This window comes from Flavobacteriales bacterium (assembly GCA_016712535.1).
In the GTDB taxonomy this organism is placed as follows: Bacteria; Bacteroidota; Bacteroidia; order Flavobacteriales_F; family PHOS-HE28; genus PHOS-HE28.
The window spans coordinates 517,311-632,653 of record JADJQW010000004.1 but is presented as its reverse complement, the minus strand read 5'-3'; the positions used below and the strand labels follow the sequence as shown (position 1 = coordinate 632,653).

Sequence of the window (115,343 nt, the reverse complement as noted above, 5' to 3'; positions counted from 1 at the left end):
GCCAGGGCAGATCATTCGTACGGCTGCGGAAGCCATCGAGGAAGCACCACACCATTTGTGCGGCCAGCTGTGCAGTGATGCCTTCCGTATCGCGGTCTGGGTCCAGTTCATAGATGCCAACGGAGGTGACCTTCTCACTCACACCGGCATAGCGCATGAGTTGGCAGGCCTCATCGCCAGCGAAGCCATTGGGGCCGGGACGGGTACTGCCAGGGGCGTCGGCGCGGCGGATTGCGCTCATGTCCACGCTAAGGGTATCGGCATTGCGAAGCACCGGTTCAGCATCAGCGATGCCTTGACGGAGTTCGCCCAAACGATGGGTGTCGAACAGGAGCCGTTCCATCAATTCTATCCCCGGCTGATCCACGAAGTAGGTCTGGTAGCCCAGGTTGCTGTAGTTGAAGAGGTAATTAGGCTGTCGAAGCACGATGTGGCTGAGGTAGCTGGTGTCCGCCAGCGCCTGGCCGGGATCACCGAGATCGAAGCGGTTGTCGATGCAAGCGAGGTTCGCGGTGCGTTCAAGCCTTTCATAGGCGAGGTACTGGCTGAAGGTGTGCCCCTGCCCTCCTCCCAGAAGCACGGGAACAATGTTCATGCGCATGAGTTCAGCCAAGGTCTCGGCCACGGCGTGCTGTGTGTCGGCGGCAGTAGCCCCGGCTTGGATGTCGCCCAGATCAACCAGTTGAACCGGCGATGCAGGCTGATGCAGTTGATAGAGCTCGGTGCGGATGGCGTCCGGAGCTTTCACGCATGCTCTCGGTCGAGCATGGCCGGGGTCATCGAGAACCCCGAAGAGCGCAACCTGTTTCCCTTCCAACGAAGGGAAGTCCTTCCCGTGCGTGAAGAAGGACGTGCTGTCGCCCAAGGTGTTGGCGGCCCATTCCGGCCGGTTTCGCCCGAAGCGTTCAGAGGGTCGGAAGTAGATGCTGATGTCCATGTGGGCGTGTCCGGGCCGGGCCGGAGAGCGCTGGCGAAAATGACCTGTAGAGAGGCCACATGGTGAGAAGCTGCCGGCTCAACTTCGCACAGCGCGATGTGAGCAGCACTAGGATTTCTTCTTGGCCGCCGGCTTACTCACCTTTTTCACCGGCGCCTTGGCCGCGCTCTTGGCAGCGGGCTTCGCGGCCTTGCGTCCGCCTTTCTTCCCGCCCTTCTTGTCCGGCGCAGCGGCCAGCAGCGAGGTGGCCGCTTCAAGCGTGAGTTCCTCCGGCTTCTGGTCCTTGGGCACGTTGGCGTTCTTGTTTCCGTCGGTGATGTAAGGGCCATATCGGCCAGCCAGCACCTGGATTTCAGAACCCTCGAATTCCTTCAGCACATTCTGCCGCGCTCCTGCAAGCTTCGCCTCGATGAGCTCGATGCCGCGCTCCAGGGTCACTGCAGATGGCTCCTCACCCTTGGGGATGTTGGCGTAGGTCTTCCCGAACTTCACGAATGGCCCGAAACGGCCGCGGCCCTGAACGATCATCTCGCCCTTGTACACGCCCAGATCGCGCGTGGCGTTCGCGATCTTCTTGAGGTCGATGAGCTCAACGCCCCGAGCCAAGGTGATCTCGAGCGGGTCATCCTCCGGCGTGAGGCTGGCATAGGTGCTGCCTAATCGCACATAGGGGCCGAAGCGGCCGATTCCTACCGAACAGACCTCGCCATCGCGCTCGCCCAAGGTGCGGGGCAACTTGAAGAGGTTCATGGCCTCTTCGAAGGTGACCGATGCGATGCTCTGGTCCTTGCGCAGACTGGCGAAGCGGGGCTTGTCCTCATCTTCCGCGCTGCCGATCTGGATCATGGGACCGAAGCGGCCGATGCGGGCCACCACGTCCTTGCCGCTCACAGGGTCCTTGCCAAGGATGCGGGCACCTGTTGCTCGTTCCGCCGTGTCCTTCACCGTTCCGAGCGTGGCATGGAAGGGCTTGTAGAAGCGAGCGATCATCTCGCGCCAGTTCTCTTTTCCTTCCGCGATCACATCGAACTCCTCCTCCACCTTGGCGGTGAAGTTGAGATCGACGATGCTGGGGAAGTGCTCCACGAGGAAGTCGTTCACCACCATGCCGATGTCCGTGGGGAAGAGCTTCTGCTTCTCGGCGCCAGCATTCTCACTGGCGGTCTTCTCAGCGATTTCACCCTCGGCCAGCGTGAGGATGCGGTAGGCGCGCGGTGTTCCATCGCGGCTCTCCTTCACCACGTAGCCGCGCTTCTGCACGGTGCTGATGGTGGGCGCGTAGGTGCTCGGTCGGCCGATGCCGAGTTCTTCGAGCTTCTTCACCAGGCTTGCTTCGGTGTAGCGCGGTGCGGCGCGATCGAAGCGCTGCGTGGCGGTCATCTCGCGCAGCTGCAGCGCTTCGCCTTGGCGCATTTCGGGCAACAGGCCTTCCTGCTCCTCATCGCCCTCATCGTCACGGCCCTCCATGTACACCTTGAGGAAACCGTCGAAGAGGATCACTTCGCCCTGCGCGCGCAGCTGCTCATTGGGCCGCGTGCTGATGGTGATGTCCACCACGGTCTTCTCCAGTTCGGCGTCGGCCATCTGGCTGGCCAGCGTGCGCTTCCAGATCAGGTCGTACAGGCGCTCGGCATCGGTGTCGCTGCCGGCATTGCGCACGGCCATGTCGGTGGGGCGGATGGCCTCGTGAGCCTCTTGCGCGCCTTTGCTCTTGCTGGTGAAACGGCGGCTCTTGCTGTAGCGCTCGCCGTACTGCGTGCTGATCTGCGCGGCCGCTGCGCCGATGGCCTGCTCGCTCAGGTTCACCGAGTCGGTACGCATGTAGGTGATATGCCCCTGCTCGTAGAGCCCTTGGGCGATGCGCATGGTGCGGTCCACGCCGTAGCCGAGCTTGCGGCTGGCCTCCTGCTGCAAGGTGCTCGTGGTGAAGGGCGCAGCTGGCGTGCGCTTGCCGGGCTTCTTCTCGATCGCGTTCACCGTGTAGCCCGCGCCGATGCAGCCTTGCAGGAAGGCCATGGCCTCCGCCTCGGCGGCGAAGCGTGCGGGCAGCTCCGCCTTTACCGTGGCGCCTTTCTCCGTGATGAGCACCGCAGTGACCTTGAATGCGCTCTTGCTATCGAAGCTGAGGATCTCGCGCTCGCGCTCCACGATCAGGCGCACGGCCACGCTTTGCACGCGGCCAGCACTCAGGCTGGGCTTCACTTTGCGCCAGAGCACTGGGCTCAGCTCGTAACCCACCAGGCGATCCAGCACACGGCGGGCCTGTTGCGCGTCCACCAGATGGATGTCAATGGTGCGCGGATGCTCCATCGCCTTGGTCACGGCCTGCTTGGTGATCTCGTTGAAGGTGATGCGCTTCACCTTGTCGTCGCCGAGCTTGAGCGCTTCTTTCAAGTGCCAGCTGATGGCCTCCCCTTCGCGGTCTTCGTCAGTCGCGAGCCACACCATGGCGGCTTTGTCGCTGGCTTTCTTCAGTTCCGCCAGGCGTCCTTTCTTGTCGTCCGGGATGATGTAGGTGGGCTCGAATCCGTTCTCTACATCTACGCTCAGGTCGCGCTCCGGCAGGTCGCGGACGTGGCCGTAGCTGCTGAGCACGGTGAAGCCAGCACCGAGGTATTTCTCAATGGTCTTCGCCTTGGCTGGCGACTCCACGATCACCAGGTCGCCGCTTCCTTCCTTCTTCTTGGCCATGCCTGAACCGATTAAGGGCGGCAAATAAAAGGTCGTCTTCCTCTGTTTTGGATCGCGCGGGGCGAATCGGCCTTGCTCTTCCCCTTTAGGGGAAGGAAAATTTAGCGGGCCCGGCGATCCAACCCCATGGTTCAATCGTTGGTTGCAACGAGCACCTTTGTCATGCACCTATTCATACTGCGACCACCGGTCATGCACCGCACGCCCCTCATCCTTTCCGCAGCACTGCTGCTCGCCGCCTGCGGCAACAGCAACGGACAAGCCCCGAAGAAACTCGCTATGAGCACCAACGAAATGAGCCAGTACGACCACAGCGGCAACCCGCATTACTCCCACATCGACACCGCCACGCTGAACGTTCCGCTGAGCGAATGGAAGAAGCTGCTGCCCGCCGATCTCTATTACATCGCCTTCGAGAAAGGAACCGAACGCGCCTTCACAGGCAAGTACTGGGACTTCGAGGGCATCGGCACCTACGCCTGCGCGGTGTGCGGCAACGTCCTCTTCCAAGCGGACGCGAAATTCAGCAGCAGCTGCGGTTGGCCAAGCTTCTTCCAAGCAGCACGCAAGGATGCCATTCACTACCACGAGGACCGCACGTACGGTATGGTGCGCACCGAGACCACCTGCGGCCGCTGCAATGCGCACCTCGGCCACATCTTCGATGACGGACCCAAACCCACGGGGCAGCGCTACTGCATCAACAGCGTGAGCCTGGAGTTCATCGGGAAGGAGTAAGCGAAGGCGGGTCAACCAGTTGGCTTTGGTGAGCCTTGGCGGAGAATCTGCCAGATGGATCGGCCGGAATACCGACGCCCTAGGGAAAGTCGGACCCCGAACTCTGAAGTCCTTAGGGTTGGTGCTTGACCCTTGGTCATTGACGCAAAGCCGTAACTGTAAGAAGGGTCCACTGATCCAACCCAACGGTCGGCAATGACGAACTCGAATCCGAAACCGACTTGCAAACGTGCATCCGGCTTGAAAAACCTGCTGGCTGACGACCTGACCTCATCGGTTATATAGCCCTGAGACCCCATGCTCCATGACTTGCTAGTGCCACGGGTAACACCCCCAACGGCCAGGCCCAATTGAAGGCCCAACCGAAGGAAGGAATAACCTTCAGGATCCAGAACGAACTCTGGTCCAGCAGTGAGATGCACCATGCTCAGATCCACTTCGAGATTGAAGTTGGTCCCACCCCCAAGCCCGCCGTAGAAATACTCCGCCTGAAACGACCGCTTGGTGTATTGGATCTCAGCGCCAAAGCCGGTGCGCTCCTTAGGCCGTTCCCTGTACCACACGCTAGCGGAGAATGGGGCACCATGCTTGATCGCCGTGAAGCCGCGGGAGTCGCTCCCGTCGCGGAATCCGTAGAGAAACGTCCCGCCGGAGACTCCAATCTGAAACTGCGCTGAGGCGCTAAGCGGCAACACGAGAAGGAAAAGGAACCAGACTCGATGCAAGGACGCTGGTTGACTGGTGGTCGAACCGCTTCGAGTTGTTGTGTGGACTTGATCAGACATGATCCGACTTGAGAAATCGGCCGAAGCCTCGCCAACACTATGAACTCAGACAATTGGCCGTCATCAGAAACGCCAACGACCCTCAATTGGTCAAAGATGATACAAGGCGAGAAACCGTTTAGCGGGACGGCCAATATCCTTCGGAAGGGCGAATCTCGGTTTCCATCAAGCGCTATCGAACTCAGATTTCATGACCCGTGAAACTATATGCAGCTGAAGAACCTGGTCGAAGTCAGATAACGGGCCGGGCTCTGATTTTGCATCGACGTGAGCTTGGAATTCATCGGGATGAAGTGAGCGAAGGCGGTTGGCCCGTTGAACCTTCAACCGGCTCCGCGGTCTTCGAATCGGCTCCGGTCGATAGCGGTGCGGCGCTCTTCATTCAATCCTAGCTTCACCCCCAGCATGCGCTTCGGACTCACTGCAATCACCCTCATCGCGAGCGTTCAGCTCTTGGCACAGAAGCCGGTCGTCGTTACGCCGCCAGCCTCAGCAAAGGCGCATCTCACGCAGATCTACCCCAAGGCCTCGGTGAAGGAGTGGAAACAAGGCACCAAGCTCTTCCGCGCGGAATTCACGCTGAAGGGCGAGAAGCACACGGCCGTGTACACCACCGAAGGCGCTTGGGTGCGCACCGAGCACGACATCAAGAAGGAAGACCTGCCCAAGGTGGTGCATCGCGCGCTGATCGCCGGCAAATACAGCACTTGGAAGATCGACGATGCCGAGGAGCACGCCACGCCGGAGCATGCGAGTCTTTTCAAGGTGAAGGTGGAGACCGAGAAGGAGAAGGCCGAGCTCTTCTTCCTGCCCGACGGGAAATTGCTGAAGGAGGAGGTGAAGGCGCGGAAGGTGAAGGATGCGAAGGGCAGCTAGGCGCACTGCCACCCTGTCAGCCAACCCTTAGCCCCGCTACCTTTGGCGCCCTTTCCGGAAGGCGTGAACAAGCGGGTCTACATCGAAAGCTACGGCTGCCAGATGAACGTGAGCGACAGCGAGGTCGTGGCGAGCATCCTGGCCAAGGACGGCTACACTCCGGTGAAGTCCGCTGAGGAAGCCGATCTGGTGCTGCTGAACACGTGCAGCATCCGCGAGAAGGCCGAGTACACCGTGCTGCAGCGCATCAACGAGATGAACAACCTGAAGGCCCGCAACAAGGGCCTGAAGGTGGGCGTGCTGGGCTGCATGGCCGAGCGCATGCGGGAAGACCTGCTGGAAAAGAAGAAAGTGGTGGACCTGGTGGTGGGTCCTGATGCCTACCGCACCCTCCCCGAGCTGCTGGAGAAGGTGGGCACCGGCCAGAAAGCCGTGAATGTGCTGCTCAGCCGCGAGGAGACCTACGCGGAGATCGAGCCGGTCCGACTGGACACGAACGGTGTCACGGCCTTCGTCACCATCATGCGCGGCTGCGACAACATGTGCGCCTTCTGCGTAGTGCCCTTCACGCGGGGACGGGAGCGCAGCCGCGACCCGCAGACCATCGTGCGCGAATGCGAGCAACTGGTTCGCGATGGGTACAAGGAGGTGACACTGCTGGGGCAGAACGTGGATAGCTACAAGTTCAGATCAGACGATCAGATGATCAGACGATCAGATGATCAAAACTCCGCGCTGACCCCTAGCTCCGGAACCGTCGACCTGTCATCGTGGCCCGGAGCCGGGACGGGTCGACTTACCAGCAATGGCCCAGCCACAGTTGATTTCGCCGATCTGCTGGAAATGGTGGCGCTGGCCTGCCCTACCCTGCGGATTCGCTACAGCACCAGCCATCCCAAGGACATGACCGACAAAGTGCTGGCGGTGATGGCGCGTTACGACAACATCTGCAAATACATTCACCTGCCCGTGCAGAGCGGCAGCAGTGAGGTGCTGAAGCGCATGAACCGCGGTTACGACCGAGCGTGGTATTTGCAGCGCATCGCGAGCATCCGGAGGCACATGCCGGACTGCGCGATCAGCACGGACATCATTGCGGGCTATTGCGGCGAGACCGAAGAGGACCACCAACAGACACTGAGCCTCATCAACGAAACAGGTTACGACATGGCCTTCATGTTCAAGTACAGCGAGCGACCAAAGACCTTGGCCGCGCGGAAGTACCCCGATGATGTGCCCGATGAAGTGAAGGGCCGACGTTTACAGGAGATCATCGACCTGCAGAAGGAGAAGAGCGCTGCGCGATTGCGCGGATATGTCGGCGAGGTGCACGAGGTGCTCATCGAAGGCGTTAGCAAGCGAAGCGCTGAGCACCTCTATGGTCGCAACACGCAGAACAGCATTGTCATCGTGTCACATCGGCACGGCGGCACGGAATTGAAGCCCGGCGATCTCGTGCAAGCACGGATCACCGGTTCCACCGCAGGCAGCCTGCAAGGCGAAGTCGTTGACATATTGAACCTTCAACCTGTGCTCACATGAACGTGCAGGCCGTGAAACAGCGCTTCGAGATCATCGGCGCATCGCCCTTGTTGGACCGTGCCATTGAGATCGCTGTGCAGGTGGCGCCCACCGACCTCAGTGTACTTGTGCAAGGCGAGAGCGGCACCGGCAAGGAGGTGATGAGCAAGATCATCCACGCCCACAGCGCGCGCAAGCACGGCCCTTATCACGCGGTGAACTGCGGTGCCATTCCCGAAGGCACCATCGACAGCGAGCTCTTCGGGCATGAGAAGGGCAGCTTCACCGGTGCGCATGAGGCGCGAAAGGGCTACTTCGAGACCGCCAACAACGGCACGCTCTTCCTCGACGAGGTGGGCGAACTGCCTTTGAGCACGCAGGTGCGCTTGCTCCGCGTACTGGAGGCCGGCGAGTTCATCCGAGTAGGCAGCAGCAAACCGCAGAAGACCAATGTGCGCGTGGTGGCCGCAACCAACGTGAACATGCTGCAGGCCGTGGCGCGCGGCATCTTCCGTGAGGACCTCTTCTACCGCCTCAACACGGTGCCCATCCACATGCCTGCGCTGCGCGACAGGAAAGAGGACATCCATCTGCTCTTCCGCTGGTTCGCGCAGCAGGCCGCCTCGAAGTACAAGGCCCCGCCGATCGCCCTGCGCGAGGATGCCCAGCAATTGCTCGTCCAATACCGCTGGCCCGGCAACGTGCGGCAGCTCCGCAACATCGTGGAACAGATCAGCGTGATCGAGCGCGCCCGCGAGATCGACTCAGCCACACTGCGCAGCTACTTGCCGGATGAGAGTACGGCGCTGGTGCCCCTGAGTGGATCCGCGAACGGCGGCCATGGCGACAGCGTGAGCGAGCGCGAATTGATCTTCAAGTTCCTCTTCGATATGAAGAGCGACCTGAATGCGCTGAAGGAAAAAGTGAACGTGCTGGCTGGAGGACAGCCATTGCCGGCCATGATGACCGGCATGCAGCGCGAGGAGATCCTGCTGCCGCATGCACCGCAGCCTGCCTACGGCACCGTGAGCATCGTTCCCGCTTCACGAGCGTCCGAAGAGGATATCGAGCATTCCGAGGTTGAAGAGACCCTCAGCCTCACCGAGAAGGAAAAGGAACTGATCGTTAAAGCCCTGGCCAAGCATCGCAATCGGCGCAAAGCGGCAGCGAATGAACTCGGCATCAGCGAACGCACGCTGTATCGCAAGATCAAGGAGTACGGCATATGAGGTTGCAGGTAGAATGGTTGGGGGGTGCCGCTTCGCAAGGCCTGAGAACCACAGGTTGCAGGTTGAAGGTTGCCAGTTGTCGAAGGTGGCTTCTGCTTCCTGCCCTTGCCTCTTGCCTCCTGCCCTCCTGCAGCGTGAATTATTCCTTTTCCGGAGGAGACGCCGGCAATGCCCGCACCGTGAGCGTGGATCTCTTCGAGACTCGCGCACCCCTGGCCACGCCCTCGGCTGCCCAAGGCATCACGGAGACCGTGCGCGACCTGCTGCTCGCGCAGACGCGCTTGAAACTCGCACAGCGCGAAGGCGACGTTCAGTACAGCGGCAGCATCACCGGTTACGATGTGCAGCCGGTCAGCATCCAAGCCAGCGAGACCGCTGCGCTGAACCGGCTCACGGTCACGGCATCGATCACTTTCGTGAACACCTTAGAGCCGAAGAAGAACACGGAGTTCACCGTGAGCCGATTCGCCGACTACAGCAGCAGCCAGGACCTCACGGTTGTAGAGAGCCAATTGGTCATCGAAATAGGCAGGCAGCTGGCGCAGGATATCTTCGATCGCACTTTGGGGAACTGGTGATGGAACGTGAGCGCCTGACACGACTGCTGGAAGAGCCCGGCCGCATGGTCCACGAGGACCTGAACGACCTGAAGGCCATGGCGCAGCAATACCCCTGGTTCAGCGGCGCGCGGCTGCTGCATGCCGCTGGCGAGCAGCTCAGCGGGCAGGTACTGGCCGATGAGACCCTCCGCACCGCCGCAGCGCATTTGCCTTCGCGAGAGGCGCTCTTCGACCTGGCCAATCGTGTGGCGGAACCTGCGCCATTGCGGGTGGTGAGAACCGTGCCTGAAGCGACCGAAGCACCGTTCGTCTTGGTTGCCGCGCCCATAGCGGAGCCGGAATTGCCCAAGGAAGCCACCGCCGAGAACCTTGCGGGAGCATTGTCGGCCGCAGCCGCTGCAGAGACTACAGCATTGGCTCCGGAGCAGGCCTTCGCTGAAGTCGATTCCACCGGAATTGATCTGAATGGAGCCGCAGCCCAAACCACCAGCCTGGAAGTTCTTACGACCCACCCAGCCGAACCCGCCATTTCCCAACCGGAGGCCGAGGAACATCCTGCAGAGAACGATCTGGAGGGAGAATACGTGAAGGCTGCCATGGCCCGTGCATACGAACTCACGTGGAAGGAACCCATCGCTGTACCTGCTCCAGTGCTTTCGCCGGCCTTGCCCGAAGCCGAATCGGCCGTGGGATCCTTGGCGCCGAACGCCCGACATCGATTCAGCGCTTGGCTCGATGCGGCTGACCTGCGTGCGGTGCAAGTGAACCGGGCCGGGTCTGCGGGCACGGGCATCCCTAGCTCAATAGCCGATGAGGCTTCTCGCCAAATCGTGACGCCGGGAACCCCGATCACAGCGACCGGCAACCCACTCCCTGAAGCATCGCTACCTGCGGAGAATAGCGTGCAACCGCTGGATTCCAAGGCACTGATTGACCGCTTCATCCGCCAGCAACCGCCGGAGATTCCTGCAAAACCAGCGTTCTTCACCCCGCAACAGGCGGGAAAGAAGAGTCTCGAGGACAGCGCAGGGCTGGTAACCGAGACCTTGGCCCGCATCTATGAGCAGCAAGGCAACTACGCCAAGGCCATGGAGGCCTACCGCCGCTTGGCGTTGAAGTACCCTGAGAAAAGCGCTTACTTCGCGGCCCTTTCCAAAGCCGCAGAGGCCCAACAGACCCCTTGACCATGTACACCGCTGTCACTGTCATCATCCTCATCATCTGCGGCCTCTTGGCCTTGGTGGTGCTCGCCCAGAACCCGAAAGGCGGCGGCCTCGCAGCCGGATTCACTGGTGCCCAGCAGATCGGCGGGGTCCAGCGCACCGCCGACTTCCTTGAGAAAGCGACTTGGAGCCTGAGCGGCGCCCTCATGGTCCTCTGCTTGATTTCAGCCGGGATCCAAACGAACGCAAAGGCAGGCAGCAAGCTCGATGACCCGATTGAGCAGCAAGCCGGTGAAGCAGCTGGTGAGGAAGTCCAGGGCGAAGAGGCGGCTGAGGGCGAGGGCGATGATGCGGAATCCGGACTTTGACAGCCTGACAGCAGCGCCTGAAGCCTGTCAGGCATCTCCGTAAAGTTGGCAGGATAAGCACCCCGCGCCCCGCACGGCACATACGTTGTCCGGCGGGGCGCGGTCTTGAAAAGACCCCCTAAACCCAATCAACCCAACACACATGTCGAAAGTGAAACCGTTGGCGGACCGCGTGCTCGTCGAAGCCGCTCCCGCTGAAGAGACCACCAAGGGTGGCATCATCATCCCCGACAGGGCCAAGGAAAAGCCACAGCGCGGCAAGATCATCGCCGTTGGTGCAGGCCGCATCGCCGACGACGGCAAAGTGACTCCCCTGAGCGTGAAGGCCGGTGACGAGATCCTGTACGGCAAGTACAGCGGCACCGAGCTCAGCCTCGAAGGCAAGGACTACCTGATCATGCGCGAAAGCGACATCTACGCCATCCTCAACTAAGAACCGTACGGGCGGGAAATCATCCGCCCCAACAATCCCCCACAGAAAATGGCAGCCAAGAACATCCAATTCGAAATCGACGCCCGCGACCGCTTGAAGCGGGGCGTTGACCACCTCGCGAATGCCGTGAAGGTGACCCTCGGCCCCAAAGGCCGCAACGTGATCATCGACAAGAAATTCGGTGCGCCCCAAGTGACCAAGGACGGCGTTACCGTGGCCAAGGAGATCGAGCTGAAGGACGCCGTGGAGAACATGGGCGCCCAGATGCTGAAGGAAGTGGCCAGCAAGACAGCCGATCAAGCTGGCGATGGCACCACCACTGCCACCGTGCTGGCCCAGGCCATCGTTACCGCAGGCCTGAAGAACGTGGCCGCCGGTGCGAATCCGATGGACCTGAAGCGCGGCATCGACAAGGCCGTGATCGCTGTGGTCAGCGAGCTCAAGAAGATGAGCAAGACCGTGGGCGACGACAACGACAAGATCAAGCAGGTGGCCACCATCAGCGCCAATAGTGATGAGACCATCGGCAGCCTGATCGCCGAGGCCATGGCCAAGGTGAAGAAGGAGGGCGTGATAACCGTGGAAGAAGCCAAAGGCACCGACACCACGGTGGAGGTGGTGGAAGGCATGCAGTTCGATCGCGGCTACCTCAGCCCCTACTTCGTGACCAACGCGGAGAAGATGGAGGTGGACCTGGAGAACGCCTACATCCTGATCTACGACAAGAAGATCAGCAGCATGAAAGAGCTGCTGCCCATCCTGGAAAAGAGCGCGCAGACCGGCAAGCCCCTGCTGATCATCAGCGAGGACGTGGACGGCGAGGCATTGGCCACTCTGGTGGTGAACAAGATCCGCGGCGCCCTGAAAGTGGCCGCAGTGAAAGCCCCGGGCTTCGGCGATCGCCGCAAGGCCATGCTCGAGGACATCGCCATCCTCACCGGTGGCACCGTGATCAGCGAGGAGCGCGGCTTCAAGCTGGAGAACGCCGACCTCAGCATGCTTGGCAAGGCCGAGAAGATCAGCATCGACAAGGACAACACGACCATCGTGAACGGTGCCGGCAAGAAGGCCGACATCACCGGCCGTGTGAACCAGATCAAGGCGCAGATCGAGACCACCACGAGCGACTACGACAAGGAGAAGCTGCAGGAGCGCTTGGCGAAACTCGCCGGCGGTGTTGCCGTGCTCTACATCGGTGCCGCCACCGAAGTGGAGATGAAAGAGAAGAAGGACCGCGTGGACGATGCGCTGCACGCCACCCGCGCTGCGGTGGAGGAAGGCATCGTGCCCGGCGGTGGCGTAGCCTACATCCGCGCGCAGAAGGCGTTGGAGAAGCTCGAGGGCAGCAATGCCGATGAGACCACGGGCGTGGCCATCGTGCGCCGCGCCATCGAGGAGCCGCTGCGTCAGATCGTGGCGAACGCAGGCTTGGAAGGCAGCATCATCGTTCAGAAAGTGCGCGACGGAAAGGCCGACTACGGCTTCAACGCCCGCACCGAGGAGTACGAGAACCTCTTCGCCACTGGCGTGATCGACCCCACCAAGGTGACCCGCGTGGCCCTGGAGAACGCAGCCAGCATCGCGGCGATGCTGCTCACCACCGAGTGCGTGATCAGCGAGGAGAAGGAAGAGAAGGCACCGGCACACAGTCATGGTGGAATGGGTGGCGGAATGGACATGATGTAAGTCGCGTCCAACGCATCTCTTCAATGCGCGAACCCCGGCCGAAAGGCTGGGGTTCGTTGCGTTGCTCCCCGTCACGCACCCCAGCCGTTACTAACACCTGTCGAAAACTCCCCCGTCCCCGCGCACAGGCCCCGGCTACTTTCACGCGCTAGAAAGAGGTCCGTTCCAATGCTGGACGGACCTTTTCGCAAGCACCGATGCCGATACAGCCGAAACGCTTCTTCGACTTCTGCGCCAGCCACGTGCCCTTGCTGCATGCCATCGCCACGCGGCCAGGCGACGTGAGCGAGGCGCAAGTGCGGCAGCTCATCCGCACGCACAGTGACACTGCCACCGAGCAGCCCGAGACCACTTGGGAGCGCCTGCTGGAACTGCAGATCCTGGTGCCGCTGGAAGAGGGCAGCAGCCACTACGTGCTGGCGCAGCCCCTGCTGCAGCTGATGAATTACCTGCACGACGACGCGCTTCCCACCAGCCCGGAGATCATCCAGGGATACACCGCGGCGCTCGAAAGCGCCCGCAAGCGCATCGTGAGCGGCACTCAGGCATTCGATGCCCTGAGCGTTGGCTTGGCCGCCACCGAGGTGGACCACACCCTGCGCCGCATGCAGGAGGACCTGGATGCCACGCACCGCGCCGTGATGGCCGAAGTGGCGCGCTACAAGGCCGATCGGAGCAGCGTCAGCGTGCGCGAGCGCTACCTGCGCATCGTGCGCCTCATGGACCAGTACGTGAAGCCGCTGGTCGATATCGTGCGCGTGGATGGGCAACTGGTGGAGACCCTGAACGAGCTGGATGTGGCGCTGCATGCTGCGCGCGAGGGCGGGATCTTCGCGGAGCTGGCGCCGTTGCTTCGCAATGAGCGGCAGATCCGTGCGCTTCGCCGCCGGGCGATCCACACACTGAACGAGAGCCGCAAGGAATTGCAGCCGCTCTACGAAGTGCTGCGCCGCAGCAGCGCCATCGCGCACGGCGCCACCTTGGCGCTGAGCCGCTTGCGCCATATGAAGCTCGACGATTGGGTGGCCCACTATGTGCCGCAGGCCGGCCGTGCGCCCATCGAGAGCCCGCCCACCGATGCCGTGATCAAGCGCACGGTGCACCATGTGGCGGCGCACCCGCCGCAGCCGCAGCCTGCATTGCGCATGGATGAGAACGGGGATACACCAGCGGATTACGTGCGCCTGCTTTGGCTCAATGCGCTGCCCGAGGCGCTCAGCGCGAACCTGCCCGTGAAGGACCTCACCGATTGGATGGTGAAGAGCTTCCCCGAAAAGGGAACGTCGGACGCTCTGCTCGCGCTCAACAAGATCCTGTTCGACCCCACGCTCGAGATCACCTTCAAGCACGGTGCTTCGAAATCATACCGCACCCGCGACGGCGCACTGGAGACCACCACCATCAGCATCCGCAAGCCATGAACGAGCTGCTCTACGTCAAGGACATCTTCGATAAGCTGCGCCAAGGCGCCTACATCACGCACGAGCAAGGCAACCTGCACGCCCCCCTCACCGAGCGCTTCGATGCCTACGCCGAGTATTTCAAGCCGCTCGGCCTCGACCTGGTGCGCCACCCGCGCGACTTCTTCTACTTCCGCACCGAGACCGCCGAATCAACCCCGGCTCCGGCATCGCTTCCGCCCATCGCCGTGTTCTGCTTCATCCTGATCGAGGCCACTGCGAACGACGGCAGGCCCGTTGAGGAATACCTGCTCACCGAGCGCTTCAGCGTAGCCGGACTGCCGCACCTCACCAGCGACCGCTTCAAGACCCATATGAAAGCCGTTGGCATCGATGATGAAGCCAGCATGCGCAAGCTGATCAAGAGCATGGCGCGCATGGGCTGGGCCGAGTACTTCCCCGACGACACCTTCCGCTTCCTCCGCCCCTTCCACCGCGTTTTCGATAAGTGCCATGAGATCAGCCAAGTGGCCGAGCACGAGCACCGCAGCGCCCTGAAGGATGGCGAGGACATCAACCCCGAGTTGAATTGATCGCAGCCTCGAAGGCGCAGAGACGCCGAACGGAATCCCGATCGAACAACAGACACCACTAGCATCCCCGGCGCCTCTGCGCCTCTGCGGCTAACCCAGAGACCATGCAAATAGGACCTACGAAACTCATCGCCATCCGCTCCGGCAGCTACGACTACGCCGAGATCGAGTTAGGCGCATCCCTGCAATTGGTCGGACCCAACAACGCAGGCAAGACCACGTTGATCAATACGCTCCAGTTCCTCTACCTGGATCATCGCAACCAGATGGTGTTCGGTGACCACGATATGGAGGCCACGCGCGAGTACTACTTCCCCGACCACTACAGTTACCTGCTCTTCGAGTGCCAGGGACCCACGGGCACCTACGTGCTCGGCTGGCGCGGCGTGAGCAAGGCCAGCGCTGGTGACCCCGTGCGCTTCACGTACAACGGCGGTTACGATGTGGCGGACTACCTCAGCGAGAACGGTCGCGTGGCTGAGCCGAAGCACGTGCTCTCGCGCCTCGCGGGAAAGCAGTACCGTGAACTCAAGGAGCCGCAGCTGCACCGCGAAGCCATCCTGGTGGCCACCAAAGGCGAGAGCAACGGATTGGGCGTTGTGCAGCTCACCGAGAACGAGCGCTACAGCCATTTCAAGGAGGTGCTGAAGAACCTGCTCAGCCTGCGCAGCATCGATCAGCACGAGATGAAGCGCAGCCTGCTGATGCTCGCCAGCATCCCGCCCAGCAAGCCCGCCCTCGAATCGAACCGACTGATGACCGAGGAGTTCGAGCGCATCCGCGACCGCCGCCTCAAGTTGAACACGCTGAAGGTGGAGCAAGAGCGCCTGCGCCTGTACATCGATCGCAGCGCCGTGCGCTCGGACCTCGAAGGCCGGCTGGCCACCGTGCATGCCGAGCTGCTGGAGAAGCGGCGCAAGGCCCACGACCACAACCTGCATGTGAAAGAGGCCATCGTGGCCAAGACCGAACTGCTTGAGCGCGAAAAGGAAGGCATGGTGGCCGCGCTGCAGAACCTCGACGACCGCATCGCCGAGCTCGCCGGCATGAAAGGCCGCGCCGATGGCGACCTCGCGCGCATCGCGCAACTGGGCAAGGGCCTCGAGGATTTTTCCGAGGCCTTGGAGCGGGAGGCCCTGGCCAACGCAAAGGAGAAGCTCGCCGCCTTGGATCGCAGCTTCGGCAACGCACAGAGCGCCGACCGCGCCCGCACCGAGCGCGCTTTAGCGGAAGCGAATTACCGCGTGGCCAGCACCGAGAAGGCCATCGCCGGATTCGATCATGCCCTGATCACCACGCTGCGCGGGTCGCTCGACGATAAAGCCCTGCAGGACCTCTCGCGCCTGTTCAACGCGGAACTGCTGAAGCTCCCCGTAGAGAAAGGCGGCGTCGAACTGAAGAAGCGCAAGCAGGTCGATGCGCTGCTGAAGGAGCTCGCCAAGAACATCACCGAAGGACGATACAGCGACGAGCTCATGAGCCTGCCGCTGCCCGACAACAGCAGCGTTTGGAAGGAACTCGTGGATGTGAAGGCCCTGAAGAAGGCCCTCGCCGACCAGAAGCATGAACTGCAGCGCCTGCAGGACCTGATGGCTGCGATTGAGAATCGAGAGCACCTGGTAACGCAACGCAATGCCGCACAAGCCGAATGCGACCGGATCGCGGATGGCCTTTCGCGCTGGGACCGGTTGCAGACCGAGCGGCAGGATGAGCCGAAGCTGAAGAAGCGCCTCGGCGAGCTGAACAAGGAGAAAGGCGGTGCCGAAGCCCAACGCGTGGAGGCGCGCCAGAAGATCGACGAGCTGAGCGTGAAGCTCTACGAGCAGCGCAATGCCCTGAACAAGGAAGATGAGCGCTTCAACCGTTTGCTCCGCCTCATGGAGCAATGCGCGCTACCGCCCGATCCGGCCGCAAAGCCCAACGAGCCCATGAGCGTGCCCAACGATGCCGAGGACGCCATCGCCCTCTACCTGAAGCTCACCGGAGAGCACAAGGACCTGAGCCGCGAGATGGATGGACTGCGCAGCAAGATCGAGAACGTGCTGAAGGGCGACATCATCGGCGCTACCGAGGCCGATACCGTGCGCTTGATGAAGGAGCAGCTCGACGGCCTGCCCGCCTTCGAGGAGGCGCTCCGGAAGGATTGGGACAACTACCTGCACCTGCTGCGCGCCAGCTTCGCCAACGTGCTGAACGGCCTGCATGACATCAAACAGGCCGCCGAGCAATTGAACCGGCGCTTCGGCAGCGTGAGCGTGAGCAACCTCGAGAGCCTCCGCATGGAGGTGCTGGAGCAGAGCGATCTGGTGGAGCCGCTGAAGGAACTCGCAGAGACCGACCACACCGGCCTGTTCGACGACAGCAAGAAGCTCGATGCCGCCTACCAGAGCTTCCGAAACCGCCTCAGCGAGCGCATCACGCTCAACTACGGCGACCTCTTCACCCTGCGCTTCAGCGTGGCCATCAAGGGCGGCCGCGTGCACCACTACGACAACCTGCAGGTGGAATCGCATGGCACGGCCATCACCATCAAGGTGCTCTTCAACCTGCTCGTGCTGCGCAGCATGCTCAAGGAAGACCCCAAGGAGCGCACCCCGCTCTCACGCGTGCCCTTCTTCCTCGACGAAGTGCATTCACTCGATGCCGTGAACCGGAAGGCCGTGCTCACCATGGCGCGCGACCTCGGCTTCATGGCCATTACCGCCGCCCCGGAGCCCGTGAGCGAAGTGGATGCGCTCTATTTCCTCCGCCCGCAGAACGGTCGCTTGGTGGTACGCAACGAATTGCGCGTGGGCGTGAAATTCGACAAGCTGGAGGTGTTGGAATAGGCCGTAGGCCACGATTCCGCTCCCGCCGAACAAGCCCGCACCTCGGCTTCTCGCGGGGGCATTCACGTGCCTTCTCTTGGCCAGGCCACCGTTGTCCAGAGCCTGCCCCGGCCCTGAGCCGGGGTTCAGCCGATTGGTGCAGGGGGGATTGAGCTCCGCCATTTCATGGGCTTGGCCATCCCAATAGGCGAGCAGGGAGGTCTAATCTTCATGGGTTATTAACAGGCCCTCGCCGTGCATTGTTGGCATTTCGTCGACAGAATAACTTGACACGGCGTTTAGTCCTGCCTTAGGTTCGCCCCACTCAATCAGCGATTTTTCCCGCCGAACGGGCGTGGATCATCGTCCAAGCGAGACTGCAAGCTCACTTGGGACCAGCCTGACCGGAAGACGGACTTGGACCTAAACCAAGCCTTACTCCCATGGCGCATTTCAACTTCCTGAAGCCGGCTTCCAAGAACTCGGCAATCGCACCCAAGGCGCTTCTGGCGGCAACAATCTGGCTCGGCTCGCTCAGCGCGAACGCCCAGGTTGCAACCGGCTACAACTTCTCGCAATCCGCAGGCACCTTCACGCTCAACACCAGCAGCGGGACGGTTCTCTGGAGCAATGCGCTCTTCAGCACGTTCGATGACAATGTATCCGGGGCCATCACGATGCCGGCGTTCAGCTATAACGGCACAACATACACGCAGTGCTTTGTCTCGGCCAACGGCTATATCACCTTCGGCAGTGCGCCAACAGGAACCAACTACACCCCTATCAGCAGCACGGCCGCCTACGCTGGGGCCATCGCGGGATTCGGCCAGGACATCCGCAGCGCCCCCGGAGCAATCACAGCGAATTCCGATGTGCGCTACTTCACGCAAGGCTCCGAATTCGTGGTTCAATGGCGCAATGTGCGGCGCTACCTGGGAGGCGCCAACTCGGCTGAGCGCTTCAGCTTCCAGATCCGACTGAACAATGCCAACGGCGCTATCGTGGTGCGCTACTCGGCCATCACGAGCCAGGACGCTGGCACCTCGCAGCAGCCCCAAATCGGACTTCGAGGCCCGAACAACACGTTCGCCACCAACGTGAACAACCGGTTGGTTGGGACCGGGGCTGAGAACTGGAATACGAGCCTTGCGGGCACGGCGAATACGAGCACATGCCGATTCACCAGCGCGGCCCCTGCCAAAGGGTTCACCAACGGCCAGACCTACACCTGGGCCATTTCCTGCACAGCACCTGCGGCCACGGCCAGCGTAGTGGCGAACTGCGGCACTAACGCATACACCATCTCCGTGAACGTGACCAGCGCAGGTGACGCACCGAATGTGACCATCCAGTCGCCGACAGGCACCAACGTGCATGCGAATGTGGGCACAGGCACTTACAGCATCGGCCCCATCCCATTCGGCACGGCCCGCACGGTGACCGTGGTCCACAACGGCAATGCCGCCTGCAGCTTGAACCTTGGAAGCTTCAACTACACCAACGCAGCAGGCGTCTGCCATGGCGCGTCTGTTTATCCCATTGCGGACAATGGCTGCGGGGTGAACAATTACACGAGCGTGCCGCTCTGCGTGAGCAGCACAGGTACCGCGCTCGGTACCGATCTGTTCGTGCGGAGCGTTGATCTCATCGCCAGCCACACCTGGGGCAGCGACCTGCGGTTCTACCTGCGCGCTCCAGACAATACCGAAGTGGCCCTGATCAATGCGGCGCATGGCGGTAGTGGCACCCAATTCGGCAATGCAGCGGCCTGTCCCGGCGGCCTTTTCACCTTTCAGCAAGGCGGCGCAGCACTCAGCGGCGTTGTCGGCGCAAGCACCAATGTGGGCACTTGGCAGCCCAGCCAGTCATTGAACCTCTTCCACAATGGCAGCAACCCGAATGGCGCATGGACGCTGCGCGCCTGCGATGCAGTGGGCGCCGATGCGGGGGCGGTGCGCTTCGCCCGGGTGAATCTCTGCACGCCACCCGTTGCGTCCTTCACGTCGGTTGACGACTGCGGCGCGAACCAATTCAGCGTGCAGGTGAACGTGACCAGCTACGGTACCGGCACCACCGCCAATCTTGCATACACCGTGGATGGATCCCCCTTCACGCTGAATAGCCTACCGCTGGGCATCACCACCATCGGGCCATTCGCCAGCACGGCCGAGGTGAGCTGCACCCTCACGCACAACCTCAACGATTGCGGCAGCGTGCAGGCCACGCTCTACTCGAACTGCCCCATCACCATCACCTGCGGGAACACGACGACCCTTTCGCATTGCTACAGCAACAACGACTCGCGCGTGTTCATCTTCATCGCCAGCGATCCGCTGCAGACCTTGTCTCTGACCTTCATCTCAGGCACGATGGACCCGAACGATCTCATCCGCACCTACGCCGGCACGGATGAGGACAACAGCCCGTCCTTGCTGAGCGGCTCATTCGCCAACCTCGGCGCACCGCAGCTCTCCATCGCATCGACCAACGACACCCTGATGCTGGTCATCGACTCCGATGGCAGCAACAGCTGCGCCTCCGGCCAGCAGAGCAGCTGGATGTTCGAGGTGGAATGCACCCCGACCTGCGTGGACCCCGATGCAGGCATCACCGTGAATACGGATTGCGCGGCCTACAACTTCAGCTTGGATGTGGAGGTGCTCTACACCGGCGATGTCCCTACCACCACCTTGCGCTATAGCGTGAACGGCGGCTCACCTTTCGATGTGCCCGGCCTTGTTGAGACCGACGTGGAGACCATCGGCCCATTCGCCATCGGTGATGTGGTGAATGTGCGCTTGCTCCACGAGAATAATGGCGCGTGCGACCGGAACTTCGGCAACTACACCAACTCCGGCGGCTGCCCGAGCGCAGAGAACTGCGTGAATGCATTGAACCTGGGCACCCAAACCAGCCCATTGCCCGGAACCACGGCAGGCCGCACCCATGATTTCACCTTTGCTTGCGGCACCGCTGCGGCCAATACCGCACCCGATGCCATCTACTTCATCGATGTTCCAAATGGCCAGCAGCTGCGCATCAGGCAGCAAGTGAACAACTATAACTCCCAGCACTACGTGCGCTACGGCGGAACCTGCCCTGGCACCACGGTGATCGCCTGCATCAACGACGATGATGGCGAGATCGGCTGGGTGGAATGGACCAACACCACCGGCAGCACGCAGCGCGTCTGGTGGATCCAGGACGGTGTCGGCACGGCCGTAGGCACCTACACGCTCGAATGGCAACTGCTCACCTGCCCGATACCGACCGCCCAAGCCGCCAGCGGCGTCACGAACAACCAAGCGGGCGCCAATTTCAGCGCTTCACCGGGCAACTTCATCGTGGAGTGGGGCCCTGCGGCCACCTTCACCACGCCGGGCACAGGAGCCACGGCCGGTCCGAACGGCACCGTGATCAACACGTCCGGTTCGCCCGCGGTGATCACAGGCCTTGCAGCCAGCACGCAGTACCGCTACTTCGTGCGACGCGATTGCGGCGGCGGCAACTTCAGCCCGAACAGCTCCGCGATCCTGTTCACCACCACCAACACGCCCACTGCCATCGTCAATGGATCTTGCGGAAATAACGTAGCCATCGTTGACAATGGCTGCGGCACCAGCACCTTCACCTTGGCCAGCATCGCGATCAGCGGCCAACCGAATGCGCTGGGCACCAACGTGGGCTTGAGCAGCGTAGAGATGATCCTCACGCACACCTTCCGCAGCGATCTGCGCATCAGCCTGATCAGCCCGGGCGGCCAAGAGATCCAATTGGTGACCAACAAGGGAGGCAGTGGCGACAATTTCGGCAACAATGGAAGCTGCCCTACCGCCGTCTTCCGGCTCATCGCAGGCGGCGCAGCGCTGACAGCGATTCCTGCCACTACCGCCAACGTCACCGGCAACTATGCGCCTGAACAAGCGCTGACCGGACTCAACAGCGGGAACCCGAACGGAACCTGGATCCTGAAAGCGTGCGATGCCGCTGGAATTGACGTCGGTGCGATCCGCCATGTGCGCTTGAACTTCCTCCCCATTGATTGCCTCGGCGCATTGGGCGGGCCTGCCATGCCCGGAACGGCGTGCAACGATGGCAACCCATGCACCACCGGCGACACTTGGAACGTGAGCTGCGCATGCGCGGGCACGCCGCTGCTCGATAGCGATAGCGATGGCGTTTGCGACCTGCTCGACAACTGCGATGCAACGCCGAACCCGGGTCAGGCCGATGGTGACGGCGATGGCGTGGGCGATGCCTGCGACAATTGCGCGACCACCGCGAACGCGAACCAGCTCGATGGTGACGGCGACAACGTGGGCGATGCCTGCGACAACTGCTTGACCACCGCCAATACGAGCCAGACCGATGGCGACAGCGACGGCGTGGGCGATGCCTGCGATAACTGCGCGACCACCGCCAACGCGAACCAGGCCGATGGCGACAACGATGGCGTGGGCGACGCTTGCGATAACTGCGCGACCACCGCCAACGCGAACCAGCTCGATGGCGACAATGATGGCGTGGGCGACGCTTGCGACAACTGCGTGACCGCCGCCAATACGAGCCAGACCGATGGCGACGGCGACGGCGTGGGCGATGCCTGCGACAACTGCGCGACCAACGCCAATGCGAACCAGCTCGATGGCGACAACGATGGCGTGGGCGACGCTTGCGACAACTGCTTGACCACCGCCAACGCGAACCAGGCCGATGGCGACAATGATGGCGTGGGCGATGCCTGCGATACGTGCCCAACGGTGGTCAACGGCAATCCCGGTGACGCCTGCGACGACGGCAACCCGCAGACCGTGCTCGACGTGCTCGGCGCCAGCCCCACCTGCGGTTGTGCCGGCGTGCCATGCACCACCGACTTGGATTTCGTGTACCAGGCCGATGGCATTGATGCGCTCACCTTCGCCCTTTACGAGCAAGGCACGAACATCCTGGTGCAGACTGGTGGCGGGCAGATCATCGGCAACGGCTCAGAGGCCACCTGCCTGCCCGACGGCTGCTTCTACCTCGTGGTCACTGACGCTGGCGGCGACGGCATCGTGAACGGCGGCTACCTGCTGAAGATCAACAGCAGCGTGCGCCTGATCGATAACCTCTACGGCACCTTCGGCGAAGGCGGCTTCACCAGCGGAAGCACCAGCCAGATCGCTGCCAACGAAGGCTTCTGCCTGCCCGTGGGCACGGACCGCCTGATCTTCACCAGCTGCGACAGGCGCGATTGGAAGCTCTCGCCGTGCGGCGGCGAGTACGTTGTTGCCAATGGGAACCAGGGCGTGAGCGATGAATACGGCGTGAACAACGCCAACAGCGGCTACCAGATGTGGTGGTATGCGCCCAATGGCGGCTACAGCTTCAAGCGCTTCCAGAGCCACAACACCGCCAATGGACTGCCTGCCAGCGCCACGCGAGCTGCGCACTTCATGCTCAATGGCTGGTCCGGCAACCAGCTCGCCGAGGGCGGTTTCTACAACGTGAAGGTGCGCGGCCGCATCAACGGCACCTACAACAACTGGGGCCCTGCCTGCCGCCTGGTGGTGAATAGCACCGAAGCCCAGTGCCCACGCGCCAAGCTCATGGACCTGCCAAGCAGCCCCTACCTGAGCTGCGGACAGAGCCGCGCCATTGGCACGAATGAGCACGTGCACGCCCGGCCGGTCCGCCGCATGAACAACAACTGCAACTGGGTGAACGCGAACCGCTACCAGTTCCGCTTCCGGATCCCGGCTGAGTTCGTGACGATCGTGAAGACCAGCGCCACGGGGCAGTACTGGGTGAACACCGCAGGCCTGCAGTGCAGCAAGACCTACGAGGTGGATGTGCGCGCCAGCTTCGACAACGGCGCCACTTGGTGCCACGCCAGCGATCCCTACGGCGACATCTGCCTGCTCACCACCACCTGCAACTTCGGCATGGTGCAAGAGGGCAGCTCTTCAGGCGAAGCCGGTCAGTCCGAGCCTAGCGAAGGACGCTCGTTGTACCCCAACCCGAATCGCGGCGACCAGCTCTTCGTCAGCCTGAGCAGCGTGGCAGAAGGCGTGCAGACCGTGAACGTGGACATCTACGATGCCTTCGGCAAGCGAGTGAGCGCGCGCACCATCGCGGTACAGGACGGTTTCCTGAACACCGTGCTCGACCTCAATGGCGAATTGGCCAACGGCGTCTACATGGTGAACATCACCGCAGGCGCGAAGACCTACACGGATCGATTGGTGATCCAGAAGTAAGGACTGAAAGAGGCCTTTGCACCCGGCCCTGCACGCACAGCCCCCGTTTGCTTTTGGCAGGCGGGGGCTGCTTGCATTCCATGATCCGGGTGAACCCTCGAGCTCCGGTTGAATGAGCCGTTCGTACGGGCCCGAGCCGGACCCGTGATCGAAATAAACCTGCTTATCGAACACCAAGGCTTGACAATGCAAAACCTCCCTGTTAGTTTGGCTCCCCCTAAGGGGTTTCCTGCAAGAATCCCGGGGGCGATCGGCTCGGTTTGCAAGGCCAGCCAATTGAGGAACTGCCCGAACACCAGAGAATGGACTTGTGAACCTAACCCGCCCCACAAGCCCCACCTAACCCCCACAACGCCGTTATCCTCTCGCGCCCAGCCTGCATACTGCGCAGCGGGCCTTGCACACCAGGCAACAGCCTTACCAACGTCTTGGCGCTACGGAAGCCGCCGTTCATTTCCCTTTCCTCTAACCAAAAACCAATGAACATGAATTGTAGAAACTCGAACTCGCCACGACGCTCGCGTTGGTGGCAAACAGCAGCGGCCTTGGCAGGCGCGTTGCTGATTTCCTCGGCCAGCTTCGGCCAAGCCGGGGTATGCTTTGCTGGATCCTGCGCCGGGCCCGGAACGTCTTGGGGCGCGGCCCAAAGCACTACTTCCAGCACCTTCGTGGATGCTGTTGCTGGGACCTATGGTGGTGAATTCAACACCTACAACGTGACCAGTGGCCAGCAGTACGAGTGGTCGCTGTGCCCTGGTGACGGTGCTACCGCCGCTGCCACGGACATGACCCTGTCCCTGAAGACAACGGCCAATGCGCACATCTGCTACAATGATGACGTATGTGGAGCACAGCCTAAGATTCTTTGGACTGCTACGTTCACGGGGCAGGTGCGTGTCTTGGTCTATCAATACCCGTGCGTTGCGATAGCTGCCAGCAACACGGTGCGTTGGCGCTGCGTGAGCTGCGGACCGCCCCCGCCTGTGGGCCCATGCCTTACTAGCACGTACGGTGAGTACCCCGCGGGTGCCATTACGCCAACCTGCAATGGCCTAGCGAACGATGTTGCGCTAGGTTGCGGGTATAATGGTGAATACACCACGCTGAACCTGACGGCTGGCACCACCTACACCTTTACCAGCAGCATTGCAACGGACTATATCACGATCAGCAATGGCGCTGGTACCGTTGGCCTCGCATGGGGCCTGGGGCCGGTGAACTACACGCCTCTTACCACGACCACTTACCGTTTCTGGACGCACACGAGTTCTGCCTGCGGTGCATTGGGTAGCTGCCGCCAGCGCCTTGTTCAGTGCACAGCGCCTGTTGTTGACCCCTGCACCGTACCGGTTGCAGCCGCTGCTTGCGGCACCACGCAGGCCACAGGTTTCAGTGGCGGTGGCTTCGGTTGGAGCCCAGGCAGCTGCGGCTTCCCCACTCCTGGAGCGGAGCGCCTCTTTACCTACACACCTCCAGTAACCGGCAACTACTCCATCACGGTTACCGCCGCCTCGGGCGGTTATGTCGATTACTTCTGGAAGCCGGTCTCGGCCGGTTGCAGCGCCACCGGTTGGAACTGCATCCTGGACGTGGTTTCACCATCGACCTTCGGCAGCTTGGCCTGGACGGCTGGCGTTCCGGTGTACATCCTGCTTGATGCCGAGACCACGGGAGCCTGAAGCCACACCTGGCGCATCAACTGCCCACCACCGGCCAACGATGCTTGCGCAGCTGCGCTCAGCATCCCGAACGTGCCTTACACGAGCCCCGGCATCTCCAACTCAGCGGCGACAACGGATGGTCCCGTGACCACCTGCGACGGCCCGTACAGCAACATCTGGTGGACCGTGAGCGGCGTTTGCGGCACCATGACCGCTACCACCTGCGGATCGAGCTATGACACGGAGATCGCCGTGTACGATGGCACCTGCGGCACCTTGGTCCCGATCACCTGCAACGATGATGCACCTGCAGGTCCTTGCCAGTTCACCTTGCAGAGCTACGTGACCTGGGCAGCCACCCAAGGCACCACCTACTACATCTCGGTGGGCACCTACTTCAACGGTGGCACCACCGGGAACAACATCCTGAACGTGACCGCGGTTGACGGTGACGGCGATGGCTACGGCGATGCCTGCGACAACTGCGTGAGCACCTCCAACCCGAGCCAGGCGGATGGTGACAGCGACGGCGTGGGTGATGTCTGCGACAACTGCCCCACCGTTTCCAACGCCGCTCAGACCGACAGCGATGGCGACACCAACGGCGACGCCTGCGACATCTGCCCCGGCGGCAACGACTTCACCGATGGTGACGGCGACGCCGTGCCCGACTTCTGCGATGTATGCCCCACGGTGAACAACGGCACGCCCGGACAGGCCTGCGATGACAGCAACCCGAACACGGTCCTTGATGTGCTCGGTGCAAGTCCGGCTTGCGGCTGCGCAGGCACCCCTTGCACGCAGACGGTGACCTTGACCTTCCAGGCCGATGGCTCCAGCGGCATCCGCTGGGCGCTCCGCCAGCAGGTCACCAACATCCTGGTGCAGAGCTCGCCCGGTTATCCGGCCTACGACTTCCCGCCGCCCAGCAACAACTACACCTACACCACCTGCCTGCCCAACGGCCAGTACTACGTGGTGGTTGAGGACGATGCCTGCAACGGCATCGTGAACGGCGGATACATCGTGCAAGTGGGCGGAACCCGCGTGATCGACAACCGCAACAACTTCCTCAATGGCTGCACCAGCCAGATCTCCGGCGGACAGGGCTTCGGCATCCCCGTCGGCAACGACCGCCTGATCAGCGCCAGCTGCGACCGCCTCGACCTGCGTCGCGGCGTTAGCGGCACCTGCTCCGATGTGCTCACCGCCGACCTCACCCCCAACAGCTCGCCCAACAACGTGTTCCAGTTCTGGTTCTACGACCCGAACGGCACCCTGAGCCTGCGCTGGCCGGCCAATGCCGCGGGCCTCAACCAGGTGAACATGTTCAGCCTGCCCTCCTTGGTGGAAGGAAAGCTCTACAACGTGCGCGTGCGCACCCAGATCAGCCCCGGCGTTTGGCGCGAGTGGGGACCTGCCTGCCGCGTGATGATCAACAACGCCTTGGGCCAGTGCCCGCAGACCCAGTTGCAGGATGAGGCCGGAACGCAGTTCTCATGCGGCGTCACCAAGCCCATGGGCAACAGCGCGCCCAACCTGGTGTACGCCAAGCCGCGCTCGCGCAAGACCGGCACCTGCGCGAACCAGCAAGCCAACAAGTACCAGTTCCGCTTCCGCATCCCGTCCGAGGGCGTGGTGATCGTGAAGAACGGCGTGAGCAGCAACCCCTGGACCTACCTGAACAACACCGGCATCCTGGCCACTCCGCTGCCCAATGCAACCACGGTGCTGCAACCCTGCAAGCTCTATGAGGTAGAGGCCCGCTTGAGCTTCGATAACGGCGCCACCTGGTGCGTGGGGACCAGCACGGACATGTACACGAACCTCACCCCGTGGGGCGATGTGTGCACCGTGTTCACCACCTGCGCCTTCGGCATGGCCCAGCAGCCCACCGGCACTGAGAACAGCAGCAGCGTGAAGCTCTTCCCGAACCCGAACGACGGCAGCCAGCTCACGCTGACCATGCCGCACGTGGAGGAGGGCGTGAACACCGTTTCCGTTGACATCTACGATGCCTATGGCAAGCGCGTGGCTGCCCGCACCATCGCGGTGCAGGACGGTTTCCTGAACACCGTGCTCGACCTCAATGGCGAATTGGCCAACGGCATGTACATGGTGAGCATCACCGCCGGAACCGCTTTGCACAACGAGCGACTGGTGATCCAGCGCTAGGTTGAACGACACTGAATGGAGGGGGCCGTCTCGCAAGAGGCGGCCCTCTTCCGTTCCACGCTGGCTGAACCGCGGCCCCCAAGGCGTGTACCGGTCACTGTTCCCAAGCTCGGATACCTTCGTCCACCAATAGACCCGCACATGCGCTTCTCCTCCTTCCTGCTCGCATCCGTACTCCTTCCCTGTGCAGTCACCGCCGCGGACGGTGAGAAACCCATCAACAGCAAGGTGAGCGAGGTCAAAGCTTTCCTTAGTGGAGCGCAGGTTTCGCGCAGCGCAAGCACCACCGTGGCGGCTGGGACCAGCTTGCTCGTATTCACCGGCCTCGCCGAGGGGATCGACCCCCAGAGCATCCAGGTCACGGGCAAAGGCGGCTACCAGATCCTCAGCGTGAACCACCGGATCAACTACCTCACCGAGAGCCCGAAGAAGAAGGAGATCGAGGACCTGAAGGAGCGCATCAAGAAGCTGGAGCACGACTGGAACATCGAGAACGGCGTGCAGCAAGTGTGGGTGAACGAAGAGCAGTTGCTGCTCAAGAACAGTGCGATTGGCGGTCAGCAGAACGGGCTCACCGCCGCGCAATTGATGGCGGTGAACGACTATGTGCGCGAGCGGATGAAAGCCATGAAGGTGGGCTGGCTCACGCAAGAGGAGAAGAAACAGGCCATCCACATTGAAGCGGAGAAGCTCCGGCAGCAGTTGGCCAGCCTGCAAGCACAGGCTCCGCGCCCCACCAGCGAAGTGGTGGTGGAGATCAGCAGCACCGTGGAGGTGAGCGCCACCTTCACCATCACCTACTTCGTGGGTAATGCCGGCTGGCTTCCGGCGTACGACCTGCGCGCCAAAGGCGTGGGACAACCGATCGAGCTGCTCATGAAGGCGCAGGTGACGAACAACACGGGTGAGGACTGGAGCAAGGTGGACCTGAGCCTGAGCAGCGGCAATCCCACCCTAGGCGGCGTGATGCCCACACTGTACCCTTGGACGCTTTACACCTACCAGCCACGGATGCTGGAAAGCATCTCCATCAGCAGCCGGGGATCGCGCGTGCGAGGCGACGCACCGATGGCCGCGCCAAGCGCGATGGATGGCGATCTGCGGATGAAAGAGGAAGAGGTCGCCTCCAGCATCGTATCCAACTCCGTTGCCTTCCGCACTACCACTGTCGAGTTCGTCATTGAGACGCCCTTCACCATCCCCGCCGATGGTGTGGCGCATACCGTGGGCGTGAAGAGCCACAGCATTCCGGCCAATTTCAAGCACTACGCAACGCCCAAGCTCGACAAGGATGCCTTCCTCTATGCGCGCACCACGGGCTGGGAAGACCTGAACCTGCTGCCCGGCGAAGCGAATGTGTTCTTCGAGGGCACCTTCGTAGGACAGAGCTACCTGCAACTGGATCAGCCGAAGGACACGCTCGACATCAGCCTTGGCCGCGACAAAGGAGTCGTTGTTGAACGCGTGAAGCGCAAGACCACCAACGAGAAGGCCATCGTAGGCGGAAAGCGCACGGTGACCATCGGCTGGGACCTCACCGTGCGCAACACCAAAGGCACGGCGGTGGATCTGGAAGTGCGCGACCAGTACCCGCTGAGCCCGCAGAGCGAGATCGAGGTGAAGCTGATCGATAAGGGCGGCGCCGCTGCCGATGAGCAGAAGGGCCTGCTCACCTGGAACCAGCGTATCGAACCCAAGGCCACGAAGAAGCTCGGCTTCAGCTACGAGGTGAAGCACCCGAAGGACATGCCAGTCGTGCTGGAGTAGTCCTCCGTGCTCGTCGCGGAAGGGACGTGCGGCTAACTTGCCCGCCGTGCGCAAACTGCTGGACCGCTACTATGGATTCTTCCGCAAGCTGAAGGCGAGCTATGTGCTGCTGAACCTCTTCAATCGGAAGAAGCTGAAGCACACGCAGAGCATGTACCACAAGTACGGCGTGAAGCGAAACGTGCTCCTGCCGATCAACAGCAGCCTCTTGCCGCGAGGAGCCGTCGAGAAGCCCTGGCTCGATGGACCGGATGCGTTGGAGAAGCTGAAGGCCTCAGTAGGATGGCAGCGCTTCGATGCATCGACGCGAGAAGCGATGCTGCGCTGGCCCACCGACGGCTACATCGTTCTGCGCAGCCTTTTCACGCTGGATGAAGTTGCAGCGATGAATACCGAGGTGGACCGCTTGATCCGCGACAAGGTGGTTGACTTCAACTTCACCGGAAGGAAGATCATGTTCGCCTACAGGCATAGTGAGCTGCTCCGCCGCTTCACGCATGACCGCCGTATCCTCGATGCGATGGACTTCCTGCTTGGCCGCAAAGTGCGCGTGTTCCAGAGCATCAACTTCCTCACCGGCAGCGAGCAGCACGCCCACAGCGACAGCATCCACATGACCACCTATCCGCTCGGCTACATGATCGCTGCGTGGATCGCCCTGGAGCCCATCACCGCGGACAACGGCTGCCTCGTTTACCACCCAGGGAGCCATCGGCTCCCTTACCTGCTCAACAACAACTACGACCACGGCGGCAATCGCTTCGTGATCGGCGATGATGCTTACGCGCGCTACGAGGCGGCCATCGACGAGGAGATCCGGAAAGGCGGCTTCCCGGCGCAGGAATTCCATGCCCAGCCCGGCGATGTGCTGCTCTGGCACGCCAACCTGCTGCACGGCGGCAAGAAGATGAGCAGCCCTGATGCCAGCCGCAAGAGCATGGTGATCCATTGCTTCGCCGAGGACGTGATCTGCTACCACGAGCTCACGCAACGCCCGGCCATGATGGAGGCAGCGGATTGAACTGAGGGGATCCAAGGTGCGCACTGTGGCCTGTTGGAGCTTGGCGCTGACGCTGAAACCATCAGTTGGCTACATTCGCGCCCGCCATTCCGGGAATTGCCCCGAAGGCGCTGAACGACAACGACATACACGACAACTGCAGAGACCATGGGAAGTGAACTGATGTACTACGTGCCGGTGATGGGCGCATTGGGCCTGGTGGTGATGATCGCCAAGGCAATGTGGGTGCGCAAACAGGACGCCGGTGATGCCAACATGCAGGAGCTCGCGGGCTACATCGCCCGTGGTGCAAGCGCCTTCCTGAAAGCCGAATGGAAGGTGCTGGGCGTGTTCGCCGCTATCGCAGCCGTGCTGCTCGCTTGGAGCGCAGAACTCGAGGCCGTTGCCAAGCACACCGATTGGGTGATCGCCATCGCCTTCCTCATCGGCGCCTTCTTCAGCGCCTTCGCGGGCTGGATCGGCATGAGCATCGCGACCAAGGCGAATGTGCGCACCACGCAAGCCGCGCGCACCAGTTTGGCGCAGGCGCTCAAGGTCAGCTTCAACGGTGGCACCGTGATGGGCCTCGGCGTAGCCGGCCTCGCTGTGGTTGGTCTTGGCTCACTCTTCATCGTGTTCCTTCGGATGTACGTGGGTGACATCGCCGCAGGCTCACCAGAATGGAACGATGCGATGATGCAGTGCCTCGAAGTGCTGGCAGGCTTCTCGCTCGGCGCTGAGAGCATCGCGCTCTTCGCACGCGTGGGCGGCGGCATCTACACCAAGGCCGCCGATGTGGGCGCTGATCTCGTGGGCAAGGTGGAAGCGGGCATCCCTGAGGATGACGCGCGCAACCCCGCCACCATCGCCGACAACGTGGGCGACAACGTGGGCGATGTGGCCGGCATGGGCGCCGACCTCTTCGGCAGTTATGTGGCCACCATGCTCGCCACCATGGTACTGGGCCGCGAAGTCGTGGCTACCGGCGATGCCTTCAACGGCCTCTCCCCCATCCTCCTCCCCATGGTGATCGCTGGCCTCGGCGTCATTTTCAGCATCATCGGCACCTTCTTCGTGCGCATCAATAAGGACAGCGACAGCGTGATGTCCGCCTTGAACAAGGGCAACTGGGGCGCCATGGCCCTGGTGGCGATCAGCAGCTATCCCTTGGTGCAGTGGATGCTCCCCGAGACCATGCAGTTCGTCCGTGGCGGCGTGTCCACGGAGATCACCAGCATGAATGTGTTCTGGGCCATCATCCTCGGCCTTGTGGTCGGCACGCTCATGAGCATGGTCACCGAGTACTACACCAGCATGGGCCGTCGCCCGGTGCTGAGCATCGTGAAGAAGAGCGGCACGGGCCACGGCACCAACGTGATCGGAGGCCTGGCCATGGGCATGGAGAGCACCGTGCTCCCGATCCTGATACTCGCTGCTGGCATCTGGGGCTCATTCGAGCTCGCAGGCATGTACGGCGTGGCGATCGCTGCGGCAGGCATGATGGCCACCACGGCCATGCAGCTCGCTATCGATGCCTTCGGCCCCATCGCCGACAACGCTGGCGGCATCGCCGAGATGAGCGGACTGCCGAAGGAAGTGCGTGAGCGCACCGACAACCTCGATGCGGTCGGCAACACCACTGCCGCCACCGGCAAGGGCTTCGCCATCGCTTCGGCGGCGCTCACCGCGCTGGCGCTCTTCGCGGCCTATGTGGGCATGTCGGGCATAAGCGGCATCGACATCTACAAGGCCGACGTGCTCGCCATGCTCTTCGTGGGCGGCATGATCCCCTTCTTCTTCAGCAGCCTCGCCATCAGTGCCGTGGGCAAGGCCGCCATGGACATGGTGAAAGAGGTGCGCCGGCAATTCCGCGAGATCCCGGGCATCATGGAAGGCAAGGGCAAGCCCGAGTACGAGAAGTGCGTGGCCATCAGCACGCAGGCCAGCATCCGCGAGATGATCGCGCCCGGCGCCCTCGCACTGATCTCGCCGATCCTCGTCGGCTTCCTTGCCGGGCCTGAAGCGCTGGGCGGCCTTCTCGCGGGCATCACGGTGAGCGGCGTGCTCATGGGCATGTTCCAGAACAACGCCGGCGGTGCATGGGACAACGCCAAGAAGAGCTTCGAGAAAGGCGTGGACATCGACGGCACCATGTACTACAAGCACAAGGCCGACAAGCCTTCGCCGCCCCACCAAGCAGCTGTGACGGGCGATACCGTTGGCGACCCGTTCAAGGACACCTCTGGTCCCTCGATGAACATCCTGATCAAGCTCACGAGCATCGTGGCGCTCATCATCGCGCCGCACATCAACGAAAGCGGCCACGCGGCCAACGGTGATGCGCAGCATGCGGATGCGCACGCATCCGTTGCTCCGGGCACGAATGCGCCTGTGAACGACCTGAGCGCCGAGGACGCCGCCCAGGTGAACACGACGGTGGCCTTGGCGACGCGCAGCACTGAGTTCACGCATACGCTGGTCACCGGAAAGCAGATCAGCGGCGCGTCCATCGGCATGGAGAACGACCTGATGACCTTCATCATGCGCGCCATCCCTGCGGACAAGCGCACCTGGATCGGCCTGAATGAAGTGGCTTATTACGACCAGGGCGGCGTGAACATGGAACAAAGCGCCGCACAGCTTGATAACCTGGCGGAGATCATGCGCGCCTACCCCACGCTGAAGCTCGAGATCGGCGCCACGGCAACCGACGTCGCGAATGCCGAGCCCGCCACGATCGAGAAGAGCGCACGCACCCGCGCCGAGAGCATCGTCAAGGCCTTGAACGATCGCGGCATCGCGCTGGAGCGGCTCAATGCCAAAGGCTACGGCAGCGATGCGCCCTTCGCCACCGCGCCGCTGTTCCTTGACCGCGCACCCACCAAAGGCGCAGCGCTGCGGGTGAGCGAGCGATAGCCCCCACCCCCATGAACGGAGAAGCCCGCTGCTTGAAGCAGCGGGCTTCTCCGTTCCAAAGTGATCCAGTCTACAGCGCCCCCAGCAGTCTCTTCACCAATGCCGCCACCGCACTGCCATCGGCCTTGCCGGCCAGCTGCTCATTGGCCTCACCCATCACGCGGCCCATGTCCTTCATGCCAGCTGCGCCTGTTGATGCGATGATGGCGCGAACTGCGGCCTCCACCTCCGCCTCGCTCATGCGCTGGGGCAGATAGGCCTCGATCACTTTGGCTTGGGCCTCCTCCTCGCCGGCGAGATCGGCACGGCCTTGCTGGTGATAGATCGCTGCGGCCTCTGCACGCTGCTTATGCAGCTTCTGCAGGATCTTCATGCCAGCCGCTTCCTCCAGGCCGCCGCCACCGCCTTCCTTGGTGAGTTCGAGCAGGATCGCGCTCTTGATGGCCCGGAGGGCGTTCAGCTTGTCCTTGTCGCGGGCCAGCATCGCGGCCTTGATGTCAGCGTCTATTCGCTCTTGCAGGTTCATGGGGCGAAGATGGCGGAAAGCAGCGCGCCCGGCGAAGGTGATCCGCCGGGCGCTGCGTTATGATTGCCACTAATCAGTCGACCCGATCGTGGAGGTGCGGGTTGTTCTTGCTGAGCGTGATGCGGCGCTCACCGCCCTCATCCACGGTCTCGTTGAGGGAGAAGCGGCTGATGCTGCTGTCGGTGCTCTTGGGACCTTCGTGCAGCTGCATGCGGCGACGGATGTAGGCGGGCTCACGTTCCATGTCGGCCACGCCATTCGGCGAGCGCATGCGCAGGTGCACCTCGCGCATCTGGTTCAAGCGCTCCTCGGAACGCACGGCTTGATCCGCTGCTGCAGGCCGTGCATCATGGATCTCCGCCTCATGGGGCTGTGTTGCGCTGCGCTGTGCGGCTGTCACCGGCGGCACAGCAGGAGGCAGGGCGGTGACACCTTCCTCGGATTCATCGTAAAGGCCATGCACCAGCTTCTCAGCGGGCGGCTCGGGCGTCAGGATGCGCGGGGCAAGGGGCTCCACCTCGAATTCGATGGTGCGCTGCGTGATGGGCTCGGCCTTGGGCGGCATGCCATCGGCCGGAGGCTTAGCTTCAGCGACGGGTGCCGCTTGCTCCTTCACCACGATGTAGGGCTCATCCGCAGCGGGCGGCGGCGCTGGAGCCGCGGGCGCAGCGGCTCCCGTGACCGGATTGGCGATGGGCTGCGTGATCATGGTGGGCACGTCCGCATCGAGCGGTATCACCGTGCGCTGCGAGAGGGTCGTGCGCCCTCCGCCGGTATCGGGCCTGGCATCGAAACCGGTCGCGATCACCGTGAGGCGCAGCTTCGATCCGAGAGATTCATCACGGCCGTACCCGAAGATCACATCGGCATCCTCGCCAGCGGCCGACTGGATGTGCCGCGTGATCTCCTCGATCTCGTCGAGGCTGATCTCGTTGACGCCGTGCTCCACGTTGAACAGCACGAACTTGGCGCCCCGGATATCGTTGTCGTTGAGCAGCGGCGAATCGAGCGCTTCCTGGGCAGCGCGCAATGCGCGGTCCTCCCCTTCCACCTCGGCCATGCCCATGATGGCCACTCCGCTGCGCGTCATCACCGTCTTCACGTCCTCGAAATCAACATTCACCTTGCCGGTCTTGGTGATGATGTCCACGATCCCGCGCGCGGCCGTGGCCAGCACATCGTCGGCATGCGCGAAGGCGTTGTCGAGGCTGAGGTTGCCGTACTGCTCCCGAAGGCGGTCGTTGTTGATCACCAGCAGCGTATCGACCACGTTGCGCAGCTCCTCCATGCCGGCCAGCGCCTGCTTCTTGCGCTTGGGGCCCTCCCACTGGAAGGGCATGGTGACGATGCCGACGGTGAGGACGCCCAGCTCGCGGGCGATGCCGGCTACGACCGGGCCTGCGCCGGTGCCGGTGCCGCCGCCCATGCCGGCGGTGATGAAGAGCATCTTGGTGCGGTTGCTCAGCACCTGGCGGATCTCATCGAGGTTCTCCTGCGCGGCGTCCTTGCCTTTCTCGGGAAGGCTGCCGGCACCGAGGCCTTCGGTAAGGCTGGGACCGAGCTGGATCTTCACGGGCACGGGGCTCAGGTCGAGCGCCTGGCGATCGGTGTTGCACACGATGAAGTCCACGCCGTTGATGCCTTGGGCGAACATGTGGTTCACGGCGTTGCTGCCGCCGCCGCCCACGCCGATCACCTTGATGATCGAGCTGAGCTCCTTGGGAAGTTCGAATTTCATGGCGTTGGTGCTTGAGGGTGGTTGAGGGCCGTGGGGCGGCGCTTGGGATCAGGTAGGGATCAGATGTCGTCGTCCGTGCTCAGGAGGTCCGAGGTCTTGGCGATGAACTTGTCGAAGATGCTCCCGATGCCGGAGCCGGTGTTCACCTTGCTCTTGCGCGGCGCCGCTTCGGCAGGGATGCGGGCGCGCACGTTGTCCAGATGCTCGAAGCCCTTCATCACGAGCCCGACTCCCGTGGCGAAGAGCGGGCTGGTGACGGCTTCGATCTTGCTCTGGCCCAAGTGCTCGTTCGGGTAGCCGATGCGCGCGTCCATGCCGGTGAGCAGCTCAACCAGGTGCTTCAGGTGCTTGAGCTGGGCGCCGCCGCCGGTGAGCACGATGCCAGCGATGAGCTGCTTCTCGAGGCCGCTGTTCCGGATCTCGAAATGGATGTGCTCGATGATCTCCTCCATGCGCGCCTGGATCACCTCGGCCAGCATGCGCAGGCTGATCTCCTTGGGCTCGCGGCCGCGCAGGCCGGGGATGCAGACCACCTCATTCTCCTTGTTCTCGGTGCCGAGGGCGCTGCCGAACTTGGTCTTCAGCAACTCGGCCTGATCGCGCATGATGCCGCAGCCCTGGCGGATATCCTCGGTGACCACGTTGCCGCCGAAGGGGATCACTGCGGTGTGGCGGATGATGTTATCCAGGAAGATGGCGATGTCGGTGGTGCCGCCGCCGATGTCCACGAGCACCACGCCGGCCTCCTTCTCCTGCTGGCTGAGAACCGCTTCGGCACTGGCCAAAGGCTCTAGGATGAGGCCCGTTACGTTGAGGCCCGCGCGATGCACGCACTTGTTGATGTTGCGCGCCGCGGTGACCTGCCCGCTGATGATGTGGAAATTGGCTTCGAGCCGGATGCCGCTCATGCCGATCGGGTCGGGGATGCCCTGCTCGTTGTCCACGATGAACTCCTGCGGGATCACGTGGATGATCTCCTCCCCGGGAGGCATCACCAGGCGGTGGCTCTCTTCGATCAGCTGATCGATGTCCTTCTGCGAGATCTCCTCCTCGATGCTCTGGCGCATCTTCATGCCGCGATGCTGCATGCTGCGGATGTGCTGGCCCGCGATGCCCACGTGAACGGTCTCGATGATCACGCCGGCCATGTCGGCGGCATCGTTCATGGCGGCCTTGATGCTATCGACGGTCCGGGGGATGTTGGCCACCACGCCGCGGGTAACACCCTCGCTGCGAGCCTTGCCCATGCCGAGCACTTCGATCTTGCCCTGGGCGTTCCGGCGCCCAACGATGCACGCGATCTTGGTGGTGCCGATGTCGAGGCCGGCGACGATGTCCTGGTGGTTGTCCGTGGAGCTGCTCACTGTTCGTAGGGATTGGTTCGTTTGGTGCAGACGATCTGGTCGCTGAAGCGCAGGTCGATGCGGTTGTAGCGGCGCCAGTCGGCCTTCGGCATGCCGTGCTGGTAGAAGAGGCGCAGTTTGGCGAAGCGCTGCTCAAGGGCGCTGCCATCGCCGATCAGGATCCGTTGCGCTCCCACGGTCGGCACGAGCTCGAACTGGCCATCGGCGGCTACCACCACCTGATCGATCAGCGCGCTCCACAATTCATCGTGGTGAAGGAAGAGGGCGAGGCGGTGGAGCTCGTCCGAGCGGTATTGGGCCGTGAGGGTGTCGTGGCCATGCACGTTGATCACGCCATCCACGGCACCAGGCTCATGGAGCCAGCCCATGGCCACAGGTACGCGGGCAGTGAAGCGCTCCTCCACCGGCATGGTGTATCCGTCGGCATCGATGTAGAAGCTGCTGCCATCGGCATTGATCACGCGGATCACGGGTTCGCGCTGCCGCACGGTGACGTGGAGCGCGCCGTTGAGGTCGTGGTAGGCCTCGGCTCCGGCCACACAGGGGATAGCGCGCAGGCGTTGCTCAAGCCCGGCAAGGTCAACCTGGCCGCTGGCCGTGCCGATCACCGCGCCTTGATCAACGATGGCTCGTCGCACGGCAGGCTCATCGATGAAGTGCAGGCCCTCGCCGCCCAGCACACGCACCTTCACATCGGCGATGGGCGCAGAGGCGGTGCTGTGCTCCACGAAGCCGAGCGTGATCAGCGCGCCCAAGGCACCCAGCGCGATGCCGAGCGGACGGAGGAGGCGGCGGAGGCGGCTCATTGCGGATGGCGTTCGTTCAGCAGTCGTTCGATCGCGGGCACCAAACGGTCGATGTCCCCGGCCCCCATGGTGACCACGACATCGACCGTTCGCGAAGCAAGAGCTTCCACGAGCGCGGTGCCGGCCACGCACGACTTCTTATCCATAGGCACTTGTTCGAGGAGCCATTCCGAGCTGATCCCGGCGATCGGCTCTTCGCGCGCCGGATAGATGGGGAGCAGGATCAGTTCGTCAAGCGCTGCAAGGCTCCGCGCGAACTCCGGCGCCAGGTCGCGGGTGCGGGTGAAGAGGTGGGGCTGGAAAACACCTGTGACCTTGCGTCCCGGGTACAATTCGCGCACGCTGGCGATGCAGGCATCGAGCTCCTTGGGGTGGTGCGCGTAATCGTCGATCAGCGCGATGCGCGGACCGCTGATCCGGGTCTCGAAGCGGCGGGCCACGCCGCGGAACGAGGCCAGGCCGAGGCGCAGCAGTTCCGGGGGCACGCCCAGGCGCAGGGCCACGGTGCTCGCAGCGATGGCATTCTCGACGTTATGCTTCCCGGGCATTCCCAAGGTGAGGCCGCGCAGCTCCCGGCCCTCGGCGATGAGATCGAAGTGATAGCGTCCGTTCGCAATGGTGATGTTCTCGGCGCGGGGCTCATTGCGGCCGTCCAGCGAATAGGTGCCCAGCTGCGTGCGGTCCTCAAAGTGCCTGGCGATGCGCTCATGCACCAGCAGCGGGCCTTCGCACTGAACAGCGAAAGCGGTGTAGGCCTCGAACATGGCTTCAGGCGTGCCATAGATGTCGAGGTGATCGGGATCCATGGCGGTGATGATGCTCTGGGCCGGGCAGAGCTGCAGGAAACTGCGGTCGTACTCATCGGCTTCCACCACGTTGATGGCGGCATCGTCGTTCAGCAGCACATTGGTGCCGTAGTTGCTGCTGATGCCGCCAAGGAAGGCGTTGCAGGGCACCTTGCCTGCCGTGAGCAGGTGCGCGAGCATGGTGCTCACGGTGGTCTTGCCATGCGTGCCTGCCACCGCGATGGTGGGCTTGTCCCGCGTGATCATGCCCAGCACCTCGGCGCGCTTAAGGATGCGCGCGCCCTTTTCCTCCCAATACTTCAAAAGCGGACTGCTCACCGGAACGGCGGGCGTGCGCACCACCATCACTTCACCCTTTGGCGCATCACGGTATGCGTCGGGGATCAGCTCGGCCCGTTCATTGAATTGCACCTCGACCCCTTCGCTCTGCAATTGGTTCGTGAGCTCGCTCGGCGTCCGGTCGTAACCCGCCACGTGTGCGCCCCGCCGGCGGAAGTAGCGCGCCAGGCCGCTCATGCCGATGCCGCCGATGCCGATGAAGAAGAATCGATTGCCTGTGAGCGTGCTCATGGAAGTGCAGTATGCGTTGTCCACGGATGGCACAGAGGAATGCCGTTGAACTGGCCTCCTCGCGCAAGCGACTCTGCATTCATCGGCGGCATCCGTGGATGGATCTGTGCTTTTTCATGCCCGGGCGATGCGGATCACTTCCGCGGCGATGGCCTGCGCCGCATCATGCTGGGCGAGCCCGGCGATGGCCAGTCGCAAACGATCCAACGCCTGCTGATCGCGGATGAGCTCCAAGGCCTTCGCACCGAGCTGCTCCACTGCATCGGCATCGCGCAGCAGCACGGCCGCCCCTCGATCGGTGAGCGCCCGCGCGTTGTGGGTCTGGTGGTCCTCGGCGGCGGTGGGCAGCGGCACCAGGATCGCGGGCTTGGCCACGATGCACAGCTCACTCACGCTGATGGCTCCGGCGCGCGCCACCACCAGGTCCGCTGCGGCGTAGGCCAGGTCCATGCGGTCCACGAACTCGTGCACCTTGCAATCCCCATAGCCGATGCGCGCCACCGCTTCCTGCGCCTGCTTCAGGAAAGGAGTGCCCGTTTGCCAGATCACTTGCACCCCTTCCCTCTTCCACAGCGGCAGCGCGGCTTCCACGCCGCGATTCACGCCGCGCGCTCCCAGGCTTCCACCCGTGATGAAGAGGATGGGCGCATCAGCGCGGAGACCGAAATGCTCCAGGCCGCGCGGCTTCTTGCCAGTGAGCTTAACGGTATCGGTGCGCACCGGATTGCCGGTGATAAGGATGCGCTCCTTGGGGAAGTACCTCTCCATGCCTTCGTAAGCCACGCAGATGCGCGCGGCGCGCTTCGCCAGGTGGATGTTGGTCTTGCCGGGGAAGCTGTTCTGCTCCTGGATAAGGGTGGGCACGCCCATGCCCTGCGCGGCTTTCAGCAAGGGGCCGCTGGCGTAGCCGCCCACGCCCACGGCCACCTGTGGCCTGAATTGCTTCACCAGGGCGCGTGCTTTGAGCATGCTGCGCAGCAAGCGCCACGGCAGGCCGATGTTCTTGATCAATGAACCGCGCTGGAAGCCGCGGATGGGCAGCGCCTCGATGGCGAAGCCCGCGGCCGGCACCTTCTGCATCTCCATCTTCCCTTCAGCTCCCACGAAGAGGAAACGCGCATCGGGCCGCAAATCGCGCACGGCCTGGGCGATGGCGATGGCCGGGAAGATGTGCCCGCCGGTGCCGCCGCCAGCGATCATCACCCGCAGCGCGTGCGTGGCGGCATCAGGCGGCTGCTGTCCGCGGCTTGGCATCCTTCGTTTCTTCTTGCGGCTGCTCCAGGCTCCGGCTCACGCTGATGATGATGCCGATGGCCAGGCAGGTGAACCACACGCTGGTGCCGCCCATGCTCACCAAGGGCAGCGGCTGACCGGTGACCGGCACGAGGTTCACCGCCACCGCCATGTTCACCATGGCTTGCACCACGAGCAAGAGCCCAAGGCCCACGGAGACCAGCGCGCCGAAGGGCTTCTCGCAGCGCTTGGCGATGGAAACCGCGCGGTGGAGCAGGATCAGGTACAGCAGCAGAAGGCCCAATCCGCCGAGGATGCTGCCGTACTCCTCCACGATGAAGGCATAGATCATATCGCTGTAGGGATGCGGCAGCCAATTGCGCGAAGCGGCCGTGCCGGGCATGCTGGGGAACAGGCCGCCGCTGGCGATGGCGATCTTGGCGTGCTCCACCTGGTAGTTCGCGTCACTGCCGGCCTCGCTGCCGAATGCCTTGATGCGGGCCGCCCATGTGGCTGCGCGAGGCAATAGGTCAGGGAAGAAATCGGCGATGAGGAGCAGCAGAGCGAAAACCGCCACAGCCGAGCCGATGAGGACCGCCAGGTGCTTGATGGGCACCTGCGCGATGAACATGAGCGTAACGCAGATGAGGAAGAGCAACGCGGCCGTGCTGAAGTTCGCGGGCAGGATCAGGCCGCAGATCACCCCGACGGGGAGCATGAGCTTGAGCGCGACCTCGCGCAGGGTCCACTCCTCACCGTGGTGCTTCGCGAGCACGCGCGCCAGGTAGGCGATGAGCACGACCTTGGCCAGATCGCTGGTCTGGAAGCTCTGGTTGATGATGGGGATGGTGAGCCAGCGGCTCGCATCGTTGATGTTGGAGCCCAGCACCAGCGTGAGCAGCAGCAGGCCCGCCACGAGCCATATGCTCAATTGCGCGAGGCGGGAGTAGATGCCGTGGCGCAGGAGGCTGGCGTAGTACATGATGAGGCCGCCTGAACCCAGCATCAGCGCATGCTTCAGCAGGAAGTGGAGGGTGCTGCCATCGCGCTTCACGGCCAGGGAGCTGATGGAGCTGTACACCGCCAGCAGGCTGATGAGCGCGAGGAAGAGCGCGGCCATCCAGATGGTGCGGTCGCCGGGGAGCTTCTTCAAGAGCGTGGTCATGCGGACGGACTTAGATCATCATGCGTTCGCTGCGTTCAGAGGTCCCTCACGGCCCGTTTGAATTCCGCGCCGCGCTCTTCGTAGTTGGCGAAGCCGTTGCCGCTGGGGCATGCCGGGCTGAAGAGCACCACCTCGCCGGGCTGCGCCAGTTCGCGCGCTGTGAACACCGCCGTGCGCAGATCGTCCACGCGGTAGAAGTGCTCCGGCAGGCTCATTTCGCTGCCTACGGCCAAGGGACCGAATAGCACCACCACGGACACGCGGTCGTTCAGCAGCTCCTGTGCGGGCGCACTGGCCATCTCCTCGCTCCACGCGCCCACGATCCACACCATGCGGCGCTCGATGGTGCTCAGTGATTCGAGCGCGGCATCGAGGAAGGTGGCGCGGCTGTCGTTCACGTACAGCACATCGTCGACACTCGCCACGGCTTCGAGCCGGTGCGGCCCCCAAGCGCTCAGCGATGCTCGCCGCGCCTCGATCAGCTGGCCGCCTGCGATGCGCAGCGGCGCTTCGTTCTCCTTGGTGCGTGCCATGCCAATGGGTCGTTAGCGGTTCATAGGGCCTTCACGGCTGCCTTGAACCTGCGGCCGCGCTCCTCGTAGTTGGCGAACAGGTCGAAGCTCTTGCAGGCCGGGCTGAGCAGCACGGCATCGCCATCCTCTGCGAGGGCGTACGATGCCTGCACGGCGTGCTCGGCGGTGGTGGTCTCCACGAAATCCTTCACGAGCGCGCCGAAGGCCTCCTTCAAGCGGCTGTTGTCCTTGCCGAGGCACACGATGGCCTTCACCTTCTGCTTGACCAGCGGCACCAGCTGGCTGTAGTCGTTGCCATGCTCCTCACCGCCAGCGATCCAGATCACCGGGCGGCGCATGCTCTCGAGGGCGTACCACGCGCTGTTCACGTTGGTGGCCTTGCTATCGTTGATGAACTCCACGCCATGCACGCTGGCCACGCGCTCGAGGCGGTGCTCCACGTTCTGGAAGTCGCTCAGGCTCTCGCGCACGGCATCGTTGCGGATGTCGAGCACGCGCGCGGCGATGCCCGCGGCCATGCTGTTGTACACGTTGTGCCTTCCCTGCAGCGCGAGTTCTTGGATGCTCATGTCGAATGTGGTTTGGTTGGTGGTGATGGTGATCCGGTCGTCGATGAGGCACGCGCCCTGGGACACGCGGTGCTCGATGCTGAAGGGCCAGCGGCGCGGGCGGATCGGATGGCCCTGGAGCCATCCGGCGATCGCGGCGTCGTCGGCACCGTGGATGAAGTGGTCGTCCTCGGTCTGGTTGAGGGCGATGCGGAACTTGCTGGCCACGTAGTTCTCCAAGCGGTGCTCGTAGCGCTCGAGGTGGTCGGGGCTGATATTGAGCAGCATGGCCACGCGCGGACGGAAGTCGCGGATGCCATCGAGCTGGAAGCTGCTCAGCTCAAGCACGTACCAGGCATGATCGCCCTCGGCGATGAGCCCGGCGAAGGAGTTGCCCACATTGCCGCCAAGGGCCACATCGAGGCCCGCACGCGAGAGGATGTGGTGGGTGAGCAAGGTGGTGGTGGTCTTGCCGTTGCTGCCGGTGATGCCCACGATGGCGCCTTTGCAATAGCGGTAGGCGAACTCGATCTCGCTAATCACCGGGATGCCCTGCTCGCGCGCCGCGCGCACCAGCGATGCGCTGTCGGGGATGCCTGGGCTCTTCACGATCTCATCGGCCCCGAGCACGCGTGCAGCGGTGTGGCCGCCCTCTTCGAAAGGGATCGCGCGCGCCTTCAGGGCATCGCGGTACTCGGGCTTCAGCAGGCCAGCATCGCTCACGAACACGTCGAGGCCGCGCTGCTGCGCCAGCCTCGCCGCGCCCACGCCGCTCTCCTGCCCGCCGAGGACCACCAATCGCTTCATCGCAGCTTGAGCGTTACGATGGAGAGCACGGCCAGCATGATGCCCACGATCCAGAACCGAGCGACGATCTTGCTCTCGTGGATGCCCTTCTTCTGGAAGTGATGGTGCAGGGGAGACATCAGGAAGATCCTGCGTCCTTCACCGTGACGGCGCTTGGTCCACTTGAAATAGGAGACCTGCAGCACCACGCTGAGGTTCTCCACCAGGAATACCCCGCAGAGCACCGGGATCAGCAGCTCCTTGCGCACCAGGATGGCCAGCGTGGCGATGATGCCGCCGAGCGCCAGGCTGCCCGTGTCGCCCATGAAGACCTGCGCCGGATAGGTGTTGTACCAGAGGAATCCGATGCATGCACCGAGCAGCGCGCCGATGAACACCGCCAGCTCGCCCGAGCCGGGGATGTACATGATGTCGAGGTAGCTCGAGAAGATGATGTTGCCGCTCACATAGGCCAGGATGCCGAGCGCGAGCACCATGATGGCGCTGGTGCCCGTGGCCAGCCCATCGAGCCCATCGGTGATGTTGGCGCCGTTGCTGACCGCGGTGATGATGAAGATGACGATGGCGATGTAGAGCACCCATGTGTACTCGCGCGCGGCGCTCCCGAAGGGCTTCAGCAGCGTGCTGTAGTTGAACTCATTGCCTTTGACGAATGGGATCGTGGTGTTGGGCGATTTGCGGTTCAGCATGAAGTGCTGCGTGCCGTCGCTCTCGGTGATGGTGTGCACCGCTGATGGATCCATCTGCTCAGCGAGCGATCCGGAGATCTCCACGCGCGTGCGGATGTCCGGATGGAAATACACGGTGGCGCCCACGATGAGGCCGAGGCCCACCTGGCCCACCACCTTGAACTTGCCCGCGAGGCCGCGCTTGTCCTTCTTGAAGACCTTGATGTAGTCGTCAAGGAAGCCGATGCCGCCCATCCACACGGTGCTCACCAGCAGAAGGATGATGTAGATGTTGTCGAGCCGGGCGAAGAGCAGCGTGGGGATGATCGTGGCCGAGAGGATGATGAGGCCGCCCATGGTGGGGGTCCCCTGCTTGCTCAGCTGCCCCTCGAGGCCGAGGTCGCGCACGGTCTCGCCCACCTGCAGGCGGCGCAGCAGGCGGATGATGCTCCCTCCGAACCAGAGGCTGATGAGCAGCGACATGAACACCGCCAGCGCTGCGCGGAAAGAGATGTAGCTGAACACCCCCGAGCCGGGCACGCTGAAACCGATGCTGTCGAAGAGGTGGTAGAGCATCTACTTATGGAGGAGTTCAAGCGTTTCCTTCAGCACGGCGGCATCATCGAAGGGGTGCTTCTCGCCGAGCACCTCCTGGTAGGTCTCGTGCCCCTTGCCGGCGAGCAGGATCACATCACCGGCCTTGGCCATGCCCGCCGCCTGGCGGATGGCCTCGCGGCGATCGGCGTTCACGAATACGCGCGCGCCATCGGCCGCGGCAATGCCTGCGCGCATCTCGTTGATGATGGCCATCGGTTCTTCGCTGCGCGGATTGTCGCTGGTGAGCACCACCATGGCGCTCATGGCCGTGGCGATGCGCGCCATCTCGGGGCGCTTCGCGCGATCGCGGTCGCCGCCGCAACCGATCACGGTGATCACGCGCTCGTCGCCGAGGCAGAGCCCGTTGATGGTGCCGAGCACGTTCTTCAGCGCATCGGGCGTGTGCGCATAATCGACGATCCCGAGCACGCCGCTTGCGCCGCGCACCACTTGGAAGCGGCCGCGCGGCGGTTCCAGGTCGCTGAGGGCGGTGAGGATGTCGAGCGGCGCCTTGCCGAGCAGCAGCGCCACGCTGTAAACGGCGAGCAGGTTGCTGGCATTGAACTCGCCCACGAGCCGGGCGTAGAGGTCGTGCCCATCGATGCTCAGGTGCAGTCCGCTGAGCTGGTTCTCGATGATGCGCGCATGATGGTCGGCAAGGCTGCGCACGGCGAATGACCGTTTCCGCGCGCGGGTGCCCTGCACCATCACCGCGCTGTTGGCGTCATCGGCGTTCACCAGCGCGAAGGCCTCAGCCGGGAGCCCATCGAAGAAGCGCTTCTTGGCCTTGATGTACTCAGCGAAGGTGCCGTGGTAGTCGAGATGGTCGTGCGTGATATTGGTGAACACGCCTCCGGCGAAGCGCAGTCCGGCGATGCGGTGCTGCACCACGCTGTGGCTGCTCACTTCCATGAAGCAGTGGGTGACGCCGGCCTCCACCATCTCGGCGAGCAGGGCGTTGAGCCGCACGGCATCGGGCGTGGTGTGCGTGCTCGGGATCGACTTCTGCCCGATGCGGATCTCCACCGTGCTGATCAGCGAGCTCTTGTGGCCGAGTGCGCGGAACAGCCGATAGAGCAACGTGGCCACGCTGGTCTTGCCGTTGGTGCCCGTGATGCCCACGAGCTTCAGCTGCTTGCTGGGCTGATCGAAGAAATTGGAAGCGAGCAGCGCGAGCGCCTCCGCGGCATCGCGCACGCGCACATAGGTGACGCCATCGGCGAATCGCTCCGGCATCTGCTCGCACACGATCGCGCTGGCACCATCCGCAACCGCCTTCGCGATGAAGGCATGCCCATCGGTGCGGGTGCCACGCACGGCCACGAAAAGGCTCATGGCCTGCACGGCGCGGCTATCGAACACCACGTGCTCTATCGCGCAGTTGGTGCTTCCTTCCACCTGTTCGATGGGCACGCTGTACAACAGGTCCTTCAGCAGCTTCATGCCAGTTCAATGAGGATGGAGGCGCCGCGCATGGCGCGCGTGCCGGGTGCGATCGATTGGCGCTTCACCATGCCGGCGCCCTGCACGCGTACCCGGTAGCCGCGGTTCTCGAGGAGGAAGAGCGCATCGCGCAGGCCCATTCCCAGCACATTGGGCACCAGGCCGCTGGCATCGCTGGCGATCGTCCGTGGGCGGGCCGTCACCATGCTGTCGCCGCTCTCGGTGGTGAGCCATTCGCCCTCGCCATCCTGGCTGAAGGGCACGCCGAGGCCGGCCATCGCGGCGCGCAGGTCGGTTGCGCGGCCGCTCATGCTCACCGGCGCCCGCGGACCTTTCGCTTCGGCCAGCACCCGACCGGACTGAAGCTCCAAGCGATTGCTGTAGACCTTGTCCGCGATCTCCCGGAAGATGGGCCCCGCGACCACATTGGCGTAGTAGCCGCTCATGGTCGGCCCGTTCACAACCACGATGCAGCTGTAGAGCGGCTTGTCGGCCGGGAAGTAGCCGGCGAACGAGGCCTGGTAGCTCTTGCCGTTCTGCTGGTAGCTGCCGTTGCGCAGGATCTGCGCGGTCCCGGTCTTGCCCGCGATGCGCAATTCGGCGTCGTGCAGGTTCCGCGCGGTGCCGCTATCGACCACGCCTTGCAGGAGCTCATGCACGATCTTGAGCGTCTTATCGGAGCAGATGCGCTCCTGGAGCACGCTGGGCTCGAACTCCTCGATCGTGCGCCCATCACGGGATACCTGCGTGACGAGCTGCGGCTGCATCATGCGGCCATTGTTGGCCACCGCGTTGTAGAAGGTGAGCATCTGGAGCGGCGTCACGGCCACCTCATAGCCGATGCTCATCCAAGGCAGGCTCGTGCAGCTCCAGAATTTCTCGCCCGGCGATCGCAGCGTGGGCACGGCCTCGCCGGGGATCATCACGCCGGTGAGCTCGTGCAGGCGCATGCGCTTCAATCCCTCCACGAAGCGCTTGGGGTCCTTTTGGAAGGCTTTCATCACGGCTTGGCTGCAGCCGGTGTTGAGCGAGGCCTCGAAGGCGCGGCGCACAGTGACCTTGCGGTCCTTGTACGGATGCGAGTCCACCATCTTCTCCTTGCCGCAATAGGTGATGGAGCCCCACTTGGTGTCCACGGTGTCATCGGGACCGATCAGCCCTTCCTCGAGGGCCACCATGAGGGCGGGCAGCTTGAAGGTGGATCCGGGTTCTGCCGCTTCGCCCACTGCCCAGTTCATGGTTTCGGCGTATGTGCTATCGGCGGTGCGGGTGAGGTTGCTGATGGCCTTGATCCTCCCCGTGGCCACCTCCATCACCACCACGCTGCCGTATTGCGCGCCGTGCTTGCGCAGCTGTTGCTCGAGCGCGGCATCGGCGACGTCCTGCAGGTTGATGTCGATCGTGGTATGGATGTCGATGCCCGGCTCCGGGTCCGTTCCCTCGCCATCGTCCAAGGGCATCCATGTTCCGCCGGCCAGTCGGCGCTCGAGCCTATGCCCGGTTCGGCCCTTGAGGTACTTGTCGTATCCTCCTTCGAGGCCGATGGTGGTGCTGTCGCGCAGCACATAGCCCACCGTGCGAGCAGCCAGCCGGCCGAAGGGACGCGCGCGCACCAACCGTTTCTCGGTGACGAGCCCGCTCTTGAAACGGCCGTCGCGGAAGAGCGGGAAATGGCGCAGCGCCTGTACTTGCGCGTGGCTGGCGCGGCGCTTCACCAGGTGGTATCGCTCCTTGCGGGCACGTGCATCCGTGAGGTCGCGCTTGTACTCCTCCTTCGTGCGGTCCTGGAAGAGCGCGGCGAGGTGCCATGCGAGTGAATCGATGTGCGTGCTGAAGCGCTCCGGCGTCAGGGCCTCAGCGGCCATGTCCATGCGCACATCGTACTCCGGCACGCTGGTGGCGAGCAATCGGCCATCGCCGCTGTAGATATGGCCGCGCTCGGGCTGCACGGTGCGCCATGCGGTGCTGACATGCTGGGCCTTGGCGCGCCATTGCTCGCCCTCGAACAGCTGCACGCGGAAGAGCTGCACGGCGATGGCGAAGGCGAAGAGCGCCACGCTGAGGTACACGATGCGCGCGCGCAGGGCCAACGGCGAGGTCTTGCTCATGGGATGCGCGTATCGTCGAGTTTGTCCTCGTCCACTTCCAATTTCACTGGCGGAACGCGGCTCTCTTTCAGCCCAAGCGCGCTGATCCGGCCGGCCACCTGGCTCTGCTGCTCCTGCTTCTCGAGCTCAGCGCGGACGCTGATGTATTCAGCGCGCTGTTCCTTGAGGGCAGCACCATGCTCGTCGATGTCGCGCACCACGCGTTCGGCATGGTAGCCGTAGGCGATGCTCAGCAGGCCCGCCCCAGCGAGGAACAGGATGAAGGGCATGTTCAGCAGCACATTGTCCTTGGTGAGGAAAGAGCCGTTGAGCACGCTGATGAAGCCGCGCGGCAAGCGCATCGGCTTAGCGGCCTTCTTGGCCTTCGGCTTCTCCTCGGCACTCTCGCGCATCCTGTTCATGCTCTCTCTGCTATGCGTAAGCGGGCGCTGCGGGCCCGCGGGTTCCTTGCGGTCTCTTCTTCGCTCGGCTTGATCGCCTTGCCCGATGGATGGAATGGCCGGAGCCTATTGCCGTAGTGGTCCTTCTGCTCTTCTCCGCTGAGGTGGCCGGCACGCATCCAGTTCTTCACCAGGCGGTCCTCGAGGCTGTGGTAGCTGATCACCACCAGCCTTGCCCCGGGCGCCATCACCTCCGCGCTCTGCTTCAGCAAGGCCTCCAGTGATCCGAGCTCGTCGTTCACCGCGATGCGCAGCGCTTGGAAGACCTGCGCACGGAAGCCGTTCTCCTCTTTCCACGGCGTCACCGGAGCGATTGCCTGGATCAGCTGCTGCGTGGTGGTGATGCGCTTGGCCGCGCGTGCATTCGCCAAGGCCCTGGCCACGCGGTGCGCACCATCGACCTCGCCGTAACTCCGCAGGAGACCGGCGATTCGCCCTTCGTCCCAGCCGTTCACGATATCGGCTGCGGTGAGCTTGGCGCGGCGGTCCATCCGCATATCCAGCGGGCCGTCGAAGCGGATGCTGAATCCGCGCTCACCGCGATCGAATTGATGGCTGCTGACGCCAAGGTCGGCGAGCAGGCCATTGATCGGGATGGCCTGAAGGAAGCGCAGGTGGTTCCGGATCCAACGGAAATCGCTCTTCACCAGCGTGAAGCGCGGGTCGTTGATCGCATTGGCCCAAGCGTCCTTGTCGCGGTCGAAGGCGATCAGCCTTCCCTGCGGGCCGAGCTTGCCGAGTATCGCGCGGCTGTGTCCTCCTCCCCCGAAGGTGGCATCGACGTAGATGCCGTCGGGGCGGATATTCAACCCATCGATGCAGGCTTGTGAAAGAACGGGGTCGTGGTAATCACTTCCCGTCGTCATTGCCCAATGGACCCATGACTGCTTCGGACAAGGAGCTCATATCCACGGCCTCGTTGCGCATGTCGGCGTATGCCTTGGCATCCCAGACCTCGATCCGGTCGCGCTGGCCCAGCAGCTTCAGGTCGTTGCCCAATCGGGCATCCTTCAGCAATGCATAAGGCAGCAGCATACGGCCGGTGGGGTCGGGCGCCAATGGAGTCGCCCCTGCCGTGAATCGCCTGATGAAATCCGCGTTCGCTTTCACGAATCGGTTCAGGCGATCCAGCTTGTTGGTGGTGGCCTCCCAGATCGGCATGGGATAGATCACCAGGCAGGGCGCGTGAACATCCCGGTTCATCACGAAGCCGCGGTCTGCCAAGTCGCCCAGCTGCTTGCGCAGCATGGCTGGAAGGACAAGCCTTCCCTTGGCGTCGAGCCGGCAATCGTATTCCCCGAGCAGGTTCAGCATATGCGCTCATGTGCGTGCGAGACGGCGGCGAAAGTAGCGGCGGTCCGGCACTTTCAGGCCTTTTCAGGCACGATGTTCAAAACTTGATGCCCCAAAGCTACGACCAAGTAGGCCGATTCGTTACAAAACCTGCGTAATCACGGGTAAAACGAACGGTGGGAGAAAGTGGCAGAGTTTCCCACAATGAGCTCCATTCCGTGCCGAAATCAGCTCACGAGTGCATGGCAAGGGGCAATCCGGTCGATTCCACGGTCTCGCCGGCAACATCCAGCCGACCATGACCTTCCGAGCGTTCTGCAAAGGCCTTGGCCTCGATGTTCCACAATCGGCCCGCCTACATTTGGCCGGACCCATGGCGCACACGCTGAAGCAGGAAGGAGAGTTCCAGTACCTGGATGCCGGGGAAGGCCAGCCGCTTGTATTGCTCCATGGATTGTTCGGCGCGCTGAGCAACTTCAAACCGCTGTTCGATCATTTCGCGCCGCGCTACCGCGTGCTGGTCCCCATGCTGCCGCTGTACAGCATGCCCATGCTCGGAACCAATGTGCCGGCGCTGGCCGATTTCCTGGACCGCTTCCTCCATCACCTCGGCCTGGCGCAAGTGAACCTGCTGGGCAATTCCTTGGGCGGGCACGTGGCGCTGATCTACTGCACGAAGCACGCCTCACGGGTTCGCACCCTCACGCTCACCGGCAGCAGCGGCCTTTATGAGAATGCCTTCGGCGGCAGTTTCCCGCGACGCGAGGACAAAGAGTACTTGCGCAAGAAGATCGCCCTCACCTTCCACGACCCGAAGCACGTGACCGACGCGCTGGTGGAGGAGTGCTATGAGACGGTGAATGACAAGGGCAAATTGATCCGCATCCTGGCGTTGGCGAAGAGCGCCATCCGCCACAACATGGGCAAGGACATCCCGCGCATGACCATGCCGGTGCTGCTGATCTGGGGCAGGCAGGACACCATCACGCCGCCGGAAGTGGCCGAGGAATTCCACAGCCTCTTCCCCAACAGCGAACTGCACTGGATCGAGGGCTGCGGGCACGCGCCCATGATGGAGCACCCGGAGGAATTCAATCGGATCCTGGGCGAGTGGTTGCACAAGAGGCTCGAAGACGCGAACACCTAGAAGCTTGTGGTAGGCGGAGAGCCGAGAGTCCGGCGACCCTCGGCTCCGCTCGGCGAGACAGGGCCAGACTCATCACTCTCCCATAAGCATTTACCATTCGAGCAATGAAATCCCTCCGCGCCGAGCACCTCACCAGCGGACGCGAAGCGGCGCATTGGGCGAAGCCTGCATTGCCCGAGTACGCCTTCATCGGCCGGAGCAATGTGGGCAAGAGCTCCCTGATCAACATGCTCTGCCAGATCAAGAAGCTGGCGCGCGTGAGCAATACGCCGGGGCGCACGCGAAATGTGGAGCACTTCCGCGTGGAAGGCACGCTCACCAGCGGCAGGCCCTGGATGCTCGCCGACCTGCCCGGCTACGGTTTCGCGAAAGCGAGCAAGGCCGAGCGCGCGGTGTGGGAGAAGATGATCCACGCCTATCTGCGGGAGCGTGAGAACCTGCAATGCGTTTTCCTGCTCATCGATTCGCGCCTTGAGCCGCAGCATAACGACCTCGACATGATCCAATGGCTCGGTGAGCAGGGGATCCCCTTCCGCATCGTGTTCACCAAGGCCGATAAGATCTCTCCGCCGAAGGTGCAGGCCAACATCGCTGCGCTGAAACGAGAGCTGCGGAAGACATGGGAGGAGCTCCCGCCCATGCACACCACCTCATCCGAGAGCCGTCAGGGACGGGAAGAGATCCTCGCGCTCATCGAGGAGGTGAATGAGCGTTGGGGAGGTTGAGGGTCGTCGAGGTTGAGGAGTTCGGGGGTTGATGACCGTGAAGGTTGCAGCGCCTCGACAATCGCATGCACCAACCTAACCCTCAACCTCCGCCCCCACCCTGTATTCGCATCAACCATTTACCCTTCCATCACTTTGGCTCCACGCCCAGCATGTGCTCCGCGAAGTAGGACGCGAAGTCGCGCATCTGAGCAGCCATCCGGCCTTCGCCGGTAGCGCGCTCAAAGGTGTCGGAGAGGGTGAGCAGGTTCTGGTGGAAGAAGGCCTTCATCTCCTCGACGGTCATCTCCTTCGTCCAGAGATCGATGCGGAGCGTGTTCTTCTCCTGCTCGTCCCAGAACGCGAGCAGCATGGCTTTGCTCATGGCCTGGCTCCCGGTGTCCTCGGCCTTCCATTCGATGCGCTCAGGCACATGGTTGTCGTCAAGCCGCACGGAGATGTTGATATCGGAGGTCTTCATTGCTGAATGGTCGATCAGGGGTTCAGGGAATCCTGCGCCATGCCTTCGCGGGCAGGCTCGGGTTGACCGGTTGGCGGGCTGTGATCCAAGTTGAAAGGCTCAACGCGGCTTGTAGTGCTTCAGGATCTCGCGCGGGTCATCGATGGCGAAAAGCTGCGCGAAGGTGAGCTTGGGGTCGGCTTTCATGCAGGCTTGCACCATGCGCAGTCCGATCCATTCACCGAGGTGGCCAGGGCTCTCGCGCGGCAATCCATTGGTGAAGGGCCCGTCGTTCATCCAGCGGCCGATGTCCTCACCCTTTTTGCTGTAGAGCTGATCCTTGCCCACCAGGGCCTTCCACACCTCATACTCATTAGCCTCGCACCATTCGAGCTGCTCCTTGCTGAAGGCGAGCTTGAGGTGGGGCTCCACTTCGGGCAGCAGCGCATCGAGCAGGGCCATCGCCTTGCCCGTCTCCACCATGTGGGCGAGCAACTCTGCATCGTCAACAGGCTGCGTGTAATGCACCAGGAGCCAGCCCTTCACCGCGCTCGGCACCAGCATCGCCGGCTCCATGCGCTGCTTCATGTACTGCGGGAAGCTCTCCGGCGCGAGGTATCCGATCACCGGATGGTCCACGCCGATGAACCATTCGATGCCGATGCCCAGCACGCTATCGGTGGGGTACAGCCCATAGTTGTAGCCGGAGTTGAAGGCCACGACGCGCGGGGTGAGGCTATCGGGGAAGAGCGCCTTCAAGCGCGTGAAGGCCTTCTCGAAGAGCGCGCGCTGCGGCTCCAGGTCGCCGAGCACGCTATCGGCTGCCTCCTGCGCCGCGCTCCAATCGGGGTCGAGCACGAATCGGTGCAGCACCAGCGGCAGGCGCGGGTCGTCCACGGGCGCGCCTTGCAGGATGTCCTCGATGTAGATGCGGTAGAACTCGCCGTAGGTGGCGTGCGCCTTCCTGCTGGCAGCGGCCATGCTATCGGGAGGGGCGTGGAAGAGGTCCTGATCAAGGCGGCCGATGGTGATGCGCACCGGGTCCGTGCCCTCGGGCAGCTCCGGCACTCCATCCCCTCCGCACGCCATGAGGCACACGGCCCATGCGAACAGCACGCTTTTCGCAAAGCGCCGCACCGCCACGTTACTTTCGCCACCGCTTAACACGCGCCAAACCTATGAACAAGCCCATCGCTCTTCTCGCTTTCGTTCTCACCGCTGCAACGCTCACCGCGCAGGATGATGTGGGCGTGCGCTTCGGATTGAAGCTGAGCCCGAACATGGCCTTCGTGCAGCCCGAGACCAAGACGTTGAAGAGCAACGGCGCCGGTCTGGGATACACCTTCGGCCTGATGCTGGAGCTGCCCATCGGCAACAGCGGCAACTACCGCTTCGCAACCGGCCTGAACCTGAACAACATGAAGACGAAGTGGAAGACCGACTTCGCCTACTACGATGCCCTGAACGAGCCCCAGAAGACAAGGGAACTGGAGACGGATGTCGCCCTTCAGTACGTGGAGCTCCCGCTCACCATCAAGCTCATGACCAACGAGATCGGCTACATGCGCTACTTCGCCGTGGTGGGGGCCGGAAACGCGTTCAACGTCAAGGCCAAGGCCGACCAGGTGGTACCGGTGTACAACAGCGTTGCGCCCACCATCGTCGACAAGTTCGAGGAACAGGAGAACGAGAATGTGCAGGACGACATCGCGCTGTACAAGGCCTCGTTGATCGTGGGCGCTGGCGCGGAATACAACTTCAGCGGCAGCACCAGCGTGATGTTCGGCATCACCTATAACAACGGATTCACCAACATCCTCGACATCGATGGCGCCAAGGCCAAGGCCCATTATGTGGAGCTGAGCCTCGGCGTGTTCTTCTGAGCCGCTGAACGAATCCATCAGAAGCCCCTTCGCCTTGCACCGGAGGGGCTTTTCCTTTGCACCCCTGGGCCGTAGCATCGGCGAGCAGCACATGAATACCGAGGGCATCATCGAGCACATCACGGAATGGCTCCGCACGTATTGCGAGCGCAATGGGCAGCTGGGCTTCGTGGTGGGCGTGAGCGGCGGGATCGACAGCGCCGTGACCAGCGCGCTCTGCGCCCGGACCGGTTTGCCCACGCTTTGCGTGGAGATGCCCATCCATCAAGCGTCGACCCAGGTGGTGCGCGCACAGGAGCACATTTCGTGGCTCATGGAACGGCATCCGAATGCGCGCATGGAAGTGGTGCAGCTCACGCCCGTGTTCGATCGATTGATGGCCGCACTCCCGGCTGTCGAGGACAAGGCCGCCATGGAACTCGCGCTCGCGAACACCCGCGCGCGCTTGCGCATGGCCACGCTCTACTACTTCGCCGGACTTCTGAGGCATGTGGTGGCCGGCACGGGCAACAAGGTGGAGGACTTCGGCATCGGCTTCTTCACCAAGTACGGCGATGGCGGTGTGGACCTCTCGCCCATTGCAGACCTTACCAAGACCGAGGTGTACGCCGTGGCCCGCGGGCTCGGCATCATCGGCTCCATCATGCAAGCCAAGCCCACGGACGGCCTATGGGGCGATGACCGCAGCGACGAGGACCAGATCGGCGCGAGCTACCCCGAGCTGGAATGGGCGATGGACATCCGCGAGAAAGGCATTGACCCGGCCAAGCTTGATCTCAGCGCCCGGCAACAAGAGGTGCTCGCCATCTTCGACCGGCGCAAGGCCGCCAACCGCCATAAGATGGAACCGATCCCGGTGTGCGCGGTACCGCCCGAACTGAAGGGCTGATCGGGCAATAGTCCACGTCGTACAGCGTTCGCGCACAAACGAACCATTGCCATGATCCATCGGGTGATCACCGCGCTCGCCGCACTGGGCGGCCTCAATGCAACGGCCCAGGACTCGCTCTTCCACATCAACGGCAGCGTGATGGCGGGCACGGTGGAGGAGATCGGCGTGAGCACCGTGCGCTACCGCGCGCAATCAGGCGACCACGCGGTGCTGGTCACCGTTGAGCGCAGCGAATTGGCTCGGGTGAAGCTCGCCAGCGGCCAGGATTTCGAGTGGGTGCGCCTATCGCTCGATGCGCAGGGCCGCGCCATGGTCGGCACCAAGAACCATATCGCCATCGACTTGATCGCACCGGCGTTGAACCATGTGACCATCGGCTACCAGCGCGTGATCGATGAGCATGTGAGCCTCTCGGTGAAGGCCGGGTACATCGGATTGTATGATCGCGGCCGCAACGGATCGGTCTACCAAGTGCATAGCGGCGGACTGCTCAAGCTCGGCCTGAACCTCAGGCTGCCGAACCCGCAAAGGCGCATCGCCACCCTTCAGCAATTGCACCCGCTGATGGGCTGGTATGTGCGGCCGGAGATCGTCGTGAGCGCATGGCGCCAGGACCACTACCACTACGAGCCCTATTCGTACACCTTGCAGACGACCAGCGCCGACTACCTCAGCGGCGCATTCCTCTTCAACGTCGGTGGCCAATGGCTGCTCAGCAACCGCATCACCTTCGGGCTCTATGGTGCAGCGGGCTATGGCTTCCAGCTCGTCGACGGCGATCAGGTCGATAGCGGCCATGCGTTCGCTCGAGAGGCCTACGCCTTTTCGCATGCGCACCTCGGCGAATACACGCCGCTGGTGGCCAGCGGCGGCATGATGGTGGGCGTGCTCTTCTGAGCGTTCAATTCAGCACCTCATCGAGAAGTCGCTGGGCCACGCTGTTCCCGAAGAGCACATTCGCGCCCAAACCGAAGGAGAAACCGGGCGTGATGGGATAGCGCGTGCGATCGGCATCGCTCCCTGTGAAGCGCAGGCCCTGCGTGATGGCGTATCCTGCATCCGCACGGACCTGGATGGTCCTGTTCACGCGATGACGGAGATTGACGAAGGCCCGGAAAGCCGCGTGATTCATATTCACCCGTTCGCCCTGCCATTCCAGACCGGAGCGGAAACCGTCGCTTGCGAAGCCCGCCAGGAACCGGGTTCCGGATCCGGGACGGTAACCGAATGCCAACTGCGCCGGCACCACATAGTGCAAGGACCACTTGCCGCCCAACGGCGCCTCCCCGCCAAGGAAGGGCAACGGCAGCACGAACCGATCGGAATAGCTGATTGCCAACCCGTAGAAGAACTGCCTGCGCAAGCCCTTCACGTGCAGCTTGCCGATGACACCGTTGCCCCGGAGCACGGCCTCATGGATCGTGCGTTCCTCCTCGCTAACGTTCACGTTGGCGCTCCAGAAGAGCAAGCGACGGTTCCGCGTGAGCTTCACGCCCATGAGCCCTGCGCTCGCAGCCATCAGCCTGCGCGGTCCCAAACTGTCGAGGCCCATCCGCGCCTCGCGGCCGGTGAAGCGCGCGGTGGCCAGCACCTGTGAGGCCCGGACACGGACGCTCTTCTTCAGGAAATCGCCGATGCCCCGTGCGCTGCTATCGGCCTCGAAGCCCAGCTTGAACCGGGATCGGACGGGCACGGTGAACACTGCGGTGGCCTCCGTGAGGCCGAATCGCCCGGAAGTGTCGCGGAATGCGGCCTCGGGCAGAAAGCGGGCATCGAGGCGCAAGCGCGGCCTGAAGACCTGCTCGAACTGCTCCAAGTCGAAGGTCTGGGCGGAAACACGTCCGGCAACGGTGAGGATGAAAAGGATTTGCAGGGTCCGGAGCCGGATCATATCCAATGGTTGCCACAGACGGAGTCGCGATCAAGTCGGGAAACTGCCCGATCCCGTAACGCGTCCAGCGCGATGCGCGGTTCAGACGAAATCGGGTCAGAATGGTTTGATTTGGACTATCCGCACGCATGCGCCGCACCCTGCTCATCACTTTCGGCCTCATGGGCATCACGCATCTGCATGCACAAGCCGTTCGCGGCGAGGTGATGGATGCCGAGAGCCTGATCGGGCTGCCGGGCGCAACAGTGGTGGTGGTGGGCAGCGATCCGATCATCGGCACCGTGACGGATCAGGACGGGCGCTTCACGTTGAGCGGCGCGCCATGGGGTCGCATTGCGCTGCATGTGCGCATGGTGGGCTACGAGGACCAGGTCCTCAGCGGCCTCGTGCTCACCAGCGCGAAGGACCTGGCGGTCTCCGTGCGGTTGCAGGGCGCGCTCACTGAATTGGGCGAAGTGGAAATCGTGGGCGATGCCGCGCCGGGCGAGGTGCGGAACGAGATGGCCCTGCTGAGCGCGCGGCAATTCAGCGTGGAAGAGACGGACCGCTACGCTGGCAGCCGTGGCGATCCCGGCCGCATGGCCAGCAACTTCGCCGGGGTGCAAGGCGCTGACGACAGCCGCAACGACATCGTGATCCGCGGGAACAGCCCCATGGGCGTGCTCTGGCGCTTCGAGTGCGTGAACATCCCCAATCCGAACCACTTCGCCATACCCGGCACCGGCGGTGGGCCTGTCACCATCCTCAACAACAAGTACCTCGCGAACTCCGACTTCTTCACCGGCGCATTCCCCGCTGAATTCGGGAATGCCACTGCTGGAGTGTTCGACCTGCGCATGCGCAATGGCAACGCCGATAAGCATGAGTTCACTGCGCAGCTCGGCTTCCTCGGGACCGAATTGATGGCCGAAGGGCCGTTGAGCAAGAAGCACCGCTCGAGCTATCTGGTGAGCTATCGCTACAGCACCTTGCGGCTCTTCGGGTTCATGGGCATCCGCATCGGCACCGATGCCATCCCGCAGTACCAGGATGCGGCCTTCCGCTTCCACTTCCCCAGCAAGAAAGGCTCGGTATCGCTCTGGGGCATCGGCGGCAGCAGCAGGATCGACATCGTGATCAGTGATCAGGCGAAGCCCGACACCGCCACCCTGATCTACGGCGAGAACGACCGCGACCAGTACTTCCGCTCGCGCATGGGCACCGTGGGCGCCACCGCCACGCGCACCCTGAATGAAAAGACCTACGTGAAGGCCACGCTTGCGCTCAGCGGCCAGGGCATCAACTCGGATCACCGCTACGTGTACCGCCGCGTGGTGGACGGACGCTTCGAGGTGGACAGCCTGCCACCTCTGCTGCGTTACCGATTCCATGAGAGCAAGGCGATGCTGTACGTCTTCGCCAACCGGAAACTTGGCCTTCGCACCAGCTTGCGCGTTGGAGTGAACACGGAGCAGCAATGGGGCGCCTACCTCGATAGCGCGAGAGCGATCATCCCGGCGACGGTAGATGGAGACCCGAACGCATTGGGAACCTGGCGGGTGCGCTGGGATGCGGGCGTGAGCGCCACGCAACTGCAGCCCTATGCCCAGGTGCGTCATCGTTTCAACGAACAGTGGACCGCCACGCTGGGCATCACCTCGCTCTACAACTCGATCAACGCGAACAGCTTCTCGCCGATCGAGCCGCGCTTCGGCATCTCTTACGCGCCCGACACGCGGCAACGGATCTCCGCCGGCTATGGACTGCACTCGCAGATGCAGCCCGGCTACCTGCTCTTCTACGGCGCCACCACCAACGGCCGCGATCCGCAGGAGCAGAACACGGGCATCGGCCTCACGCGCACGCATCACGGCGTAGTGGGCTACGAACGGCGATTGGGGCAGCGCGTTCGCATGAAACTTGAAGCTTACTACCAGTGGCTCTTCGACGTGCCGGTGAGCGTGGCGCCCTCCTCCTTCTCTTTCGTGAACACCGGCGCGGGCTTCGAGCGCTTCTTCCCGGACAGCCTCCACAACAAAGGCAACGGCTGCAACCAAGGGATCGAGCTCACGCTGGAGCACGCCTTCGCCAGGGGCTGGTACGGCCTCTTCACGGCATCGCTCTTCGATGCGCGCTACCGCGGCAGCGATGGCGTCTGGCGCAACACCTCCTTCAACGGCCGAAATGCCTTCAACCTGGTGCTGGCGCGCGAGTTCACCACCGCGAAGAAGTCGGTGATCAGCATCGGCACCAAATTCACCTACGCGGGCGGCCGCTGGTACGGCCCGGTCGATCGCGAGGCGAGCGCCGCCGCGCAGGAGGTGGTTTATGTGGACAGCCTGGTGAACACGCGGCAGTTCCGCCCCTACTTCCGCGCCGACCTGAAACTGGGATACCGCTGGAACCGGCCGAAAGTGATGCATGAGCTGGGCCTCGACCTGGTGAACGTGACCGGCCAGCAGAATATCCTCACGCTCACCTACGCGCCCGACCACCCGAGCGGCGACCCCATCCGCGAAGAGTACCAATTGGGCTTCCTGCCGCTCTTCTACTACAAGGTGGAATTCTGATCAGCGGTCCGGGTGCGATGGGTCACCTTTCTTCGTTCCTGCCATCAAGGGTGAAAGACGGTCACGACCATGGACGACGAGCGGATCATCGACCTCATCCGGAGCGGCAAGGACCACGAGGCCTTCAAGGCGCTCTACGCCCACTTGCCCAAGGTGGAGCACCTGGTGCGGCAGAACAGCGGCCGCAGCGGCGATGCGAAGGACATCTTCCAGGATGCCCTCATCATCTTCCACCGCCGCGTGCGCACCGAAGGCTTCTTGCTCACCAGCGGCATCGGCACCTTCCTCTTCGCGGTATGCCGCAACCTCTGGCGCGAGGAATTGCGCCGCCGCCACAAGGCCCTCACCGAGTGGAAGCTCGATGATGAGGCCGATGAGCCCGCCGACCTCACGGTGCTCCTGGCACGCGAAGGCGAGTACAAGCGCGCAGAGCAGGCGCTGAAATCGCTGAGCGATAAGTGCCTCGATGTGCTCACGCGCTTCTATGTGAAGCACGAGCCCTTGAGCGCGATCGCCAAGGTGCTGGGCTTCGCCGGCGAGGGCGCTGCGAAGACGCGCAAGTACAAGTGCCTGGAGGAGGCCCGCAAGCGGTACCGCAAGCTTGTCCCCATGACCGTCGCAACCATGCAACACCCCTGAACATGCGCGACGAACTGCACCTGATGGAACTGGTGGACCGTTACCTCGACGGGTCCATGAACGCTGCTGACCGTGCGGCCTTTGAAGAACGCGCAAGCAAGAGCGCGGAGCTGCGCGAGCTGATCGATGACCAGCGGGCGCTGCGCGAAGGCGTGGCGCGCGTTCCGGTTCGCGCTGCCGCGGCGAAAGCGTATCGCGCCTATCGCTTCGGGAAGCCGGGGCCGTGGATCGGCGGGTCGGTGATCGTTGCTGTGATCGGCATCACGGCGGCCGTGCTCATGCTGAAGCGCGAAGCGCCGACATACGATGAGCGGGGTGATGCGCCCCGAGCGACCATTGAAGAGGGCATCACTGCCACGGAAGATGCCCTACGACCACTCCTGATCAACGTCGATACCCAGCGCGACACCACAGTGCTCAGCCCAGGAGGCATCGTGCTCGACATCCCCCGCGGCTGCTTCATCGACAGCCTCGGGCGAACGATCGCATCGCCCGTGCAGGTGACGCTGAAGGAAGCGCTCACGGCCATCGACATCGTCAAAGCGGGCCTCAGCACCATGAGCGGCGATACGCTCTTGGAGACCGGCGGCATGTTCCACATCGACGCCCGGCAGAACGGACGTGTGGTTCGCATCGATCCGAGCAAGGCGATCACGGCGATGGTGCCGGCACAGCGCAACCAAGAAGGCATGATGCTCTATCGCGGCGAGGAGCTGCCCGATGGCCGTATCGATTGGCGCGACCCGCAGCCGCTGAAGAAATCGTTGGTGCCCGTGGACATCACCACGCTCAACTTCTATCCGCCGGGCTATGTGCAAAAGCTCGCTGAGTTGGGGCAGGCTGTCACGACCAAAGCGTTCAAGGACAGCTTGTATTACTCGTTCTGCTACACATCATCGCCAGCGCCCGTGCAGGATAGAGGAATCGCCGAGCGCACAGAGATATGGCCCGTCGTCGCTGGTACTGGAAATTCGGGTCCGGTCGAAGCGTTCGTTTCTTCGGACACGACGACCAAGAACTTGGATAAGCTGATGGAAACGACGTATCAAGGAACAGGCATCGACCCCGCCAAGGTTATGACCATCTGGCAGCCGCGCTTCAACGGGAGCAACCTGGCCACGCGCGAGTTCGAGGAGCGCATGCGCGCGATCCACGGCACCTGCGACAATGCGGTGCTCGATCTCTACGTGAACAACCTCGACCAGGACCTGAGCGAGCTGGATTCGCGAGCCGTGCGCATGGGGCACGCTGCATTCAGCGCTTTCACGCGGCGTAACGACGGCCGCGTGGACCTGCCCAAGCATGCGGCAGAACGCCTGCGCACCTTCTACGAGAAAATCAGCAGTTCAGAGGCCGACGCCATCCGCAAGACCCAAGAGAAATTTTGGAACGAACAATGGAAACAGGACGTGAAGAGCGATGCCAAGCGCGCGGATCATGCTATGGCTGAAAGCGTCCGGGAAGGCGCATTGTTCCAAAAAGAACTAGCCGCGAACCTAGACACAGTATACAAGCAGCTCGGCTACAAGCAAGTACCATTCCCGCGCGCGGCATGGGTGGTACCTGTGAGCAATTCCGGCTGGTGGAACGTGGACAAAGCCGTACTCCAAGCCACCGTTTCGCGCAGCAGCATGAGCTACACTGACGACCAGACCGGAAAGACCGCCGCACTCTCCTATACACCGCTAATCGTGGAAGTCGCGGACCGTGCGAGCTTCGATGAGCTAGTCGTGTACCTAATCCCGGACCAACTGAACAGCTACCAACGGATGAACGAGCAAGGCGGGGGCTTCGAAGAACGCCTGAACACGCTCTTCACCTACGACCTGCTCTGCCTCGGCATGAAAGGCTCGCAGCAGTTCGCCTTTGCGGCCAAAGCCTCCGGGCAGTCACGCATCACCGCATCCCTCGCGCCCACCGACGACAATGGCCTGCGCGCCATGCTGCGCACCAAAGGCAACGTGGAGGAAAATCTGCTCGACGAAAGCCGCTACTTGATCTGGTCCGCCGGTGACCGCGCACGGCAGAAGCGCAATACCGATCGCGTGCGCTTGCGGCAAGAGCTGATGCCCGTGGTGTTTCCGTGCACGGGTGCCACTGGAGTCCCGGCGGAAGACAGTGCGCGCGTCACAGCGATCAACGAGCAGCGTATCGAGACAGCTGCGCGCTTCCCCGGCGGCGAAGAGGCGATGTGGGCCTGGCTGCGCGAACGGATGAAGGTGCCCGCGGATCCCGGCGGCGATGGGCGTGTGGTGCTGGTGTTCACCGTGGAGGCCGATGGCAGCACTACGAATCACGCCGTGCAGAGGAGCGGAGGGGCGGCGTGCGACCGCGAAGCGCTGCGCGTGGTGCGCATGATGCCGAAGTGGGAGCCCAGCCGGGCGGGCGGACGGCCAGTGGCCTGCCGGATGCAGCTGCCGGTCAGCTTCTCTCTACGATAGATCGATCAGCCTATCGTCCACGTATGCTCGCCCTTGAGCAGCGCATCGAGGTCGCCGACTCCCTTCACCTCCTTCGCGCGCTTCACCTGCCCTTGCAGCTTCTCCTCGTGCGTGGGACGGTCGGCGACATAGAATACGCCGAAGGGACGCGGGAAGGCGCCTTCGTGACGGGGGTCCTCGAATAAGCGCACGAGGATCGAGGCCTTGAAGTTGTCGCGCTCGTCGTGGATCCAGCAGTCGTTGGGCGAGAAGTCCGGGCCGATGTCGATGATGCGCGGCTTCATCTCCTTGATGCAGATGCCCTTCGTCCCGTTCGCGAAGGTGAGCGGCTTGCCCTGCTCCACAAAGAGCGTGTTCGTGGGCTTGTTCGCCTTCTCCGTGAAGACCTCGAAGGCGCCGTCGTTGAAGACGTTGCAGTTCTGGTAGATCTCCACGAGCGAGGTGCCGCGATGCGCATCAGCGCGAGCAAGCACTTCGCGCATGTGCTTGGGGTCTCGATCCATGCTCCTTGCGATGAAAGTGCCATCGGCGCCCTTCACCAGCGCGAGCGGGTTGAACGGATGATCCGTGCTGCCCATGGGCGTGCTGCGCGTCACCGCGCCTTCGGGTGAAGTGGGCGAATACTGCCCTTTCGTGAGGCCGTATATCTCGTTGTTGAAGAGCAGCACGTTCACGTCCACATTGCGGCGCAGCAGGTGGATGATGTGGTTGCCGCCGATGCTGAGCGCGTCGCCATCGCCGGTGATCATCCACACGCTCAGGTCGGGTCGCACGCTGCGCAGGCCGCTCACGATGGCCGGTGCACGGCCGTGGATACCGTGCAGGCCGTACGTATCGAGGTAATAAGGGAAGCGCGAGCTGCAGCCGATGCCGCTGATGAAGACCACCTCCTCCTTCTTCTTGCCGCTCTGCTCGAGCAGGGTCTGCACCTGCTTCAGGATGCTGTAATCGCCGCAGCCAGGGCACCAGCGCACTTCCTGGTCGGAAGAGAAATCGATCCTCTCCGGAGCAACGGTCCCGTTCACGGCGCTCATCGCTTCATCAGATTGAGCACGGCTTCCTTGATCTCCGCGCTGGTGAATGGCAATCCTTGGATCTTGTTCAGGCCCTGCGCGTCCACGAGGAACTCCGCGCGCAGCATCTGCCGCAATTGGCCGCTGTTCATCTCGGGCACCAGCACCTGCTTGTACTTCTTCAGCAGTGGCCCCAAGCCCTTGTTGAAGGGGAACAGGTGCCTGATGTGCACGTGCGCCACGCTGTGCCCTTCAGCTTGCAATTCAAGGGCGGCCGTTCTGATCGCCCCGTAGGTGCTTCCCCAGCCCACAATGATCGCATCGCCCTCGGGCGGACCGCTATCCAAACGGATGGGCTTGAAGCGATCCGCGATGCGCGCGACTTTCTCGTCACGCAGCCGCACCATCAGCTCATGGTTCTTCGGCTCGTAGCTGATGTTGCCGGTCATGTCCTGCTTCTCGATGCCGCCGATGCGGTGCTGCAGGCCAGGTTGGCCGGGCAAGGCCCATGGGCGGACCCCTCGATCGTCACGGAGATAGGGCAGGAAGCGCTCGCCATCGTTCGGGCCTTTGATGAAGTTGGGCGCGATGGCAGGCAGGTCCTTCGACTGAGGGAAACGCCATGGCTCCGCGCCGTTGGCGATGTAGCCGTCGGTGAGCAGGATCACCGGCGTCATGTGCTCGATGGCGATCTGCACGGCCTCGAAGGCCATGTCGAAGCAATCGATGGGCGTGCTGGCGGCGATCACGGGGATGGGGGCTTCGCCGTTGCGGCCGAAGACCGCTTGCCAGAGGTCGGCTTGCTCTGTCTTGGTGGGCAGGCCCGTGCTCGGTCCGCCGCGCTGCACGTTCACGATCACCAAGGGGATCTCGAGCATGAAGGCGAGGCCCATCGCCTCGGTCTTCAGCGCGATGCCTGGACCGCTGCTCGCCGTGATGCCGATCGCGCCTCCGTAGCTGGCGCCGATCGCGCTGCTGATGGCCGCGATCTCATCCTCCGCCTGGAAGGTGACCACGCCGAAGTTCTTGTGGCGCGAGAGCTCGTGCAGGATGTCGCTCGCCGGTGTGATGGGATAGCTGCCGTAGAAGAGGTCGAGCTTCGCTTTCTGCGCGGCGGCGATGAGGCCGAGCGCGGTGCCCTGATTGCCGGTGATGCTGCGATAGCTGCCCTTGGGCATGGGCGCGGGCTTCACCTCGAAGCGCGTGGTGAAGGTCTCGCTGGTGTCGCCGAAGTGGTAGCCGGCCTTGAGCGCGCGCAGGTTGGCCTCGAGCAGGTCCGGCTTCTTCGTGAACTTCTGCTGCAGGAAGCGCTCGCTGTTCTCCATGCCGCGGCTGTACATCCAGTTGATGAAGCCCAGCACGAACATGTTCTTGCAGCGGTCCTTCTCCTTCATGCCGAGCGTGAGGCCGTCAAGCGCAGCGCGCGTCATCTTGGTCACATCCACGCTGTGCAGCGAGTACTCGGAGAGGGAGCCGTCCGTGAGCGGATCGGCTTCGTCGATGTAGCCCGCCAGGCGGAGGTTCTTCTTATCGAAGCCATCGGTATTGGCGATGATGGCGCCGCCCTTCTTCAATTTGATCAGGTTGGCCTTCAGCGCCGCCGCGTTCATCACCACCAGCACGTCGCACTGGTCGCCGGGGGTCCACACCTCCACGCTGCCGAAGTGCAGCTGGAAGCCGCTAACGCCGGCCAGGGTGCCCTGCGGCGCACGGATCTCCGCCGGGAAATTCGGGAAGGTGCTCACATCGTTGCCGAAGAGCGCGCTGCTGTCGGTGAACTGCGCGCCGGTGAGCTGGATGCCATCGCCGCTATCACCGGCGAAGAGGATGACCACGTTGCGCCGTTCCTCAACGGGCTTGGTCTTCGTAGGGGCTGTGGACATGGAATGCGGCGCGAAGGTAGCCGGGGGCGGATGCGCGCTGGTGACGCGGATCACGCGGCGGGATAACACCAGCGCCTGCGCTTGGTTCGCTTTCAGGCCTCCACGCCCAGATTCACCGCCTCCACCTTCTTCACCTGCGGGGCCACGCGCCTGATCGCCTCCTCCACGCCGGCCTTCATGGTCATGGGCACCATGGCGCAGCCCAGGCAGTTGCCGTGCAGGCGCACGCGCGCCACGCCATCGGGGGTCACCTCATCCAAGGTGATGTCGCCGCCATCGGCCTCGAGGAAGGGGCGCAGCTCGGCGAGCGCTTCCCGGATGCGCAGTTCAGCGGCTTCGAGGTCCTTGGGGTTCATGGCTCAAGCGGGGATGGCCTTCAGCACGCTGTCCGAGACCGTGGCGCAAAGATGGCGGAAAGGCGCAGCGGCGGGCGTATCGCCTTGCAGCACGGCGGGGCGGCCCACATCGCCGGCCTCGCGAACGCTTTGGATCAATGGCACTTCGCCCAGGAAGGGCACCTTCAGTTCCTCCGCGAGCGCCTTCGCACCGCCCTTGCCGAAGATGAAGTACTTGTTCTCCGGCAGCTCAGCGGGCGTGAACCAGGCCATGTTCTCAACGATGCCGAGCACCGGCACATTCACGCTGGGCAGCCGGAACATGCCCACGCCTTTGCGCGCATCGATGAGGGCCACGGGCTGCGGCGTGCTCACGATGATGGCACCGCTCAAGGGCACGGCCTGCACCAAGGAGAGGTGGATGTCACCGGTGCCGGGCGGCAGGTCGATGAACATCACATCAAGCTCGCCCCAGTCCACATCCTTGATCATCTGCTCCAGTGCCTTGGTGGCCATGGGGCCGCGCCAAACGATGGCCTGATCGGTCTGCGCGAAGAAGCCGATGCTGAGCAGCTTCACGCCGTAGCTCTCCACCGGCACGATCCAATGCTTGCCATCGCGCTCACGCGTTCCGGGCTTCTCATGCACCACATCGAACATCAGCGGCATGCTGGGGCCGTAGATGTCGGCATCGATGAGGCCTACGCGCAGGCCGCGCGCGGCCAGGCCCGCAGCGAGATTGGCGGTGATGGTGCTCTTGCCCACGCCGCCCTTGCCGCTGGCAATGGCCACGATGTGCTTAACGCCGGGCAGCACCTTGCGCACGTTGGCACGCTCGCCGCTCAATGGGCTTACCGTCACCATCACATTCAACTCCTGACCGAGCGCCTGCTTCACATTGAAGATCACGGCCTCCTCCATGCGCTTGCGGCTGTGCATGGCGGGGTTGCTCACCTCGACGTTCACCTGGATGGTGTTCCCTTCGATCCGGATGTCGCGCACGAGGTCGAGCGCCACGATGTCCTTCTTCAGGTCGGGCTCGAGGATGCGGGAAAGGGCGGAGAGGACGGCGTCGCGAGTGATGGGCATGGCAATGGGAGCGCGAAACTAACGCGGCACAGACCTGAAAGCCCGTTCAATGGTGCGTTGCGATGAAGCGCGCGATCCATCTCGTGCCACCCTCATCAGCGAGTTCGGCAAGCAGGATTGAGGAGGTGAAAGAGGGCATGCCGAGGAACCGCACGTGCGCATCGACACGACCAGTGAACAGCACCTTTCCGCTCGGGTCAAGGATCCTGAGCGCGCCATTGCGGAAACGATCGGGATAGGACAACCGCACCTGGCCATCTTCCATGTGCGCATAAAAGCGCGACGCGGAGGGCTCCCCTCCTTCAGGTATTCCAACATTGGAAACAGAACAGGTGGATCCGAGTTGGTAAATCCGCACGCCGAGACTGTCATTGCACAACAACGTGTACCCCACATCGCAGGTTGAATCCAGGCATCGGAAATGGAAGAAGGGGTCGGGCAAAGCCCCAAGCCCTTCTACCCAATGCATGGAGACGTACAAGGGCTCCGGATCTCCGATCCAGAACGGATTGTAGCGCATGTGAAACCTCCTTCTCTGAATCTGGTTGATCATGACCGTATCGATGCTCTCCAGCCGAAACGGAATCTCATCAGGCGTGAATATCGGGAGGACACCAACATACGCGGTGTCACCGATCTCAAGCGTGAAGTCATAAGCAAGGTACTCGGGCTCACTGCATAACGTTGACCTCCGGAAATACGTCTTGCTTCCTTCATTCCTGAAGTACCCGCCTGCGGCTCCGACATTCGCGACTGAATACTCATGGCCGCACATAAAGACGCTTGAGGACATCACGGTTGTGTGCGTGCTGTAGGAGATGCCAATCCCATAAATCGTCACCATGACACTCCACACCGGTTCATCCGTATGCGTGAGGAAGGGCTGCTGCGCCTGGGAAGGAGTCGAGCAAAGCAAGAAGCCGACGACCGCGGCATATCGGTTCTTCATGGCCATAGGGGTTGAACGAATGTAGGCGCTGATGCGCAACAATCTCAAGCCATAGAACCCCTCGATACAGGCGCCGAGTCTACCCCGCCACCGTCTCCACCTCTTTGCTCACCTTCTTGAAGAGCCCTTGCAGCACATTGCCGGGGCCCACCTCCACCACTTTGGTGGCGCCATCGTTCAGCATGCCCTGCATGGTCTGCGTCCAGCGCACGGGCGCGGTGAGCTGCGCGATGAGGTTGGCCTTGATGCGCGCGGGCTCGGTGTGCGGACGGGCATCCACGTTCTGATAGACCGGGCAGCGCGGGTTCACGATCGGCGTGAATTGGATCGCGGTGGCGAGTTCCGCGCGCGCGGGTTCCATGAGCGGGCTGTGGAAGGCACCGCCCACGGGCAGCACGAGCGCTCGACGCGCACCAGCGGCCTTGAGGGCCTCGCACGCGGCGTTCACGGCATCGATGGTGCCGCTGATCACCAGCTGGCCGGGGCAGTTGTAGTTCGCGGCCACCACCACGCCCTTGCCGGCATTGGCGGTGATCTCCGCGCAGGACTCTTCCACCTTGGCATCGTCGAGGCCGATGATGGCGGCCATGGTGCTCGGCTGAAGCTCACAGGCCTTCTGCATGGCGTTGGCGCGCGCGGCTACCAGCTTCAGGCCATCGGCGAACTCCATGGCACCTGCTGCCACCAAAGCGCTGAACTCGCCGAGTGAATGTCCTGCGGTCATGGCCGGTTGGAAGGCATCGCCCATCACCTTGGCCTTCACCACGCTGTGCAGGAAGATGGCGGGCTGCGTCACATTGGTCTGCTTCAGGTCGGCCTCGCTGCCGCTGAACATCACATCGGTGAGCTTGAAGCCGAGGATGTCGTTGGCGTGCTCGAACCAGACACGTGCATTGCTATCTGTGTCGTAAAGATCCTTTCCCATGCCGGGGAATTGGGAGCCTTGGCCGGGGAAGACATAGGCGGTCATTTTCTTCGGAAGGTTGAGGGTTGTAGGTTGACGGGAGGTTGAGGGTTGGCTGAAACATCGGTTGACGTTGCATTCAACCTGCAACCCTCAACCTTCCACTTTTCAAGCCCCAACCTGCAATGAGCTAATCACGCCGCCCGAAGAGCCGCAGCAGCATCAGGAAGAGGTTGATGAAATCGAGGTAGAGGCTGAGCGCGCCCATGAGCGCCATCTTCTGCGCGGTCTCGGAGCCGGTGCCCACCACTTCGCCCAAGCGCTTGAGCTTCTGCATGTCGTAGGCGGTGAGCCCAGTGAAGACCACCACGCCGATGATGCTGATCACGTAGTCCATGGTGCTGCTGCCCAGGAACATGTTGATCACCGAGGCGATGATGATGCCGATAAGGCCGATCATGAGCAGGCTTCCCAGCTTGGTGAGATCGGTCTTGGTGGTGTAGCCGGCCACGGCCATGATGCCGAAGATGCCGGCGCTCATGAAGAAGACCTTGATGATGGACTCAGCCGCATACAGGATGAAGATGTAGCAGAGGCTGATGCCCATGAGCGCCGAGAAGGCGATGAAGGTGAGCAGCAGTAATGTTCCGCTGAGCTTCTCCATCATGCCGCTCATGAGGAATACCAGGCCTAATGGCGCGAGCATCACCACCCATCCCAGGATGCTGCGCCCACCATCGGCATTGTAGAGGTATTGCAGCAGTCCCGGCGTGCTGGCGAAGAGCCAGGCCATGGCGCCGCTGAGCACCAGGGCCGTGGCCATGTAGGTGAACACTTGGCTCAGGAAGGCGCGGACGTTGGTCTCGGGGCCGTAGATGACCTGGCCTGTGGTGGGGATCGGATTCTGTTCCATGAGGTTGGCGAATGCCGCGCTAAGGTCGGGTGCAGCGGGCTAATTCCCGTCAGGTGCCGTTCCACGCGTCACGCCGGAACGCGGCCGTTGCGCAGCAAAGGGTACCCGCGTATCCGGCATCTCACCAATGACGACGCCTATGGCATAGGTGAGTCGCCGGATGGCCGGGACAGGCGCGCCACCGCGCGCCAGACCTCCGGCGTGACGCTCAGGGTCAATGCAAGCGGGCGCCGATGAGCTTGATGAATTCCTCCCGCGTCCGGGGGTCATTCAGGAAGATCCCCGTGAAGGCGCTGGTGGTGGTCACGGAGTTCTGCTTCTGGATGCCTCTCATCTGCATGCACAGGTGCGCCGCTTCAATCACGACCGCCACGCCCATGGGCTTCAGCGTGTCCTGGATGCAGTCGCGGATCTGGTCCGTGAGGCGTTCCTGCACCTGAAGGCGCCGCGCGAAGGCGTCCACGACACGCGGGATCTTGCTCAGCCCGGTGATGCAGCCGTTGGGGATGTAGGCCACATGCGCTTTGCCGAAGAAGGGCAGCATGTGGTGCTCGCAGAGGCTGTACACCTCGATGTCCTTCACGAGCACCATCTGGCTGTAGTTCTCCTTGAAGAGCGCGCCCCGGAGGATGGCCGCCGGGTCGAGGTCGTAGCCGTGCGTGAGGTATTGCAGCGCCTTGGCCACGCGCTCGGGCGTCTTCTGCAGGCCTTCGCGCTTCGGGTCCTCACCGATCTGCTTGAGGATATCGCCGTAGTGCCCGCTGATGCGCGCGATGGACTTCTCATCATAGAGGTCGATGCGCTCGTAGCCTTCGCCGGTGGGCTCGTGCTCGCCATCGATGGCCTTGCCTTTCGCTTTACGCGCCATGGTACTCCGCAGTGTTGTTCTCGGTCTCCTGCACCTTCACGCCATGCAGCACGCAGCCGAGCTTCTTGATCGGCGCCTCGAGCTGCTGCCAGATGGCCACGCAAAGGTTCTCCGTGCTGCTGAGCCGCCCGCGCATGAAGGGCACATCGACATCGATGTTCCTGTGGTCCAAGTGGTCGATGACCTCCTCTTTGATGATGCGGCTCAACTGGCTCAAGTCCGTGACGAAGCTCGTCTGCGGGTCCTGCTCGCCCTTCACGGTGACCCACAGCTCGTAGTTGTGCCCGTGCCCGTTGGGGTTGCTGCACTTGCCGAAGACCTCCAGATTCCTGGCGTCGCTCCAGTCGGCGCGGGCCAAGCGGTGTGAAGCGGAGAAGCGCTCGCGGCGGGTGATGAGGACCGAAGCCATCGAGGTTGAAAGGGTTGGGGGTTGAGCCGGTTGCGGGTTGGCCAAGGTAGGGGCGTGACCCCGGCCCAAGAGCCGGAGTCACGCCCCTACCTTGGCGGCATGATCATCGTCACAGGCGCAGCAGGCTTCATCGGCAGCTGCCTCATCGGGGAATTGCAGCGGCAAGGCTGGCAGGATATCGTGGCTGTGGATGACTTCAGCCGGCCCGATAAGGCACCGAACCTGCTGAAGAAAGCGCTCACGGCGAAAGTGGACCGCGAGGACTTCTTCACGTGGCTCGATGCGAACGAGAAGCTGGTGCAGTTCATCTTCCACCTGGGCGCGAGGACCGATACAACGCTCTTCGACGAGGCCGTGTTCGATGAGTTGAACGTGCGCTACAGCCAGCGCCTGTGGGAGGCTTGCGTCAAGTACGGCATCCCGCTCGTTTACGCCAGCAGCGCGGCGACATACGGAGGTGGCGAGCACGGCTACAGCGATGCGGATGACAGCCTGCCCTTCAAGCTGAAGCCGCTGAACCCTTACGGCGACAGCAAGAACGAATTCGACCAGTGGGCGCTGCAGCAGGAGAAGAAGCCCTTCTTCTGGGCGGGCCTCAAGTTCTTCAATGTGTACGGGCCGAACGAATACCACAAGGGCCGCATGGCGAGCGTGGTCTACCATGCCTTCAACCAGATCCGCGACACCGGCGGCATGAAGCTCTTCCGCAGCCACCGGCCAGACTGCAAGGACGGCGAGCAGCAGCGCGACTTCATCTACGTGAAGGACCTCTGCGATGTCTGCATCTGGCTCATGGAGCATCGCAAGGACAGCGGCCTGTACAACCTGGGCAGCGGCACGGCCCGCAGCTTCAACGACCTGGCGCGCGCCACTTTCACCGCCATGGGCAAGGAGGAGCGCATCAGCTACGTCGATACCCCGGCCGACATCCGCGACAAGTACCAGTACTACACGGAGGCTGACATGCGCAAGCTGCGCGCGATCGGATATGCACGGCCATTCACCGCGCTCGAGGATGGCGTGGCCGATTACGTGAAGAACTACCTGATGCAGGCCGCCTACTGCTGATCGCGCAGGGCGTTCCGCAGTTCCACCAATTTCCGGCGCACGATGAGCAGGCGCTCGCGCACAGCCTCGGTGCCCGACGGCGCGCGCTCGATTTCAACTCCGCGCTTGAGCTTCTCCTTGGCTCCTTGAATGGTGAAGCCTTCTTCCTTCACCAGATGCTGCATGGTGCGCAGTTGCTCGATCTGCTCCCGGGTGTAGAGGCGGTCGCCGCGATTGGTGCGCCTGGGCGTGAATGCGCCGAACTCCTTCTCCCAGAACCGGATGCTGCTGTTGGCCACGCCCAGTTCCTGCGCCACTTCGCCGATGGTCCAATAGATCTTCTCGATCGTCTTCGGCTTGAGCGGCATCGCCACGAAAGTATCAATCGAGCGCTTGCGCCGCATTCCGCGAGAGCTCAACCATGCGGGCGTACTCCTCGGGCGTGAGGTCGTTGAAGTAGTAGTTGGCGGGGTCCATCGGCTGGCCTCCCTTGTGCACTTCATAATGCAGGTGCGGCCCGACGCTCAGTCCGGTGTTGCCCACCAGCCCCACCACATCGCCGCGCTTCACGCGCTGGCCTTTCCGCACTTCGAGCTTGCTCAGGTGCGCGTAGAGCGTCTGGTAATCGAAGCCGTGGTCAACGATCAAGTGCATGCCGTAGCCGTTGGTGCCGTACTCGGCATACACCACCACCCCGTCGCCGGTGGCATGGATGGGCGTGCCCGTCTTCGCGGTGAAGTCCATGCCTGCATGGAATTTCATGATCTTGTGGATCGGGTGCATGCGCCACCCGAATCCGCTGGCGGTCTGCGTGAGGTCGTCATTGGCGATGGGCTGCACGGCCGGGATGCTCGCCAGCATCTCCTGCTTGCGTAATACCAGCGCTCCCACCTCGTCGAGCGATTTGGATTGCACGACGATCTGGCGGGCAAGCAAGTCGAGCCGCTTGGTGGTCTCGATCACCAAGTCGCTGTTGGCGTAGCCGCTCAGGTCGCGGTAGCGGTTGATGCCGCCCACTCCTGCCTGCCGGATGCTCTCTGGCAGGGGGTCGGCCTCCAGGATCACGCGGTACATGTTGTCGTCGCGGCGGCGCACATCAGCAAGCACGCGCTCGAGCTCGCCGATCTGCTTATTGAGCAGCTCGTACTGCACCAGCAACTGCTTGTTCTCGCGACGCAGCACCGCCTCCTTCGGGCTGTCGATGAACTGGTATACAAGGAATATCCCCAGCAGGCCTACCGCCAGGCCCGGCAAGAGCAGCAGCGTCACGCGCTTGGTCTTCTGCCAGGCCGTGAGGCGGATGCGCTCGAAGTTGAGCGTTTTCGGGTTGAAGCGGTACTTGTGCTCAGGCATTGACTTCTCGACGCGGCAAGGTAGCCGAGGGCCCAATGCGATTCACCGGCGCTGGCCGGCACCGTGTTAAACGGTGTTGATCGGCGGGCCGTCACCGCTGCCCCCTTCCGGGTACTTTCGCGGCCGCTTCCAGAGACCCATGCTCACATCACAGCAGATCCGCCAGAAGTTCCTCGACCATTTCGCCCGGCGCGGCCACGCCATCGTGCCCAGCGCACCCATGGTGGTGAAGGACGACCCCACGCTCATGTTCACCAACGCGGGCATGAACCAGTTCAAGGACCTCTTCCTGGGGAACCGCGAAGCGAAGCACAAACGCATCGCTGACACGCAGAAATGCCTGCGCGTATCCGGCAAGCACAACGATCTGGAGGAGGTGGGCATCGACACCTACCACCACACGATGTTCGAGATGCTCGGCAACTGGAGCTTCGGCGACTACTTCAAGAAGGAGGCGATCCAGTGGGCGTGGGAATTGTTGGTGGACGAGTACAAGATCAACACGGCCGACATCTATGTGACCTACTTCGGCGGCGACGAGAAAGATGGGCTGCCCGCCGATGAGGAGACCCGCGAGCTCTGGAAGCAATACCTGCCCGCCGAGCGCATCCTGCCCTTCAGCCGCAAGGACAACTTCTGGGAGATGGGCGACACCGGTCCCTGCGGGCCGTGCACCGAGATCCACGTAGACGTGCGCACGGCGGAAGAGAAAGGGCAGAAGCCCGGCCGCGACTTGGTGAACAACGACCACCCGCAAGTGATCGAGATCTGGAACAACGTCTTCATGCAGTTCGAGCGCAAGGCTGACGGCTTGCTCGTGACCCTGCCCGCGCAGCACGTGGACACCGGCATGGGCTTCGAGCGCCTCTGCATGGTGCTGCAGGGCAAGCGGAGCAACTACGACACCGACGTGTTCCAACCGCTGATCCAAGAGTTGGCGAAGCGGTGCGGGAAGACTTACGGCAAGGACGAGAAAGCCGACATCGCCATGCGCGTGATCGCCGACCACCTGCGTGCGATCAGCTTCGCCATCGCTGACGGGCAACTGCCGAGCAACACGGGCGCGGGCTACGTGATCCGCCGGATCCTGCGCCGTGCGGTACGTTACGGCTACAGCTTCCTCGGCTTCAACGAGCCTTTCATGCACGAACTGGCGCCAGTACTGGTGGCGCAGATGGGCGATCAGTTCCTCGAACTGAGGAAGCAGCTCGACATCGTGAAGAACGTGATGCACGAGGAGGAGAAGGCCTTCCTGCGCACCCTGGAGCAAGGCACAAAGCGCCTCGAGCTGGCCCTGGCCGAATCCAAGGGAACACTCGCCGGCGACCGCGCCTTCGAGCTCTTCGACACCTACGGCTTCCCCATCGACCTCACGCAGCTCATGGCGCGCGAGCAGAAGATGGACGTGGACATGAAGGGCTTCGAGGCCGAGCTGCAGAAGCAGAAGGAGCGCAGCCGCGCCGCCACGGCCGTCACCACCGGCGATTGGGTGGAGCTTGGCAAGGGCGAGACCGCCTTCGTCGGCTACGACGAGCTGAGCACGGAGGCCCGCATCCTGCGCTACCGCAAGGTCAGCGGCAAGGGCGGCGACCAGTTCCAGCTCGTGCTGGACCGCACCCCGTTCTATGCCGAAGGCGGCGGCCAGGTGGGCGACCAGGGTTGGCTTATCCAAGGTGCGGACCAGGTGGAGGTGATCGACACCAAGCGCGAGAACCAGCTGATCGTGCACTTCACCAAAGAGCTGCCGAAAGACGTGAGCAAGCCGCTCACCGCACAGGTGAATACGCAGCGCCGCGGCCTCACCGGGCGCAACCACACGGCCACGCACCTGCTGCACCACGCACTGCGCAAGCACCTGGGCACGCACGTGGAGCAGAAGGGCTCGCTCGTGGCGCCTGACCGCCTGCGCTTCGACATCAGCCACTTCGCCAAGGTGACTCCCGAAGAGCTGGCCACCATCGAACGCGAAGTGAACGCCATGATCACCGACGACATCGTGTTCGAGGACAAACGCAACGTGCCCATCGCCGAGGCGAAGGCCATGGGCGCCATGGCGCTCTTCGGCGAGAAGTACGGCGACAACGTGCGCGTGGTGAAGTTCGGCCCGAGCATCGAGCTCTGTGGCGGTACCCACGTGCCTCGCACCGGTGTCATCGGCCCCTTCCGCATCGTGAGCGAGAGCGCGCTGGCCGCGGGCATCCGCCGCATCGAGGCCATCACCAGCGTGGAGGCCGAGCGCATGATCAACGAGAAGCTCGCGAAGCTGGAGGCCATTGAGGAACTGCTGAAGCGCCCCGCCGATGTGGTGGCTGCCGTGCAGAAGCTCGCCGAGCAGAACGCCACGCTCACCAAGGAGCTGGAGAAGGCGGCGCGCGAGAAAGTGAAGCGTTATGCAGCATCCATCCCCGCCAATGCCACGGTCAACAGCAAGGGGGTGAAGGTGCTGGTGGATCAGCTCGACCTCGATGCACAGGGCCTGAAGGACCTCGGCTTCACACTGCGTGAACTGCACGCTGATCTGGCCTTCGTGGCAGGCTCGGTGATCGATGGCAAGCCCCTGCTCGCGGTGTCGCTGGGCAAGCAGGCCCTTGAAGCCACGGGCCTCAAGGCGGTCGACATCATCAAGCAGATCGGTCCATTGATCAAGGGCGGCGGCGGTGGCCAGCCTGATTTCGCCACAGCCGGCGGCAAGGAGCCTGGCGGCATGGCCGAGGCGTTGAAGAAGGCGGCGGAGCTGCTGGGGTGACGATCAGTGCGTGATCGCCTTGTTCAATCTTGCGATCATCCGCTCCGTTGCGTTGCGCTGCTTATCACACACGGCAAGTGCGATCTTGCTCAGGTCCCGGCGCTGTTCGATGAGCTCGTGGAGCCGGTAGCGTTCCTGTCCGGTCAGGGCAGCGCCGTTCTCGATGTTGCCGCCGGCGTCCATGGAAAAGCTGGGCGTGGCATTGGAGGCGTTCAGGCTGAACAGCTCATCGATCAAGCGATTGTTCGTGTTGAGCACCTGCGTGGTGTAGTCCAGTTGCTGGTGATAGCGCATCAGCTCGGTGCGCAACTGGGGGCTGCCGATCAGGTTCATGCCCCCCGTGGAGAGCAGCACCTTGAAGGTGGCGTCGCTGGCCACGAAGGTCTTGCGCCAACCCAGCTTGGTGCTTCCGTATAGCCTGCGCTCCAGGTCCCCCAGGCTCATGCCTCCGGAAAAGAATGTCATCGCCGTATCCGCCTGCAGGATCATGGTGGAGTCATGGACCATCTGCGTGCGGATCACCTCCATTTGCAGGCGAAGGTCTTCCCGAAGGTTCTCCAAGTGGACCTTTTCCGAGGCCCGGTCACGTTGGTCCGCTTTCCAAGTGTTCAATTGCAAGGCGATCAGGATCCCGATCACAACCAGGATGATCTCGCCGAAGGCATAGAGCAGGTACCGCTTCAGCTGACCATCGCCAAGCAGCCGTTGCCGGACCCTGTTGAAGAGCTTCATGGTCCGCAAGAAAGCAGGATTACCCGTGCGGGGCCCCGGCGGCATGGCCGAAGCGCCGAAGAAGGCGGCGAAACTGTTAACCTGAATGCTTCACAGCTCCCGCAGCGCCTCACCGCTCCAGGATCCGTGGCGCCCAATTCGCGCAGCGCCCAGCCGATGGCCTTGCCGATGAAGAATTCCTTGCGTGCAGAGTGGTGGTCGGTGTTCGCGAAGGGGAGCATATGGTCACTGTCCTTCCTGCAGTTCAGGACTGCAAGACTGACCACACGCTGAATGAAGCATCTTCGCACCATGCGTCAGGCCATAACGCTTCTTTTCCTCCTCGCCTTGTCAGCCGCTATGCGCTCTCAGACGGTCGTCGATAGCATCCTCCATGATGGCATCTACCGTACGTATCGGCTGTACGTGCCTCCGGGGTTCGTTCCAACTGAGAATCCCGCGCTCGTTTTCAATCTGCACGGCCTCGGCAGCAATGCGGAACAGCAGGAGGCCTATTCGCTGATGAACGATGTGGCCATGCTCGAGCGCTTCCTCGTTTGCTATGCGGATGGTGAGGATGATTCCTGGAACCTAGGACTTGGACAAGTGGACGACGTTGGCTTGATCGGCGCGCTGATTGACCGCTTCACCCTCACCCATAACATCAATCCGCAGCGCGTGTACGCCTGCGGCATGTCACAAGGAGGCTACTTTGCATTCGTGCTCGGCTGCCAATTAGCGGATCGCATCGCAGCGATCGCAACGGTTTCAGCCAGCATGGCCCAGGGGCTCACTGCTTTCTGCAACCCGCCGCGTCCTGTTCCGGTGTTCATGATCAACGGCACCGCCGATGCGATTGTGCCCTACACCGGAGGCGTGCAGAATATCTCCGTGAACGATGCGATCGCGCATTGGGTGGCGCATAATGCTTGCGCGACCCCGGCCGTGATATCGCCCATTCCCGATGCCGCGCCCACCGATGGGTGCATGGCTTCACGCGCTGATTTCGGCGGTTGCACCCAAGGCACGGAGGTGGACTTGATCGCTGTTACAGGCGGAGGGCACACCTGGCCCGGCGCCACCATCCCCATTGGCGTGACCTGCCAGGATTTCAATGCCAGCACCGAGATCTGGCTCTTCTTCGAGCGCTTCACCTTGAATGGAGCCGCTGCCATGGGGGAAGCGCCACTTTCGTTCTCGAGCGTCCATCCCGTTCCGGCCGATCGAACGCTGACCTTGCGCATCCCCGATGCAGGGCAGTCATCTTTCACGATGACCGATGCATTGGGCCGCGTCTTTCTGCGGTCTGAGGTCGTCGATGGCGCCAAGTTGGATGTGAGCAGGCTTCCAGCAGGCCGTTACATGGCGACCATCAGCAGTGCCCGCGGTGATGACCGGCACTCCGTCGTCATCGTACGCTGATCACAGCTTCCGCAGCGCCTCGCGCTCGCTCAACGGCGAGAGCTTCCTCGACTTCACGTAGCGCCTCACCGCTCCAGGATCCGTGGCGCCCAATTCGCGCAGCGCCCAGCCGATGGCCTTGCGGATGAAGAATTCCTTGCGTGCAGAGTGGCGGTCGATGTTCGCGAAGAGCCGCGCTCGGTCAGTGTCCTTCTTCCAGCGGTTCTGGAAGAGGATCGCTGTACGGTTCAGCCAGAGGTCATCACTGCTGATCCAACGCTCGTTCCAGGCCGCGATCTCCGTCGGGTGGCGTTTCAGGATCACGCCCGCCACATGGATCGCGAGCGCATCCACCGTATCCCACCAGCTCTTGGTGATGATCAGCTCCTCGATCAGCGGAAGGTGATCCGGACCGAGCTTCTTCGCTTGCTTCATGAGCAGGTCCACAGCAGTGTGATGCAGCTCACGCTCCGGGCACGAGAAGGCATCGCGGGCGATCACCGGTAATTCATCCGGTTGCGGCGCACCGTGAGCATCGATGTGCTCCATCAGCAACTCACGCCGAGGCGCCGCCTTTATCCCGAAGAAGGGCGCGATGCCCTTCATGTAAGCCTCCATGGCGGCTGCATCCTCTCGATTGCCATGGCGCTTGAAGGTCGCTCGGAGCGGAGTGAGCCAGGGGTGCATGCGGCGAAGTTGGATGCTCACCCCCGCACATGCACGCGCTTCACCCTGGGCGGGATGCTCGTGAGCACCTCGTAGGGAATGGTGCCGAGGTCGCGCGCCAGATCGGTGATGGGGTGCGCGGAATCGAAGAGCACGGCCTCATCACCAACGGCGCACGCGATGCCGGTGACGTCGATCATGCACATGTCCATGCACACGCTCCCGATGATGGGCGCCTCATGGCCATGCACCCAGAAGCGGCCCGCTCCGTTGCTGAGGCGGCGCGAGAGTCCATCGGCATAGCCCATCGGAACCGTGGCGATCAAGCGCTCACCCTTCGCCACGCCACGCCGTCCGTAGCCGATGGTGGCGCCTTCGGGAGCGCGCTTCAGCTGGGCAATCACCGTGCGCAGCGACACGGCATGCTGCAATTGGGCGGTCTCCGCAGCGTCCACGCCAATGCCGAAAAAGCCGATGCCGAGGCGCACGAGGCCGAGGTGGGCCTCTTTCCAGCGGGTAGCCCCAGCCGAATTGGCGATGTGGCGCAGGGGCCGGTATCCGAGCGCGGCCTCGATCGCATCGGCCATGCGGCTGAACGCGGCGATCTGCGAGCGGGTGAAGGCATCATGCGCGGGATCCTCGCTCGCGGCGAGGTGCGAGAGGATCGAGCTCACGCGCAGGCCCTTCGCTTCGCGGAGAAGCCCGATCACCCCTGGCAGATCATCCTCCGTGAATCCCAATCGCCGCATGCCGGTGTCGAGCTTCACATGAACCGGCGGCGCGTCGCGATGCATGGCAGCGTAACGCAGCGCCTCCTGCAGCGAGCGGTCGTCGTACACCTCCGGCTCCAGGCGGAAGCGATGCAGCAGCTCCATGCTCACCGGCTCCGGATTCATCACCAGAATGGGCGTGGTGATGCCCTGCTGCCGCAGCGCGATGCCCTCATCGGCATAGGCCACCCCGAGATACTGGACCTGCTCATGCGCGAAGAGCCGGGCCAGCTCCGATGCGCCGCCGCCGTATCCGAAAGCCTTCACCATGGCCATCACCCCAGTGCCGGGTCCGAGCAGAGCACGGTAGTGGTTCAGGTTGTGGCGTATGGCCTCAAGGTCCACTTCCATCACGGTGCCGTGCACCTGCCGCTGCCAGCGCTCCGCGATGCGCTCCAGCCCGAAGGCGCGCGCGCCTTTCAAGAGCACGGCATGGCCCGCAAGGCTGGCTGGATCCACCTGAGCGATCAGCTCTTGGGCATCCGCGTAATGCTCCACGCGCGGTGCGAAGGGCAGCGCGTGATTGCGCAGCTCTGGCCCAATGGTGAGCACCGCCTGAACGTGCGCACGCTTGAGCAGTTCCTCAACGCGGCGGTAGCGCTGCTGCGGCTCCTCACCGCCGGTGAGGTCGGAGAGCACCACCGCCTTGGGCCGGCCCGCCGCGAGCGCATCGAGATGATCGAGCGCGATGGCGAGCGACGCCGTGTCGTTGCTGTAGGCGTCATTCAGCAGGTTGATGCCATGGACCCCCTCCACTGCTTCGAGGCGCATGCTCACCGGCGGCAGCTGCGGGGTGCGCTCGGCGATCCACTGCGGCGTTCGGCCCAGATGCAGCATGATCGCCACGCAATGGATCGCATTCTCGGCCGATGCCCGATCGGAGAACGGGACCTCGAAGTCGAAGTCGACGGCATCGTTGATCACGCGGATGCGCTGCCCGATGGCCGTTGGCTCCTCGCGCACCACATGCAGCCAACCGCTCCGCTCGCGGCTCCAGCCCAGCATCGCCGCGCGTTGACCGATGCCCTGCGCACGCAGCGCTTCGGCCACTTCCGCATGATCGGCGCAGTATACCACGGCCTGCGCATCGCGGAAGAGCAGCGCCTTCTCCTTCGCCTTGGCGCGGTCGTCAGGGAACCCCTCGGCATGCGCTGGGCCGATGTTGGTGAACACGCCGATCGTCGGTTCAATCACCGATCGCAGGCGCTCCATCTCACCGGGCCGGCTGATGCCCGCCTCGAAGATTCCCAGTGTATGCCCGCCGTGCATCGCCCAAGCGCTGAGCGGCACGCCCACCTGTGAGTTCCAGCTGCCGGGGCTGCGCACCACATGCTCGCTGCCGCGCATCAGGTGGAAGAGCCACTCCTTCACCACGGTCTTGCCATTGCTGCCGGTGATCCCGATCACCGGTGCGTGGAAATGCCTGCGATGCCAGGCCGCGATGCGCTGCAGGGCATCGAGCGTGTCGCGCACGAGAAGGATGCTGCATCCCGGGAATGCCATGGCAGCGGAAGCATCGCTCACCACGAAAGAGCGCATGCCGCGCGCATGCAGGTCGGTGAGGTAGCGGTGGCCATCGTGCCTTTCTCCCTTGATCGCGATGAAGAGCGTATCGTGCGCGGTGAAGGGCTTGCGCGAATCGATGCTGAGGTGCGCGATCAGCGGGTCGTCGTGCCGGGAGATCCATTCGCCGCCGATGGCATCGGCCAATGCGCTGAGGCGATGGCCATTCATTGCACGGCGGCTTGCACCGGTGATCGCGCTGCATCGAAGCAGGCGCGGCAGAGCGGCTGGTAGCTATCCTTCTCGCCGAGCTGCACGAGTTCATCACCGGCCACGATGCGGTGGCTGAACGTCGCCAGCGCACCGCAGCGCACGCAGATGGCATGCACCTTCGTCACGTACTCGGCCACGCTCATCAGCTGCGGCATCGGACCGAACGGACGGCCGAGGAAATCCATGTCGAGCCCGGCGGCGACAACGCGGATGCCCTGCGTGGCGAGCTCAGCGCACACCGCCGGCAGCCCCTCGTCGAAGAACTGCGCCTCGTCGATGCCCACCACCTCGATGTCGCTGGCGAGCAGGAGCAGGTTGCTGCTATTGGGCACCGGTGTGCTGCGGATGCTGGTACTGTCGTGGCTCACCACTTCAGCCTCCGCGTAGCGCGTATCCACGCTGGGCTTGAAGATCTCCACGCGCTGCTTGGCGAACTCGGCGCGACGCAGGCGGCGGATGAGCTCCTCGGTCTTGCCGCTGAACATGCTGCCGCAGATCACCTCGATCCAGCCCTTGCGGGGGCTGCGGCTGCCGGTGTGCTCCAGGAACATTCAGGAGAGGCTGTGGAAACGCGTGGCAGGACGCCTGTTGCGCATGCGGCGAAAATAGGGATCTTCGTCCGGGGCCTTCCGCAACGCCCCTTGAGCCATGAGCAACACGAAGGCATTCCGATCCATGAGCGACCTGATCGATGGACTGCAGCGCGCTGAAGCCGGCTTGCGCGGCGGCTCCCTCTCCTTGGAGGCGCTCGACGACGCTTCAACCGATGCGCGCGAACTGTACGAACGCCTGATCGTGCTCCGTCACAAGGCACGCGAGCACTCCTTGGGCAAGCCAGCGCCGGAGGCGAAGCCCGAGGCAGCAGGGAAGAGGCAATCCGCCACAGCGCTCGAGCCTGACAGCACGCCCGGACCGGTCATCGTGGAAGCGAAGCCGGCCGCACCGGTGAGCACTGCACAGAAGCCCGAAGCGCCCGCCGCGACCTCAACGCCTGCTCCCATCCGCCTGAACATCCGGCCCTCTGAGCGAAGGCAGGACGAAGAAGGCGAGGCCGAGCCATCGGTGATGAAGACCGCCGCCGAGTACCTGAAGGAAGCCCAGGCCGCCAAGGGCGCCACCGCTCAGCCTTCTGCGACCAAATTGGCCGAATCCGTGGCCGAGAAGCTTGAGCGCACCAAGATCTCCGATCTCGCCAAGGCAATCACCCTGAGCGACAAGTTCTGGTTCATCAAAGAGCTCTTTGGCGGAGATGCCAAAGCCTACGAGGTGGGCGTTTCGCTGTTGAACAGCGCGAAGGACCAAGCCGAAGCGAAGAGCTTCCTCAACGAGGACCTGCTCACCAAGCTCAAGAACCCGCCCGATGCGGAGGCCTTGGAAGCCTTCTCCGAGCTGATCGAGCGCCGCTTCGCATGAAGAGGACCGCGCTTGCCCTCGCGGCCTTCTGGCCGCTCTCCATCGCCTCGGCGCAGGACGCCATTACAGCCCGTGGCCGTGCGTGGCTCGATACGCTCACTTCTCCATCGTTCCACGGCCGCGGGTACGTGAACGATGGCGACCGCATCGCCAGCGAGTGGATCGCGGGCAAGTTCCGCAGCTTCGGATTGAAGCCGGTGAAGGACGACTTGTACCAGCCCTTCCAATTCAATGTGAACAGCTTCCCCGACAGCATGCGCGCTGCGATCGATGGGCGCGCGCTGCTGCCCGGCACGGAGTTCATCGTGGATCCTGAAAGCGGCAGCGCCGCAGGCGACCTCCAACTGGTGCATGTCACGCCAGCCGACCTGCAAGGCCCGGAACGGCGAGGCATGACCATGGGCGTGCTCCTCGGCAAGGCTGCGTGCGTGCATTGGCCGACCACGCGCGATGCCGATTCGCTCCGGCTATACCGCCAATGGGAGCGCGACCTCATGGACCATTGCGTCGTGGTGAAGCCCGCACCGAAGCTCACCTGGAGCGTGGCCACGGATGCCCGTCGCTTCCCGCTGATCGAGGTGGCTGATAAGGCGCTCAACGACAGCTCGGCCTCCATCACGCTGAACGTGCGCAATGCGCTTCGCGTGCGCCACTCCGCCCGCAACGTGCTCGGCATGGTGAAAGGCAGGAGCAATAAGTGGGTCGTCGTAGGCGCGCACTACGATCACCTCGGCCGCATGGGCACCGATGCGCTCTTCCCCGGCGCCAACGACAACGCCAGCGGCACCGCCATGCTGCTGAGCCTCGCCGAGCACTTCGCTCAGAAGAAGAACAAGCCGAGGCACAACCTTCTATTCATCGCCTTCGCCGGAGAAGAAGCCGGCCTGATCGGCAGTGAGTGGTGCGCGGTGGACCGGCCGATCGACTGGAAGGACGTGCGCATGATGATCAACCTCGACATCCTCGGCACCGGCGATGATGGCATCATGGTGGTGAACGCCACCGCCCAGCCGAAGGCCTTCGATCAGCTCGTGGCGATCAACGGCGCAAAGGGCTACCTCAAGGAAGTGAAGGCGCGCGGGCCGGCATGCAACAGCGATCATTGCCACTTCGTGAGGCGCGGCGTGCCTGCGATCTACATCTACACGCTCGGCGGCGTGGCGCACTACCACGATGTGCTCGACCGCGCGGAGACCTTGCCACTCAACGAGTTCGCAGACCTCCATTCGCTCCTGCGCGACTTCATCCAAGCGCTGAAGTGAGCGCATCCAAGGCCCCGCTCGTGCTAGTGCCGACACCCATCGGCAACCTCGACGACATCACGCTCCGCGCGAAGCAGGTGCTGCAAGAGGCCGATGCCGTGATCGCAGAGGACACGCGCGTGACAGGCCGACTGCTCCAGCACCTTGCGATCATCAGGCCCTTGATCTCCTTCCACAGCAACAACGAGCACCGCATGGTGGAGCAACTGGTGCAGCGCCTGGGCGCGGGCGAACGCTTCGCCCTGTGCAGCGATGCCGGCACGCCCGGCATAAGCGATCCCGGATTCCTGCTCGTTCGCGCCGCCATCGCAGCAGGCATCGCCGTGGAATGCCTTCCTGGACCGACGGCATTCGTGCCCGCGCTCGTGGCGAGCGGCCTGCCCTGCGACCGATTCGCGTTCGAGGGCTTCCTGCCACAGAAGAAAGGCCGGCGAACACGCATCGCTTCGCTGACGGCGGAATCGCGGACGATGGTCTTCTACGAGAGTCCGCATCGCATCGCACGCATGCTCAGCGAGCTTGCCGAGGCCTTCGGCCCTGACCGGCCCGCGAGCATCTCGCGCGAGATCAGCAAATTGCACGAAGAGACCCGGCGCGGCACTTTGGGCGCACTGGCCGCGCACTTCCTTGCCCTTGAGCCGCGCGGCGAATTCGTGGTGGTGGTCGGCGGCCGTCCATAGCCACGCCATCCCTATCAGCTGCCAGCAACATGCAACCCTGAACCTCCGCCCGACCCAGCACTCATGAGAGCATGGACCCTCATCGCCCATGGCGATCCGAAACGCGCCTTCGCCCTGCGCGAGCACCCCGATCCGCAGCCCAAGGCAGGCCAAGTGCTCATCGGCTGCGAAGGCTTCGGCCTCAACTACGCCGATGTGATGGCCGCGCGCGGGCTCTATCGTGAGGCGCCTCCGTTGCCGAGCATCATCGGCTACGAAGCGGTGGGCCGTGTACTTGCAGCAGGCCAAGAGGCTCCGCAGGACCTCATCGGCAAGCGCGTGGTGGCCATGACGCGCTTCGGCGGTTATGCAGAGATGGCCGTCACGGACCATCGTGCATGCGCTGTCATCCCGGAGGAACTCGCCATCGGCGAAGCGGCGGCGCTGGCCACGCAAGGCGCAACGGCTTGGTACGCCGCACGAGTGCTCTGCCCGCTTCAAGCCGGAGAGCGCGTGCTGGTGCATAGCGCGGCGGGCGGGGTAGGGCACTTGATCGTGCAGCTCGCGGCAAAGGCCGGATGCGAGGTCTTCGCGATCGTGGGCGGCACAGCCAAACGGGAATTCGCGCTCAGCTTGGGCGCAGCCCATGCCATCGACCGGCGCACCGGCGATTACAGCGCACAGCTGCGAACGCTGCTTGGCAAACGCCGATTGGATGCCAGCTTCAACGCGGTGGCTGGCACCAGCTTCAGGAAGGACATGCAATTGCTCGGCAGCGGCGGGCGCCTGGTGCTCTTCGGCGGAGCGGAGCGCGGTGGCCTGGGCGCATTCGGCACGATCCGCTTCGTCTGGAGCATGGGTGCCATGCTGCCCATCTTCCTCATGATGAAGAGCAAGAGCATACTCGGCGTGAACATGCTGAAGTTGGGCGACAACCGACCCGACCTGATGGCGCAATGCTTCCGCGAAGCGGTGGCCGCTCAGGCTGCAGGACTGCTCTCACCGCATGTGCACGGAGTGATGCCTGCCGAGCGGCTGCCTGAGGCGCATGCGCTGCTGGCCAGCGGGGCCACCATGGGCAAGGTGGCGCTCGCGTGGTAAGCCTATTCCACCACGAAGCGGCGAGAGAACCGGGCGCCGGACATGCGCACCGTGTACACGCCGCGTGACCAGCCTTGCGCATCGAATTGCGCGCGGCCCTGGCGCACAACGGCTTGCTCCACCACGGCCCCACGCGCATCGATCACCTCAATGGTGCCGGTTGTTGGCAGGCCCGTGATCGTGGTGAAGCCCATGGAAGGATTCGGTGCGATGGCGAACGCTTCGTCCGCTTCCTCCGTGACGCTCAGCACGCCATTCACGTTGAGCGTGAAATCCTTGAAGTCGCCGTACTGAAAGGCCCCGCAAGGACCGTAGCCGTTCCCGTTGCTCGTCTGGAAGCCATCGCTGCCCCAAGCCGAGATGATGCGCATCCGGTAAGCCCCAGTCGCGGTGGCCAACGGAATGGTGATACCGAACTGGTATTCATAGCTCGGCGAACCGCCCACGTAGATGAAGTACATGTTCTCGTTGTCCTCGAAGCTGTTGCTCTGGTCCCAATCCACCCAGACCGCGCAACCGCACCAAGTGCCGTTCAATACGCGCATGGGCAGCATGGCACCCGCATCCACGGAGGTGCTCACCGTCGAGTAGTCGGACAAGGAGCAGTCATCGGCACCGGGCGCCCAGTTGATGCTCCCGGCCTGCACTTCAAGGGTTCGCCAACTGAAGCACCCATTGGCGAAGGTGGGGCTGCAGTATTGGGCGCTGAGATCCTGGGCCAGGAAAAGGATCGGGGCGACGAGCGCGTAACGGTTCATCATGGCGCATGCGGGTTTGGCAAGGCGAGTTTAGTGCTTGCTGAACAATTCGGACATGGTGCCGCTAATCTTGCACCATGGCTCGTGCACCGTTCGCCCCACGCAGCATTGATACACGTTGCGCCACCATGGCGCTGACGGCGCCTGGCTTCATCGAACAGCGTTTCCGCGGCGACGTGACGATTGACCGCGCCGGATTCGAGGAGAACAGGTTGGCGCGTCATGAATTGGGCGGAGAATCGCCCTATGTGATGCTGAGCTTCCTGCCCGAGGGCATGGACTTCGACCTGGCCGTGACCAGCACCGACCACTTCAAGCCGGAGCGCGGGAGCACCGGATTGCGTGCGCTGGCCGTTGTGGTGGGCGACGGAATGGGCGAGGCCATAGCGAAGCTCTACTTCAGCTATTTCCCGCCTGAGTTCCCCGCACGCGTGTTCCACGATGAGCAGCAGGCGCGCGATTGGCTCAACGAGGCGCAGGCCGGTCTTTCGGCTAAGGCCGTATGATCAAGGTGCTGGGCACATCTCCCAGCCAGGGCGCACGTGCTTCGGCGGCACGGCTCCAGCCCTTGTAGCTATTGAGCAGCAGGTCGTGCTGGGCGAGGAGCCGCGCATCGAGATCAACACCGGTAAGCACCTCGATCCGATCAGCAGCGAGTTCCTGCAGCCGCTGCACCCCGATGCGGAAGGAAGGATCACGCTGCGTGAGTCCTGCAGCATCAAGCAGCGTGAGCCGTCGCCCCTCGCCGTGCAGCAGCCGCTCCGCATAATGCAGCAGGAAGAGGTCGCCTGGCGCACCCAAGGGAAGCACGATCCGGTCGGCCTGCGTGAAGCCTTTGTCCATGAACACGCCAACGCTGCAGCGCGCCTCCTCAATGAGCTGCCGCACCTTGGGATCGATCTGGTCGTCGGTGGGCAACAGCGACTCCTTGCCCGTGAGGCTGCCGATGAGCTTGCTCGGATCGATCACGCGCGTGGTGAAGCCGAGCAGGTCACCGAGGATCGTTCCCTTGAGCAAAGGCTTGCCCGCGCCCACGAGCAAGAGGTCGAACGAACCGGAGTTGGCGGTACGCAGGATGTCGGCGGCCACATCGCCGCTCACGTGGTGCTCCGTGCGCACATCGAGCTCCAAACGGCTCGCTTCCTTGAGCACGGGCTTGAAGCCGTCGCGCGCGAAACCCTCGCTATCGATCGGGTTCACGTCGCCGCTGGGCGTCACGTGCAGCGCGGTGACGCTGGCTCGGGCATCGACACCGGCGAGCTGGCGCACCAGCCGCAGGGCGCGGCGCCCGCTCTCGGGCTGGCCGAATGAGAGCAGCACGCGCCAGCCGGCGGCCGCATCGACAGGCGGCCCCGGTTCGGCCGGCTTGCGGAAAAGGCGCTCGATGAGGCTGAGCGAAGGGCCGGTCATGAAGGTGCTGAGCAGCGCCATGATCACCAGGATGGCGAAGAGCTCGGCATTGATCACGCCCAGGTCGTATCCGATGTTGAGCACCACCAGCTCCATGAGGCCGCGCGTGTTCATGAGCGCGCCGATGCTCAGGCTCTCCTTCCAATCATGCCCGGTGATGCGGGCAGCCACAGATGCCGCCACGTTCTTGCCGATCACGGCTACGGCCACGACCAGTGCGCAGGTCCACCACAGGTGCTCGTTGGTGAGCAATCCGATGCGCGTGCGCAAGCCGGTGAAGACGAAGAAGAGCGGCAGCAGCAGCACCACGCTGACATCCTCGAGCTTTCCTACGAGCACCCGGCGGAAGGCGAGGTTCTGCGGCATGATGGCGCCCGCGAGGAAAGCGCCGAAGAGCGGATGGATGCCGATGGCCTCCGTGGCCCAGGCTGAAGCGAGCATGACGGCGAAGAGGCCCGCCACGAGCGGACGGCCCATGGTGCGGCGCTCTCCGTGCGCTTCACCGAGCCGCCGCAGGAAGGGGCGCAGCACGCCGATCATGAAGGCGACGTAGAGCACCGCTGCCCCGATGGCATAGAGCGCGCTGAGCATGCTGCCGGCTTTCACGATGGCGATCACAGCAGCGAGCAGGCACCACGCCGTGACATCGTCGCTCGCAGCGGTGGCCAGGGCCATGGCGCCCAGCCGGGTGCGCGTAAGTCCGCGCTCCTGGATGATGCGCGCGAGCACCGGGAAGGCGGTGATGCTCATGGCGATGCCCATGAAGAGCGCGAAGGAGCGGAAGGCCACCGTGGGCGGAGCGAAATCGTCGTAGAGGTGATAGGCCAGCGCGGTCCCCAGGGCGAATAGCGTGATGATGCTGGTATGGCTGATCACCAAGGCCCCGTGCAGGCGCCCTTGCAGCACGCGCAGGTCGAGCTCCATGCCGATGACGAACATGAAGAGCACCAGTCCGATCTGGCTGAGGAAGTGCAGGCTCTCGAGCGAGCCCGATGGGAAGAGGAAGCTGAAGGTGTCCGGCAGCCAATAGCCAAGCACGCTCGGGCCCATGACGATGCCCGCGACGATTTCGCCGATCACGGAGGGCTGGCCGAGCTTCACGAACAGGTACGCGAAGGCCCTCGCCAAGGCGATGATGGCCACGATCTGCAGCAGGAGCACCGCGAACGGATGATCGATGTTATCGCCCAGCGTGCGCTGGAACTGCTCCAGCGCAGTGCCCTGATGCCCGCTTTGAAGCGCAGCGCCAAGTTCCTCCGCCAAGTGCGGACGAAGCAGCGCGCCCTCCCCCATCAACCAGAAGATGGCGCCGCCGAAGAGCAGCAAAGCAACTACGTAGTACCCGATGCCCCGGCCGCCTGCCGCCATGCGGCGAAAGTAGCCGGGAGGAAGGGGATCAGCCGTTCATCGCGGCGATCGCGGTGGTCATCTCCACGAAATCCGCCACGCTCAGCTGCTCCGCGCGCTTGCCTGCGAAACGCTCCGGCAACGGCGCCTTCAAATCGGGCAGCGGTTTGAGCGCATTATGCAGGGTCTTGCGGCGCTGGTTGAAGGCGGTCTTCACCACACGGAAGAAGAGGGCCTCATCGCAGCTCAGCTTGTCCGCTTCGTTGCGCTTCATGCGGATCACCGAGCTGCGGACCTTGGGCGGCGGGATGAAGCTGCCGGGCTCCACGTGGAAGAGCAGTTCCACATCGTACCACGCCTGCGCCAGCACGCTGGTGATGCCGTAGGTCCTGCTGCCATGCGGGGCACGGAAGCGATCCGCCACCTCTTTCTGGAACATGCCCACCACCTCGGTGCATCGATCGCGGTGCTCGAGCACCTTGAAGACGATCTGCGTGCTGATGTTGTACGGGAAGTTCCCCACCACGGCGAAGGGGCCATCAGTGATGCTGCGCGGGTCCATGCCCAGGAAATCGGCCTCGCGCACGTTCAGGCCCGGATACTGCGCTTTCAGGTAAGCGACCGATTCATGATCCACCTCGAAGCAGGTGAGCCCGAATCCGCCGCGTGCCATCAAGTGCTTCGTGAGCGCACCAGTCCCGGGGCCGACCTCGATCGCATGCTTGTAACCTCCATGGCCTGAGAGCCCCTCGGCCACGCGCTGCGCGACCTGGTCCTCCTTGAGGAAGTGCTGACCCAGATGCTTCTTGGCCCGAACGGAGTTCATGCGTCATGCACCACCTCAAGCAGGGTGCGGAAGGCGTGGAACCGGCCGCCGAAGCGTTCTTGCGCCTCGGCCTGCAAACGCGGCGCATGCTCATCCCGGTAGCGGGCGTAGTGCACCATGTCGGTGGCGGCGTACTGAACCGCGTAAGTGATGCCGCCGTCATCATCGGCCAGCACCTTGTGCATGCGGCTGTTCACGAACTGGCCGGTGGCCATCACGCGGGGGATGTGCTCCTCCTTCATCCACGCCAGCCAGGCGTCGTGCGCTTCAGCATCGATGCTGATGGTGACGTTGTAGATGATCACGGGTGAGGCGGCTTTTTCTCTTCTGGGGCGTCGGGCGCATCGCCGCGCAGCTTTCGGTAGCGCTCGCGCGCTTCGGGCACGAAGATGCTGCCGGTCTGCTCGAAGAGGAGCTTCTCGTAGAAACCCTTGGCCTTCTCGGGCTCCTTCAGCACATCCTCATAGAGCCGCCCGAGGTCAAGCAGGGCGTTGTCCACCAGGATATCGATCGGGTACTGCTCGAGCACCTTCTCAAGGTACCCGGCAGCTTCCGTGTACCGGCGGCGCGCCAAGGCGATGCGGTAGCGCTCATAGAGCACGTCGTCGCCAAGGGTATGCATGGGGAACTCTGCATGGAGCGAATCGAGGGTGCCCAATGCTTGGGCATAGAGGTGCTGCACGCGCAGCAGCTCAGCGCGGGCGAAGAAGCGCAGCGGGACATCGTTGCTATCGGCGCCAAGGGCATCGGTGATCCGCAGGCTGAGCTCGAGCGCATCATTCGCGATGAGCTTGCTTGTGCTGGCCTTGAGCACTTGCAGCTGCGCTTGCGCCCAAAGGAAGTCGCCGGCATAGAATGAGACCTTGGCGTTGCGCAGCCGTGCCTCATGCCCGAGTGCATCGTGCTTGAAGTCGAGGTCCACCTGGCTGAAGAGCAAGGAGGCTTCCCAGATGTCGCCGCTTATCAGGTGCAGGTCGCCCAGGTCGAGCTTGATCTCGGCCTTCTGCTTGGCATCGATGGAAGGCATGGCCAATCCTTCATCCAGCAGGGCGATGGCCTCGGCCGGCTGATTCAGGTAATAGCCCTTCAGATGGGCCCGTTCGCGCAGAAGGCTCACGGTATGCTTGGCCAGGCCCATGTCGGTGAGCGTGGCCGCCATGCGCTGATCAAGGTCACCGAGCTCTGCCTCCACCGGCTCCGGCTGACCGGTGAGCTGAAGGTAGCGCGCATGCACCGCCCCGGTGCGGGCGCTGAAGTAATTGCCATCGTTGCGGCCCAGTCCGATCACATGGTCGTAGCACTTGAAGGCGATGCCGTAATCGCCGTTCGCTTCCGCTATGCGGGCAAGGTCCATCAGGCGCGCGCCGCCTTCATCGAGGCGCTTATCCATGGCCTTGGCCTGAACGAAAGCGCCGTCGAGGTCCTTCTGCTGGATGAGCATCCAGATGAGCATCTCGGGGAAGATGGAGCGCGCGGGGTCGCGCTGGATGCGGCGCAGCAGCTCGGTGCGCAGGACCTCCGTGCGCGGATCGGCGGCGTCGAACTCGAAGTGGCGGGAAAGGTTGTTCTGCACGGCTTGCGCGTAGCCCTCGTTGGCGGCGAGCAGATCCATGTAAGCGGCCACCATCTTGGGCAGGTCGCCCTTCAGCCCGTGCAGGTTGGCTATCTCGAAGGCGTAGCCCATGCCATCGGAAGCGATGCGCTGGCCCTTCTCGTAAGCCGCGAGGGCGAGTTCGGTCTTGTTGTAGGCCTGGAATGCATTTGCCGTCGACCGCACGCTGTTCTGATCGCCGCGCATGATCTTCAGGGCCCGGTCGTATTCCTTCTGCGACCTGTCCTTTTCGCCCATCAGCTCCAGGACGCGCCCCATGTCGATGGCATATCGCGGATCATCGTCTTTGCGGCGCGCGCGGTCCTTCACCAGCTTCTGCGCGGCTTCCAGCTCAGGCACGCCGACCAGGCTCTTGAGCAGCTGCTCATAATAATAATCCGTGGGCTGCTGCTTGTAGAGGCGCTCATAGTAGAGCACGGCCTTTGCGAAATCGCCCTGCTGGAAGTACTGCGCGGCGAGCTGCTCATCGGTGCCGGGCTGCGCGTCCGCGGGCGACAGCAGGAGCAGCGCAGGAATCAGGGAGAGCAGTCGCTTCATGGCCGATCGGTGTTCGCGAGCAGCTGCTCGACGGTATCGCGGCGGTCCCAGGCCTGTTGCAGCAGACGGTAGTTGTCGATCACGGCATGCACGCCGCCGATCACGTCGGAGTGATGCTTCTGCTCTGCGGCGATCAATGAGGCTGCGGCCCCAGCATCCAGCGCGCCGGCGGCAATGTCAGCGCGCAGCAGCCGCAGCCGCTCGCCGGCAAGGATCAGCTCGCCGAGCACCCGCTCGTGATCACGGCCCATGGCCGCCGCATGGCGCAGCGTGAGCCATTGGCTGCCCAACGCCTGCGCAGAAGAAGGAGCGAGGGTATCAGCGAAGCGGACCGCATACCGAGCGGAATCGAGCGTGAGCAGCGAGTCCGCGTGCAAATAGCGCTGCCGGCCGAGCTCGTTGAGGGTGAGCGCGGCGCCATCGTTCGCTGTGATCAACTGATCCACTGCAGTGAGTTGGGCGGGATCGGGCGCATGCGTGCAGGCCAAGGGAAGGAAGGCGAGCAATAACGCCATGCCCTGGGGGCAACGCATGCGGCGCTTCATTTCGTGATCAATGCGAAGCCGGTGTAGGGCTGCAGCGCCTTGGGGATGCGGATCCCCTCAGGGCCTTGGTTGTTCTCGAGCAGCGCGGCGACGATCCGCGCAAGCGCCAGTGCGCTGCCGTTGAGGGTGTGCGCGAGCCGGGGCTTGCCGTTCCCGTCACGGTACCGGAGCTTCAAGCGGTTGCTCTGGAAGGTCTCGAAGTTGCTGATGCTGCTCACTTCGAGCCAACGCTGCTGGGCGGCACTGTAGACTTCCATGTCGTAGGTCAAGGCGCTGGCAAAACCCATGTCGCCGCCGCAGAGCAGGAGTTGACGGAAAGGCAATTCGAGCGAGCGCAGAAGTCCTTTCACGTGCTCCACCATCTCCTCGAGCGCGGCGTAGCTGTCCTCGGGCTTTTCCACGCGCACGATCTCCACCTTATCGAACTGGTGCACGCGGTTGAGGCCGCGCACATGCGCGCCATAGCTGCCGGCCTCGCGGCGGAAGCATGGCGTGTAGCCCACATTCCTGATCGGCAGCCGGTCCGCATCGATGATCTCGTCACGGTAAAGGTTGGTGATGGGCACCTCAGCAGTAGGGATGAGGTACAGATCGTCCACTGTGGCATGGTACATCTGTCCTTCTTTGTCGGGAAGCTGTCCGGTGGCGAAGGCGCTGTCAGCGTTCACGAGATGCGGCGGTATGATCTCGCGATAACCCGCCTCGGTGGCCTTGTCGAGGAAGAAGGCGATGAGCGCGCGCTGCAAGCGGGCGCCTTGACCGCTGTAGACGGGGAAGCCCGCGCCGGTGAGCTTCACGCCCAGGTCCATGTGCAGGAATCCGTACTCCTCACCCAGTTCCCAATGCGGCTTGGCATGGGGCCCGAGGTCCGGGACCGCGCCCTCTTGCATCACCACGGTATTGTCGTCCGGGGTCTTTCCCACCGGCACCTTGGCGCTCGGCGCATTGGGCAGGGTCACCAGGTGATCGCGCAAGGACTGTTCGCAGGCCTCAAGCTTCTCACGCAATTCCGGGATGCCGGCCTTCAGCTCCGCGCTCTTGGATTTGGCGGCCTCCGCCTCCTCCTTCTTCCCGGCCTTCATCAGCTCGCCCACGCTCTTGCTGATGCTATTCAGCTCGGCTTGGCGGCCATCCAATTCGGTCTGTGCGGCGCGGCGCGCGTCGTCCAGTTCGCGCACCTTATCCAAGGCGGCCTTCGCATCGATATTGCGCTTGGCCAGCCGCAGTTCGGCCTCATCACGGTTCTCTCGCAGGTAATTCAGTTCGAGCATTCGGCGGTCGGGTTCGTGGCCAAAGGTATCGGTAGCGGATGCCGGGACATTTCAAGCCGAAGCCCCTCCGCCAAGGCGGAAGGGCTTCGCGTTTCCGGGGGACGGATGATCAGTCGGCCTTGGGGGCGGGCTCCACGCTCACAACGCTGCGGTCGCCGCGCTTCTTCTGGAACTTCACGGTGCCGTCGGCAAGGGCGAAGAGCGTGTGATCCACGCCGATGCCCACGTTCTTGCCGGGGTGGTGCTTGGTGCCGCGCTGGCGCACGATGATGTTGCCAGCGATGGCCGCGCTGCCACCGAAGATCTTCACGCCGAGTCGCTTCGAGTGCGATTCGCGGCCGTTCTGGGTACTGCCTTCACCTTTCTTGTGTGCCATGGCTTTTGTGGCTTTTGATCACTCCGAGCGGAGTCGGGGAGTTACTTCTTCTTGGGAGCGGTCTTCTTGGCCGGCGCCTTCTTGGCAGCGGCTTTCTTGGCAGGCTTGGCCTCGGCGGCGGCCTTGGGCTCAACGGCCTTCTTCACCTTCTTGGGGGCATCGGTCACCACCGCTTTGGGCTTGGGAGCGCTGCTCTTGCTGGCATCGAACTTCTCGCCTTTGCCCAAGATGGCTTCGATCCAGATCTCGGTGAGGTATTGGCGATGGCCGTTCAGCTTCTGATAGCCCTTACGGCGCTTCTTCTTGAAGACCAGGACTTTGTCGCCCTTGCCGTGGCTCAGCACCTTGGCGGCGATACGAACGCCTTCCACGGTCGGAGTACCCACGCTCACCGTCTTGCCGTCGCTCACGAGCAGCACATTGTCGAGTTCCAAGTGCTTTCCCTCTTCGGCTTCGAGGCGGTGGACTTTCAGCTTCTGAGCCTGCTCAACCTTGTATTGCTGGCCGGCGATGTTGACGATGGCGTACATGGGCTTCCGGAAATGGGCTGCGAATGTAGGTTGATCAGTTGGATTGGCAAATCAGCCGGGTGTCAGGGTGATTATGCTGGGGGTTGAGGGAAGGTTGCGGGTTGAGTGAAGGTTGGGGGCTGAGCGAAGGTTGGGGGTAACCCTCCGCCTGCCAACCTCCGCACCGAGACTTTCGGGCTGCGAACCCTTGTTAACCCGAGCAGCGCACCGGCCAACGGCCGCCTAACATTGCGGGCATGGGACGTCGTGCCATCGGCACCTTGATGCTGCTGGCCACGCTGAGCGTGGTGGGCGTGGTGCTGACCCAGCTCATCTGGCTCAGGCAATCATCGCAATACCGCAAAGAGCAGGTGGCGCTCAACAAGGAGCAGGCCTCGCAGCTCGAGAAGCAATTCAATGACCGGGTGGTGATGGCCCTCGGTGACGTCACTGAGCAGATCCTCACCATCAACAAGGACAGCACCGACCTGTATGACGCCGTGAAGCAGATGCGGCCGAACTACTTCGCCGTCACCATCAACGATACGCTGCACCCCTACCTGCTCGAAGCCCTGCTGCGCAAGGAGTTCAGCCGGCGGCACATCGAGGACGATTTCGAGTACGGCATCTACGACTGCTTCACCGACAGCATCGTCTATGGCAACTACGTGTCGCAGGACACCGCCATCAGCGACACCATGCCGCATAGCGAGCTGCCCAAGCTCGACAAGGACGGCCACTATTTCGGCGTGTACTTCCCGACCCGGCAGAGCACCTTGTGGGATGAGGAAAACGATGCGGGCTGGACCTGGATCTTCCCGACGGTGGTTACGCTCATCGTCTTCAGCTTCTTCGCTTATAGCGTGTGGGTGATCATGCGCCAGAAGCGGCTCAGCGAGATGAAGAACGACTTCATCGGCAACATGACGCATGAGTTGAAGACGCCCATCAGCACCATCGCCCTCAGCAGTGAAGTGATCAGCGATCCGGCCATCGTGCAGGAGCCGGAGCGGCTGCGGGAATACGCCCGCATCATCCGCAGTGAGAATGAACGGCTGCGCACCCAGGTGGAGCGGGTCCTTCAGCTGGCCACGCTCGATAAGGACAGCGTCGCGATGAAGCGCGAGGCCGTGGACATGCACCTTGTGGCCACTGCGGCCGCCGAGAGCATCAAGCTGCCCGCACAGGAGCGCGACATGCGCGTGGAGCTCCACCTCGATGCGGCCATCAGCACCGTTGCCGGCGACCGCGTGCACCTCACGAACGCCCTCTTCAACCTGCTCGACAACGCCGTGAAGTACGGCAAGCCCGGCACCGTGATCGAGGTGCGCAGCAGCCAGCGGGGCAACGAGTTGCTGCTCTCGGTGAAGGACGAGGGCATCGGCATCCGCAAGGAAGACCAGCGCCATGTGTTCGAGCGCTTCTACCGCGTGCCCACAGGCAACGTGCACGACGTGAAGGGCTTCGGCCTGGGGCTCCACTACGTGCAGCAGATCGCCTTCGCCCACGGCGGCGGCGTGAGCGTGCGCAGCGAACCGGGCAAGGGCAGCGTGTTCACCCTTTCATTGCCGCTTCGTGGCCGGTTGGGCGATGCAGGTTGAAGATCGAAACCTGACTCCCGACCCGCTCAACCCTCGACCCTGCAACAACCTCCAACCCTCAACCTATCCGCCGTTATGAGCGACAAACCCACCATCCTCCTGGTCGAGGACGACCAGAACCTCGGCTTCGTGGTGCAGGATGCCCTGAAGCGCAAAGGCTACACCGTGCACCTGGCGCGCGACGGCAAGGAAGGGCTGAAGAAATTCAATGAGCACCCGTACGACCTGTGCGTGCTCGACGTGATGCTGCCGGGCAAGGACGGCTTCAGCCTCGCCGAGGACATCCGCCTGGTGAACGCATTGGTGCCCATCGTCTTCCTCACGGCCAAGAGCCAGACCGACGACCGGATCGCGGGCTTCAAGGCCGGCGGCGACGACTACCTCACCAAGCCCTTCAGCCACGAAGAGCTGCTGCTGCGCATCGAGGCCATCCTGCGCCGCACCATGGGCAAGAGCGACGATGCCCGCGACCGTGAGCGCTTCGAGCTGGGCGACTTCACATTCGACTACCGCAACCTGATGCTCTGCCACCCGAACGAGGAACGCAAGCTCACGCGCAAGGAGGCCCGATGTGTTGCGCCTGTTATGCCTGCACGCCGATCAAGTGCTGCCGCGCGAACTGGTGCTCAACATGGTCTGGGGCGACGACACCTACTTCCTTGGCCGCAGCCTCGATGTCTTCATCAGCCGCCTGCGCAAGTACCTGAAGCCCGATCCCAAACTGCAGATCGTGAACGTGCACGGCGTTGGCTTCAAGCTGGTGGTGGATAAGGCGTGACGGTTGGCGCCGTGACGGGCATCCATGCTGCGCACCGCCCGTCCGTGACGTGCATTCGTCACCTTCGCCCCCATGCCCGGCCTCTTCCTCGCCCTTGCCTGGTTCGCATTGCTTTTGTACGCGATGCGGCGCGTGCGCTTCTTCCGCGATGCGCCAGGACTGCCGATGCGCATTGTTGCGCTGCTCTTCGCGATCAAGGTGCTGGCAGGCGCTGCGGTCTGGGCCGTGTACACCTATGCCTATCCTGATCGCGCCACCGCAGACATCTTCAAGTACTTCGACGACAGCCGCGTGCTGCACGAGGCGCTCTTCTCCAAGCCCGGCGATTGGTTCCGCATGCTCTTCGGCATCGGCAACGATACCCCTTGGTTCACCGAGCAGTATTACAGCCAGATGAACCATTGGGTGCGCCGCTGGGACTCCGGCCTGCACAACGATGCGCATACCATGATCCGCTTCAACGCGGCGCTGCGGCTCATTTCCTTCGGACATTATGCCGTGCATGCCGTCTTCGCAGCGTGGGCGAGCACCGTGGGCGCGCTCGCGTTGTACCGTGCTCTGGAGCCCATGGCCCGCAGCGCGAAACGCGGACTGGCGATCACGGTCTTCCTCTGGCCCAGCGTGCTGTTCTGGGGCAGCGGCGTGCTGAAGGAATGCCTGCTCCTGCTCGGCCTCGGCTTTGTGCTGCTCGCAGCGATCGGCTCGTGGTCGCGATCACTCGATCCACGTCGTGTGGCGGTCCTGGTGCTCGGCGCAGCGCTCATGGGGATGGTGAAAGCCTACGTGCTGCTCTGCTTGGTGCCGCCGCTCATCGCCTACGCGTGGTGCCGCTGGAAGCCGGGACGAACTGGATTGAAATTCCTGGCGGTGCATATCGTGCTGGTAAGCGTCGCGTTGCTCTTGGGCCGATTGCTCCCGCAGCTTGATCCGCTGTACATCCTAGCGATGAAACAGAGCGATTTCATCGGCCTCACGCGCGAAGTGCCCACCGGCAGCTTCATCGACCTGCCCCTGCTGGAACCGCATGCCTGGAGCTTCTTGGCCAACGCGCCGCGTGCGCTCGCCAACGCTTTCATCAGTCCCTTCGCGGTGCTGGGCAGCGGACCGCTCGCGTGGGTAGGCGCACTGGAGAGCGCCTTGCTGGTGACCGTGCCGCTGCTTGCGCTCTGGCGCCGTCGGGCATGGAACGCGGTTGACAAGCCCGCACTGCTCTTCGCCTTGGCGTTCATCGTGCTGCTCGCCCTGCTGATCGGCTGGACCGTGCCCGTAGTGGGCGCGCTGGTGCGCTACCGCGTGCCGCTCCTTCCATTCGTTGGGCTGGTCGCATTGATCATCGTCGATCCCGCACGCCTTCCTTCGCGCCTGCGCAAGCTCATCGCTCCATGAAACGACTGCTTCCCTTCCTCCTGCTCCTCGCCGCCTGCGGATACCGCGACCGCGATGCCGATCTGGTGGTGCATAACGCCGTGATCCACGCGCTCGATGAAGCCGACTCCGTGCATCAGGCCATGGCGATCAAGGATGGCCGCATCATCGAGCTCGGCCCGGAGCACAAGATCCGAAACCGGTACAGCACCAAGGCCACCTACGACGCCGCCGGACAGCACATCTATCCCGGCTTCGCCGATGGCCATTGCCATTTCTACGGCTACGGCCTCAACAAACAGAAAGTCGATCTGCAGGGCGTGGGCGATTGGGACGAGGCGCTCGCACGGATCGAGGCTTATGCGAAGGCGCATCCGGGGCAGGGCTGGATCCTGGGCCGTGGCTGGGACCAGAACGATTGGCCGGTGAAGGAATACCCCGACAACACGAAACTCAATGCGCTCTTTCCGGACCGTCCTGTGCTGATGCAGCGGATCGATGGCCACGCTGCGGTGGTGAATGAGGCCGCGCTGCGTGCAGTGGGGATGGATCCCGAGCACGCGGTCGAGGGCGGCTTGATGCTGAAGCGCGATGGCCGCTTCACCGGCGTGCTCATCGACAATGCGGTGAGCGTTTTCCAGCCGATCATGGAACAGGCCGATGAGGCCACCAAACGCCAGGCCCTGCTCGATGCGCAGCGCGACTGCTTCGCTGTAGGGCTCACGATGGTGCACGATGCCGGCCTCGATCCCGGCACCATCGACCTGATCAAGCGCATGCAGGAGGAAGGCGCGCTGAAGATGCGCGTGTATGCCATGGTGAGCGACTCGGCGCCCTACCTGGAGCAATTCGCGCGCAGCGGCGCCATCGCCACCGACCGGCTCACGGTGCGCAGCGTGAAGGTCTATGCCGATGGCGCCCTGGGATCGCGCGGCGCCTTGCTGAAGCAGCCCTATCACGACCAGCCGGGGCACCATGGACTGCAGCTCGCATCGCGCGATCACTTCCGCGAAGTGGCGCGGTGGTGCATGGACCACGGCTTCCAGATGAACACGCACTGCATCGGCGACAGCGCCAATAAGCTGCTGCTCGAAGTGTACGGCGAAGTCCTCGGCGGCAGCAACGACAAGCGCTGGCGAATCGAGCACGCGCAAGTGGTGAGCCCTGCGGACCGCGAGCTCTTCGCGCAGCATAGCATCATTCCCAGCGTGCAGCCCACGCACGCCACCAGCGATGGCCCCTGGGCCGTTGACCGGCTGGGCGAGGCGCGCATCCGCGACGCCTACGCCTATGAGGCGCTGCGCAGCATCATGGGCCTGGTGGCGCTTGGCACCGATTTCCCTGTGGAGGGCATCGACCCGCTGCAGACCTTCCGCAGCGCGGTGCTGCGACAGAGCGCCGATGGCTGGCCCGAAGGCGGATACCACATGGCCAATGCGCTCTCCCCCACGGATGCCCTGCGCGGAATGACCATCTGGAATGCGATCGCCGCATTCCGCGAGGAGGATCTCGGCACCTTGCAAGCCGGCAAGCGCGCCGATTTCACCGTGGTGAACATCGACCTGGAGAAGGCGCCTGCTGAGGCGTTGCGCCAGGCCAAAGTGGTGGCCACCTGGATCGAAGGCGAGAAGGTGTTCGGGAGGTAGGGCCTGCTAGCCCATCACTTTCGCGAGCAATTCGCGCAGCAGCTCCCCATGGTCGGCGCCATCGCCGCCGAGGCCCTTGCTGCGCAGGTCGCAGGCGCGCAGGTGCCGCTGCGCCTCCACCACTTTGCCCAGCGAGTAGTTGCGGGCCTGCGCCAGATAGTCCTTGAGGAAATAGGGATTCACCTTCATGGCGGCGGCCATTTCATTCTGCGGCCGGCCTTGCAGCTGATGCACCATCGCCAGCTTGCTGAAGAAATTGTTGAGCGCGCCGATCGTGAGCGGCAAAGGGTTCTCCTTGGGATTGGCCGCGAAGTGATTGGCGATCCGCTGCGCCTTGGCGGCATCGCGCGCGCCGATGGCGTTCTGCAGCTCGAAGACATTGTAGTCCTTGCTGATGCCCACGAAGCGCTGGATCACCTCGCTGGTGATGGCGGCTCCTTCCTCTGTGACCAGGCAGAGCTTCTCCACCTCTTTCACGGCCTTGCCCAGGTCGCTGCCGAGGTGACTGGCCAGCAATTGCGCCTCGGCCGCGCCGAGCTTGCGCTTCTGGCCCTTCGCGAAGCCCACGAGCACCTCGGGCAACTTCTCCTCACGCAGCTTCTCGCTGGTGAGCACGGCAGCACCGCCCTTGATGGCGGCCTTCAGGATGCTCTTGCGCCCATCGATCTTCTTGTGCTTGTAGCAGAGCACGAGCACGGTCGTGGGCGTTGGCTTGGCGAGGTAGGGCTCGAGCTTCTCCACCTGGTCGATGCGCCAGGCCTGCAATTCGCGCACGATCACCACCTGGCGTTCGGCCATCATGGGATAGCGCATGCACACGTCCTTCAGCTGATCGGCGTCGGTGTCGCGCGCGTAGAGGACGGTCTGATTGAAGTCGCGCTCGTGCTCCTGAAGCGCCAGGCGCTCGACTTCCTCCGAAATGCGGTCGATGAAGAAGCCCTCTTCGCCGTGAAGGATGTACACCGGGCGGAAGGTGCCGCCGCGAAGCTCCGCCATGAGCTTCTTGTAGTCGTCGATGGTGGAGGGAGCAGCCATCAGCGAAACGGATGGATGGAAGATGAAGCCGGGACCGGATCCACCTTAACCGGAAGAGCGTGATCAGCAATCGGAGCGCGTTCCATCTTCCAGCTTCCAGTGCTCAACCTCTCATTCAAACCTCAAGTGCTTCACGCTGCGCCCGCCGTTGATGATCTCGCGCAGGCTCTCGATGCCCACCTTCACGTGCGTCTCCACGAATCCGGTGGTCACCTTGGCATCGCTGGCGCTGGTCTTCACGCCCCAGGGCACCATGGGCTGATCGCTCACGAGCAGCAGCGCGCCGGTGGGGATCTCGTTGGCGAAGCCGGTCATGAAGAGCGTGGCGGTCTCCATATCGATGGCCATGGCGCGCAAGAGCCTCAGGCGCTCCTTGAAGGCCTCGTCGTGCTCCCAAACGCGGCGGTTCGTGGTGTACACGGTGCCGCTCCAGTAGTCGAGCTCCATGTCGCGGATCACATGGCTCACGGCACGATGGATCATGAAGCTGGGCAGAGCCGGCAGCTCAGCGGGGAAGTAATCCGTGCTGGTGCCCTCGCCGCGGATGGCCGCGATGGGCAGCACGAGGTCGCCCAGCTGGTTCTTCTTCTTCAGCCCGCCGCACTTGCCGAGGAAAAGCACCGCCTCAGGGTTGACCGCGCTGAGCAGGTCCATCAGCGTGGCGGCATTGGGGCTGCCCATGCCGAAATTGATCATGGCCATATCGTCGGCCACGGCCACCTTCATGGCCTTGTCCTTGGCTACCACTTGGGCACCGGTGAGCTGGCAGAAGATGTCGAGGTAGTTGTCGAAGTTGGTCAGGAGCAGATGCTTCCTGAAGTCCGCAGCCTCGATACCGGTGTAGCGGGGCAGCCAGTTGGCGACGATCTCTTGCTTGGTGCGCACTTTTGCAGGGATGAGCGGATCGGGATCACCTTCGTTGGCGCTGCCCGACCACGGGGTCAAAACTAGGCATGGCGCTGATGGGGGGCAGGTGTTCGATCCGATCCGGCGCAAGTGGGTGGCGCTGTTGCCCGAGGAATGGGTACGACAGCACTTCATCAACTTCCTGATCCACGACAAGGGCTGCCCCGCCTCGCTGATCGCCGTGGAGCGGCAGCTCACGCTGAACGGCCTGAGCAAGCGCGCCGACATCTTGGTGCATGCACCCGATGGCAGGCCCGTGGCCATCGTGGAATGCAAGGCGCCCGGCGTGGCGGTGGCACAAGCGGTGTTCGAGCAGGCCGCACGCTACAACACCGTATTCAAGGTGAATTGGCTCATCGTCACCAATGGCATACGGCATTACTGCTGCCGGATCGACCATTCCAAGGGAAGCGTGGAATTCGTGGTGGAGATCCCGGATCATGCCGGGCTATGCGCGCCCTGAACGCCGATACCTTCGTGCCATGCCATACCGGTACACCCTTACTCTTGCGCTCGCGATGCCTGCGATGGGCTTCTCACAGGAACCACAGGCTGGGAGCTTGCGCACCCAGCGTGTGAAGATGGACCTGCTGCTCGACCATCACCTCAGCCTTCAGCACGCTGCGGATGAGATGATCGACCTCTACATCAACGGAGCCGTGGACGCCGTTTCGCAAGCACTCCGTGATCACGGTGGCGAGGTGAAGATGAGCTTGGGCCGCTTAGTGAGCGCCCGTGTGCCCGTTGCGAACGTGCGCGCGCTGGCCGAGCATCCCGCAGTGGTTCGCTTCGAGTGGGGCGGCGACCGGATGAACTTCCTCGGCGATAGCATGCGCGTGAAGGCGCGCGTGAACCAGGTGCATGCAGGCCTGTCGCCATTGCCGCAGGGCTATGATGGCACGGGCGTGATCATGGGCTTCATCGATGATGGCCTCGGCATCGACCATCCGGACTTCCGCACCGCCAATAACACCACGCGCGTGCTGCACTACTGGGATCAAGGCCTCGACGGGAGCGGTGCCCCGCCGGAATTCGGATACGGCCGTGAGTGGAACAAGGCTCAGATCGACGGTGGGCAACTGGCCAGCGATTTCAATGGATCAGTGCATGGAAGCACCGTGACCGGTACGGGCGCCGGCGATGGAAGCGCCAACGGCAAGCACAAGGGCGTAGCGCCCGGCGCCGACCTGGTCGTGGTGAAGTACAGCAGCGGCTCCGACTTCCGCGCGCGCGTGGCCGATGCCGTGAAATACATCTTCGACCGCGCGGACGCCGAAGGCAAGCCCGCCGTGGTGAACGCCAGCTTGGGCACCTATAGCGGCTCCCATGATGGCCTCGATGCCTCCGCGCTCTTCATTGACAGCCTGATCGCCGCGCGGCGCGGGCGCTTCCTGGTGTGCGCTGGCGGCAACAACGGATCGCAGTTCCCATACCACCTCCGAACGCAAGTGGATGCGGACACGAGCTTCACCTGGTTCACCACCAACGCCAACGGATCCTCATTCAACATCTTCCCCTACCCCAACATGTTCTTCGAGCTCTGGGCCGACCTTGATGAATTCGAGAACGTGCAATACGCCATCGGCGCCGACCGCGTGACGCCCAGCCTGCAGTTCCGCGAGCGCACCGACTTCTACAACCTGGCGCAGAACCTGGGCACCACGATCATTGAGCCGCTCATCAGCACCAGCGGCGACACGCTGGGCAATGTGGAGTTCCTCGCCCTGCAACGAGGCGACCAGGTGCAAATGCAGGTGCGCATCGCTTCTCCCGACAGTGCCGATTACCTCTGGCGCTTCATGACCACCGGCAGCGGCCGCTTCGACATCTGGTCGCTCACCACCGCCACCGCCACCAGCAATGTGATCGGTCCTGCGCTCGCTGCTCCGCTGGGGCTGCCCTTCCCCACCCCGGCTGAATACCCGGCCATGGCGCACTACGTGCAGCCCGACAACCTTTCGCATATCGTCGATAGCTGGGCCTGCTCGCCACGAACGCTCACCGCCGCCAACTACTGGAACCAGAAAGAATACCAGCCCTGCGCCGGCGCGTACATCAACGCGCCCATCGAACCGTACACCATCAGCAGCGGCAGCAGCATGGGCCCTACACGCGACGATCGCTACAAGCCCGACATCGCTGCGCCCGGCGACGTGACCATGGCGGCCGCGCCGATGGCGATCATCAGCAACTGGAGCAGCACCAACGCCGACAAGATGGACGAGCTCTGCATGCACGTGCGCAACGGCGGAACCAGCATGGCCTCACCCGTGGTGGCGGGCGTGGTTGCTCTCTACCTGCAGAAATGCCCCAGCGCCGATTGGCAGCAGGTGCGCAATGCGATCATCAATTCGGCATGGGGCGATGCGCTCACCGGCACCTTGCCCAACAACAGCTTCGGCTATGGCCGTGTGCATGCCTTCGATGCTCTGGTGAATTCGAACTTGCCGCCGATCACCATCACCGCAAGCGACGATGGGATGTGCTCGAACGAGACCGTGCAAGTGAGCGCTCCAGCCGGATTCGATGCCTATGCATGGAGCAATGGCGCCACCGGAAATCCACTTGAATACACCGGTACCGGACCGCTCACCGTTTCAGCGGCCACCTCAACCGGCTGCGCTGCGAGCAATGCGCTCGCCTTCGATCTGCTGACCGCCCCGAACACACCCACTATCATGGTCGATGGCGGATTGCTCACCAGCAGCAACGGACCCAGCTATCAGTGGTACCTCAATGGCGCACCGGTGAACGGCGCCACCGGCCCCACGCTCTGGGCCGGCCAAGTAGGTGACTACACGGTAGAGCATACCGCTGCGAATGGCTGCAGCGCGATGAGCGAGCCGGTGAACATCACCGTGCTGGGCTTGAATGAAAGCGGCGCACAAGGCTTCGCGGCGTGGCCCTCTCCAACGCGCGACGCGCTCACGGTGCAAGTGCCCGCATCGACCGGAGCGGTCGTCATCGAGCTGATCGATGGGAGCGGCCGCACCGCGATGCGCGAGCAACACGCTTCGAGCGTGCAGCATGCCATCGATCTATCGGCTGTGGCGCCTGGGACCTATACGCTTCACGTGAAAACGAATGGCCTGTTGTGGACTTCGCGCGTGATGAAATTGAAGGACTGACCGGGAAGTCCACCACAGAGTAGTAAGACGAACCTTAGCCTTGCCCGTTCGCCGGCCGGGCGTCGCCCGCTCAGAAACTCGGGCAGCCGATTACGCGGTAGCGCGCCCGGAACACGAAAGGGAAGCGCTTCGAGAGGTAGTAGCGCTTACGCCTTACCTCAGCTGCAGGGGGGGCGATTGATTCCTTCTCCGCCCAGCACCGCTCACCATCCTCCACTTTCTCCTCCGGAAAACTCACTGGTGATTGACCGCGCTGCAAGGACACCTGTTCGGTGGGAACCACATCGGTCGGCGCGCGCTGGGCGGAAACCGTGCTCAGGCTCAAGGCCGCCAGGGCTGCGAATGCTCCGCGCATCAGGTCCCGCGGCATGGCGGGCAGGGTGACCTCGATCATGTCGGGCTGCACCTGCTCCAAGCGGAAGTGGCCGCAGGTGTCAGGATGCTCCGCGAACCACGCGCGCAGGTCGGCATCCTTCCACGCAGTGAAGTCGATCACCGGCTTCGCGCACGATTCGCAAAAGCGGTTGCCATCGGGCAGGGAGCGCATTTCCTCCAACCGCTTCGGGCAGGAGAAGCGCATGCCCTTGAAATCCGTGCAATCGGAATCGCTCATGCCATCAATAGGTGAAAATAGCGGACCGGTCTCCGAGAAGAAGACGCCTGCTTGCGTACTTGACCATTTGCCATGAGCCCTTAGAAGTAGCCTGTGATCCGGATCCGCCCCCGCCGCATCTGCGCCTTGTGCACGAAGGGGAAGCGCCTGGACAGGTACAACCTGGTCCTGCGCTTGATGGGCTCTGCCACCGGTGCGGGATCCTTCTCCATCCAGCACCGCTCTTCGTCCACCGCCTCGTGATAGCCCGGCCCGAAGCGCGCATCCGGATCCGTGACCGGGACCTGTTCCGTTGGTGCGGGCTCATTCGGCGCGTGCTGGGCCACGGCCGTGCTCAGGCTCAAGGCCGCCAGGGCCGCGAATGCTCCGCGCATCAGGTCCCGCGGCATGGCGGGCAGGGTGAACTCGATCATGTCGGGCTGCACCTGCTCCAAGCGGAAGTGGCCGCAGGTGTCCGGATGCACCGCGAACCAGGCGTGCATGTCGGCATCCTTCCAAGCAGTGAAGTCGATCACCGGCTTCGCGCACGATTCGCAGAAGCGGTTGCCATCGGGGAGGGAGCGCATGGCCTCCCAGCGTTGCGGGCAGGAGAAGCGCATGCCATTGATCCGAGGTGCTGAGGGCGCCATCTGGTCCGGTTCGGCTCCAAGACGCGCGTGAGAATGGAAGGATGCCGCGCACGAGCCGGGCTACCTTGCACGGCAAACAGAAGACCATGAGAACAGCCATGCTCCTGTTCGGCTTGATGGCCCAGCTCTCGCTCCTGGCGCAGCAGCCGCGCTATGCCCGCGCGCGCATCGCGCTCGATTCGCCTGCAGGCGGCATCGAGCAACTGGCGGCACTGGGACTGGCCATCGATCACGCGGTGGTTGAGCCGGGCATCGCGATCACTGCTGAACTGAGCGAACAGGAGCTGGCCATCGCGCGGGCGCACAACTTTCCGATAGAGGAGCTGATCACTGACGTGCGGAGCTTCTACCTGGAACGCGCTCGCGAAGAGCCCTTGATCGCGCCAAGAGGGGGGCAATCGTGCAACGCCGTGCCCTACTACCCAACGCCGCAGAACTTCTCGCTCGGAAGCATGGGCGGCTACTTCACGTGGGAGGAGATGCAGGGCCAGCTCGATGCCATGCGCGCGGCGTATCCTCAGTTGATCACGGAGAAGGACAGCATCGGCACCACGCACGAGGGAAGGCCGATCCACCTGGTGCGCATGAGCAACAACGCCGATACGGACCAGGACAAGCCCGAGCTGCTCTACACCGCGCTGCACCATGCGCGCGAGCCGGTGAGCCTTTCTCAGCTCATCTTCTTCATGTGGCACCTGCTCGAGAATTACGGCACCGATGAGGAAGCCACATACGTGCTCGACCACTTCGAGCTCTGCTTCGTGCCGTGCATCAATCCGGATGGTTACGTGTACAATACGACCACCGATCCCGATGGCGGCGGCATGTGGCGCAAGAACCGACGTGATAATGGCAACGGCAGCTTCGGCGTGGACCTCAACCGCAATTACGCGCAGGGCTGGGGCATCGACGATCAAGGATCCTCGGGAAACAGCAGCAGCGATGTGTACCGGGGGCCATCAGCCTTCTCCGAACCGGAGACGCAGGCCATCCGCGACCTCTGCAATGCGCATGAGTTCAGCGTGGCCCTCAATTATCACGCTCATGGCAACTTGTTCATCTACCCGTGGAGCTATGGCTTCGACCTGTACACGCCCGACAGTTCGCACTTCGTAGAGGCCGGCCTGCATCTCACGCATGACAACCGCTACCGATTCGGCACTGCCAACCAGACGGTGTACTATGCGGTGAATGGCGGCAGCGACGATTGGATGTACGGCGAGCAGCAGACCAAGCCGAAGATCATGAGCTGCACGCCCGAATGCGGCGGTCCGCCCGACTGGTTCTGGCCGCCGGTGTGGCGCATCGAGGAGATCTGCCGCGAGAACGTGCGGCACAACCTGCGCGCAGCAGAGCTATGCGGGGTGCTCGCGACCGTTGAGGATCGCGGCGCTGCCTTCCTATCATCGGCGAACTCCCATGCCCGCTTCGCGATCCGGCGAATCGGCATGGAGCAGGGACCGGTCACCGTAAGCGTGGTGCCGGTGGCGAACGTGACCAGCGCGGGTGCATCGATCACCTTCACCGACCTTGGCCTTCCGGAGGAGCGCCTGGATTCCATCGCGGTATCGATCGCCGCCAACGTGCAACCGGGCGATTGGGTCGAGTACGATCTGGTGATCAGCAATGGCGGGCTGTCCGTTACCGAGCACGTGCGCAAGCCGTTCGGTGAAGAGGTGACGCTCTTCAGCGACGATTGCAGCAGCATGGCGAATTGGAACTCCGACTCCTGGGGCATCGAGCCGGCATCTGGGCTGAATGGCGGGGCCTGCATCACGGATTCGCCCTTCATGTTCTATGAGCCGCAAACAGGGAACACCCTCGAGCTGGCCAGCCCGATCGACCTCGGCTACTCGGTGGCGGCGCAGCTCACCTTCATGGCCAAATGGGACATCGAGGGCCAGTTCGATGGCGTGCAGGTCTTCGCAAGCGATGATGGCTCCGCTTGGACGCCATTGTGCGGTCGTTTCGCTCACCCCGGTTACCCGGACCAGGGCTCGGGCGAACCGGTGATCGATGGTCAGATGCCGCGCTGGGCACTGGATGAGATCGACCTCGGCGCATTCTGCGGTGGTCCGCTCTGGCTCCGCTGGTCGTTCAGCAGCAACTCGGCGCGCGAGCACGATGGCTTCTGGCTAGATGACGTCCGCGTTATCGGCACGCAGATCAATAGTTCGATCGCCGAACAGGGATCCAGCGCCGGGTTCAGCCTTTGGCCCAATCCCGCAAGTGATGCGCTCGAACTGAGGATCCACTCCACCGATCGCACAGGCATCGCGCATCTGATCGACGCCCGCGGCACGCGCGTGCTCGAGGTTCCGGTGCAAGCCGGACAAGCGCGCATCGGGCTTGAAGGGGTCGCAGCGGGGACCTACGCCGTGCGCTTGCTTGATTCGACCGGCGCGGTGATCGGCACTCAGCGTGCCGTGGTGCTCCACTGATCGTTCAAGAAAGGCCAGGAGGCCCCTACTCGCGCACCACGCGCAGGCGCTGGCCCATGCGCGTGAGGTCGATGGTGTAAATGCCCTTGGCGAGCGAACTGATGTCGAGCAGCGCGCCGTGCTTGAGCGTGCCGCCTCCTACCAGCAGGCCGCGCGCATCAAGCAGCAGGTAAGGCTCATCGCGAGAGAGCGGCGGCTCGATGCGCATGAGTCCCGATGTTGGGTTGGGCACGGCGCGCAAGGCTGGCCCCTTGATCGTCTCCGGCACCGTGCTGCTGCAATCAACATCGAAGAGCGTGACCGTGTTATTGCCGCTGTTGGGGATGCAAATGCGGTTGTTCACGAGGTCGAAGTCGATGTCAGCGGGGTTGTTCAGCCCGGTCACGCCCAGATCGACTCCCGGCTGCGTGAAAGTGGGTTCGTAGCGCGTGATGCGGTCAGGGCTCCAAGAAGCCACCACGAAATTGCCAAGGCAGTCGATCGCGATGCCGTCGATGTTGGTGAGCGTGGTGGTAGTGAGCGTGGACATGGCGCCGGTCACCTTGTCCACGGCCGTGATCGCTGCATTGCTTCCCCAAGCCACCACCACCAAGCGGTCCTGGACCGGATCGTACACGATGCCGTTGGGCGTGAACACGGTATTGCTCACCAAGGTGGTCACGGTGGAAGGCGGTGTGACCTTGAAGATCCGCTTGGCCGTGAAGTCGGTTGCATAGAGGTGCGTGCCGTCCGTTGTGAGCCCGTTGAGGAAGGTGCCCCCGACCGGGATGGTGGTGATCAGAGCGGCGATGCTGGTCTCATAAGCCTTCAAGGTGCCGCCGGAACAGGCCCACAGCACGCTGCCCAGCAATTCCAATCCATAAGGTGCGGGGCTCACGGTCACGAAATCGCTCACTGCGCCGGCCTGCGTGCGCACCTTGATCACCCCGCCGCTGGTGTTGCTCACGAAATATCGGTCGCCGGCAGCATCGAATTCCACGCTTTCCGGGCCGCTGTACTGGGCCATTGAATTGGCGGAGGCGAGCAGGAGAAAGAGCGTGGTCAGGCGCATGGGTCCATCTTCGGCACGCGATGCTATGGCAATGCGGCGAGCGGCTCCAGCCGGATCCGACCAACTTGTGAACAGGCGGGATGTGCAGGGAAGCATCGGCGATGAGGCGGAAGCGGCAACCAGCGCCTTGCCGAGCACGATCCGGTTGCACCAAGCGTTAACTATGCGGCATGGGCACCGCGGTCACGCATGGCATCCGGGTCTCGGCGCGCGCGCGCTTCGAGCCGGCGCACAGCGACCCGAAGATGGCGCGGCACATCTTCAGCTACCGCATCACGATCAGCAACCGAGGGAACGAGACGGTTCAATTGATGCGCAGGCATTGGATCATCCGTGACAGCCTGGCCGGGCCGCGTGAAGTGGAAGGGCCCGGCGTGGTAGGCGAAACGCCGGTCCTGGCTCCCGGTGAGGAGTTCACGTACAGCAGCGCCTGCGACCTTCGAGGCGCTTTCGGCCGCATGGATGGCACTTATCTGATGCGGCGCACGGCCGATGGCAGCGAATTCCGGGTGGAGATCCCCGCGATCCAGCTCTCGAGTGCGTTGGCAACGAATTGAGCCTATTCGGTGCTAACTGTTCCATAGCGCCTTCTGGTCATCCCATCGGTTGATAGATTCGCCTCCTGCATGAAAACCGCCCGCCCGCTTCACGCATCGCGCATGACCCTGCGCCTCGCTGGCGTTTGCGTGCTGTTGTGCTCGGCCTTGGTGTTCACCCCGCAAACGATGGGATGGCTATGCAGCACATCCTGGGTGGAGCTCGGCTTCAAAGCTCCGCCGCTATTGGAGGAAGAGGTGGTGAAGCACAGTGAGTCGCTCTTCGATCACGGGCTTGCGCTCGAGGGCTTCGGAAGCGCCTTGTTCGTGCGCCTCCCGTTCCCGATGGACGAAGAGGTCATGGCCGGGCCGCTTGCCAAGGTGAGCGTGCCGCCTCCGAAAACGTGTTGACCTCCACGCCTGCATTGCAGGCCAGCCGCTGCGTCAATCACGTTCCCAAACCTCATCCATGTTCTCCAGGATCAAGCAGGACCTGCCTGCATCAATCGTCGTTTTCCTTGTGGCCTTGCCCTTGTGCCTGGGCATCGCCGTGGCATCGGGCGCCCCGCCTGTATCGGGCCTGATCGCCGGCGTGATCGGCGGCATACTCGTAGGCGCGCTCAGTGGTTCGCCGCTTGGCGTGAGCGGGCCTGCCGCCGGCCTCACGGCGATCGTGGCCATGGGCATTGCCGACCTCGGCTCATTCGAGGCGCTCCTGGCAGCGGTCGTGGTCGCCGGCGTGATCCAGGTCATCTTGGGAATCGTCCGCGCGGGCATCATCGCCTACTACTTCCCGAGCGCGGTGATCAAGGGCATGCTCGCGGGCATCGGGCTCATCATCATCCTGAAGCAGATCCCGCACGCGTTCGGCGACGATAAGGACCCCATGGGCGATGAGAGCTTCGACCAGCCGGACAAGCTCAACACCTTCCAGGAGATCATGGTGGCCATGGAGACGCCCAATTGGGGGGCGTTCGTGATCACCGTGGCCTGCCTGCTGCTCATGCTGGCCTGGGAGCGGCCGTTCATCCAGAGGAACAATTGGCTGCGCTATGTGCCCGGGCCATTGCTGGCGGTAGCGCTCGGGATCGTGATGGCCATCGGATTCGATGGGCACCCGGTGCTCGCCATCGGCGCCGGGCATTATGTGCAGCTGCCCGATCTCCTGAGCACGTCGAGTTATGCGCTGCCCTCCTTCGATGCCATCGGGCAGGGCGCTTTCTGGCGCGTGGCCTTCACCCTTGCGGTCGTGGCAAGCATCGAGACCCTTCTATGCGTAGAGGCCACCGACAAGATGGACCCGCAGAAGCGCATTACGCCAGCCAACCGCGAGCTGTATGCGCAAGGCGCCGGCAACATCATCAGCGGCCTGCTCGGCGGCCTGCCCCTTACGCAGGTGATCGTGCGCAGCTCAGCCAATATCCAGAGCGGCGGTCAGACCAAGCTCAGCGCGGTCCTGCACGGCGCATGGCTCTTGGTGTCCGTGTTCGCCATCGCCGGGCTGCTGCGCATGGTGCCGCTCGCGAGCCTCGCGGCCATCCTGCTCCTGGTGGGCTATAAGCTCGCGAAGCCTTCGCTTTTCAAAGCCATGTGGCGCAACGGGCTCCCGCAGTTCATCCCGTTCATCGTCACGGTGGGCTTCATGGCCCTCACGAACGACCTCCTGCGCGGCGTGGCCCTTGGCCTGTCCTTGGCCTTCATCCATATCCTGTGGAAGAACTTCAAGGTGCCCTTCCATTACGATCCGCATCGATACAAGCCCGGCATGCCCATCTACATCGAGCTCAGCGAGGATGTCACCTTCCTGAACAAGGCGGGCATCAAGCGCACGCTGAGCGAGATCCCCGACGGCGCGCGCGTGGTGATCGACGGTGGCCGATCTTACGACCTCGACCCTGATGTCCGCGAGATCATCGACGATTTCCAAGGAACCGCGGAAGCTCGCAACCTGCGCTTGCAATTGCTCAACATGCCACCAAGGCACGGCGAGGCGCCCGCAGCGCCACGGACCATGCTTGCCGATAAGAAACCCTGAAACCACGCACCTCATGGACAGTTACCATAAGCTCCTTCTGAACAACAAGGCCTGGGCGGAGAACACCGTATCGCGGGACCCGGAATTCTTCCAGCGCCTTGAGAAGATCCAGCGCCCCGAATTCCTGTGGATCGGTTGCAGCGACAGCCGTGTGCCGGCCAACGAGATCACAGGGACCAATCCCGGGGAGATCTTCGTTCACCGCAACATCGCCAACATGGTGGTGCACACCGACCTCAACCTCCTGAGCGTGCTGCAGTACGCCGTGGAGTACTTGAAAGTGAAGCACGTGATCGTGTGCGGCCACTACGGATGCGGTGGCGTGCAGGCGGCCATGACGCATAATTCGCTCGGGCTCATCAACAAGTGGCTCCGCAACATCAAGGACGTTTACCGCTTGCATAAGGCCGAGATTGACGCCCAGCCAACGGAACAGGACCGCTTGGACCGCATGGTGGAACTGAACGTGCAGGAACAGGTCCTCGACCTTGTGAAGACCAGCATCATCCAGAAATCATGGCGGGACCGCGGGGGCCCGCACCTGCACGGCTGGGTGTACAGCCTGCACGACGGCATCGTGAAGCCCATCTGCGACGTGCCGGCCGGGTCGCCGGTGGATGACATCTACCGCTTCGACAACCTGGACTGAGGGAGCTCACGGATTGCAGTTGCCGCAATGCTGCGGGTCCTCCGCCTGCTTCCCATCCGGGCGCGGAGCGTATCGGACATGGCCGCAATGCCAGCAGCCGCGCTCCATGCTGCGCACGCTCTCGGTGGGCCAGCCGCATAAGGCGCATGGCAGGCCCGTGCGGGTCCCGGTGATGCGGAACCAGCAAGCGCCGCAGACAGGGCATGGCTCGCCCAGCTCCGCGGCGAGTCGATCGGCCGTTTCACCGATCGCTTTCATCCGCGTGGGGTTCATCATGGCCCGCATATCCGTTTCCACCCAGCATGAACCGTGGTTGGCGAAAAGGCGCTCCGCCGCGCTTTGGAGGGAATCGCGGTCCACGATGCCCTTCCGCATCGCATCGCCGGCCGACCACTTCTCCCTGGCGCGGACCACCAGGCCATGCCCGGGGAATCTCATGCGCTCCGCGAAGGCGCTCACCTGCGGCCAAGTGGTGCATGCCTCACCGCCGAAGACCGTTTCCAGCGAGACATGCCTCTGGAAGAAGACCTTGTCGTCACGCGCATCGTAGAGCACCAGCAATTCCTCATCGCAGGATATGAAGGGCGCCGGCGGGTAGGGGCCGAAAGAGCCCTCACTCGCGATCACGAGGTCCATGCCGCTCACTTCCGCGCCGTGCTTCGCCTTGGCGATGCAGGTCTCCAAGGGATCGAGCGCACGTTCCACCTCCCCGCTGAACGCACCGAAACGGTCGGTGTCAACGCCTGGTATGGCCTGGACCCCGGCCAAGGGCATGGCGTTCATGAGCGCTGGGGCGATCACGCGCTCCTTGCCGTGCTGCGTGGCCACGCCAAGGGTCCGGTCGGCGAAGCGCTCCAGGCTGATCGCAGAGGCACTCTTCGCCATGGTTCATTCGCCTTGTCCAAGCGAGAAGCCCCTCACACCATCGAACAGATAGAGGTTCTCTGTCTTCACGGCATCGATGTGCGCATCAGCGAGCAGGTGCAGCAATTGGTTGATCTGCCTGTGCCCGATGGGCAAGTAGGTTGCTTTGTCATTGTCGATCACAACATCGGGCCCCACGAAACGGCAGCGCCAGTGGTCAGTGCAGAAAGTCTCCGGGAATCCCTCTGGCCACACCTTCACGCCGCGATTCGTGATGAGCTTCAGCTTCAGCATGCCGCGCGATGCCTTGAGCAGCTTATCCGCCAGCTCGATCGGCGTGCTGGTGGAGTCGCAAACGAACACATCCACGCCGCAGAGCTCGCGTTTCACCTGCGGGCGCTCGTAGCTGTAGGCGGGTCCAGCGCCGCCCTTCATCTCCACGCTCTTGAGCTCCTGCGGCTTCTTGCCGAGCCGCGCGATCACCGCATCGGCGAATTCGCTGGTGCCCACGCGCTTCTTCGACACCCCATCCTGGAACACGTCGCCCGGATGCAGGCCGTCCTCCAGCGCGCAGAGCCATGCGTTCTGCACGGCCTCGGCCTTATCCGATAGGCCCAAGTGCACGAGCATCATGCACGCGGCATTGAGCATGGCGCTGGGATTGGCGATGCCCTGCCCTGCGATGTCGGGCGCGCTGCCGTGGATGGCCTCGAACATGCTGATGCGGTCGCCGATGTTGGCGCTGCCCGCCATGCCCACGCTGCCGGTGAGCTCAGCGGTCACGTCGCTGATGATGTCGCCGTACAGGTTG

General features: G+C 63.2%; 97 protein-coding genes and 1 pseudogene (2 of these 98 cut by a window edge). 45 read left to right on the top strand and 53 right to left on the bottom strand.

All coding sequences use genetic code 11. The annotated features are described in order from the left end of the window. Both IPK70_17190 and topA read right to left on the bottom strand, forming a co-directional pair. Positions 1–937: the 5' portion of a formimidoylglutamase gene (locus IPK70_17190; protein ID MBK8228900.1), read on the bottom strand. Its footprint begins 236 nt before the window's first position; 937 of the gene's 1,173 nt are visible here — the first part of the coding sequence; its start codon is at positions 935–937; its stop codon lies beyond the left edge, outside the window. 108 nt (positions 938–1,045) lie between these two features. Further along, a complete protein-coding gene (gene topA, locus IPK70_17185) occupies positions 1,046–3,628 on the bottom strand; it encodes a type I DNA topoisomerase (GenBank protein ID MBK8228899.1) in 2,583 nt (860 codons plus the stop codon). Between the two features lie 279 nt (positions 3,629–3,907). Between topA and msrB the strand changes: the two genes are divergently transcribed. Beyond that, positions 3,908–4,366, top strand: a complete 459-nt coding sequence (msrB, locus tag IPK70_17180) for a peptide-methionine (R)-S-oxide reductase MsrB (GenBank protein ID MBK8228898.1) — start codon at positions 3,908–3,910, stop codon at positions 4,364–4,366. Positions 4,367–4,377: 11 nt separating this feature from the next. On the opposite strand, the gene IPK70_17175 is transcribed toward msrB, so the two are convergent. Beyond that, complete coding sequence (locus IPK70_17175) at positions 4,378–5,151, bottom strand: outer membrane beta-barrel protein (GenBank protein MBK8228897.1); 774 nt, start codon at positions 5,149–5,151, stop codon at positions 4,378–4,380. Between the two features lie 405 nt (positions 5,152–5,556). Here IPK70_17175 and IPK70_17170 point away from each other — a divergent pair, with 405 nt between their 5' ends. The 17 genes from IPK70_17170 (at position 5,557) to IPK70_17090 (ending at position 33,545) form a co-directional block, all read left to right on the top strand. Beyond that, positions 5,557–6,027, top strand: coding sequence for a PepSY-like domain-containing protein (locus IPK70_17170; GenBank protein ID MBK8228896.1), 471 nt, complete (start codon positions 5,557–5,559; stop codon positions 6,025–6,027). 102 nt (positions 6,028–6,129) lie between these two features. Further along, a complete protein-coding gene (gene miaB, locus IPK70_17165; GenBank protein ID MBK8228895.1) occupies positions 6,130–7,569 on the top strand; it encodes a tRNA (N6-isopentenyl adenosine(37)-C2)-methylthiotransferase MiaB in 1,440 nt (479 codons plus the stop codon). Continuing rightward, on the top strand, positions 7,566–8,777 hold the full coding sequence (locus IPK70_17160) for a sigma-54-dependent Fis family transcriptional regulator (GenBank protein ID MBK8228894.1): 1,212 nt from the start codon (positions 7,566–7,568) through the stop codon (positions 8,775–8,777). Before miaB ends, IPK70_17160 begins: the two co-directional genes overlap by 4 nt. A gap of 134 nt (positions 8,778–8,911) precedes the next feature. Further along, positions 8,912–9,355, top strand: coding sequence for an LptE family protein (locus IPK70_17155; protein ID MBK8228893.1), 444 nt, complete (start codon positions 8,912–8,914; stop codon positions 9,353–9,355). Beyond that, positions 9,355–10,521 (top strand): hypothetical protein, encoded by a 1,167-nt coding sequence (locus tag IPK70_17150; GenBank protein ID MBK8228892.1) that lies wholly within the window; start codon positions 9,355–9,357, stop codon positions 10,519–10,521. The genes IPK70_17155 and IPK70_17150 overlap by 1 nt, the downstream gene beginning before the upstream one ends. Positions 10,522–10,523: 2 nt before the next feature. After that, entirely contained in the window at positions 10,524–10,868 is a 345-nt protein-coding gene (gene secG / locus IPK70_17145; protein MBK8228891.1) for a preprotein translocase subunit SecG, read from the top strand. A 142-nt stretch (positions 10,869–11,010) separates the two neighbouring features. Continuing rightward, complete coding sequence (gene groES / locus IPK70_17140; GenBank protein ID MBK8228890.1) at positions 11,011–11,301, top strand: co-chaperone GroES; 291 nt, start codon at positions 11,011–11,013, stop codon at positions 11,299–11,301. A gap of 48 nt (positions 11,302–11,349) precedes the next feature. Next, complete coding sequence (gene groL / locus IPK70_17135) at positions 11,350–12,987, top strand: chaperonin GroEL (GenBank protein ID MBK8228889.1); 1,638 nt, start codon at positions 11,350–11,352, stop codon at positions 12,985–12,987. A gap of 197 nt (positions 12,988–13,184) precedes the next feature. Further along, positions 13,185–14,408, top strand: a complete 1,224-nt coding sequence (locus IPK70_17130; protein MBK8228888.1) for a hypothetical protein — start codon at positions 13,185–13,187, stop codon at positions 14,406–14,408. Then, entirely contained in the window at positions 14,405–14,980 is a 576-nt protein-coding gene (locus IPK70_17125) for a hypothetical protein (protein MBK8228887.1), read from the top strand. The genes IPK70_17130 and IPK70_17125 overlap by 4 nt, the downstream gene beginning before the upstream one ends. A 104-nt stretch (positions 14,981–15,084) precedes the next feature. Continuing rightward, a complete protein-coding gene (locus IPK70_17120) occupies positions 15,085–17,808 on the top strand; it encodes a hypothetical protein (protein MBK8228886.1) in 2,724 nt (907 codons plus the stop codon). A 422-nt stretch (positions 17,809–18,230) separates the two neighbouring features. Further along, on the top strand, positions 18,231–24,026 hold the full coding sequence (locus tag IPK70_17115; protein ID MBK8228885.1) for a thrombospondin type 3 repeat-containing protein: 5,796 nt from the start codon (positions 18,231–18,233) through the stop codon (positions 24,024–24,026). 668 nt (positions 24,027–24,694) lie between these two features. Continuing rightward, positions 24,695–25,705: a hypothetical protein gene (locus IPK70_17110; protein MBK8228884.1), complete on the top strand. Its 1,011-nt coding sequence runs from the start codon at positions 24,695–24,697 to the stop codon at positions 25,703–25,705. Between the two features lie 72 nt (positions 25,706–25,777). Further along, positions 25,778–27,862 (top strand): T9SS type A sorting domain-containing protein, encoded by a 2,085-nt coding sequence (locus tag IPK70_17105; GenBank protein ID MBK8228883.1) that lies wholly within the window; start codon positions 25,778–25,780, stop codon positions 27,860–27,862. Between the two features lie 141 nt (positions 27,863–28,003). Beyond that, a complete protein-coding gene (locus IPK70_17100; GenBank protein MBK8228882.1) occupies positions 28,004–29,629 on the top strand; it encodes a mucoidy inhibitor MuiA family protein in 1,626 nt (541 codons plus the stop codon). Positions 29,630–29,675: 46 nt separating this feature from the next. Then, entirely contained in the window at positions 29,676–30,650 is a 975-nt protein-coding gene (locus IPK70_17095; GenBank protein MBK8228881.1) for a phytanoyl-CoA dioxygenase family protein, read from the top strand. Positions 30,651–30,797: 147 nt separating this feature from the next. Next, entirely contained in the window at positions 30,798–33,545 is a 2,748-nt protein-coding gene (locus tag IPK70_17090; protein MBK8228880.1) for a sodium-translocating pyrophosphatase, read from the top strand. Positions 33,546–33,615: 70 nt separating this feature from the next. Here the strand turns inward: IPK70_17090 and IPK70_17085 are convergent, their stop codons facing one another. The 15 genes from IPK70_17085 to IPK70_17015 form a co-directional block, all read right to left on the bottom strand. Continuing rightward, positions 33,616–34,071, bottom strand: a complete 456-nt coding sequence (locus IPK70_17085; GenBank protein MBK8228879.1) for a GatB/YqeY domain-containing protein — start codon at positions 34,069–34,071, stop codon at positions 33,616–33,618. 73 nt (positions 34,072–34,144) lie between these two features. Continuing rightward, positions 34,145–35,809 (bottom strand): cell division protein FtsZ, encoded by a 1,665-nt coding sequence (ftsZ, locus tag IPK70_17080; GenBank protein ID MBK8228878.1) that lies wholly within the window; start codon positions 35,807–35,809, stop codon positions 34,145–34,147. 59 nt (positions 35,810–35,868) lie between these two features. After that, positions 35,869–37,173, bottom strand: a complete 1,305-nt coding sequence (ftsA, locus tag IPK70_17075; protein ID MBK8228877.1) for a cell division protein FtsA — start codon at positions 37,171–37,173, stop codon at positions 35,869–35,871. After that, positions 37,170–37,979, bottom strand: a complete 810-nt coding sequence (locus IPK70_17070; protein ID MBK8228876.1) for a hypothetical protein — start codon at positions 37,977–37,979, stop codon at positions 37,170–37,172. Before IPK70_17070 ends, ftsA begins: the two co-directional genes overlap by 4 nt. Next, entirely contained in the window at positions 37,976–39,355 is a 1,380-nt protein-coding gene (locus IPK70_17065) for a UDP-N-acetylmuramate--L-alanine ligase (GenBank protein MBK8228875.1), read from the bottom strand. Before IPK70_17065 ends, IPK70_17070 begins: the two co-directional genes overlap by 4 nt. Positions 39,356–39,469: 114 nt before the next feature. Beyond that, the gene (gene murG / locus IPK70_17060; GenBank protein ID MBK8228874.1) at positions 39,470–40,609 is read right to left on the bottom strand and encodes an undecaprenyldiphospho-muramoylpentapeptide beta-N-acetylglucosaminyltransferase; all 1,140 of its coding nucleotides are present in this window, start codon (positions 40,607–40,609) and stop codon (positions 39,470–39,472) included. Next, positions 40,581–41,753, bottom strand: coding sequence for an FtsW/RodA/SpoVE family cell cycle protein (locus IPK70_17055; protein ID MBK8228873.1), 1,173 nt, complete (start codon positions 41,751–41,753; stop codon positions 40,581–40,583). Before IPK70_17055 ends, murG begins: the two co-directional genes overlap by 29 nt. A gap of 35 nt (positions 41,754–41,788) precedes the next feature. Next, positions 41,789–42,286 (bottom strand): hypothetical protein, encoded by a 498-nt coding sequence (locus IPK70_17050; protein ID MBK8228872.1) that lies wholly within the window; start codon positions 42,284–42,286, stop codon positions 41,789–41,791. 20 nt (positions 42,287–42,306) lie between these two features. Continuing rightward, on the bottom strand, positions 42,307–43,641 hold the full coding sequence (murD, locus tag IPK70_17045) for a UDP-N-acetylmuramoyl-L-alanine--D-glutamate ligase (protein MBK8228871.1): 1,335 nt from the start codon (positions 43,639–43,641) through the stop codon (positions 42,307–42,309). Further along, entirely contained in the window at positions 43,638–44,885 is a 1,248-nt protein-coding gene (locus IPK70_17040) for a phospho-N-acetylmuramoyl-pentapeptide-transferase (GenBank protein MBK8228870.1), read from the bottom strand. Before IPK70_17040 ends, murD begins: the two co-directional genes overlap by 4 nt. After that, on the bottom strand, positions 44,886–46,349 hold the full coding sequence (locus tag IPK70_17035; protein ID MBK8228869.1) for a UDP-N-acetylmuramoyl-L-alanyl-D-glutamate--2,6-diaminopimelate ligase: 1,464 nt from the start codon (positions 46,347–46,349) through the stop codon (positions 44,886–44,888). It abuts the gene before it with no gap. Beyond that, positions 46,346–48,457, bottom strand: coding sequence for a transpeptidase family protein (locus IPK70_17030; protein ID MBK8228868.1), 2,112 nt, complete (start codon positions 48,455–48,457; stop codon positions 46,346–46,348). Before IPK70_17030 ends, IPK70_17035 begins: the two co-directional genes overlap by 4 nt. Continuing rightward, the gene (locus IPK70_17025; protein ID MBK8228867.1) at positions 48,454–48,858 is read right to left on the bottom strand and encodes a hypothetical protein; all 405 of its coding nucleotides are present in this window, start codon (positions 48,856–48,858) and stop codon (positions 48,454–48,456) included. Before IPK70_17025 ends, IPK70_17030 begins: the two co-directional genes overlap by 4 nt. Continuing rightward, the gene (rsmH, locus tag IPK70_17020) at positions 48,855–49,763 is read right to left on the bottom strand and encodes a 16S rRNA (cytosine(1402)-N(4))-methyltransferase RsmH (protein MBK8228866.1); all 909 of its coding nucleotides are present in this window, start codon (positions 49,761–49,763) and stop codon (positions 48,855–48,857) included. The genes IPK70_17025 and rsmH overlap by 4 nt, the downstream gene beginning before the upstream one ends. After that, positions 49,747–50,211, bottom strand: coding sequence for a division/cell wall cluster transcriptional repressor MraZ (locus IPK70_17015; protein MBK8228865.1), 465 nt, complete (start codon positions 50,209–50,211; stop codon positions 49,747–49,749). Before IPK70_17015 ends, rsmH begins: the two co-directional genes overlap by 17 nt. A gap of 352 nt (positions 50,212–50,563) precedes the next feature. Here IPK70_17015 and IPK70_17010 point away from each other — a divergent pair, with 352 nt between their 5' ends. Both IPK70_17010 and IPK70_17005 read left to right on the top strand, forming a co-directional pair. Beyond that, a complete protein-coding gene (locus IPK70_17010; protein MBK8228864.1) occupies positions 50,564–51,337 on the top strand; it encodes an alpha/beta fold hydrolase in 774 nt (257 codons plus the stop codon). Positions 51,338–51,441: 104 nt separating this feature from the next. Then, the gene (locus IPK70_17005) at positions 51,442–52,062 is read left to right on the top strand and encodes a YihA family ribosome biogenesis GTP-binding protein (protein ID MBK8228863.1); all 621 of its coding nucleotides are present in this window, start codon (positions 51,442–51,444) and stop codon (positions 52,060–52,062) included. 130 nt (positions 52,063–52,192) lie between these two features. Here IPK70_17005 and gldC read toward each other — a convergent pair whose 3' ends face one another. Beyond that, complete coding sequence (gene gldC / locus IPK70_17000; protein MBK8228862.1) at positions 52,193–52,522, bottom strand: gliding motility protein GldC; 330 nt, start codon at positions 52,520–52,522, stop codon at positions 52,193–52,195. A 99-nt stretch (positions 52,523–52,621) separates the two neighbouring features. Next, complete coding sequence (locus tag IPK70_16995; GenBank protein ID MBK8228861.1) at positions 52,622–53,617, bottom strand: hypothetical protein; 996 nt, start codon at positions 53,615–53,617, stop codon at positions 52,622–52,624. A 62-nt stretch (positions 53,618–53,679) separates the two neighbouring features. Here IPK70_16995 and IPK70_16990 point away from each other — a divergent pair, with 62 nt between their 5' ends. From IPK70_16990 to IPK70_16980, 3 genes are all read left to right on the top strand, one after another. Beyond that, positions 53,680–54,384 (top strand): PorT family protein, encoded by a 705-nt coding sequence (locus IPK70_16990; GenBank protein MBK8228860.1) that lies wholly within the window; start codon positions 53,680–53,682, stop codon positions 54,382–54,384. A 91-nt stretch (positions 54,385–54,475) separates the two neighbouring features. Further along, on the top strand, positions 54,476–55,273 hold the full coding sequence (gene nadE / locus IPK70_16985) for an NAD(+) synthase (protein MBK8228859.1): 798 nt from the start codon (positions 54,476–54,478) through the stop codon (positions 55,271–55,273). 51 nt (positions 55,274–55,324) lie between these two features. Next, complete coding sequence (locus IPK70_16980; protein ID MBK8228858.1) at positions 55,325–56,173, top strand: hypothetical protein; 849 nt, start codon at positions 55,325–55,327, stop codon at positions 56,171–56,173. Positions 56,174–56,177: 4 nt separating this feature from the next. Here the strand turns inward: IPK70_16980 and IPK70_16975 are convergent, their stop codons facing one another. Continuing rightward, positions 56,178–57,167 carry a hypothetical protein gene (locus tag IPK70_16975; GenBank protein MBK8228857.1) on the bottom strand — a complete coding sequence of 330 codons (990 nt, stop codon included), beginning with the start codon at positions 57,165–57,167 and terminating at the stop codon, positions 56,178–56,180. 128 nt (positions 57,168–57,295) lie between these two features. Here IPK70_16975 and IPK70_16970 point away from each other — a divergent pair, with 128 nt between their 5' ends. The 3 genes from IPK70_16970 to IPK70_16960 all read left to right on the top strand — a co-directional run bounded on the left by IPK70_16970 (position 57,296) and on the right by IPK70_16960 (position 62,796). Beyond that, positions 57,296–59,716, top strand: a complete 2,421-nt coding sequence (locus IPK70_16970) for a TonB-dependent receptor (GenBank protein MBK8228856.1) — start codon at positions 57,296–57,298, stop codon at positions 59,714–59,716. A 69-nt stretch (positions 59,717–59,785) separates the two neighbouring features. Continuing rightward, positions 59,786–60,355, top strand: a complete 570-nt coding sequence (locus IPK70_16965) for a sigma-70 family RNA polymerase sigma factor (protein ID MBK8228855.1) — start codon at positions 59,786–59,788, stop codon at positions 60,353–60,355. 2 nt (positions 60,356–60,357) lie between these two features. Further along, positions 60,358–62,796 carry an energy transducer TonB gene (locus tag IPK70_16960; protein MBK8228854.1) on the top strand — a complete coding sequence of 813 codons (2,439 nt, stop codon included), beginning with the start codon at positions 60,358–60,360 and terminating at the stop codon, positions 62,794–62,796. Positions 62,797–62,801: 5 nt separating this feature from the next. Here IPK70_16960 and IPK70_16955 read toward each other — a convergent pair whose 3' ends face one another. The 9 genes from IPK70_16955 to IPK70_16915 form a co-directional block, all read right to left on the bottom strand. After that, positions 62,802–63,830: a 2-oxoacid:ferredoxin oxidoreductase subunit beta gene (locus tag IPK70_16955; protein MBK8228853.1), complete on the bottom strand. Its 1,029-nt coding sequence runs from the start codon at positions 63,828–63,830 to the stop codon at positions 62,802–62,804. Beyond that, positions 63,827–65,692, bottom strand: coding sequence for a 2-oxoacid:acceptor oxidoreductase subunit alpha (locus tag IPK70_16950; GenBank protein MBK8228852.1), 1,866 nt, complete (start codon positions 65,690–65,692; stop codon positions 63,827–63,829). The genes IPK70_16955 and IPK70_16950 overlap by 4 nt, the downstream gene beginning before the upstream one ends. 92 nt (positions 65,693–65,784) lie before the next feature. Then, positions 65,785–66,048, bottom strand: a complete 264-nt coding sequence (locus IPK70_16945; protein ID MBK8228851.1) for a NifU family protein — start codon at positions 66,046–66,048, stop codon at positions 65,785–65,787. 3 nt (positions 66,049–66,051) lie between these two features. After that, positions 66,052–67,110, bottom strand: coding sequence for an Mrp/NBP35 family ATP-binding protein (locus IPK70_16940; GenBank protein ID MBK8228850.1), 1,059 nt, complete (start codon positions 67,108–67,110; stop codon positions 66,052–66,054). Between the two features lie 52 nt (positions 67,111–67,162). Next, entirely contained in the window at positions 67,163–68,071 is a 909-nt protein-coding gene (locus tag IPK70_16935; protein MBK8228849.1) for a hypothetical protein, read from the bottom strand. A 73-nt stretch (positions 68,072–68,144) separates the two neighbouring features. Continuing rightward, positions 68,145–69,035 (bottom strand): ACP S-malonyltransferase, encoded by an 891-nt coding sequence (gene fabD / locus IPK70_16930; protein ID MBK8228848.1) that lies wholly within the window; start codon positions 69,033–69,035, stop codon positions 68,145–68,147. A 124-nt stretch (positions 69,036–69,159) separates the two neighbouring features. Further along, positions 69,160–69,882, bottom strand: a complete 723-nt coding sequence (locus IPK70_16925) for a Bax inhibitor-1/YccA family protein (protein ID MBK8228847.1) — start codon at positions 69,880–69,882, stop codon at positions 69,160–69,162. A gap of 214 nt (positions 69,883–70,096) precedes the next feature. Continuing rightward, positions 70,097–70,750, bottom strand: coding sequence for a GTP cyclohydrolase I FolE (folE, locus tag IPK70_16920; protein ID MBK8228846.1), 654 nt, complete (start codon positions 70,748–70,750; stop codon positions 70,097–70,099). After that, positions 70,740–71,159: a 6-carboxytetrahydropterin synthase gene (locus IPK70_16915; GenBank protein MBK8228845.1), complete on the bottom strand. Its 420-nt coding sequence runs from the start codon at positions 71,157–71,159 to the stop codon at positions 70,740–70,742. Before IPK70_16915 ends, folE begins: the two co-directional genes overlap by 11 nt. Positions 71,160–71,258: 99 nt before the next feature. On the opposite strand from IPK70_16915, the gene rfaD reads away from it, so the two are divergent. Further along, positions 71,259–72,227, top strand: coding sequence for an ADP-glyceromanno-heptose 6-epimerase (rfaD, locus tag IPK70_16910; protein ID MBK8228844.1), 969 nt, complete (start codon positions 71,259–71,261; stop codon positions 72,225–72,227). Here rfaD and IPK70_16905 read toward each other — a convergent pair. After that, positions 72,218–72,574 (bottom strand): MerR family transcriptional regulator, encoded by a 357-nt coding sequence (locus tag IPK70_16905; protein MBK8228843.1) that lies wholly within the window; start codon positions 72,572–72,574, stop codon positions 72,218–72,220. The two genes, rfaD and IPK70_16905, sit on opposite strands and share 10 nt — an antisense overlap. A 13-nt stretch (positions 72,575–72,587) precedes the next feature. Beyond that, on the bottom strand, positions 72,588–73,559 hold the full coding sequence (locus IPK70_16900) for a peptidoglycan DD-metalloendopeptidase family protein (protein ID MBK8228842.1): 972 nt from the start codon (positions 73,557–73,559) through the stop codon (positions 72,588–72,590). A gap of 139 nt (positions 73,560–73,698) precedes the next feature. Between IPK70_16900 and alaS the strand changes: the two genes are divergently transcribed. After that, complete coding sequence (gene alaS, locus IPK70_16895; protein ID MBK8228841.1) at positions 73,699–76,305, top strand: alanine--tRNA ligase; 2,607 nt, start codon at positions 73,699–73,701, stop codon at positions 76,303–76,305. A gap of 3 nt (positions 76,306–76,308) precedes the next feature. Here the strand turns inward: alaS and IPK70_16890 are convergent, their stop codons facing one another. Both IPK70_16890 and IPK70_16885 read right to left on the bottom strand, forming a co-directional pair. After that, positions 76,309–77,037 (bottom strand): hypothetical protein, encoded by a 729-nt coding sequence (locus IPK70_16890; GenBank protein MBK8228840.1) that lies wholly within the window; start codon positions 77,035–77,037, stop codon positions 76,309–76,311. Next, positions 77,034–77,303, bottom strand: a complete 270-nt coding sequence (locus IPK70_16885) for a DNA alkylation repair protein (protein MBK8228839.1) — start codon at positions 77,301–77,303, stop codon at positions 77,034–77,036. The genes IPK70_16890 and IPK70_16885 overlap by 4 nt, the downstream gene beginning before the upstream one ends. Positions 77,304–77,328: 25 nt before the next feature. Between IPK70_16885 and IPK70_16880 the strand changes: the two genes are divergently transcribed. Next, positions 77,329–78,438 carry a T9SS type A sorting domain-containing protein gene (locus IPK70_16880; GenBank protein ID MBK8228838.1) on the top strand — a complete coding sequence of 370 codons (1,110 nt, stop codon included), beginning with the start codon at positions 77,329–77,331 and terminating at the stop codon, positions 78,436–78,438. Here the strand turns inward: IPK70_16880 and IPK70_16875 are convergent, their stop codons facing one another. Genes IPK70_16875 through IPK70_16865 form a run of 3 tightly spaced genes read right to left on the bottom strand, consistent with a single transcriptional unit; the run spans position 78,439 to position 82,180 of the window. Further along, a complete protein-coding gene (locus IPK70_16875; GenBank protein MBK8228837.1) occupies positions 78,439–79,104 on the bottom strand; it encodes a DNA alkylation repair protein in 666 nt (221 codons plus the stop codon). It lies immediately after the preceding gene. Between the two features lie 17 nt (positions 79,105–79,121). After that, the gene (locus tag IPK70_16870) at positions 79,122–81,587 is read right to left on the bottom strand and encodes a bifunctional UDP-N-acetylmuramoyl-tripeptide:D-alanyl-D-alanine ligase/alanine racemase (GenBank protein MBK8228836.1); all 2,466 of its coding nucleotides are present in this window, start codon (positions 81,585–81,587) and stop codon (positions 79,122–79,124) included. Continuing rightward, positions 81,584–82,180, bottom strand: coding sequence for a thymidine kinase (locus IPK70_16865; protein MBK8228835.1), 597 nt, complete (start codon positions 82,178–82,180; stop codon positions 81,584–81,586). The genes IPK70_16870 and IPK70_16865 overlap by 4 nt, the downstream gene beginning before the upstream one ends. A gap of 97 nt (positions 82,181–82,277) precedes the next feature. Between IPK70_16865 and IPK70_16860 the strand changes: the two genes are divergently transcribed. The 4 genes from IPK70_16860 (at position 82,278) to IPK70_16845 (ending at position 86,064) form a co-directional block, all read left to right on the top strand. Further along, positions 82,278–83,042 carry a hypothetical protein gene (locus IPK70_16860; GenBank protein MBK8228834.1) on the top strand — a complete coding sequence of 255 codons (765 nt, stop codon included), beginning with the start codon at positions 82,278–82,280 and terminating at the stop codon, positions 83,040–83,042. Next, the gene (locus IPK70_16855) at positions 83,039–84,304 is read left to right on the top strand and encodes a M28 family peptidase (GenBank protein MBK8228833.1); all 1,266 of its coding nucleotides are present in this window, start codon (positions 83,039–83,041) and stop codon (positions 84,302–84,304) included. Before IPK70_16860 ends, IPK70_16855 begins: the two co-directional genes overlap by 4 nt. Beyond that, positions 84,301–84,984 (top strand): 16S rRNA (cytidine(1402)-2'-O)-methyltransferase, encoded by a 684-nt coding sequence (rsmI, locus tag IPK70_16850; GenBank protein MBK8228832.1) that lies wholly within the window; start codon positions 84,301–84,303, stop codon positions 84,982–84,984. The genes IPK70_16855 and rsmI overlap by 4 nt, the downstream gene beginning before the upstream one ends. A 63-nt stretch (positions 84,985–85,047) precedes the next feature. Beyond that, positions 85,048–86,064, top strand: a complete 1,017-nt coding sequence (locus IPK70_16845; GenBank protein MBK8228831.1) for a zinc-binding dehydrogenase — start codon at positions 85,048–85,050, stop codon at positions 86,062–86,064. Positions 86,065–86,066: 2 nt separating this feature from the next. On the opposite strand, the gene IPK70_16840 is transcribed toward IPK70_16845, so the two are convergent. After that, the gene (locus IPK70_16840; protein MBK8228830.1) at positions 86,067–86,825 is read right to left on the bottom strand and encodes a T9SS type A sorting domain-containing protein; all 759 of its coding nucleotides are present in this window, start codon (positions 86,823–86,825) and stop codon (positions 86,067–86,069) included. Between the two features lie 74 nt (positions 86,826–86,899). On the opposite strand from IPK70_16840, the gene IPK70_16835 reads away from it, so the two are divergent. Further along, positions 86,900–87,328, top strand: coding sequence for an STAS/SEC14 domain-containing protein (locus IPK70_16835; protein MBK8228829.1), 429 nt, complete (start codon positions 86,900–86,902; stop codon positions 87,326–87,328). On the opposite strand, the gene IPK70_16830 is transcribed toward IPK70_16835, so the two are convergent. The 8 genes from IPK70_16830 to rplU all read right to left on the bottom strand — a co-directional run bounded on the left by IPK70_16830 (position 87,315) and on the right by rplU (position 95,276). Continuing rightward, positions 87,315–89,600 (bottom strand): cation:proton antiporter, encoded by a 2,286-nt coding sequence (locus IPK70_16830; protein ID MBK8228828.1) that lies wholly within the window; start codon positions 89,598–89,600, stop codon positions 87,315–87,317. The genes IPK70_16835 and IPK70_16830 overlap by 14 nt on opposite strands. Positions 89,601–89,628: 28 nt before the next feature. Next, positions 89,629–90,405: a ribosomal RNA small subunit methyltransferase A gene (rsmA, locus tag IPK70_16825; protein ID MBK8228827.1), complete on the bottom strand. Its 777-nt coding sequence runs from the start codon at positions 90,403–90,405 to the stop codon at positions 89,629–89,631. After that, a complete protein-coding gene (locus IPK70_16820) occupies positions 90,402–90,710 on the bottom strand; it encodes a DUF4286 family protein (GenBank protein MBK8228826.1) in 309 nt (102 codons plus the stop codon). Before IPK70_16820 ends, rsmA begins: the two co-directional genes overlap by 4 nt. Beyond that, entirely contained in the window at positions 90,707–92,554 is a 1,848-nt protein-coding gene (locus IPK70_16815; GenBank protein ID MBK8228825.1) for a hypothetical protein, read from the bottom strand. The genes IPK70_16820 and IPK70_16815 overlap by 4 nt, the downstream gene beginning before the upstream one ends. Further along, a complete protein-coding gene (locus IPK70_16810) occupies positions 92,551–93,099 on the bottom strand; it encodes a hypothetical protein (GenBank protein ID MBK8228824.1) in 549 nt (182 codons plus the stop codon). The genes IPK70_16815 and IPK70_16810 overlap by 4 nt, the downstream gene beginning before the upstream one ends. Next, positions 93,096–94,370 carry a serine--tRNA ligase gene (serS, locus tag IPK70_16805; GenBank protein ID MBK8228823.1) on the bottom strand — a complete coding sequence of 425 codons (1,275 nt, stop codon included), beginning with the start codon at positions 94,368–94,370 and terminating at the stop codon, positions 93,096–93,098. The genes IPK70_16810 and serS overlap by 4 nt, the downstream gene beginning before the upstream one ends. A gap of 109 nt (positions 94,371–94,479) precedes the next feature. After that, entirely contained in the window at positions 94,480–94,746 is a 267-nt protein-coding gene (gene rpmA, locus IPK70_16800) for a 50S ribosomal protein L27 (protein MBK8228822.1), read from the bottom strand. Between the two features lie 41 nt (positions 94,747–94,787). Further along, positions 94,788–95,276, bottom strand: coding sequence for a 50S ribosomal protein L21 (gene rplU, locus IPK70_16795; protein ID MBK8228821.1), 489 nt, complete (start codon positions 95,274–95,276; stop codon positions 94,788–94,790). A 236-nt stretch (positions 95,277–95,512) separates the two neighbouring features. Between rplU and IPK70_16790 the strand changes: the two genes are divergently transcribed. From IPK70_16790 to IPK70_16775, 4 genes and pseudogenes are all read left to right on the top strand, one after another. Further along, positions 95,513–96,856: a HAMP domain-containing histidine kinase gene (locus tag IPK70_16790; GenBank protein MBK8228820.1), complete on the top strand. Its 1,344-nt coding sequence runs from the start codon at positions 95,513–95,515 to the stop codon at positions 96,854–96,856. A gap of 75 nt (positions 96,857–96,931) precedes the next feature. After that, positions 96,932–97,634, top strand: a pseudogene (locus IPK70_16785) (response regulator transcription factor). 72 nt (positions 97,635–97,706) lie between these two features. Beyond that, positions 97,707–99,020 carry a hypothetical protein gene (locus tag IPK70_16780; protein ID MBK8228819.1) on the top strand — a complete coding sequence of 438 codons (1,314 nt, stop codon included), beginning with the start codon at positions 97,707–97,709 and terminating at the stop codon, positions 99,018–99,020. Next, a complete protein-coding gene (locus IPK70_16775) occupies positions 99,017–100,645 on the top strand; it encodes an amidohydrolase (protein MBK8228818.1) in 1,629 nt (542 codons plus the stop codon). Before IPK70_16780 ends, IPK70_16775 begins: the two co-directional genes overlap by 4 nt. Positions 100,646–100,651: 6 nt before the next feature. On the opposite strand, the gene holA is transcribed toward IPK70_16775, so the two are convergent. After that, positions 100,652–101,680, bottom strand: coding sequence for a DNA polymerase III subunit delta (holA, locus tag IPK70_16770; protein MBK8228817.1), 1,029 nt, complete (start codon positions 101,678–101,680; stop codon positions 100,652–100,654). A gap of 111 nt (positions 101,681–101,791) precedes the next feature. Continuing rightward, positions 101,792–102,565 (bottom strand): AMP nucleosidase, encoded by a 774-nt coding sequence (locus IPK70_16765; GenBank protein MBK8228816.1) that lies wholly within the window; start codon positions 102,563–102,565, stop codon positions 101,792–101,794. Positions 102,566–102,575: 10 nt separating this feature from the next. On the opposite strand from IPK70_16765, the gene IPK70_16760 reads away from it, so the two are divergent. Continuing rightward, the gene (locus IPK70_16760; protein ID MBK8228815.1) at positions 102,576–103,049 is read left to right on the top strand and encodes a type I restriction enzyme HsdR N-terminal domain-containing protein; all 474 of its coding nucleotides are present in this window, start codon (positions 102,576–102,578) and stop codon (positions 103,047–103,049) included. A 19-nt stretch (positions 103,050–103,068) separates the two neighbouring features. After that, complete coding sequence (locus IPK70_16755) at positions 103,069–105,714, top strand: S8 family peptidase (GenBank protein ID MBK8228814.1); 2,646 nt, start codon at positions 103,069–103,071, stop codon at positions 105,712–105,714. A gap of 70 nt (positions 105,715–105,784) precedes the next feature. Here IPK70_16755 and IPK70_16750 read toward each other — a convergent pair whose 3' ends face one another. Both IPK70_16750 and IPK70_16745 read right to left on the bottom strand, forming a co-directional pair. Continuing rightward, complete coding sequence (locus IPK70_16750; protein MBK8228813.1) at positions 105,785–106,327, bottom strand: hypothetical protein; 543 nt, start codon at positions 106,325–106,327, stop codon at positions 105,785–105,787. An 80-nt stretch (positions 106,328–106,407) separates the two neighbouring features. After that, positions 106,408–106,926: a hypothetical protein gene (locus tag IPK70_16745; GenBank protein MBK8228812.1), complete on the bottom strand. Its 519-nt coding sequence runs from the start codon at positions 106,924–106,926 to the stop codon at positions 106,408–106,410. 116 nt (positions 106,927–107,042) lie between these two features. Between IPK70_16745 and IPK70_16740 the strand changes: the two genes are divergently transcribed. Next, positions 107,043–109,397: an immune inhibitor A gene (locus tag IPK70_16740; GenBank protein MBK8228811.1), complete on the top strand. Its 2,355-nt coding sequence runs from the start codon at positions 107,043–107,045 to the stop codon at positions 109,395–109,397. A 25-nt stretch (positions 109,398–109,422) separates the two neighbouring features. Here the strand turns inward: IPK70_16740 and IPK70_16735 are convergent, their stop codons facing one another. Beyond that, the gene (locus tag IPK70_16735) at positions 109,423–110,448 is read right to left on the bottom strand and encodes a hypothetical protein (protein MBK8228810.1); all 1,026 of its coding nucleotides are present in this window, start codon (positions 110,446–110,448) and stop codon (positions 109,423–109,425) included. Positions 110,449–110,618: 170 nt separating this feature from the next. On the opposite strand from IPK70_16735, the gene apaG reads away from it, so the two are divergent. From apaG to can, 4 genes are all read left to right on the top strand, one after another. Further along, positions 110,619–111,005, top strand: coding sequence for a Co2+/Mg2+ efflux protein ApaG (apaG, locus tag IPK70_16730; protein MBK8228809.1), 387 nt, complete (start codon positions 110,619–110,621; stop codon positions 111,003–111,005). A gap of 69 nt (positions 111,006–111,074) precedes the next feature. Beyond that, complete coding sequence (locus IPK70_16725) at positions 111,075–111,395, top strand: hypothetical protein (GenBank protein MBK8228808.1); 321 nt, start codon at positions 111,075–111,077, stop codon at positions 111,393–111,395. A 58-nt stretch (positions 111,396–111,453) separates the two neighbouring features. Further along, positions 111,454–113,019 (top strand): SulP family inorganic anion transporter, encoded by a 1,566-nt coding sequence (locus tag IPK70_16720; GenBank protein MBK8228807.1) that lies wholly within the window; start codon positions 111,454–111,456, stop codon positions 113,017–113,019. 13 nt (positions 113,020–113,032) lie between these two features. After that, on the top strand, positions 113,033–113,668 hold the full coding sequence (can, locus tag IPK70_16715; protein MBK8228806.1) for a carbonate dehydratase: 636 nt from the start codon (positions 113,033–113,035) through the stop codon (positions 113,666–113,668). Between the two features lie 6 nt (positions 113,669–113,674). On the opposite strand, the gene IPK70_16710 is transcribed toward can, so the two are convergent. Both IPK70_16710 and IPK70_16705 read right to left on the bottom strand, forming a co-directional pair. After that, positions 113,675–114,553 carry a hypothetical protein gene (locus IPK70_16710; GenBank protein ID MBK8228805.1) on the bottom strand — a complete coding sequence of 293 codons (879 nt, stop codon included), beginning with the start codon at positions 114,551–114,553 and terminating at the stop codon, positions 113,675–113,677. A gap of 3 nt (positions 114,554–114,556) precedes the next feature. Further along, positions 114,557–115,343, bottom strand: the 3' portion of a protein-coding gene (locus IPK70_16705) for an NADP-dependent isocitrate dehydrogenase (GenBank protein ID MBK8228804.1). It continues 674 nt past the right edge of the window; only the last 787 of its 1,461 coding nucleotides appear in the window; the start codon falls outside the window, past its right edge — the gene reads right to left on this strand; the stop codon is at positions 114,557–114,559.

What these genes read in the sequence shown, in the direction of transcription:
- IPK70_16950 (MBK8228852.1), bottom strand. Translation starts at nt 65,692, where the DNA reads ATGTCCACAGCCCCTACGAAGACCAAGCCCGTTGAGGAACGGCGCAAC.
- IPK70_16740 (MBK8228811.1), top strand. Translation starts at nt 107,043, where the DNA reads ATGAGAACAGCCATGCTCCTGTTCGGCTTGATGGCCCAGCTCTCGCTC.
- IPK70_17070 (MBK8228876.1), bottom strand. Translation starts at nt 37,979, where the DNA reads ATGAGCCGCCTCCGCCGCCTCCTCCGTCCGCTCGGCATCGCGCTGGGT.
- IPK70_16915 (MBK8228845.1), bottom strand. Translation starts at nt 71,159, where the DNA reads ATGGCTTCGGTCCTCATCACCCGCCGCGAGCGCTTCTCCGCTTCACAC.
- topA (MBK8228899.1), bottom strand. Translation starts at nt 3,628, where the DNA reads ATGGCCAAGAAGAAGGAAGGAAGCGGCGACCTGGTGATCGTGGAGTCG.
- IPK70_17040 (MBK8228870.1), bottom strand. Translation starts at nt 44,885, where the DNA reads ATGCTCTACCACCTCTTCGACAGCATCGGTTTCAGCGTGCCCGGCTCG.
- IPK70_17010 (MBK8228864.1), top strand. Translation starts at nt 50,564, where the DNA reads ATGGCGCACACGCTGAAGCAGGAAGGAGAGTTCCAGTACCTGGATGCC.
- IPK70_17130 (MBK8228888.1), top strand. Translation starts at nt 13,185, where the DNA reads ATGCCGATACAGCCGAAACGCTTCTTCGACTTCTGCGCCAGCCACGTG.
- IPK70_17090 (MBK8228880.1), top strand. Translation starts at nt 30,798, where the DNA reads ATGGGAAGTGAACTGATGTACTACGTGCCGGTGATGGGCGCATTGGGC.
- IPK70_16990 (MBK8228860.1), top strand. Translation starts at nt 53,680, where the DNA reads ATGAACAAGCCCATCGCTCTTCTCGCTTTCGTTCTCACCGCTGCAACG.
- groES (MBK8228890.1), top strand. Translation starts at nt 11,011, where the DNA reads ATGTCGAAAGTGAAACCGTTGGCGGACCGCGTGCTCGTCGAAGCCGCT.
- IPK70_16965 (MBK8228855.1), top strand. Translation starts at nt 59,786, where the DNA reads ATGGACGACGAGCGGATCATCGACCTCATCCGGAGCGGCAAGGACCAC.
- murG (MBK8228874.1), bottom strand. Translation starts at nt 40,609, where the DNA reads ATGCCAAGCCGCGGACAGCAGCCGCCTGATGCCGCCACGCACGCGCTG.
- serS (MBK8228823.1), bottom strand. Translation starts at nt 94,370, where the DNA reads ATGCTCGAACTGAATTACCTGCGAGAGAACCGTGATGAGGCCGAACTG.
- IPK70_16975 (MBK8228857.1), bottom strand. Translation starts at nt 57,167, where the DNA reads ATGATCCGGCTCCGGACCCTGCAAATCCTTTTCATCCTCACCGTTGCC.
- IPK70_16845 (MBK8228831.1), top strand. Translation starts at nt 85,048, where the DNA reads ATGAGAGCATGGACCCTCATCGCCCATGGCGATCCGAAACGCGCCTTC.
- IPK70_16925 (MBK8228847.1), bottom strand. Translation starts at nt 69,882, where the DNA reads ATGGAACAGAATCCGATCCCCACCACAGGCCAGGTCATCTACGGCCCC.
- ftsZ (MBK8228878.1), bottom strand. Translation starts at nt 35,809, where the DNA reads ATGAAATTCGAACTTCCCAAGGAGCTCAGCTCGATCATCAAGGTGATC.
- IPK70_17175 (MBK8228897.1), bottom strand. Translation starts at nt 5,151, where the DNA reads ATGTCTGATCAAGTCCACACAACAACTCGAAGCGGTTCGACCACCAGT.
- IPK70_16890 (MBK8228840.1), bottom strand. Translation starts at nt 77,037, where the DNA reads ATGAAGCTCTTCAACAGGGTCCGGCAACGGCTGCTTGGCGATGGTCAG.
- IPK70_17170 (MBK8228896.1), top strand. Translation starts at nt 5,557, where the DNA reads ATGCGCTTCGGACTCACTGCAATCACCCTCATCGCGAGCGTTCAGCTC.
- IPK70_16840 (MBK8228830.1), bottom strand. Translation starts at nt 86,825, where the DNA reads ATGATGAACCGTTACGCGCTCGTCGCCCCGATCCTTTTCCTGGCCCAG.
- folE (MBK8228846.1), bottom strand. Translation starts at nt 70,750, where the DNA reads ATGGCGCGTAAAGCGAAAGGCAAGGCCATCGATGGCGAGCACGAGCCC.
- IPK70_16870 (MBK8228836.1), bottom strand. Translation starts at nt 81,587, where the DNA reads ATGAATGGCCATCGCCTCAGCGCATTGGCCGATGCCATCGGCGGCGAA.
- nadE (MBK8228859.1), top strand. Translation starts at nt 54,476, where the DNA reads ATGAATACCGAGGGCATCATCGAGCACATCACGGAATGGCTCCGCACG.
- IPK70_17005 (MBK8228863.1), top strand. Translation starts at nt 51,442, where the DNA reads ATGAAATCCCTCCGCGCCGAGCACCTCACCAGCGGACGCGAAGCGGCG.
- IPK70_16760 (MBK8228815.1), top strand. Translation starts at nt 102,576, where the DNA reads ATGAGCGGATCGGGATCACCTTCGTTGGCGCTGCCCGACCACGGGGTC.
- rsmH (MBK8228866.1), bottom strand. Translation starts at nt 49,763, where the DNA reads ATGACGACGGGAAGTGATTACCACGACCCCGTTCTTTCACAAGCCTGC.
- IPK70_16725 (MBK8228808.1), top strand. Translation starts at nt 111,075, where the DNA reads ATGAAAACCGCCCGCCCGCTTCACGCATCGCGCATGACCCTGCGCCTC.
- IPK70_16830 (MBK8228828.1), bottom strand. Translation starts at nt 89,600, where the DNA reads ATGGCGGCAGGCGGCCGGGGCATCGGGTACTACGTAGTTGCTTTGCTG.
- IPK70_17120 (MBK8228886.1), top strand. Translation starts at nt 15,085, where the DNA reads ATGCAAATAGGACCTACGAAACTCATCGCCATCCGCTCCGGCAGCTAC.
- IPK70_16865 (MBK8228835.1), bottom strand. Translation starts at nt 82,180, where the DNA reads ATGTTCCTGGAGCACACCGGCAGCCGCAGCCCCCGCAAGGGCTGGATC.
- IPK70_16875 (MBK8228837.1), bottom strand. Translation starts at nt 79,104, where the DNA reads ATGCACCCCTGGCTCACTCCGCTCCGAGCGACCTTCAAGCGCCATGGC.
- IPK70_16790 (MBK8228820.1), top strand. Translation starts at nt 95,513, where the DNA reads ATGGGACGTCGTGCCATCGGCACCTTGATGCTGCTGGCCACGCTGAGC.
- IPK70_16880 (MBK8228838.1), top strand. Translation starts at nt 77,329, where the DNA reads ATGCGTCAGGCCATAACGCTTCTTTTCCTCCTCGCCTTGTCAGCCGCT.
- holA (MBK8228817.1), bottom strand. Translation starts at nt 101,680, where the DNA reads ATGGCTGCTCCCTCCACCATCGACGACTACAAGAAGCTCATGGCGGAG.
- IPK70_16735 (MBK8228810.1), bottom strand. Translation starts at nt 110,448, where the DNA reads ATGCGCCTGACCACGCTCTTTCTCCTGCTCGCCTCCGCCAATTCAATG.
- IPK70_16780 (MBK8228819.1), top strand. Translation starts at nt 97,707, where the DNA reads ATGCCCGGCCTCTTCCTCGCCCTTGCCTGGTTCGCATTGCTTTTGTAC.
- IPK70_17115 (MBK8228885.1), top strand. Translation starts at nt 18,231, where the DNA reads ATGGCGCATTTCAACTTCCTGAAGCCGGCTTCCAAGAACTCGGCAATC.
- rplU (MBK8228821.1), bottom strand. Translation starts at nt 95,276, where the DNA reads ATGTACGCCATCGTCAACATCGCCGGCCAGCAATACAAGGTTGAGCAG.
- IPK70_17055 (MBK8228873.1), bottom strand. Translation starts at nt 41,753, where the DNA reads ATGACCACGCTCTTGAAGAAGCTCCCCGGCGACCGCACCATCTGGATG.
- apaG (MBK8228809.1), top strand. Translation starts at nt 110,619, where the DNA reads ATGGGCACCGCGGTCACGCATGGCATCCGGGTCTCGGCGCGCGCGCGC.
- IPK70_17050 (MBK8228872.1), bottom strand. Translation starts at nt 42,286, where the DNA reads ATGGCACGCACCAAGGAGAACGAAGCGCCGCTGCGCATCGCAGGCGGC.
- IPK70_16710 (MBK8228805.1), bottom strand. Translation starts at nt 114,553, where the DNA reads ATGGCGAAGAGTGCCTCTGCGATCAGCCTGGAGCGCTTCGCCGACCGG.
- IPK70_17100 (MBK8228882.1), top strand. Translation starts at nt 28,004, where the DNA reads ATGCGCTTCTCCTCCTTCCTGCTCGCATCCGTACTCCTTCCCTGTGCA.
- IPK70_16750 (MBK8228813.1), bottom strand. Translation starts at nt 106,327, where the DNA reads ATGAGCGATTCCGATTGCACGGATTTCAAGGGCATGCGCTTCTCCTGC.
- IPK70_17025 (MBK8228867.1), bottom strand. Translation starts at nt 48,858, where the DNA reads ATGAACAGGATGCGCGAGAGTGCCGAGGAGAAGCCGAAGGCCAAGAAG.
- rpmA (MBK8228822.1), bottom strand. Translation starts at nt 94,746, where the DNA reads ATGGCACACAAGAAAGGTGAAGGCAGTACCCAGAACGGCCGCGAATCG.
- can (MBK8228806.1), top strand. Translation starts at nt 113,033, where the DNA reads ATGGACAGTTACCATAAGCTCCTTCTGAACAACAAGGCCTGGGCGGAG.
- fabD (MBK8228848.1), bottom strand. Translation starts at nt 69,035, where the DNA reads ATGACCGCCTATGTCTTCCCCGGCCAAGGCTCCCAATTCCCCGGCATG.
- IPK70_17085 (MBK8228879.1), bottom strand. Translation starts at nt 34,071, where the DNA reads ATGAACCTGCAAGAGCGAATAGACGCTGACATCAAGGCCGCGATGCTG.
- IPK70_16835 (MBK8228829.1), top strand. Translation starts at nt 86,900, where the DNA reads ATGGCTCGTGCACCGTTCGCCCCACGCAGCATTGATACACGTTGCGCC.
- IPK70_16720 (MBK8228807.1), top strand. Translation starts at nt 111,454, where the DNA reads ATGTTCTCCAGGATCAAGCAGGACCTGCCTGCATCAATCGTCGTTTTC.
- msrB (MBK8228898.1), top strand. Translation starts at nt 3,908, where the DNA reads ATGAGCACCAACGAAATGAGCCAGTACGACCACAGCGGCAACCCGCAT.
- IPK70_17065 (MBK8228875.1), bottom strand. Translation starts at nt 39,355, where the DNA reads ATGAGCACGCTCACAGGCAATCGATTCTTCTTCATCGGCATCGGCGGC.
- IPK70_16815 (MBK8228825.1), bottom strand. Translation starts at nt 92,554, where the DNA reads ATGAAGCGACTGCTCTCCCTGATTCCTGCGCTGCTCCTGCTGTCGCCC.
- IPK70_17035 (MBK8228869.1), bottom strand. Translation starts at nt 46,349, where the DNA reads ATGAAGCTGCTGAAGGACCTGTTGTACAGCGTGCCCATCGAACAGGTG.
- IPK70_17030 (MBK8228868.1), bottom strand. Translation starts at nt 48,457, where the DNA reads ATGAGCAAGACCTCGCCGTTGGCCCTGCGCGCGCGCATCGTGTACCTC.
- IPK70_16955 (MBK8228853.1), bottom strand. Translation starts at nt 63,830, where the DNA reads ATGAGCGCCGTGAACGGGACCGTTGCTCCGGAGAGGATCGATTTCTCT.
- groL (MBK8228889.1), top strand. Translation starts at nt 11,350, where the DNA reads ATGGCAGCCAAGAACATCCAATTCGAAATCGACGCCCGCGACCGCTTG.
- IPK70_16810 (MBK8228824.1), bottom strand. Translation starts at nt 93,099, where the DNA reads ATGAAGCGCCGCATGCGTTGCCCCCAGGGCATGGCGTTATTGCTCGCC.
- rfaD (MBK8228844.1), top strand. Translation starts at nt 71,259, where the DNA reads ATGATCATCGTCACAGGCGCAGCAGGCTTCATCGGCAGCTGCCTCATC.
- IPK70_16775 (MBK8228818.1), top strand. Translation starts at nt 99,017, where the DNA reads ATGAAACGACTGCTTCCCTTCCTCCTGCTCCTCGCCGCCTGCGGATAC.
- IPK70_16980 (MBK8228858.1), top strand. Translation starts at nt 55,325, where the DNA reads ATGATCCATCGGGTGATCACCGCGCTCGCCGCACTGGGCGGCCTCAAT.
- gldC (MBK8228862.1), bottom strand. Translation starts at nt 52,522, where the DNA reads ATGAAGACCTCCGATATCAACATCTCCGTGCGGCTTGACGACAACCAT.
- alaS (MBK8228841.1), top strand. Translation starts at nt 73,699, where the DNA reads ATGCTCACATCACAGCAGATCCGCCAGAAGTTCCTCGACCATTTCGCC.
- IPK70_16905 (MBK8228843.1), bottom strand. Translation starts at nt 72,574, where the DNA reads ATGCCGCTCAAGCCGAAGACGATCGAGAAGATCTATTGGACCATCGGC.
- IPK70_16970 (MBK8228856.1), top strand. Translation starts at nt 57,296, where the DNA reads ATGCGCCGCACCCTGCTCATCACTTTCGGCCTCATGGGCATCACGCAT.
- IPK70_16860 (MBK8228834.1), top strand. Translation starts at nt 82,278, where the DNA reads ATGAGCAACACGAAGGCATTCCGATCCATGAGCGACCTGATCGATGGA.
- miaB (MBK8228895.1), top strand. Translation starts at nt 6,130, where the DNA reads ATGAACGTGAGCGACAGCGAGGTCGTGGCGAGCATCCTGGCCAAGGAC.
- IPK70_16945 (MBK8228851.1), bottom strand. Translation starts at nt 66,048, where the DNA reads ATGAACCCCAAGGACCTCGAAGCCGCTGAACTGCGCATCCGGGAAGCG.
- IPK70_17015 (MBK8228865.1), bottom strand. Translation starts at nt 50,211, where the DNA reads ATGCTGAACCTGCTCGGGGAATACGATTGCCGGCTCGACGCCAAGGGA.
- IPK70_16900 (MBK8228842.1), bottom strand. Translation starts at nt 73,559, where the DNA reads ATGCCTGAGCACAAGTACCGCTTCAACCCGAAAACGCTCAACTTCGAG.
- murD (MBK8228871.1), bottom strand. Translation starts at nt 43,641, where the DNA reads ATGAAGCGATTGGTGGTCCTCGGCGGGCAGGAGAGCGGCGTGGGCGCG.
- IPK70_16745 (MBK8228812.1), bottom strand. Translation starts at nt 106,926, where the DNA reads ATGCGCTTCTCCTGCCCGCAACGCTGGGAGGCCATGCGCTCCCTCCCC.
- IPK70_16755 (MBK8228814.1), top strand. Translation starts at nt 103,069, where the DNA reads ATGCCATACCGGTACACCCTTACTCTTGCGCTCGCGATGCCTGCGATG.
- IPK70_16960 (MBK8228854.1), top strand. Translation starts at nt 60,358, where the DNA reads ATGCGCGACGAACTGCACCTGATGGAACTGGTGGACCGTTACCTCGAC.
- secG (MBK8228891.1), top strand. Translation starts at nt 10,524, where the DNA reads ATGTACACCGCTGTCACTGTCATCATCCTCATCATCTGCGGCCTCTTG.
- IPK70_17160 (MBK8228894.1), top strand. Translation starts at nt 7,566, where the DNA reads ATGAACGTGCAGGCCGTGAAACAGCGCTTCGAGATCATCGGCGCATCG.
- IPK70_17125 (MBK8228887.1), top strand. Translation starts at nt 14,405, where the DNA reads ATGAACGAGCTGCTCTACGTCAAGGACATCTTCGATAAGCTGCGCCAA.
- IPK70_17150 (MBK8228892.1), top strand. Translation starts at nt 9,355, where the DNA reads ATGGAACGTGAGCGCCTGACACGACTGCTGGAAGAGCCCGGCCGCATG.
- IPK70_16935 (MBK8228849.1), bottom strand. Translation starts at nt 68,071, where the DNA reads ATGGCCATGAAGAACCGATATGCCGCGGTCGTCGGCTTCTTGCTTTGC.
- IPK70_16855 (MBK8228833.1), top strand. Translation starts at nt 83,039, where the DNA reads ATGAAGAGGACCGCGCTTGCCCTCGCGGCCTTCTGGCCGCTCTCCATC.
- rsmA (MBK8228827.1), bottom strand. Translation starts at nt 90,405, where the DNA reads ATGAACTCCGTTCGGGCCAAGAAGCATCTGGGTCAGCACTTCCTCAAG.